This is a genomic window from Winogradskyella thalassocola (assembly GCF_900099995.1).
Taxonomy (GTDB): domain Bacteria; phylum Bacteroidota; class Bacteroidia; order Flavobacteriales; family Flavobacteriaceae; genus Winogradskyella; species Winogradskyella thalassocola.
Window position 1 is genome coordinate 1,441,785 of the sequence record NZ_FNCZ01000001.1, and the last position, 115,343, is coordinate 1,557,127.

Annotated in this window: 102 protein-coding genes (2 of these 102 cut by a window edge); 63 read left to right on the forward strand and 39 right to left on the reverse strand. The window is 32.4% G+C overall.

The window, feature by feature from the left end:
• Nucleotides 1-1,572, reverse strand: partial view of a T9SS type A sorting domain-containing protein gene (locus tag BLT80_RS05835; RefSeq protein ID WP_092466620.1) — the beginning only. Its footprint begins 1,980 nt before the window's first position; the window shows 1,572 of its 3,552 coding nt (coding positions 1-1,572); the start codon lies at nt 1,570-1,572; its stop codon lies off the left edge, out of view.
• Nucleotides 1,573-1,986: 414 nt separating this feature from the next.
• Between BLT80_RS05835 and BLT80_RS05840 the strand changes: the two genes are divergently transcribed.
• The 25 genes from BLT80_RS05840 (at nt 1,987) to BLT80_RS05960 (ending at nt 28,451) form a co-directional block, all read left to right on the forward strand.
• Nucleotides 1,987-2,415 (forward strand): DUF2061 domain-containing protein, encoded by a 429-nt coding sequence (locus tag BLT80_RS05840; RefSeq protein WP_092466621.1) that lies wholly within the window; start codon nt 1,987-1,989, stop codon nt 2,413-2,415.
• Nucleotides 2,416-2,423: 8 nt separating this feature from the next.
• Entirely contained in the window at nt 2,424-3,014 is a 591-nt protein-coding gene (gene cysC / locus BLT80_RS05845) for an adenylyl-sulfate kinase (protein ID WP_092466622.1), read from the forward strand.
• A gap of 5 nt (nt 3,015-3,019) precedes the next feature.
• Nucleotides 3,020-3,925, forward strand: a complete 906-nt coding sequence (gene cysD, locus BLT80_RS05850; protein ID WP_092466623.1) for a sulfate adenylyltransferase subunit CysD — start codon at nt 3,020-3,022, stop codon at nt 3,923-3,925.
• Between the two features lie 94 nt (nt 3,926-4,019).
• Nucleotides 4,020-5,276, forward strand: a complete 1,257-nt coding sequence (locus BLT80_RS05855) for a sulfate adenylyltransferase subunit 1 (RefSeq protein ID WP_092466624.1) — start codon at nt 4,020-4,022, stop codon at nt 5,274-5,276.
• 248 nt (nt 5,277-5,524) lie between these two features.
• Complete coding sequence (gene cysQ / locus BLT80_RS05860) at nt 5,525-6,322, forward strand: 3'(2'),5'-bisphosphate nucleotidase CysQ (protein WP_092466625.1); 798 nt, start codon at nt 5,525-5,527, stop codon at nt 6,320-6,322.
• Nucleotides 6,323-6,528: 206 nt separating this feature from the next.
• Nucleotides 6,529-7,644, forward strand: coding sequence for a GDP-mannose 4,6-dehydratase (gene gmd, locus BLT80_RS05865; RefSeq protein ID WP_092466626.1), 1,116 nt, complete (start codon nt 6,529-6,531; stop codon nt 7,642-7,644).
• 1 nt (nt 7,645) lies between these two features.
• On the forward strand, nt 7,646-8,566 hold the full coding sequence (locus tag BLT80_RS05870) for a GDP-L-fucose synthase family protein (RefSeq protein ID WP_092466897.1): 921 nt from the start codon (nt 7,646-7,648) through the stop codon (nt 8,564-8,566).
• Nucleotides 8,567-8,603: 37 nt separating this feature from the next.
• The gene (gene wecB, locus BLT80_RS05875; RefSeq protein WP_175455549.1) at nt 8,604-9,707 is read left to right on the forward strand and encodes a non-hydrolyzing UDP-N-acetylglucosamine 2-epimerase; all 1,104 of its coding nucleotides are present in this window, start codon (nt 8,604-8,606) and stop codon (nt 9,705-9,707) included.
• A gap of 84 nt (nt 9,708-9,791) precedes the next feature.
• Nucleotides 9,792-11,240 (forward strand): MOP flippase family protein, encoded by a 1,449-nt coding sequence (locus BLT80_RS05880; protein WP_092466628.1) that lies wholly within the window; start codon nt 9,792-9,794, stop codon nt 11,238-11,240.
• The gene (locus BLT80_RS05885) at nt 11,237-12,205 is read left to right on the forward strand and encodes a polysaccharide pyruvyl transferase family protein (protein WP_092466629.1); all 969 of its coding nucleotides are present in this window, start codon (nt 11,237-11,239) and stop codon (nt 12,203-12,205) included. Before BLT80_RS05880 ends, BLT80_RS05885 begins: the two co-directional genes overlap by 4 nt.
• Before the next feature lie 3 nt (nt 12,206-12,208).
• Nucleotides 12,209-13,345, forward strand: coding sequence for a glycosyltransferase family 4 protein (locus tag BLT80_RS05890; RefSeq protein ID WP_092466630.1), 1,137 nt, complete (start codon nt 12,209-12,211; stop codon nt 13,343-13,345).
• Between the two features lie 245 nt (nt 13,346-13,590).
• A complete protein-coding gene (locus tag BLT80_RS05895) occupies nt 13,591-14,139 on the forward strand; it encodes an acyltransferase (protein WP_217630750.1) in 549 nt (182 codons plus the stop codon).
• Nucleotides 14,133-15,044 (forward strand): glycosyltransferase family 2 protein, encoded by a 912-nt coding sequence (locus BLT80_RS05900; protein ID WP_092466631.1) that lies wholly within the window; start codon nt 14,133-14,135, stop codon nt 15,042-15,044. Before BLT80_RS05895 ends, BLT80_RS05900 begins: the two co-directional genes overlap by 7 nt.
• A complete protein-coding gene (locus tag BLT80_RS05905) occupies nt 15,041-16,213 on the forward strand; it encodes a glycosyltransferase family 4 protein (RefSeq protein WP_092466632.1) in 1,173 nt (390 codons plus the stop codon). Before BLT80_RS05900 ends, BLT80_RS05905 begins: the two co-directional genes overlap by 4 nt.
• Nucleotides 16,210-17,544, forward strand: coding sequence for a hypothetical protein (locus tag BLT80_RS05910; protein ID WP_092466633.1), 1,335 nt, complete (start codon nt 16,210-16,212; stop codon nt 17,542-17,544). The genes BLT80_RS05905 and BLT80_RS05910 overlap by 4 nt, the downstream gene beginning before the upstream one ends.
• Nucleotides 17,537-18,739, forward strand: a complete 1,203-nt coding sequence (locus BLT80_RS05915; protein ID WP_092466634.1) for a glycosyltransferase family 4 protein — start codon at nt 17,537-17,539, stop codon at nt 18,737-18,739. The genes BLT80_RS05910 and BLT80_RS05915 overlap by 8 nt, the downstream gene beginning before the upstream one ends.
• Complete coding sequence (locus tag BLT80_RS05920) at nt 18,732-19,847, forward strand: glycosyltransferase (RefSeq protein WP_175455550.1); 1,116 nt, start codon at nt 18,732-18,734, stop codon at nt 19,845-19,847. Before BLT80_RS05915 ends, BLT80_RS05920 begins: the two co-directional genes overlap by 8 nt.
• Nucleotides 19,832-21,025, forward strand: coding sequence for a glycosyltransferase (locus BLT80_RS05925; RefSeq protein WP_092466636.1), 1,194 nt, complete (start codon nt 19,832-19,834; stop codon nt 21,023-21,025). The genes BLT80_RS05920 and BLT80_RS05925 overlap by 16 nt, the downstream gene beginning before the upstream one ends.
• Before the next feature lie 24 nt (nt 21,026-21,049).
• Nucleotides 21,050-22,201: a glycosyltransferase gene (locus tag BLT80_RS05930; RefSeq protein ID WP_092466637.1), complete on the forward strand. Its 1,152-nt coding sequence runs from the start codon at nt 21,050-21,052 to the stop codon at nt 22,199-22,201.
• Between the two features lie 48 nt (nt 22,202-22,249).
• A complete protein-coding gene (locus BLT80_RS05935; RefSeq protein ID WP_245710128.1) occupies nt 22,250-22,801 on the forward strand; it encodes a WcaF family extracellular polysaccharide biosynthesis acetyltransferase in 552 nt (183 codons plus the stop codon).
• Complete coding sequence (locus BLT80_RS05940; protein ID WP_092466639.1) at nt 22,802-23,551, forward strand: glycosyltransferase family 2 protein; 750 nt, start codon at nt 22,802-22,804, stop codon at nt 23,549-23,551.
• A gap of 89 nt (nt 23,552-23,640) precedes the next feature.
• Complete coding sequence (locus BLT80_RS05945; RefSeq protein ID WP_092466640.1) at nt 23,641-24,762, forward strand: MraY family glycosyltransferase; 1,122 nt, start codon at nt 23,641-23,643, stop codon at nt 24,760-24,762.
• Between the two features lie 73 nt (nt 24,763-24,835).
• A complete protein-coding gene (locus tag BLT80_RS05950; RefSeq protein ID WP_092466641.1) occupies nt 24,836-25,591 on the forward strand; it encodes a polysaccharide biosynthesis/export family protein in 756 nt (251 codons plus the stop codon).
• A gap of 1 nt (nt 25,592) precedes the next feature.
• Nucleotides 25,593-27,932 carry a GumC family protein gene (locus BLT80_RS05955; protein ID WP_092466642.1) on the forward strand — a complete coding sequence of 780 codons (2,340 nt, stop codon included), beginning with the start codon at nt 25,593-25,595 and terminating at the stop codon, nt 27,930-27,932.
• Between the two features lie 99 nt (nt 27,933-28,031).
• A complete protein-coding gene (locus BLT80_RS05960) occupies nt 28,032-28,451 on the forward strand; it encodes a CBS domain-containing protein (protein ID WP_092466643.1) in 420 nt (139 codons plus the stop codon).
• A gap of 133 nt (nt 28,452-28,584) precedes the next feature.
• Here BLT80_RS05960 and rpe read toward each other — a convergent pair whose 3' ends face one another.
• The 7 genes from rpe to BLT80_RS05995 form a co-directional block, all read right to left on the reverse strand.
• Nucleotides 28,585-29,247: a ribulose-phosphate 3-epimerase gene (gene rpe, locus BLT80_RS05965; protein WP_092466644.1), complete on the reverse strand. Its 663-nt coding sequence runs from the start codon at nt 29,245-29,247 to the stop codon at nt 28,585-28,587.
• Nucleotides 29,248-29,615: 368 nt separating this feature from the next.
• A complete protein-coding gene (locus BLT80_RS05970; RefSeq protein WP_092466645.1) occupies nt 29,616-30,479 on the reverse strand; it encodes a sigma-70 family RNA polymerase sigma factor in 864 nt (287 codons plus the stop codon).
• Between the two features lie 93 nt (nt 30,480-30,572).
• Nucleotides 30,573-30,947 carry a hypothetical protein gene (locus tag BLT80_RS05975; protein ID WP_092466646.1) on the reverse strand — a complete coding sequence of 125 codons (375 nt, stop codon included), beginning with the start codon at nt 30,945-30,947 and terminating at the stop codon, nt 30,573-30,575.
• Between the two features lie 80 nt (nt 30,948-31,027).
• Nucleotides 31,028-32,227: a glutamate-5-semialdehyde dehydrogenase gene (locus BLT80_RS05980; protein WP_092466647.1), complete on the reverse strand. Its 1,200-nt coding sequence runs from the start codon at nt 32,225-32,227 to the stop codon at nt 31,028-31,030.
• Nucleotides 32,228-32,330: 103 nt separating this feature from the next.
• Nucleotides 32,331-33,110 (reverse strand): glutamate 5-kinase, encoded by a 780-nt coding sequence (gene proB / locus BLT80_RS05985; protein WP_092466648.1) that lies wholly within the window; start codon nt 33,108-33,110, stop codon nt 32,331-32,333.
• 6 nt (nt 33,111-33,116) lie between these two features.
• Nucleotides 33,117-33,923, reverse strand: coding sequence for a pyrroline-5-carboxylate reductase (gene proC, locus BLT80_RS05990; RefSeq protein WP_092466649.1), 807 nt, complete (start codon nt 33,921-33,923; stop codon nt 33,117-33,119).
• A 294-nt stretch (nt 33,924-34,217) separates the two neighbouring features.
• Nucleotides 34,218-35,633, reverse strand: a complete 1,416-nt coding sequence (locus BLT80_RS05995; protein WP_092466650.1) for a glycosyltransferase family 2 protein — start codon at nt 35,631-35,633, stop codon at nt 34,218-34,220.
• A gap of 357 nt (nt 35,634-35,990) precedes the next feature.
• Here BLT80_RS05995 and BLT80_RS06000 point away from each other — a divergent pair, with 357 nt between their 5' ends.
• On the forward strand, nt 35,991-36,992 hold the full coding sequence (locus BLT80_RS06000; RefSeq protein WP_092466651.1) for a prolyl hydroxylase family protein: 1,002 nt from the start codon (nt 35,991-35,993) through the stop codon (nt 36,990-36,992).
• Nucleotides 36,993-37,225: 233 nt separating this feature from the next.
• Here the strand turns inward: BLT80_RS06000 and BLT80_RS06005 are convergent, their stop codons facing one another.
• Both BLT80_RS06005 and rpsO read right to left on the reverse strand, forming a co-directional pair.
• Nucleotides 37,226-39,481, reverse strand: coding sequence for a polyribonucleotide nucleotidyltransferase (locus tag BLT80_RS06005; RefSeq protein ID WP_092466652.1), 2,256 nt, complete (start codon nt 39,479-39,481; stop codon nt 37,226-37,228).
• Between the two features lie 192 nt (nt 39,482-39,673).
• Complete coding sequence (rpsO, locus tag BLT80_RS06010) at nt 39,674-39,943, reverse strand: 30S ribosomal protein S15 (RefSeq protein WP_092466653.1); 270 nt, start codon at nt 39,941-39,943, stop codon at nt 39,674-39,676.
• Between the two features lie 191 nt (nt 39,944-40,134).
• On the opposite strand from rpsO, the gene BLT80_RS06015 reads away from it, so the two are divergent.
• A complete protein-coding gene (locus tag BLT80_RS06015; protein WP_092466654.1) occupies nt 40,135-41,241 on the forward strand; it encodes a sensor histidine kinase in 1,107 nt (368 codons plus the stop codon).
• A 133-nt stretch (nt 41,242-41,374) separates the two neighbouring features.
• A complete protein-coding gene (locus BLT80_RS06020; protein ID WP_092466655.1) occupies nt 41,375-42,487 on the forward strand; it encodes a sensor histidine kinase in 1,113 nt (370 codons plus the stop codon).
• Between the two features lie 85 nt (nt 42,488-42,572).
• Here the strand turns inward: BLT80_RS06020 and accD are convergent, their stop codons facing one another.
• The 3 genes from accD to tamL form a co-directional block, all read right to left on the reverse strand.
• On the reverse strand, nt 42,573-43,430 hold the full coding sequence (gene accD / locus BLT80_RS06025; protein WP_092466656.1) for an acetyl-CoA carboxylase, carboxyltransferase subunit beta: 858 nt from the start codon (nt 43,428-43,430) through the stop codon (nt 42,573-42,575).
• Between the two features lie 299 nt (nt 43,431-43,729).
• Nucleotides 43,730-44,797, reverse strand: a complete 1,068-nt coding sequence (gene fbaA / locus BLT80_RS06030; RefSeq protein ID WP_092466657.1) for a class II fructose-bisphosphate aldolase — start codon at nt 44,795-44,797, stop codon at nt 43,730-43,732.
• 159 nt (nt 44,798-44,956) lie between these two features.
• Nucleotides 44,957-47,467 (reverse strand): translocation and assembly module lipoprotein TamL, encoded by a 2,511-nt coding sequence (gene tamL, locus BLT80_RS06035; RefSeq protein ID WP_449488720.1) that lies wholly within the window; start codon nt 47,465-47,467, stop codon nt 44,957-44,959.
• A gap of 238 nt (nt 47,468-47,705) precedes the next feature.
• On the opposite strand from tamL, the gene BLT80_RS06040 reads away from it, so the two are divergent.
• On the forward strand, nt 47,706-48,440 hold the full coding sequence (locus BLT80_RS06040) for a TrmH family RNA methyltransferase (protein ID WP_092466659.1): 735 nt from the start codon (nt 47,706-47,708) through the stop codon (nt 48,438-48,440).
• Here BLT80_RS06040 and porT read toward each other — a convergent pair.
• The gene (gene porT / locus BLT80_RS06045; RefSeq protein WP_092466660.1) at nt 48,427-49,143 is read right to left on the reverse strand and encodes a type IX secretion/gliding motility protein PorT/SprT; all 717 of its coding nucleotides are present in this window, start codon (nt 49,141-49,143) and stop codon (nt 48,427-48,429) included. The genes BLT80_RS06040 and porT overlap by 14 nt on opposite strands.
• 1 nt (nt 49,144) lies before the next feature.
• Nucleotides 49,145-49,876 (reverse strand): bifunctional demethylmenaquinone methyltransferase/2-methoxy-6-polyprenyl-1,4-benzoquinol methylase UbiE, encoded by a 732-nt coding sequence (gene ubiE, locus BLT80_RS06050; RefSeq protein WP_092466661.1) that lies wholly within the window; start codon nt 49,874-49,876, stop codon nt 49,145-49,147.
• Nucleotides 49,877-50,117: 241 nt separating this feature from the next.
• Between ubiE and trkA the strand changes: the two genes are divergently transcribed.
• The 5 genes from trkA (at nt 50,118) to BLT80_RS06080 (ending at nt 54,511) form a co-directional block, all read left to right on the forward strand.
• Nucleotides 50,118-51,467: a Trk system potassium transporter TrkA gene (gene trkA / locus BLT80_RS06055; RefSeq protein ID WP_092466662.1), complete on the forward strand. Its 1,350-nt coding sequence runs from the start codon at nt 50,118-50,120 to the stop codon at nt 51,465-51,467.
• Nucleotides 51,468-51,474: 7 nt separating this feature from the next.
• Nucleotides 51,475-52,977: a TrkH family potassium uptake protein gene (locus BLT80_RS06060; RefSeq protein ID WP_175455551.1), complete on the forward strand. Its 1,503-nt coding sequence runs from the start codon at nt 51,475-51,477 to the stop codon at nt 52,975-52,977.
• Nucleotides 52,978-53,140: 163 nt separating this feature from the next.
• On the forward strand, nt 53,141-53,389 hold the full coding sequence (locus BLT80_RS06065; RefSeq protein WP_092466664.1) for a hypothetical protein: 249 nt from the start codon (nt 53,141-53,143) through the stop codon (nt 53,387-53,389).
• 122 nt (nt 53,390-53,511) lie between these two features.
• On the forward strand, nt 53,512-53,793 hold the full coding sequence (locus BLT80_RS06070; RefSeq protein ID WP_092466665.1) for a hypothetical protein: 282 nt from the start codon (nt 53,512-53,514) through the stop codon (nt 53,791-53,793).
• Nucleotides 53,794-54,256: 463 nt separating this feature from the next.
• Nucleotides 54,257-54,511 carry a hypothetical protein gene (locus BLT80_RS06080; protein ID WP_139181023.1) on the forward strand — a complete coding sequence of 85 codons (255 nt, stop codon included), beginning with the start codon at nt 54,257-54,259 and terminating at the stop codon, nt 54,509-54,511.
• A gap of 113 nt (nt 54,512-54,624) precedes the next feature.
• Here BLT80_RS06080 and BLT80_RS06085 read toward each other — a convergent pair whose 3' ends face one another.
• Together BLT80_RS06085 and BLT80_RS06090 are read right to left on the reverse strand one after the other, a co-directional pair.
• Entirely contained in the window at nt 54,625-55,809 is a 1,185-nt protein-coding gene (locus tag BLT80_RS06085) for a pyridoxal phosphate-dependent aminotransferase (RefSeq protein ID WP_092466668.1), read from the reverse strand.
• A 32-nt stretch (nt 55,810-55,841) separates the two neighbouring features.
• The gene (locus BLT80_RS06090; protein WP_092466669.1) at nt 55,842-56,939 is read right to left on the reverse strand and encodes a fatty acid desaturase family protein; all 1,098 of its coding nucleotides are present in this window, start codon (nt 56,937-56,939) and stop codon (nt 55,842-55,844) included.
• A 145-nt stretch (nt 56,940-57,084) separates the two neighbouring features.
• Here BLT80_RS06090 and rsmG point away from each other — a divergent pair, with 145 nt between their 5' ends.
• A complete protein-coding gene (gene rsmG / locus BLT80_RS06095) occupies nt 57,085-57,711 on the forward strand; it encodes a 16S rRNA (guanine(527)-N(7))-methyltransferase RsmG (protein WP_092466670.1) in 627 nt (208 codons plus the stop codon).
• Between the two features lie 38 nt (nt 57,712-57,749).
• On the opposite strand, the gene BLT80_RS06100 is transcribed toward rsmG, so the two are convergent.
• Complete coding sequence (locus BLT80_RS06100) at nt 57,750-59,429, reverse strand: DUF6029 family protein (RefSeq protein WP_092466671.1); 1,680 nt, start codon at nt 59,427-59,429, stop codon at nt 57,750-57,752.
• Nucleotides 59,430-59,469: 40 nt separating this feature from the next.
• A complete protein-coding gene (locus BLT80_RS06105) occupies nt 59,470-59,952 on the reverse strand; it encodes a TlpA family protein disulfide reductase (RefSeq protein ID WP_092466672.1) in 483 nt (160 codons plus the stop codon).
• Between the two features lie 97 nt (nt 59,953-60,049).
• On the opposite strand from BLT80_RS06105, the gene BLT80_RS06110 reads away from it, so the two are divergent.
• Complete coding sequence (locus BLT80_RS06110; RefSeq protein ID WP_092466673.1) at nt 60,050-61,123, forward strand: Omp28-related outer membrane protein; 1,074 nt, start codon at nt 60,050-60,052, stop codon at nt 61,121-61,123.
• A gap of 76 nt (nt 61,124-61,199) precedes the next feature.
• Here BLT80_RS06110 and BLT80_RS06115 read toward each other — a convergent pair whose 3' ends face one another.
• The 4 genes from BLT80_RS06115 to BLT80_RS06130 form a co-directional block, all read right to left on the reverse strand.
• Entirely contained in the window at nt 61,200-62,888 is a 1,689-nt protein-coding gene (locus tag BLT80_RS06115; protein WP_092466674.1) for a T9SS type A sorting domain-containing protein, read from the reverse strand.
• A 146-nt stretch (nt 62,889-63,034) separates the two neighbouring features.
• Nucleotides 63,035-64,660 (reverse strand): L-glutamate gamma-semialdehyde dehydrogenase, encoded by a 1,626-nt coding sequence (gene pruA, locus BLT80_RS06120; RefSeq protein ID WP_092466675.1) that lies wholly within the window; start codon nt 64,658-64,660, stop codon nt 63,035-63,037.
• A 330-nt stretch (nt 64,661-64,990) separates the two neighbouring features.
• A complete protein-coding gene (apaG, locus tag BLT80_RS06125; protein WP_092444721.1) occupies nt 64,991-65,377 on the reverse strand; it encodes a Co2+/Mg2+ efflux protein ApaG in 387 nt (128 codons plus the stop codon).
• 159 nt (nt 65,378-65,536) lie between these two features.
• Nucleotides 65,537-66,790, reverse strand: coding sequence for a type IX secretion system plug protein (locus tag BLT80_RS06130; RefSeq protein ID WP_092466676.1), 1,254 nt, complete (start codon nt 66,788-66,790; stop codon nt 65,537-65,539).
• A gap of 163 nt (nt 66,791-66,953) precedes the next feature.
• Between BLT80_RS06130 and BLT80_RS06135 the strand changes: the two genes are divergently transcribed.
• The 6 genes from BLT80_RS06135 (at nt 66,954) to nqrF (ending at nt 73,082) form a co-directional block, all read left to right on the forward strand.
• Nucleotides 66,954-68,306: a Na(+)-translocating NADH-quinone reductase subunit A gene (locus BLT80_RS06135; protein ID WP_092466677.1), complete on the forward strand. Its 1,353-nt coding sequence runs from the start codon at nt 66,954-66,956 to the stop codon at nt 68,304-68,306.
• A gap of 10 nt (nt 68,307-68,316) precedes the next feature.
• A complete protein-coding gene (locus BLT80_RS06140) occupies nt 68,317-69,543 on the forward strand; it encodes an NADH:ubiquinone reductase (Na(+)-transporting) subunit B (protein WP_092466678.1) in 1,227 nt (408 codons plus the stop codon).
• A 3-nt stretch (nt 69,544-69,546) separates the two neighbouring features.
• Entirely contained in the window at nt 69,547-70,296 is a 750-nt protein-coding gene (locus BLT80_RS06145) for a Na(+)-translocating NADH-quinone reductase subunit C (protein WP_092466679.1), read from the forward strand.
• Between the two features lie 6 nt (nt 70,297-70,302).
• The gene (locus BLT80_RS06150; RefSeq protein WP_092466680.1) at nt 70,303-70,947 is read left to right on the forward strand and encodes an NADH:ubiquinone reductase (Na(+)-transporting) subunit D; all 645 of its coding nucleotides are present in this window, start codon (nt 70,303-70,305) and stop codon (nt 70,945-70,947) included.
• Between the two features lie 75 nt (nt 70,948-71,022).
• Nucleotides 71,023-71,766, forward strand: a complete 744-nt coding sequence (nqrE, locus tag BLT80_RS06155) for an NADH:ubiquinone reductase (Na(+)-transporting) subunit E (RefSeq protein ID WP_092466681.1) — start codon at nt 71,023-71,025, stop codon at nt 71,764-71,766.
• Nucleotides 71,767-71,774: 8 nt separating this feature from the next.
• Nucleotides 71,775-73,082: an NADH:ubiquinone reductase (Na(+)-transporting) subunit F gene (gene nqrF / locus BLT80_RS06160; RefSeq protein WP_092466682.1), complete on the forward strand. Its 1,308-nt coding sequence runs from the start codon at nt 71,775-71,777 to the stop codon at nt 73,080-73,082.
• A 157-nt stretch (nt 73,083-73,239) separates the two neighbouring features.
• On the opposite strand, the gene BLT80_RS06165 is transcribed toward nqrF, so the two are convergent.
• The 12 genes from BLT80_RS06165 to BLT80_RS06215 form a co-directional block, all read right to left on the reverse strand.
• On the reverse strand, nt 73,240-73,641 hold the full coding sequence (locus BLT80_RS06165; RefSeq protein ID WP_092466683.1) for a response regulator: 402 nt from the start codon (nt 73,639-73,641) through the stop codon (nt 73,240-73,242).
• Nucleotides 73,634-75,127 (reverse strand): sensor histidine kinase, encoded by a 1,494-nt coding sequence (locus BLT80_RS06170; protein WP_092466684.1) that lies wholly within the window; start codon nt 75,125-75,127, stop codon nt 73,634-73,636. The genes BLT80_RS06165 and BLT80_RS06170 overlap by 8 nt, the downstream gene beginning before the upstream one ends.
• A 344-nt stretch (nt 75,128-75,471) precedes the next feature.
• A complete protein-coding gene (locus tag BLT80_RS06175; protein WP_092466685.1) occupies nt 75,472-75,654 on the reverse strand; it encodes a hypothetical protein in 183 nt (60 codons plus the stop codon).
• Complete coding sequence (locus BLT80_RS20255; protein ID WP_245710131.1) at nt 75,623-75,760, reverse strand: hypothetical protein; 138 nt, start codon at nt 75,758-75,760, stop codon at nt 75,623-75,625. The genes BLT80_RS06175 and BLT80_RS20255 overlap by 32 nt, the downstream gene beginning before the upstream one ends.
• 102 nt (nt 75,761-75,862) lie before the next feature.
• Nucleotides 75,863-76,609, reverse strand: a complete 747-nt coding sequence (locus tag BLT80_RS06180; protein WP_092466686.1) for a DUF6090 family protein — start codon at nt 76,607-76,609, stop codon at nt 75,863-75,865.
• Nucleotides 76,606-77,340: a hypothetical protein gene (locus BLT80_RS20015; RefSeq protein WP_175455552.1), complete on the reverse strand. Its 735-nt coding sequence runs from the start codon at nt 77,338-77,340 to the stop codon at nt 76,606-76,608. The genes BLT80_RS06180 and BLT80_RS20015 overlap by 4 nt, the downstream gene beginning before the upstream one ends.
• A 1-nt stretch (nt 77,341) precedes the next feature.
• Nucleotides 77,342-78,151, reverse strand: a complete 810-nt coding sequence (locus BLT80_RS06190; RefSeq protein ID WP_092466687.1) for a DUF6090 family protein — start codon at nt 78,149-78,151, stop codon at nt 77,342-77,344.
• The gene (locus BLT80_RS06195; protein WP_092466688.1) at nt 78,148-79,449 is read right to left on the reverse strand and encodes an APC family permease; all 1,302 of its coding nucleotides are present in this window, start codon (nt 79,447-79,449) and stop codon (nt 78,148-78,150) included. The genes BLT80_RS06190 and BLT80_RS06195 overlap by 4 nt, the downstream gene beginning before the upstream one ends.
• A 24-nt stretch (nt 79,450-79,473) precedes the next feature.
• The gene (locus BLT80_RS06200; RefSeq protein WP_092466689.1) at nt 79,474-79,995 is read right to left on the reverse strand and encodes a RidA family protein; all 522 of its coding nucleotides are present in this window, start codon (nt 79,993-79,995) and stop codon (nt 79,474-79,476) included.
• A gap of 15 nt (nt 79,996-80,010) precedes the next feature.
• Nucleotides 80,011-80,640 carry a DUF2306 domain-containing protein gene (locus tag BLT80_RS06205; protein WP_092466690.1) on the reverse strand — a complete coding sequence of 210 codons (630 nt, stop codon included), beginning with the start codon at nt 80,638-80,640 and terminating at the stop codon, nt 80,011-80,013.
• Between the two features lie 5 nt (nt 80,641-80,645).
• On the reverse strand, nt 80,646-80,981 hold the full coding sequence (locus tag BLT80_RS06210) for a hypothetical protein (RefSeq protein ID WP_092466691.1): 336 nt from the start codon (nt 80,979-80,981) through the stop codon (nt 80,646-80,648).
• 12 nt (nt 80,982-80,993) lie between these two features.
• Nucleotides 80,994-81,932, reverse strand: coding sequence for an NAD-dependent epimerase/dehydratase family protein (locus BLT80_RS06215; protein ID WP_092466692.1), 939 nt, complete (start codon nt 81,930-81,932; stop codon nt 80,994-80,996).
• A 330-nt stretch (nt 81,933-82,262) separates the two neighbouring features.
• On the opposite strand from BLT80_RS06215, the gene BLT80_RS06220 reads away from it, so the two are divergent.
• The 21 genes from BLT80_RS06220 (at nt 82,263) to BLT80_RS06320 (ending at nt 113,222) form a co-directional block, all read left to right on the forward strand.
• On the forward strand, nt 82,263-85,259 hold the full coding sequence (locus tag BLT80_RS06220; RefSeq protein WP_092466693.1) for a sensor histidine kinase: 2,997 nt from the start codon (nt 82,263-82,265) through the stop codon (nt 85,257-85,259).
• A 117-nt stretch (nt 85,260-85,376) separates the two neighbouring features.
• Nucleotides 85,377-86,009, forward strand: a complete 633-nt coding sequence (locus BLT80_RS06225; RefSeq protein WP_092466694.1) for a response regulator — start codon at nt 85,377-85,379, stop codon at nt 86,007-86,009.
• Between the two features lie 48 nt (nt 86,010-86,057).
• Entirely contained in the window at nt 86,058-86,924 is an 867-nt protein-coding gene (locus BLT80_RS06230) for a DUF4846 domain-containing protein (RefSeq protein WP_092466695.1), read from the forward strand.
• A gap of 101 nt (nt 86,925-87,025) precedes the next feature.
• Entirely contained in the window at nt 87,026-87,403 is a 378-nt protein-coding gene (locus tag BLT80_RS06235; RefSeq protein WP_092466696.1) for a Na(+)-translocating NADH-quinone reductase subunit F, read from the forward strand.
• A 52-nt stretch (nt 87,404-87,455) separates the two neighbouring features.
• Complete coding sequence (locus BLT80_RS06240) at nt 87,456-88,433, forward strand: FAD:protein FMN transferase (protein ID WP_092466697.1); 978 nt, start codon at nt 87,456-87,458, stop codon at nt 88,431-88,433.
• 91 nt (nt 88,434-88,524) lie between these two features.
• Nucleotides 88,525-91,452, forward strand: a complete 2,928-nt coding sequence (locus BLT80_RS06245; RefSeq protein ID WP_092466698.1) for a sensor histidine kinase — start codon at nt 88,525-88,527, stop codon at nt 91,450-91,452.
• A 319-nt stretch (nt 91,453-91,771) separates the two neighbouring features.
• Nucleotides 91,772-93,619 (forward strand): histidine kinase, encoded by a 1,848-nt coding sequence (locus BLT80_RS06250; protein ID WP_092466699.1) that lies wholly within the window; start codon nt 91,772-91,774, stop codon nt 93,617-93,619.
• A gap of 2 nt (nt 93,620-93,621) precedes the next feature.
• A complete protein-coding gene (locus BLT80_RS06255; RefSeq protein WP_092466700.1) occupies nt 93,622-94,374 on the forward strand; it encodes a LytR/AlgR family response regulator transcription factor in 753 nt (250 codons plus the stop codon).
• A gap of 103 nt (nt 94,375-94,477) precedes the next feature.
• Nucleotides 94,478-95,761 (forward strand): T9SS type A sorting domain-containing protein, encoded by a 1,284-nt coding sequence (locus BLT80_RS06260; protein WP_092466701.1) that lies wholly within the window; start codon nt 94,478-94,480, stop codon nt 95,759-95,761.
• A gap of 154 nt (nt 95,762-95,915) precedes the next feature.
• Nucleotides 95,916-97,565, forward strand: a complete 1,650-nt coding sequence (locus BLT80_RS06265) for a T9SS type A sorting domain-containing protein (protein ID WP_092466702.1) — start codon at nt 95,916-95,918, stop codon at nt 97,563-97,565.
• A gap of 153 nt (nt 97,566-97,718) precedes the next feature.
• Nucleotides 97,719-100,274 (forward strand): LamG-like jellyroll fold domain-containing protein, encoded by a 2,556-nt coding sequence (locus tag BLT80_RS06270; protein WP_092466703.1) that lies wholly within the window; start codon nt 97,719-97,721, stop codon nt 100,272-100,274.
• A gap of 156 nt (nt 100,275-100,430) precedes the next feature.
• A complete protein-coding gene (locus tag BLT80_RS06275; RefSeq protein WP_092466704.1) occupies nt 100,431-100,889 on the forward strand; it encodes a hypothetical protein in 459 nt (152 codons plus the stop codon).
• Between the two features lie 134 nt (nt 100,890-101,023).
• Nucleotides 101,024-102,055, forward strand: coding sequence for a hypothetical protein (locus BLT80_RS06280; RefSeq protein ID WP_092466705.1), 1,032 nt, complete (start codon nt 101,024-101,026; stop codon nt 102,053-102,055).
• Nucleotides 102,056-102,150: 95 nt separating this feature from the next.
• Nucleotides 102,151-102,819, forward strand: coding sequence for a leucine-rich repeat domain-containing protein (locus tag BLT80_RS06285; protein ID WP_092466706.1), 669 nt, complete (start codon nt 102,151-102,153; stop codon nt 102,817-102,819).
• A gap of 295 nt (nt 102,820-103,114) precedes the next feature.
• Nucleotides 103,115-106,030 (forward strand): sensor histidine kinase, encoded by a 2,916-nt coding sequence (locus tag BLT80_RS06290; RefSeq protein WP_092466707.1) that lies wholly within the window; start codon nt 103,115-103,117, stop codon nt 106,028-106,030.
• A 10-nt stretch (nt 106,031-106,040) separates the two neighbouring features.
• A complete protein-coding gene (locus BLT80_RS06295) occupies nt 106,041-106,793 on the forward strand; it encodes a LytR/AlgR family response regulator transcription factor (protein ID WP_092466708.1) in 753 nt (250 codons plus the stop codon).
• A 131-nt stretch (nt 106,794-106,924) separates the two neighbouring features.
• The gene (locus BLT80_RS06300) at nt 106,925-107,212 is read left to right on the forward strand and encodes a hypothetical protein (protein ID WP_092466709.1); all 288 of its coding nucleotides are present in this window, start codon (nt 106,925-106,927) and stop codon (nt 107,210-107,212) included.
• A gap of 159 nt (nt 107,213-107,371) precedes the next feature.
• A complete protein-coding gene (locus BLT80_RS06305) occupies nt 107,372-109,096 on the forward strand; it encodes a T9SS type A sorting domain-containing protein (RefSeq protein WP_092466710.1) in 1,725 nt (574 codons plus the stop codon).
• Nucleotides 109,097-109,252: 156 nt separating this feature from the next.
• Nucleotides 109,253-111,793, forward strand: coding sequence for a T9SS type A sorting domain-containing protein (locus tag BLT80_RS06310; RefSeq protein ID WP_092466711.1), 2,541 nt, complete (start codon nt 109,253-109,255; stop codon nt 111,791-111,793).
• Nucleotides 111,794-111,948: 155 nt separating this feature from the next.
• A complete protein-coding gene (locus BLT80_RS06315; RefSeq protein ID WP_092466712.1) occupies nt 111,949-112,824 on the forward strand; it encodes a hypothetical protein in 876 nt (291 codons plus the stop codon).
• 41 nt (nt 112,825-112,865) lie between these two features.
• Nucleotides 112,866-113,222, forward strand: a complete 357-nt coding sequence (locus tag BLT80_RS06320; RefSeq protein WP_092466713.1) for a hypothetical protein — start codon at nt 112,866-112,868, stop codon at nt 113,220-113,222.
• Nucleotides 113,223-113,372: 150 nt separating this feature from the next.
• Here BLT80_RS06320 and BLT80_RS06325 read toward each other — a convergent pair whose 3' ends face one another.
• From BLT80_RS06325 to BLT80_RS06340, 4 genes are all read right to left on the reverse strand, one after another.
• Nucleotides 113,373-113,741: a DUF423 domain-containing protein gene (locus BLT80_RS06325; RefSeq protein ID WP_092466714.1), complete on the reverse strand. Its 369-nt coding sequence runs from the start codon at nt 113,739-113,741 to the stop codon at nt 113,373-113,375.
• A 14-nt stretch (nt 113,742-113,755) separates the two neighbouring features.
• A complete protein-coding gene (locus BLT80_RS06330) occupies nt 113,756-114,538 on the reverse strand; it encodes a class I SAM-dependent methyltransferase (protein ID WP_092466715.1) in 783 nt (260 codons plus the stop codon).
• A gap of 47 nt (nt 114,539-114,585) precedes the next feature.
• On the reverse strand, nt 114,586-114,966 hold the full coding sequence (locus BLT80_RS06335) for a GxxExxY protein (protein WP_092466716.1): 381 nt from the start codon (nt 114,964-114,966) through the stop codon (nt 114,586-114,588).
• A gap of 138 nt (nt 114,967-115,104) precedes the next feature.
• Nucleotides 115,105-115,343, reverse strand: partial view of a DUF3050 domain-containing protein gene (locus tag BLT80_RS06340; protein WP_092466717.1) — the 3' end only. Its footprint extends 523 nt past the window's final position; 239 of the gene's 762 nt are visible here — the last part of the coding sequence; its start codon lies beyond the right edge, outside the window; the stop codon is at nt 115,105-115,107.

A 115,343-nucleotide genomic window follows, 5' to 3' on the forward strand; every position in this document is an offset into this window, starting at 1 on the left:
TCCAAAAATATTACCAGAGAAAGAAGGATTATCTAATGGAGACGCAATTGCACTATCAATTATTCCGTAATAACCATCAATTCCCCAACTATTATCAAAAGTGTCAACGTTAGTTGAATAAGTCCATTCTGGTGTAGTGCCATCAAAATCTTGATTGGCAACAGTGATTAATGGTCCGGTAATGTCAAAATTGTTACTTACTGCAGGTAAAGGACTATATACTATCATAGCCGCAACAAGTTGTTTCTCTGTAAATATGACATTGTCTAAAACAGCCAATCCATTTGTCATCGTATAAAAACTAGGACTAGGGTCCATAGTACCCGTTGCTGTAAGAGAAATAGAAGAGTTGTAATCAAGATCTTGGCTACCATTACTATCTACAGCTAAAACTGTTGGGAAAGGTGTCATGATTTCAAACTGGTTTGTATCTGTAGGTTGTTGGTCAAAAGCCATCGCCGTTGCAGTAACCTCTATTCTGTTATCATCACCAGATATTGATGTTAAAGCTCCGCCTGCATCAAACGCTTCGAAGGTAGATCCAATAAAAGGATCTGCTGTTGCAGATGTAACAGTTAGTTGAAATTGCTCGTTGTCATTTACATTAGTATTAAAAGTTGCATAAACATCAAAAGTTTTTGAACCACCGTCTGTTGTAGAAAGTCCTGATATACCTGTAAATGATGCAGATCCAGATGCTACTGTTGCTTCCGATATGTTAGTAGCTTCATCAAAAATAGCTAAAGTCTTAAGGTTCTCACTATTTGAAATCCCAAATTCAAGATCTGTTAAAATTGTACCAAGAATATCGCCATCAGTTAAATCATCTCCACCATCCAAAATTACAAACTCACCAACTTTTATGGCATTAGCAGTAGTTAAACCAGATGCTACAGAATAAGCGCTGTAGTTAATATTATCACTTGGATCAAAAGCTGTCGCTTTTATATTTGATTCTGTGCTATTAAAAGTAACACTTGTTATAGTTCCTATAAGTCTTAAGCCTGGAGTTGCTATACCAAAATCTGACCAAGCAGCTTTGGCAGGTATTCTTAACCAAGAATTAGCATTTGATGCATTCCATGCATAAAGTCTAAACGTTATAGTCCCGCCAGTTCCTGAATTGATACTTAAACCTGTAAAATTAAAATCAGATGCCGTTGTTGGTGATGATTGCGCTGTTGTTACAGGAAGACCTGTCGTTGCGAAATTATCTAAACTATAGTAAACTCTAAAACTTTGAGGTCCAGTTGCAGCTCTTCGTAATCTAATATCTAGCTCTGTAATTTCGATGTTATTAGATCCACTTGCAGTCGTTGACCATTGAATATAGTCATTATTAGTCACTGCTTGAGCTCGTGTAGTAGCATCCCATCCATTTGAAGTGAAATTGGCAGCAGCAGTAGATAATGCTATACCAGAACCTCTAGTAAAACCTGTTGATGATATTGAAGCATCACTACCAGAAGTCGTAGGTCCAACTATATTGGCGCGATCTACAGTTACGATTGTCTGGCTAAACCCAAATGAGAAAAGGGTTACCAAAAAATAAAAAATGTAAGTTTTTTTCATAAGTTTTATTGTTTAGTCTTAAAAAAAACCATCGTATCCATTTGATTGATACGATTTTCGGGTTGATTTTAGAACGGTCAAAGTTAATGAATTTTGTGAATAAACAAGCATTTCTCTTGAAATATCATAGATAAAAAGGATTCAAACGAAGCTTTTTTTCTTGCTAGACATTACGGTAGTGTTATTATTTTTTACTTAACGATGAAATTTTATATATCATTTTAAAGCTATATTTCAAGTTTTTTTAAATTATCATACCCTTAAGGTCTTTAAATGACGGCTATTATATCTAATTACATTAAGATAGTCTTGGATTTTGTTTTAGATTTGTAAATTATAATGAAATACTCTATTAAAATAGTAGAGTAGTAAATATAAAGAGGCTGTCTATAAATAAATTGCAATTCGGGCTTAATGAAATTTAGTAAACGACATGTTGCCAAAACCATAACGTGGCGCATTATAGGTACGTTAGATACGTTATTATTATCTTGGTTTATATCTGGTGATTTTTCCATTGGTGTTCAAATGGGGGCTTATGAGATGGTTACTAAAATGGTATTGTATTATGTGCACGAAAGAGTTTGGTTTAAGTCTGCTATAAAGTCATCTAATAAACGCCATATATTAAAAACGTTTTCATGGCGTGGAGTAGGGACATTAGATACTATCATTTTAGGTTGGATAGTTACAGGAAATCCATTAGTAGGTCTTAAAATTGGTGGTGCCGAAGTGGTGACTAAGATGTTATTGTATTTTGGACATGAGAAATTATGGTATCGAATTAATTTTGGGTTAGATAGAAGAAATGAAAAGAAGCGATTAAATAAACTTAAAAACTAAAGTGAACTATGAGTTTGAATACAGTTAGACATGATTATAAGATTACAAAAACAGATCGCGAGAAGCTACATAGTCATCGCTCTTTTTTATTGTGGTTTACAGGTTTGTCTGGTTCTGGGAAGTCCACCTTAGCGAATTTAGTAGAAGTAGAATTACATAAAAAAGGCATTTCAACGTTTAGTTTAGACGGAGATAACATTAGACAAGGCATCAATAAAGACCTTAGTTTTGCTCCGGAAGACCGTACTGAGAATATCAGAAGAATTGCTGAAATTGCGAATCTAATGGTTGATGCTGGTGTCGTGACCTTAGCAGCTTTTGTGTCTCCTTATATAGAAGATAGAGAAAACATTAAAACCATAGTTGGTAGCGAGAATTTTATTGAGATTTATGTGAATACTTCTTTGGAGGAGTGTGAACGTAGAGATGTAAAAGGTTTATATAAAAAAGCACGAGCAGGAGAAATTAAAAATATGACTGGTATTTCGGCACCTTATGAAGCTCCCGTTAATCCAGATATAGAAATTGTAACAGATCATCAAGATATAGAAATGTCTGTTCAAACTATTTTAGACTTTATTATTCAAAAATTAAAATAAAAAACATGAGTAATTACGTAATTAATCATTTAAAAGAATTAGAATCAGAAGCCATTTTTGTGATCCGAGAGATTGCATCACAATTCGAAAATCCGGTTTTGTTATTTTCTGGGGGTAAAGATTCAATTTTACTAACCCATTTGGCTAAAAAAGCTTTTTTTCCTGCAAAAATACCGTTCCCTTTAATTCATATAGATACAGGTCATAATTTTCCTGAAACAATTGCTTTTCGTGATGAATTAGTAGAGAAACTGGGGGTTAAACTTATAGTAGGTTCAGTACAAGAAGCTATTGATAATGGTCGTGCTAAAGAAGAAACAGGTGCAGATGCGTCCCGTAATTCACTTCAAATCGTGTCTTTATTAGATACTTTGGAAGCGTATAAAGTAGATGCGGCGATGGGTGGAGCACGAAGAGATGAAGAAAAAGCACGTGCTAAAGAGCGTTTCTTTTCACATAGAGATGAATTTGGACAATGGGACCCTAAGAACCAAAGACCAGAACTTTGGAATTTATTTAATGGTCGTAAAAACTATGGGGAGCATTTTAGAGTGTTTCCTATTTCTAACTGGACAGAAATGGACGTTTGGGAATACATAAAACTTGAAAATATAGATCTGCCATCACTTTATTTTTCGCACCAACGCGATTGTGTGGTGAGAGACGGAGTGATTTTAGCAAATTCGGAATTCATTAAATTAAAGGAAAACGAAGAAGTTGTAAACATGACGATTCGTTACCGAACTTGTGGAGATATGCCAATTACGGGTGCTGTAGAATCGGAAGCAGATACCTTAGATAAAATCATTGAAGAAATTGCGACTACTAGGACTACTGAACGTGGAGGGCGTGCCGATGATAAACGTGCTGAAACGGCAATGGAAGATCGTAAAAAACAAGGTTACTTTTAAAATATAAATAGAAATTAGGTTGAGACTTTAGAAATCAGGTTGATTAAAAAACGAGAACTAAAGCTTAGCAACTAAAAACTAACAACGATTAAAAATGGATTATCAAGATATAGAATTATTACGTTTTACAACAGCAGGAAGTGTAGATGATGGCAAAAGCACATTAATTGGACGTTTGTTGTATGATAGTAAATCAATTTTTCAAGATCAGTTAGATGCTGTGGAAGCCTCTAGTAAATCTAAAGGTTTTGATTATGTAGATTTATCATTACTTACAGATGGATTAAAATCAGAACGAGAGCAAGGCATTACTATAGATGTGGCCTATCGTTATTTTGCGACTCCAAAGCGTAAATTCATCATAGCAGATACGCCCGGACATATACAATATACACGTAATATGGTTACTGGTGCTTCTACAGCTAATTTAGCTATTATACTTATTGATGCTCGTAAAGGAATGTTAGAACAGACGCATCGTCATGCATTTATTGCGTCTTTATTACGTATACCGCACGCTATTGTGTGTGTTAATAAAATGGACTTAGTAGAGTACAGCGAGGATGTATATAACGGAATAGTTTCAGATTTTAAAGCCTTTTCATCAAAGTTAGGTATTAGTGATATTCAGTTTATTCCTATTTCGGCTTTAAATGGGGATAACGTTGTTAACCGTTCTGAGAACATGGATTGGTATGGCGGAAGTACTTTAATGTACCATTTGGAAACCGTACATATTTCAAGCGATCATAATTTGGTAGATTGTCGTTTCCCTATTCAGTCTGTGATTCGTCCTCACACCTTAGATAATCAGGACTACAGAGGTTTTGCAGGTCGTATTGATGGAGGCGTATTCAAGCCAGGCGACAAGGTAAGGTCGTTACCTTCAGGCTTTGTATCTACTATAAAAACTATTGAACTTAATGGCGAACAAATAGCTGAAGCATTTGCACCTATGTCTGTAACGATGACTTTGGAAGACGAAATCGATAACAGCCGTGGAGACATGATTGTTCGCGAAAATAATGTACCTGAAGTGAGTCAAGATTTAGAGGTGTTAGTGACTTGGATGAGTACTAAACCAATTCAGGCACGTACAAAGGTGGTAATTAAACATACCACAAACGAATCTATTGGCATGGTTAAAGAATTAAAGTATAAAATAGATATTAATACATTACACAGAATAGAAGGCATTGATAAGGTGGAGATGAATGATATCGCTCGCTTGTCTATTAGAACAGCTAAGCCTTTGTTTTATGATGCGTATAAGAAGAATCGTCAAACCGGAAGTATCATTATTATAGACGAGCAAACCAATGAAACTATTGGTGCTGGAATGATTATTTAATAATTCAGTTTGTAGTACAGAATTGTCCCCTTGAGGGGACTTTAGGGGTGTTTTTCAATCAAGAGAATCTTATACTTGCTTTTTAATATATGAACTAAAACCTAAATACGGGAACTACAATCAACAATCAAAACGTCATTGCGCAAAGTGAGGAAAGATCGACATGGCAATCTTATTATAATGAAATCCGAACCAACAAACAGCAAGAAGCCAAAAGCTAAAGGCTAACGGCCAAAAGCCAATAAAGTATGAATAAAAATTTAAAAATTGCAATCGAAGCAGCCCTCGAAGCCGGAAAAGTAATTCTAGACATCTATCATTCCGATGATTTTGAAGTGGAACTTAAAGGAGATAATTCACCTTTAACTAAAGCAGATTTAGCGTCGCACGATGTAATTATGTCGCATTTGAAAGCAACAAATATTCCTGTGTTATCCGAAGAAGGAAAATCTATTCCTTACAATGATCGTAAAGATTGGAGTCAATTATGGATTGTAGACCCTATAGATGGTACCAAAGAGTTTATTAAACGCAACGGTGAGTTTACGGTAAACATTGCACTCATAGAAAATCAAAAAGCAGTTATTGGTGTTATCTATGTGCCAGTTTTAGGAGATCTTTATTTTTCAACTAGCGACAGCGGTGCATATAAAGTAAAGGTGAATCTCGAAGATTATAATGTAGGCACTTTAGTAAGTCAAGCTAGTAAATTACCTCTAGAAAGAGAAGACAAAACCTTCACGGTTGTAGCAAGTCGCTCACACATGTCTCCTGAAACGGAAACTTATGTTTCTGAGATGCGAGAAAAGCATGGTGACGTCAATCTAATTTCTAAAGGAAGCTCATTAAAATTGTGTATGGTTGCAGAAGGGCAAGCAGATTGTTACCCGAGATTCGCTCCTACTATGGAGTGGGATACTGCTGCCGGACAGGCTATTTGCGAACATGCTGGTTTTGAAGTTGTAGATTGGATTTCAAAAGAGCGCATGTTATACAACAGACAAGAATTGTTGAATAATTGGTTTTTGGTAAAGGGATTGAAGTAAATTAAAGTAACTCTAAACATTGAAATAATAATTTGAAAAATAGGAGTTTTACTAAGGTTTTTTGTGCTCGTAATGTCATGTAATATTTTGAAACTGAAAAAGTCCTAATTTTATTTTTAAAGTTGAAAAGGCTAACAAGTATTATATTTTATTAGCTTTGCGGACTTAAATGAAATTTGATTTTAACTATTTAGTTTATAGTTTTTATGAGTAAAGTTGCCTTTATAACAGGAGTTACAGGACAAGATGGAGCCTATCTTAGTGAGTTTTTATTAAAGAAAGGATATGAGGTTCATGGCTTAAAACGTCGCTCGTCATTATTTAATACCGATAGAATTGACCATTTATATCAAGATCCACATGTAGATCATCGCAATTTTTATCTGCATTATGGTGATATGACAGATAGCACTAATCTTATTCGGTTGATTAAAGAAATTCAACCCGATGAGATTTATAACCTAGCCGCAATGAGTCATGTGGCTGTGTCGTTCGAAATTCCAGAATATACAGGTAACGCAGATGGTTTAGGAACGTTACGGATTTTAGATGCCGTACGATTATTAGGCTTAGAAAATAAAACGAGAATATATCAAGCGTCAACATCTGAGTTATACGGTAAAGTACAAGAAGTTCCACAATCTGAAACAACACCATTTTACCCACGTTCACCTTATGCTGTAGCAAAAATGTATGCTTATTGGATCACGGTAAACTATCGTGAAGCTTATAATATGTATGCATGTAATGGAATTTTGTTTAATCACGAATCACCAATTAGAGGGGAAACGTTTGTCACACGAAAAATCACGAGAGCAGTATCACGAATTGCCCTTGGGTTGCAAGACAAATTTTATCTAGGAAACCTCGATGCTCAAAGAGATTGGGGACATGCAAAAGATTACGTTCGTATGATGTGGATGATCCTTCAAGCTGATGAAGCAGAAGACTGGGTAATTGCAACGGGAAAAACGACAAGAATCCGTGATTTTGTACATATGAGTTTCGCCGAAGTCGGCATAGAATTAGAGTTTAAAGGTGAAGGCGAAGCAGAGAAAGCTTATGTCGTAAAATGTAACAATCCAAAATATCAAATCGAAATCGGTAAAGAAGTCTTAGCGGTAGATGCACGCTACTTTAGACCAACTGAAGTGGAGTTATTGATAGGAGATGCTTCAAAAGCCAAGACTAAATTAGGATGGGAATGTAAGTATGATCTTAACGATTTGGTTAAGGACATGATGCAAAGTGATATAAAACTCATGAAAGAACAGCAATACCTTGAAGAAGGTGGCTATAAAACCTTAAACTATTTTGAGTAAGATAGCTAAGGATACAATAATCTACGTAGCCGGACATCGTGGTATGGTAGGCTCTGCCGTTTGGAGAGCACTTGAAGCTAAAGATTATACCAATCTCATTGGCAAAACTAGTGCTGAACTCGATTTACGTAATCAGCAAGCAGTAATTGATTTTTTCAATAAAGAACAACCAGACGTTGTTATAAATGCGGCAGCAAAAGTAGGTGGGATACTCGCTAATAATGAGAATCCTTATCCATTTTTAATGGAAAACTTACAGATACAGAATAACCTGATTGATACAGCTCATAAGAAGGCTGTTTCAAAATTTGTGTTTTTAGGAAGTTCTTGTATCTATCCAAAGTTTGCTCAACAACCTTTAAAAGAGGAGTATTTACTAACGGATAGCTTAGAACCAACTAATGAATGGTATGCTATCGCCAAAATAGCAGGAGTAAAAGCTTGTGAAGCGATTAGAAAACAATACGGTAAAGATTTTGTAAGCTTAATGCCGACAAATCTTTATGGTCCTTTCGATAATTTTGATTTAAAAAGCTCTCACGTGTTACCTGCCATGTTACGGAAGTTTCATGAGGCTAAAGCAACCAATGCCCCAGTAACATTATGGGGAAGCGGTACTCCAATGCGCGAGTTTCTGCATGTGGATGACTTGGCACAAGCCGTAGTGTTTGCTGTAGAAAACGTATTACCAGAACATCTTTATAATGTGGGTACTGGTACCGATGTTACTATAAAAGAATTGGCAGAGACAATTCAGTCTATTGTTGGACATAATGGCGAGCTTGTATGGGATAGTTCTAAACCCGATGGTACACCTCGTAAATTAATGGATAGTTCTAAGTTAGAGAAATTGGGATGGAAATCTACTATTGGTTTAAATGAAGGAGTTCTTAAAACTTATAATTGGTATTTGGCGAATTAAGAGCCTGTTAAACAAAAATATAAAATACAATAATATAATGAAACGATTGCTTTTAGTTGTTGGAACAAGACCAAATTACATAAAGATTACCCAATTCAAAAAAGTTGCAGAAGAGAAGTTTAAGAATCAATTTGATATTAAAATTGTTCATACAGGCCAACATTTTGATAAAGCAATGGCGGATGATTTTTTTAAACAATTAGATATATTTCCGGATTTCGCATTAAATATTCCTCAAAGTACGGCTAATAACCAAATAGGCGAGATTATTATACGTTTAGAAGAAACTGTGAATGATTTTAGACCAGATTTAATAATCGTACCTGGAGATGTTAATTCAACTTTGGCAGCGGCCATAACTGCTAATAAGATGAATGTACCGTTAGCTCATTTAGAGAGCGGTTTGCGTAGTTTTGACAGAAGTATGCCTGAAGAGATCAATAGACTCTTGGTTGATGAAATTACTGATCATTTCTTTGTTACAGAACAAAGTGGTGTTGATAATTTGATTAAAGAAGGGAAGCCAGCAGAGCAGATTCATTTTGTGGGTAATACCATGATTGATACTCTTGTTGCTTTTGAAGATTCTATAAAGTCTCAATCTGTTTTGGCTGAGTATCAGCTAAAAAAGGATGAGTTTATATTAATGACAATTCACCGACCAGCAACAGCTGATAATAAAGAAGGCTTAATACATTTATTAGGTTTGTTAGAAAAACTAATAAAAAAACATCAAGTAGTATTTCCGATGCACCCAAGAACTTTAAATAATATTTCAAAGTTTGGATTAAAAGCAGAATTTGATGATTTAAAGAATTTAACAATTACGGGGCCTTTAGATTATTTTAGTTTTCAAAACCTTATTCATAATTGTAAAATGGTTTTAACAGATAGTGGTGGTATACAAGAAGAAACAACTTTTAAGTTAAAGCCATGCCTAACATTGAGACCAAATACAGAAAGACCAAGTACTATCACTGAAGGTTCAAATACATTGTTAGATTTTGATATTGATAAAATATTAGAACATATAGAAACCATAGAATCTGGGACCTATAAAAATAGTCGTGTTCCAAAATTTTGGGATGGGAATGCTACTGAGCGTATTTTGGAAGTGATAAATAGCGTGATTAATAAGTGATTTGGCTGTTGGTTGAATTGTTTTTAGATAAAAAACGTTATAACAGGTAGGTTTATTTTTTGTTATACTCCCATTGTAATTATTATGAATAAATCGAATAACTCAAAACTACTTAAAAGTGCTATAGCTTGGTCTTCTTTTGGACAAGCAGGGACACAAGTATTAAGTTTTGCTTTTGGAATAGTGCTCGCAAGATTACTATTGCCTTCTGAGTATGGGCTACTTGCAATGGTTGTGGTTTTTACCGGTTTTGCTGCTATATTTAAAGATTTAGGTTTTGGAGCTGCAATTGTGCAGCGTAAATCGATTGATGATAATGATTTATCAACAAGTTTTTGGCTAAATGCTGCTATAGGTTGTTTGTTATTCGTTCTTTTTTATTTTTGTGCACCATTTATTGCTATTTTTTATGATAATGAGCTGTTAACTAGTTTGGTGCGTGTTGTATCGGTCAACTTTATTATTACCTCTTTTGCGTCAACTCATCAATCTCTATTAATTAAAAGAGTTGATTTTAAAACTAGAACAAAAGTTATTATTTATGCTTTACTCATAAGTTCTGTTTATGGTATTGTTTTGGCTTATTCAGGTTATGGTGTATGGGCTTTAGTCTATTCATTATTATGTAAAAGTACTGTTGAATTAATTGGCTATTTTGTATTAGTTAAATGGAGACCAAGCTTTGTTTTTAGTAAAGAATCATTCACTAACCTTTTTAGCTTTGGTTATAAAGTTACTTTAAATTCTTTTTTGGGATATTTGAATCGTAATTCTGATAATCTAGTTATAGGTAAGTTTTTAGGCGAAAGTAGTTTAGGGATTTACTCTAGAGTTTATGGAATAATGATGCTTCCCTTAAGGAATATTTCTAATAGTTTTAAAACAGCGCTTTTTCCAATTTTTGCAAAAATTCAGGATGACATAGAAGAAATTAAGCGCTTATACTTTAAGTCGACAAAAATGGTTGCATTTATTGTTTTTCCTTTAATGTTTGGTCTTTCTGCGGTAGCAGAACACTTTACTTTATTTTTGTATGGAAAAAACTGGATAGATATGGTGCCTATTATGGAAGTACTATGCGTGTTTTCTGGATTTCAAAGTATAATGACATTTAATGGTACTATTTTTTATTCTTTAGATAAACCAGAATATGAAACTAAGATATTTGTAATAACAACTCCTATAATACTTCTCTCTTTTGGTTTGGGTATTTATTTTGGCGGTTTATTAGGTTTAGTTTGGTTTTATGGAATCACATCGCTTTTATTGATGGTTTATAAATTGTCTTATGTAAAGCGTTTGATTAATATGTCTTATATAAACTTTTTTAAAAATTTATATAAGCCTATATTCTTCTCAAGTTTAATGTATTTATTTGTTTTAGCAACACATATGCTAATCGATAACTATTTAGAGTTACAAATCTTAATGTTAATAATTGAAACTATAAGTGGCGCATTAATTTATATATTGTTAAGTTACTTCTTTGATAAAACTTTCTTTATAAATCTTCTAAAAACTAAATTTCGATGATAAACCCATATTTACATAAATTCTTAAACTTGTTACCTTATGATGAGAGAACAAAATTTAGAGACTTATCTGCTATAAAATCGGAAGACAGATCTGCCAAAAGTAAAATTTTGAATTTTTATAGTTCAGTGGATAACATTGGGAACTTTACTCCAGTTATGGGAATTCATCAGATATTAGGCGAGGATCTAGATACGTGGTGTGCTCATGATAAAAATATAGATTGGGATTTCATAAATAAAAATTATGAAAGAATTATTGTAGGGGGAGCTGGTTTATATCATGTGAGTTTTACAAATTTCTGGAAAGAACTAAATGAGAAAAGTAATATACCATTTATTATTTGGGGTGTTGGTGGTATTTTTCCTAAGGCAAAAGATATGCTGTCTAATGTTGACGGAAAATTATTGAGTGCAGTGCATGACAAAGCAGATCTAATTAATGTAAGAGATGATATTTCTGCAAATTTAATAAATACTACTAACGTAGATATTGCTCCATGTCCAACTATTTATTTATTAAATAGTTTGAGAAATAAAAAAGTAGAAAATAATAATATACTTTATAGTTCGCATGAAGAGTTATTGAATGCTGAAGATAAAAAAGTAGTTGAGAGGTTTTTGGGGGCAAAAGATAAGTATCTTTTTACTGATAACATTCAGTATAAATATTACGGTTTAGATAGAGTTCTCAATAAATATTACAAATCAAACCATGTAATAACAACAAGACTTCATGGTGCTATTATTGCCTACGGCTTAGGAATTCCTTACACAGCAATTAGTTTTGATTATAAAATAGAAGAATTTAATAGGTTATATGGTAATGGTACTATAATTAATGATATTAGAGATATGTCTGATTCGGTTATGGACTATCAGAAAGTTAATAATAATGAGGTTGTGCCTGACTTGTCTGGAATTAATAGATTTGCAGAGAAAGTAAAGCTATGGATAAAAGATTAACGTGTGAAAATCTGTGTAATTCAATATAACTTAGGTGCAACATCAGAAACCTTTTTAACAAGACATATTAACTTGTTAAAACATCAGTTTGATGTGTCTTGTATTACGGGGAAAATTCATAATAGTAAAATTCTTGATGCATCAAAAACTTATGAATACACTAAGGTTAAGTATATAGATTTACTGTACAATAGGCTTTTGTTTCGGTTAAATAAGAGTTCTTATATATATTCTAATTCTATTTTTAAAGGAATAAAAAAGATACAACCAGATCTTATTGTATTTCAATTTGCCTTTTTACCAGTATTGTGCTATACAAAAGTTGCAGAACTAGATATTCCTTTTGTTATTATTCATCATGGTACAGATTTAAATAATGCTAGATTAGATAAAGCATATCATAACAAGTTAAAACTAGTTTGGAAGCATGCAAAGTCAGTAGTGTTTGTGTCTCGTTTTTTGTATGATGAGGCTCTTAAATTAGGCTTAGATAAAAATAAGGCTGAGGTTATTTACCTTGGTGTTCCAATTAAAAAGGTTGAAGAGAGGGTTAAAAAAGACAAGCAATTTAACATACTTACAATTGGTAGATTAGTAGCTGTAAAAAATCAAGCCTTTTTAGTTAAAGCATTTAAGATATTTAATAACCTGTATCCAAATTCAAAATTAACAATTATTGGAGATGGTCCATTAAAAGATAATATAACAGTGTTAATAAAAGAGTTAGGTTTGTCAAATAATGTGTTTTTAACAGGTGCATTAGCATTTTCTCAAGTTGAATCATATATAGACAAAGCAGATGTTTTTTGTCTAACAAGTAAAAAAGTTTTGCTAACCAATAGTTGCCAAGAAGAGGGCTTGGGTTTAACACTAATAGAAGCTTCTTTAAGAAAAGTACCTTTAATTGGTACAAAAAGTGGTGGTATCCCAGAAGTTATTTCTCATACCGAAAATGGTTTGTTAGTGGATTCCGATAACACAAAAGAACTGTTTAAGGCTTTAGAGTATTTGCATTTAAACCCAAAAAAGGCTAAAGCCATGGGAGAAAAAGCCTATGAGATTGTTTTAAAAAAGTTTGATGAAAATAGTCAAATAGAGGAATTTGTAAAAGTTTATAAGGGCACTAGTAAAGATGTTTAATTCAATTGAATTTAAGTTTTTTTGCCAATGGGATTTACGTAACCTGGTTTGTATTTACAATTTGAATAGACTTGAAAGTCTAACAGGTTTTATGAGTAAATCACAAATTTATTCTCTTTTTTAAAAGAAAATTGGAGTTATGGTTTTAATATTAAACTATTTAGTGATGACAATCATTTAAATGAAATTGATGTAGAACCCTATAGTTGATTATTGAATGAAGAAATTAAATTATTAGATACTTTATGACTAAAAAGATAATCTTGATTAAAATATTTTTAACTCGGTTAAAATTTAAAGTATTTTATGGAGCAAAAGTTAGAGTTAAGACATTGTATAACTCTGGTAGTTTTATATTTGATATCACATATAAAACTATTGATATGGTAACAATAGAGTCTGTAAATTTTAGAGAATTTTGTTCCGTACGTATGAGAAATAATGCTTCCTTGCATATTGGGAAGGGGGTTTTTTTTAATAACTTTTGTTCAATTAATTGTTGTGATGATATTAAAATAGGCAATAATTGTATTTTTGGTGAAAATGTAAAGATATATGACCACGACCATGTATTTAAAAATCCAAATATTCCTTTTAGAGAACAAGGGTTCAAAAGCAAGCCAATAGCTATTGGTAATAACTGTTGGATAGGAAGTAATGTTACGATACTCAAAGGTGTAGAAATTGGAGATAATGTTGTCGTTGGTGCCAATGTTCTTTTAAGCCAAAGTATTCCTTCTAATTCTATCGTTAAAAGTGAACAGAATCTTAAAATTGAAAAGTTAAAATGGTAGAACCTCTTGTATCTATAATCATTCCTTTATATAATGCAGAACATCTTATTTGCCAGACTCTAGACTCTATAAATAATCAAACCTATTCTAATTGGGAATGTTTAATTATAGATGATGGTTCAACAGATTATAGTTTTAAGGTTGCTAGTACGTATTGTTTAACAAATAATAGGTTTAAGGTATTTAAACGTCCAAATACTTATAAGTCTGGTGGGTCAGGATCTCGAAATTATGGATTAGATATCTCTCATGGAGATTTTATACAGTGGTTTGATTCAGATGATTTAATGCATCCATCTATGTTAGAGGAGAAACTAAAAATGATTTCCGAAGATAAGCATGCCGTAATATGCCAGACAATTCAATTTAGAGATGATATAAAGAATATAGTTGGGGAACCTACAGCAATCAGATCTGAAAATAAGTTTATAGATTTCTTTTCGGGTAAAATAACCTACTATACGCCAGGGCCATTGTGGAGAAAATCATTTCTTAATGATATTAATCTTAGGTTTAATGAAAATTTATTAAATATTCAGGAATGGGAATTTTATTGTAAAATATTACTTCTAGATAATATTAATATAGATTACATTAATAAACCACTTATATATTATAGAAAACATACGGAAAGTATTTGGGGCAAAGAACGTAGTGCTAGTAAAATATTATCAGAGTTTTATGGAGTTCGTTCCGTTTATGAAATGGCAATACAACAAAGAAAAGAGATTGTTCAGGTTTATTTTCAAAGACAATGTAGGTTGTTAGTTGAGCTAAGAAAAGCAGATCCCTCTAACGCTAATATATCTGAAGTAAAACACGAGGTTTTTCAATCTTTTTTTTCAATGTCATTTAATATAAAGAACTTCCTGAAATTTGTTAAATACTATTACTTAAATTTATGAAGATAGCGTATTGTATTGGAGCTTTAAACTTAGGTGGTGTTGGTACTGTTGCTCATAATTTAAGTCAATATTTTCTAAAAAGAGGAGACGAATTTCATATTGTAACTACGCATCACAAAGGAAATTTTTATGACACAGCAAAGCAATTAGATTGGCCAGTTATAGATGTTTCTGATGCAGAAATATCGCTTAAGAAAAGAATGAAAAGTACATATAGCTTTCTTCTTACTTATGATGTGGTAATTAATAATCATTCGGATGAATTACTTTTCATTCTTCCTGCTTTGCCAAATAGCATTATTAAAATTTCGGTTCAGCATAATACGACTATAAAATCAAGTAAAAGACTAAGTTTTAATTCTCAATATTTAAATTTTTCAGCAGGTGTTTCGTCTGCAGTTACTAGTGTTATGGAAACATATCACCAGGATAAAGAAAAAATAGTTGTTTTACCTAACGGCGTATCTAAAACAGGTAATAAAACTTATGATTTAAAGACTTCTAATCTTTTGAGATTATTATATGTTGGTCGGTTAGATAATCATCAAAAGAATATTTTTATTTTGCCAAAAGTATTAAAAAGCCTCATTAACGAAGGCATTAATGCTACAATTACAGTTGCAGGGTCCGGTGAACATGAAGAAGAACTAAAAAATAAGTTTCTAGATTTAGGTCTCAATGATAATTTTAAGTTTGTAGGGCGGATTTCAGCAATTGAGTTAGGAGAGTTTTTTGAATCTCATGATTTTGTGCTAAATATGTCTAATTGGGAAGGATTACCTATGGTAATACTAGAAGCAATGAGTGCAGGGATAATACCAATTTTAAGTAATATTGAACCTCATAAATACGCATTAGGAACTAATATTTCGAGAGAAATATTAACTGCTAATAATAGCATTGATAGTTATGTAAACATCATGAAAAAATTACATAAAAACGCTCAGATGAGGATAGAAATAAGCAAAGAATTAAAAGAGCGATGGGAATTTAATTTTTCAATAGAAGCTTTTGGGGAAAATTATCTCAACTTAATAGAAGACGCAACAAAACAAGAAGCAAAAGCGCAACCTGTTCCTTTAAGTAAAGTTAAGTTACCAGTAAAAGATAAGTACAAAATTACTTTGGCGTATTATTGTGCTCAAAAAATATTTAGAAGGACTAAATGATAACAACAGATTTTAGAAAAATTAATTTTTATACCATAGGTAATCTATGGTTTCTAATCTTGTTGTTATCTTTTTCATATGATAAGCCAATTCTGATATTGACAAGCTTAGACCGCTTTAATCCACGTTTGAGTGATGTGGCTACTATTCTCGGTGTTATTTGGTATTTTAATTTTAATGCTAAGTTTAATATTGATAATGTTGTTTTGAGTGCTTATAAAAAATTAGTCATTTGGTTTACCATCTGTACAGTATTTAGTATTCTGATTTATGGTTTCCCTTTAAATATAGACGCGTTTAGTATTTATTACCTTTTTAAATACTATCAAGAATTGCTAGTCTGTTATCTTGTGTTATGCTATATGTCTGTTTATGAGATTCCTTATGAAAGAATATTTAAAATCTTAATTATAGGGGGAGTATTTGTAGCTTTATATAGTATCCTCGAGTATTTAACACCTGGGGACATTGAAGTAGAAATTAGCCCTGGAAAGTTTGTTACCAAGCCAAATGGGTTTGTTTGGGGGCCTTATACAGCTACTTATTTTCAGATTGCAAATTACTCGCCAATCGTTGGCTTTATAACACTAGCCTATGCTATTTATAAAAAAGGATTATATAAATGGGCTCTTATAGCAGTGTCCTTTCTTGTCTTTTGGCCTTCATTAGTTTCAGGATCAAGAACAGCCATTGGATTTATTTTAGTGTTATTTGCTATAGCTTTTTTTAAAGATGTAAAGTTCAGAGTTTTAATAATTGTAATGCTAAGCACTGTTGTCGTTTATTTTGGTTTTAATATAGATGCACTTTATGAAACAATATTAAGCTCTGACAGTGAAACGATTGCTAGAATGCAGCGCTTTGAGGAAAGCGGTTCTCATAACTCAATAGAAGGTCGGTTTGAGTATGTTTTTGTGTGGTTTGAAAGATTTCCAATGTATGTGTATAATGGTATTTTAGTACCAGTTTTTGGGGGTGGTTTTTACGTGGCACCAATGAATGGAGCATTCAGAATTGGTTATGGGTGGCATAATATCTTTATTTTTGCCATTGAGCAAGCAGGAGTAATCGGGTTAATTCTATTCATAAAATTTATAAAAAGAGGTTATGCGGTAATTGGAAATCATATAAAAAAGCTTGAAATTAACTCTGCGAAAAGGCAATTTGTTTTTGCTGTATTTGTTATTTTTATTGCTATGTTTGTTCTCGGTATTGGTGGTTCTCATACGTTTTGGGAAGGATTTTCTACAGGTAATTTTAATCTCTTTCGTATGGTTTTAATAACGCTAGCAACTTATGGCTATGTAAATACTCAAAATAAAGATGATTAAGATTTTATTAATTGACGAGTTTATTCATTTACCAACTAAAGGAGCTCCGTTATTTGTGATGGAAATGAAATATTTAGCTGAAAATGATTTTGATCTCAATACGTTAGGATTCGACGATGATAAGCAAGAATCACACCAAAATTTTAATGTGATTCAAAATAGAAAAAATAGAATCTTACTTAAAAAAGGTAAGTTTTTAGGTGATCGTATCAAGCAAAATGAAATAAAAGAAATCATCGAGCGTATAAAGCCAGATTTAATTCATTGTCACCTATTAACCAATAATGCATTAAATGTCTATGAGGCAATTCCAGAGGGCATGCCTGTAGTGCAAACACTGCATGGTCCAAATTTCTTTTGTCCTACCTCTTGGGGCTGTATTAAGAAAGATTCAAGTTACTGTGAATTAGGAGTAGGTTCTAAGTGTTACAAAAACGAGTGTGTTAGCAGGTCAGTATATGTGTCATATAAAATGTTAGACATTAAGTTAAAACCTTTATTAAGTAAAAAAGTAACAAGGTTTCATTGTCCATCTAAACAAATAGAACTTGTGGCAAATAGACTTGGTTACGCAAATACGACGCATATAATGTTAGGCTTGCGTGAGTCATTTTTAGAAAATGAAATTACCCATGGGTCATATGGTACCAAGCAAATTATATTTGTCGGAAAAATGACACCAGTTAAGGGCGTTGATTATTTGTTAAAAGCATTTCAACTTTTATTGAAAGAAGATAATAGTGTAAAACTGATATTAGCAGGGACAGGCGATCATTCAGATGCTTATATTAAATTATCCGAGGAATTAGGTATAGCTAAGAATGTTGAATTTAAGGGGTTTGTTGTTGAGAAAGAATTAAAAAAATTATTTAGTGAGTCAGATATTTGTGTCGTACCTTCCATTTGGGCAGAGCAATTTGGTATGGTTGGGCCAGAAGCCATGGCTTCTGGAGTGCCAGTAATAGGCTCAGACATTGGTGGCATCCCTGAATGGTTGTCTACAGATTATGGTTGGCTAGTAAAGCCTAGAGATATCGAAGGACTTAAAGTTGCCATGCAACTAGCCATTAGCAATCCAAAGGATCTAAAAATTAAAGGAAAAATGGCTCGTGAAATAGCTAGAGAGCTCTATACTTCTAAACGTTATAATGAGAGTTTGGAGGAATTATTCAAAAGTATTATTGATAATGAATAAAGGAACAAGAGTGTTGCATGTTGTTTATTCGATGAACTTAGGAGGGATTGAAAGTTGGTTAATGAGTCTTTATAAGATGGTTATACCAAGTAATATAGCTTTTGATTTTCTGGTTCATACAAAAGAATCAGGCTATTTTGATGAAGAAATAAAGCGGTTAAGAGGTGAAATTTATTATGCAGGTCATTTTAAAAACCCCATTGAAAATTATAATACTATTTTAAAAAACGTAAAAAGAGATTACTATTCAGCGATTCATATTCATAATATTGAAGGTGTAATGGCTGCTAACCTCGCTTTTAAAAAATTAGGTTATCGCAATATAATTATCCATGCGCATAATGATTTTCAACAAAAATATGTAAAAGCTAGCTATTTGGAAAAGATGTTTCTTTTAGTTAATAAAACATACCTCAATAAGGCTAAAATTAAAAGAATAGCGGTCTCCGTAAAATCGGGGAAAAGTTTATTTAATAATCAGGCTTTTGAATGTGTAAATGTTGGCAAAGACTTTACTGAATATGTAAATGTCAAAAGCTCCATTAAAAGATCTGATTTTAATATAGATGAAAAGGATGTTGTGATAACTCATGTAGGACGGTTTTTTGACATGAAAAATCATTTATTTTTGTTAAGCATTTTTGCGCAGTTATGTGAATCTTCATTAGATTCGTTTAAATTATTATTAATTGGAGTTGGCCCCTTACAATCGGAGTGCAAAAAATTTGTTTTTGATAATGATTTAACTAATCACGTCCGGTTTTTAGATCTACGCCAAGACGTGCATGAGATTCTAATAAAATTAACAGATCTTTTTATTTTTCCATCAAAACACGAGGGCTTAGGCCTTGCTATGGTGGAAGCACAAGCGGCTGGTTTACCCGTTATTTGCTCTAAAGGAATACCTGATGAAGCTATTGTTATTCCTGAACTTGTTATGGCATTAGACCTAGAGCAAGGTACAGATTACTGGGTTGGTAAAGTGATGTCACATTATAGAAAAGCGAATAAACCAAGTAAAATTATTTCTTTGAAAATGGTTTTAGAGAGCAAATTTAATATTAAAAATTCAGTTAATACTCTTATGAAGTTATGGACAAGACTATAGTTTACATTATAAGCCCAAGAAGTGCGTCATCAAAAACACCTGGAAGAAAAATAGGTGAGATTATAAAAACATGGTCGAAAAAAAACAAGGTTTATCCAGTCTTTGGAGGCGATTTAAAATTAGGGGTGAATAGCAATAATGATTTACCCTCTTCTTATGGTAATTCTAATGTCCATAATCAGACTTATAGAAAATCGTTGATTTGGATTTCGCTTTCAGAATTAAAGGATATTATTCACACTTTTGTAACTTTGTTTTTTCTTAAAAAAGAATTTAATAAAGTCAATGTTGATTTAATTTGGGAGCGTTCATCTAGACTGCATTGGGCTGGATTAATGTATGCGAAACAGAGGAAATTACCTTATATACTTGAATGGAAGGATCATTTGATTCCCTATAAAATGTCTCTTTTTAAATGGTTAGCACTTTTTATTGAATCTAAAAAAATTAAAAATGCAACTTGTATTGTTGTAGAATCTAATGTTTTAAGAGTACATCTATCAGAGAAATATCAAATATCTAAAGATAAAATTCTAGTAGCATTAAATGCTGTTGAGTATGAGACATTTGCAAGGAAAGATAGAAGTCAGGTACAATTTTCTTTTAATAATAGCGAAATATCAAATAAAAAATTTGTGATTAGCTATTTAGGAAGTTTTGCTTTTTATCATGATAGTAAGCTTTTAGTTGAGGCAGCGAAAATATTAATGTCTAAAACAAATGATATAGCGATAGTAATGGTAGGTGATGGTAAAGATAGGCAAGAATGCTTTGATTTAGCTAAAGAGCATAAAGTTTTAAATAAAAACTTATTTTTCTATGCACCGGTTTCCAAAGAGTTAGTTCCTGATATTTTAAGTTTAACTGATATTGCAGTTCTTCCCGGAAGTACAGATATTATTTCTCCAATAAAAGTGATGGAATACATGTCTTCGGGTAGTGTTTCTTTAGTGCCTGACTACGAGTGCAATAGGGAGGTTGTGAAACATAAAACAACTGGTTATTTATTTAAGCCTCATAATGCCGTTGCTTTATCCGAAGCCATATTAGATATTATTAATAACCCCGATCTAAGAGCAGAAATACAAAAAGGTGGAGCTTCTTATGCAGAAACGTTTTTAACGTGGGACTTGACTTGGGGTCTAACGTTAGACAAAATACTAAAAATTAGTGTGTAAAAATAATTTAATATTTAGGCCGTAATGAGAATAGGAATAGACGCCTCTAATATAGGCGGAGGTGGAGGTACAACGCATCTAAAAGAGATATTAGTAAACTATAAGCATGAGTATTTTAAACATGATAGTGTGGTTATTTTTGCATCAAGCAAAGTTTTAGAAGTAATACCCAATGATCCATTATTTATAAAAGTTACATTTCCACAATTAAATGGTTCGCTTATTAATAGAATTATATTTCAAAAAACAAAATACGATAAAGAAATAAAGAAACGCTGTGACATTTTATATTCCGTAGCCGGTGACTATACGGGATCCTTTAAGCCTGTAGTTAGTATGTCTAGAAATATGCTCCTATATGATAGGGGAATATGGAAAGAAATGAAAGCTCCAAAAGAGATATTACGTTTTTACCTCAATTATTTAAAACAAAAAAAGTGTTTTGAAAATTCTTCAGGAATTATTTTTATTTCAAATTATGCAAAAAAAATAGTCAGTAAAACATTAAATTTAAAGAATAAGGATATTGTAACTATTAATCATGGAGTTTCACCTCGTTTTATAAATGAAGTTAAGAGAAACAAAGATGTAGCATCTTATACATCTTTAAATCCATTTCGATTTTTATATATTTCAGGAGTGCATGTTTATAAGCACCAGTGGCAGGTTGTTAAAGCAATTGCGATTTTAAAAGAGCAAGGTTATAATGTTCGGTTAGACCTTATAGGTGGTGTGTATTTTAAATCGTCTTTGGATAAACTAATCGCAGCTATTAATATTGCAGATCCTAAGGGTGTATTTATTAAGTATCATGGTCAGGTAAGTTATGATTCCATTCATACATATTATGAAGATACTAATGCCATAGTTTTCGCATCTACTTGCGAGAATATGCCTAATATTTTAATAGAATCCATGGCTTCTGGCTTACCAATTGCTTGCAGCGATCATCAACCGATGCCAGAGTTTTTAAAAGATGGTGGTTTTTATTTTAACTCGTATAATGTGAATTCTATCGTGGGTGCAATGAAAGAATTAATGGAAAATAATAAGCAACAAATTAAATTTTCAGAAAAAAACATATCTGAAATCGAGCAATTTTCTTGGGATAAGACTAGTTTTGAAACATTTAAATTTATAGATAAGATATATGCGTCTTATTTCAGTAAGAATTAGTTTGTTTTTGGACTCTGTAAAAAATCATAAATATAATAATCTAAAATATTGAAAACAGATCTTTCTACATATAATAATAGTTGGTATCAGCCAGGCTCTAAATTAAAGCGTTTGCTTTGGTATTATGTGAGTTTGATTTTTTTTGAACGTGGCTGGAATATGTCTTCAGGATTAAAAATATTTTGGTTAAAACGTTTTGGGGCTACAATAGGAGAGGGTGTGGTGATTAAACCTAAAGTCACTATTAAATACCCATGGAAACTCAATATTGGCAATCATTGTTGGATAGGAGAAAGTGTCTGGATAGATAATTTAGATCAAGTAACCTTTGAAGACCATGTGTGTGTGTCGCAAGGCGCCTTATTACTTTGTGGAAATCATAATTATAAAACACCGAGTTTCGACTTAATGATCGCTCCAATTTATTTAAAAGAAGGCAGTTGGATTGGTGCGAAATCTAGTGTGGCACCAGGTGTAACCCTAGAAAGTCATGCTGTATTAAGCATGGGGTCTGTTGCAACGACTAACCTCGAAGCTTATAGTATCTATAGTGGAAATCCTGCTGTAAAAGTAAAAACACGTCAATTTAACACGCCCTAAATGAAAGTCTCTATAATAACCGCAGTTTATAATAGTGAAAAAACTATTGATACTTGTATGGATTCTGTATTGAACCAAACCCACCCAAATATTGAATACATCCTTGTGGATGGAGGCTCTAATTCAGAAACTCTTAATAAATTGAATGCGGCTGCGGAAAAGTATCCAAATATTAAACTAAGTTCTGAACCTGATAAAGGTATCTATGACGCTTTAAACAAGGGCGTTGTGAAGGCTACAGGAGATATTGTTGGCTTTGTTCATTCTGATGATTTTTTAGCTGATGCAACTATTATAGCCTCAATTGTTGAAGCATTCAAAACAAAAAGAGTAGATGGTGTTTACGGGGATTTACATTATGTAGCTTTAGAAAATACAGATAAAATTATACGAAACTGGATTAGTAGACCATTTAGTTACAAGTTGCTTAAAGAAGGATGGATGCCTGCACATCCAACATTGTATTTAAAAAAGAGTTTGTACGATAAATATGGTATGTTTGATCTTAACTTTAAAATCGCAGCAGATTATGACTTTATTTTGCGTATCTTTAAACAGACTAGTTTAAACTTTTTCTATTTACCTAAAACCATAATTAAAATGCGTGTTGGTGGTGCTAGTAATAAAAGTTTAAAGAATATTTTACAAAAATCGAAAGAGGATTACCGAGCGATAAAAATTAATCAAACTGGTAATTGGTTGACGATTCTCCTAAAAAATGTAAGTAAAATCAAACAGTTTATAGCTTAAATCGATTTGTTTGCATATCCTAACAATTATATCACATCGGTTTAAAATATTTAACAGATATTTGCCGCAATAAAGTAGAAATAACAAAAATGGTAAAAGAATTACTCGAAAACTTTATTCCACAAGATCACATAGGCTGGCTTTTTTTGCTAGCTGTTTTTATTTCGTTTTTTGTGTCTAGTACAAGTTATCCAGCTATAATTAATGTAGCGAAATCTAAAAATTTAATGGCTTTTTCAGGAGGACGAAGTAGCCACTCTGGGAGTGTTCCAAATCTGGGAGGTATAGGTGTTTTTCTCAGTATTGCCGTTACGATTACAACAATTGGTGCGCTATTAGATACTAAAATTCTATTATTAATTTTAGGGGGTATGACCTTATTGTTTTTTTTAGGATTAAAAGATGATATTCTCATTCTGTCACCTCGTAAAAAATTTACAGGCCAATTATTGTCCGCATTATTACTTATTCTTTTTACGGATACAAGAATTGTTAGCTTGTCAGGTATTTTTGATATCAATATTATGCCTTATTGGGTGTCTGTGCTGTTTACACTCTTTGTATATATCTTAATTATAAACGCTTTTAACTTAATTGATGGTATAGATGGACTTGCAGGTACTTTGGCTTTAATGGCGATTGTGTCATTTTCCTATGTGTTTTATAGATATAAAGACATTAGTATGGTGGTTTTGGCCGCATCCGTAATTGGAGCGCTGATTCCTTTTTTATACCTAAATTTCTCAAAACGAAACAAAATGTTTTTGGGAGATACCGGTTCTATGATTTTAGGTTTTGTAATTGCATTGTTCGCCGTTCGGTTTATTAATAGGTCAGAATTGTCTCATGATGCTATTTATCATAATTCGTCGCCAATATTAGTATTAGCTTTTTTGTTTTTTCCTCTGTTAGATACCTTGCGTATTTTCTTTATTCGTTTAGTGATTCATAAAAAAAGTCCGTTTGCAGCAGATAGAAATCATTTACATCATCGTTTCTTGATTTTAGGGTTCTCTCATCGCCAAACGACGGCGATCATCGTAATTACAAACAGTATTCTCATCGTTATAACGTTTTTAATTAGAAATTGGGATATTAATTGGCAATTAGTAACACTACTTGTTAGCGGGACTATTTTATATTCTTTATACTTTGTCTTTAATTGGATAAGAGGTGGAAAGGAAGATAAATCGGTAGAAGTTTCTAATTAATTAGGTAGTAGCGTTATTACTTTGTGAATAGCTTTATTGCACTTATATTTGTCGCTTTATTAAATACTTACAAATGTCCAAATACTTTTATAGTTTATTCTGCTGTGTACTAATATCTTCATGCGTCAGTAAGAAAGAAATTTTATATCTTCAAGATGCAGATCAGTATGCTAATAAAGAAATTAGTTATTCTAATGCAAGGATTGCACCTAACGATGTCTTACGAATCAATGTTAGTGCTCTAATTCCTGCATCTGCAGTGCCTTATAATAAATCTACGAGTCTTGGCGGTGCTAATGTAGAATTATTGCAACTCGATGGCTATTTGGTAACTGAAAATTTAACTGTCAATTTTCCCATTTTAGGGGTGTTATCTGTTGCAAATATGACGACTCAGAGTTTTGCTGAGTTTCTTAAAAAGAAACTTGAAGATGATGGGCATCTTAGAAATCCTACTGTTGACGTTAGATTAATTAATGCAAAAGTTACTGTTTTAGGGCAAGTCAATCAACCAGGAACTTTTAATTTTACAGAGCAAAATATAACATTACTACAAGCTTTGGGGTACGCGGGGGATTTGACGATTAATGGGAAACGTGAAGATGTGATTGTAATGCGAGATGAGCAAGGCGTTAGGCAAATTACACATATAGATTTGACTTCCGCGGATTGGTTAGATGGTCCTTATAACTTTATTAAGCCTAATGATATAATAATTGTTAATCCAAATAATCCAAAAGTTAAAAGTGCTGGTTTCATAGGTAATGTCGGAACAGTTATATCAGTAGTTTCTATTTTATTAACCACAGTGGTTTTAATTACGAAATAAAATGAGTCAGATTGAAGTGAGTAATTATCAAAAAAGTGGTGATCAAGGAGAGTTTATTAAAAGAGAAATTCGCAAATATTTACAATATTGGTATTGGTTTGCTTTAGGTGTTGTATTGGCACTTATAGGCGCTTTTATATATCTAAGATATACACCAAAAGTTTACAGTGCAAGCGCAAAAATTAAGATTTTAAATAAGACTAAAGGATTAGAATTGCCATCCTCGGCATTTATATTTAACCGCTCTAATATTAACTTAGAAAATGAGATAGAAATTCTAAAATCTTACCGTATTATTGAGAATGTTGTCGATCGCTTAGATTTAACGATGCGTTTTTTTGAAGAAGGAAGTGTACTCACAACCGAGATACATCATTTACCATTTAATATTCTCAAAACGATTAGTAATGATAGTATTTTTATTGGAACCTCTTATAAAATTGAGGTGAAGTCTCAGGGGTTTGAGGTGATTCCGGCGAGTACAGGAAAAGCAATAGTGTTTCCAAATTTTGATAGCACAAAAACCGTTCATAATTTACCTTTTGAATTAAGTTGGAGTTCATCATCTGTAAATAAGGCTTTTATTGGAAAAACCTACATTGTTAAGTTTGCCCCCATAGCCAGTGTTACTGGGGGGTTAAAAGGAGGTGTTAGTATTAGTATGCTAGGTAAAGGCAGCGACTTACTTCAGTTAAGTTATACCAGTCAAAGTAAAGCCAAAAACGAACGCATTCTTAATACGCTGATAGAGGTATTTAATGAAGATGGTATTAATGACCGGCAAGATATCTCAAGACGTACAATCGACTTTATAGATGAGCGTTTTAAACTTATAGAGAAAGAATTGGATTCTATAGAGTTCGGTATAAAAGATTATAAGGAAAAAAACAATTTAATTACTTTAGAATCCGATGCTGAGTTAGGAATTACACAACGCACCTTGTCAGAAGAAGAGTTGTTTGAAACTGAAAATCAATTAATTCTTTCAACATTACTGAAGGAAACATTAGAGAAGCCTAATCCTAATTCTGAACTACTCCCGGCTAATATTGGGGTTAATAACGCAAGTATAAATGGTTTAGTCAATAATTATAATACGCTTGTTTTAGAACGCGATAATTTAATTGTGAGTGCCGGTGAAAGGAATCCAAATGTCGTCCTATTAAAAAATAGGCTGCAAGATTTAAAATCAAATATTTTTGCATCTATAGATTCTTATGCCAAGCAATTGGAAGCTTCCAAAGCACAATTAATGCGAAAGAATAAGAAGTTTGCGTCACAAGTTTATAGTTTGCCGGGTAAAGAAAAGAAAATAACAGATATCACTAGGCAACGTGAGATAAAACAAACATTATATTTATTTTTACTGCAAAAACGCGAAGAAGCAGCTATTAATTTAGCTATTACAGAGCCATCAATCAAAGTCGTTGAATATGCTATTTCAGGTGGTGCACCGATATCACCGAATTCTAGAAGTACTTATCTAATTGCATTTGTATTAGGTTTACTACTGCCTTTTGGGGGTATCTATGCGTCGTTGCTCTTAGATACTAAAATAAAAGGACGTGAAGATCTTTTACAATTGAACACTAAAGTGCCAATTGTAGGGGAATTACCAAAGGTGAAGTCTGAACAACTTATTTTTAGTAATCCGGAGGATAATTCTGCCCAATCTGAAGCGTTTAGGATTTTAAGTTCTAACGTCAATTATATTCTACCTTTAAGTAACGATAATAAAGGTAAAGTGATTTACTGTACATCAACTATTAAAGGAGAAGGTAAGACTTATGTAAGTATTAATTTATCTTTAGCTTTATCTAGTATCAATAAAAAAGTGCTGTTAATTGGTGCGGATTTAAGAAACCCGCAAATTCATACGCATATTGCTCAAGACAAACACAAACCAGGGTTGTCTAATTACCTTCATGATATTAATTATGATTGGAGAGATGCCTTAATTAGTGGCTTTGAAAAACATCCGAACCACCAAATTATATTGTCGGGAAGTATTCCTCCAAATCCGGCGCATTTATTAACTAATGGACGTTTCACAAAACTGTTAGAAGAAGCAAAAGACGAGTACGATTATATCATTGTAGATACTGCTCCAACAATTTTGGTAACTGATACCATGTTGATTTCTCAATTAGCTGATGCGACTATTTATTTAACCCGAGCTAATTACACGGAGAAGAATCTTTTAAAATTTTCTAAAGATCTTTCTGAATCTGGTAAGTTGAAAAATATGGCCTATGTCATCAATAGTGTTGGTGCTAGTAGATCTTATGGGTATGGTTATAACTATGGTTATAATTATGGTTATGGTAATAAGGAGTCGTAATGTCTAATTCTTTTCTATGTCCTTATAATGTGATAATTGTCATGTTCTTTTACAGCTTTATAAAGTACTTTTAATAGTGAATTATAAAACTTATTAGTCATGAGAACTATAGAGCCAGTATCTACAATAATGTCTACAAATATCATTACGCTCAATAGAGCAGATGAACTTGAGACCGCAGAACTTTTATTTAAAAGGCATAAAATAAGACATATTCCGGTAGTTAAGGAAAAGGTTATTATTGGTATGTTAAGTTATACGGATTTACTAAGAATAAGCTTTGCAGATGCTGTAGACGAATCTGAAACCGAAATTGAAACCTTAGTCTATAATATGTTTACAATCGATCAGGTAATGGCTAAAAATGTAGTCACTGTAAATTCTGATGCAACGATAAAAGAGGTAGCCGTAATTTTAGCGCAAAAGGAATTTCACGCGTTGCCTGTTGTGGATAAGGGGCGTTTGGTCGGAATTGTTACTACAACAGATTTAATCAATTACTTATTAAAACAATTATAAAAAAAGCAGAGTCTTATTAAGGCTTAAATTTGTCGATTTGAGCGTAATCTAAATATAATTTACTAATATTCTTTTTAGATTACGCTCAATAGGACAATTGAATTGTAATTTTGCGATTCTGATTACTTCGCTCTTAAGAATTAGCTAAATCCTTTAAGGTTTTAATAGTTGCGGTTGGGTTATCACTTTTAAAAATATGACTACCAGCAACAAAGGCATCAGCCCCAGCTTTAACTAGTTTTTGGATATTTTTATCAGTAACACCGCCGTCTATTTCGATGCGTGTATCTAAACCTTGCTCGTTTATCATTTTGCGAAGGTTTTTTACACGTTTATAAGTGATATCTTCAAATTTTTGTCCACCAAATCCAGGGTTTATAGACATTAATAGTATCATATAGCACTCTGGTAATATGTCTTCTAAAACAACTAGTGGCGTCGTAATATTAAGAACAATACCCGCTTTACAACCTGCATCTTTAATTTGCCTTAAAGTTCTGTGTAAATGAACAGTAGATTCATAATGTACCGTAATAATATCTGCACCAACTTTCGCGAATTCTTCAATATAGCGTTCTGGTTTTTCTATCATTAAGTGAACATCTAATGGCTTTGTGGCGTGTTTTTTTATTGCGGCAATTACGGGCATACCATAAGATATGTTCGGTACAAAGTGTCCGTCCATAACATCAATATGAAACCAATCTGCATCACTATTGTTAACCATTTCGGTATCGCGTTGAAGATTGCCAAAATCGGCAGCTAGCATTGATGGAGCAATTAATTTTGAAGCCATTTCGTGTTGTCTTTTTAGTTTGTGCAAAGGTACTTAAAATGTAAAGATTTTTTTGCGCTTTTGCATAAGGAATGGAGATTATGAGGCAATAGGCAGGAGACGGGTGATAAGAGCTCAGAGATATCAACTATGTGGTATGAAATAGATGGACCGCTCTAAAAATTCATGAAAAACATAAGGGTCGCAATATATATCTATAAGTTGAGTGTATTCGTTTGGGGAAGGCTTGGATGTGATGGAAGCTATGATATTATAAAAAAGTGAACCCACGGTAATCAGCCGTGGGTTCTTTCATCAATCAAAAAACGAACAGTTATGTTTGTAACTGTTGTTACCTTTATTAGGTTGGTCGTTAAATATACAAATTACTAACCTAAATATGTCTTTAATATTTTACTTCTAGACGTATGCTTTAAACGTCTAATAGCTTTTTCTTTTATCTGTCTTACGCGTTCACGTGTTAAATCAAAAGTTTCTCCAATTTCTTCAAGTGTCATTGGATGTTGACTAGCTAAACCAAAATACAAACGAATTACATCTGCTTCACGTGGTGTTAACGTTTCTAAAGCACGTTCAATCTCGGTTCTTAAAGATTCATGTAATAAATCTCTATCCGGATTTGGTGACTCTCCACTACGTAATACATCATATAAATTTGAATCTTCACCCTCAACTAAAGGGGCATCCATACTTACGTGACGACCAGAATTTTTCATTGACTCTTTAACATCGTTAATAGTCATGTCTAATTCTTTTGCGATTTCTTCCGCAGAAGGTGGTCGCTCATGGCTTTGCTCTAAAAAGGCAAACGTCTTATTGATTTTATTAATAGAACCAATTTTATTTAATGGTAAACGTACAATACGAGATTGTTCAGCTAAAGCTTGAAGTATCGATTGACGAATCCACCAAACAGCATAAGAAATAAATTTAAAACCACGTGTTTCATCAAAACGTTGTGCGGCTTTTATTAACCCTAAATTACCTTCGTTAATTAAATCGGGTAATGTTAAACCTTGGTTTTGGTACTGCTTAGCAACAGAAACCACAAAACGTAGGTTAGCTTTCGTTAACTTCTCTAAAGCAAGTTGATCTCCAGCTTTTATGCGTTGAGCTAATTCTACCTCTTCGTCAGCTGTAATAAGATCTACCTTACCAATTTCCTGTAAATATTTATCTAATGATGCAGTTTCCCTGTTGGTAACCTGCTTGGTAATTTTAAGCTGTCTCATTTATATTTAAGATTTGTGCAATTTAACAACAACATGTTGCTTTTATTATACGTACTAATGCAATAAAATGTTACACAATACTAATGATTTTTTTTAAATCTTTAGCAGTTTTACCGTTTCAAGATTTATGGCACCTACAGTTTCATTGGTAAATTTATAATGACCTCTCATGGTTATGAGCCTAAAACGGTAAGACTTTATCTGACTTAAGGTGTTTAAAAATAACCATTTTGATTTTAATAATCTTGGTTTTTCAGACTTTAAACTTAAGTCAAATATATGTTTCCGTCCTTCTTTTTCTGCAACAATATCTGGAGTTACGTCTACATCACTCCCTTTTTTATGATATGATTTAGGACTCTCATAGCCTTCTAAGTCGGCTTTAATGTTAGAGTAACCTAAATTTTCAAGATAAGATATTGAATTGCTTAATTCTTCCGCGTATTTAATTTTGTCTTGTGTAATCATAACCTATAGTATACGAAATTTTTATGTAAAATCCTAATTATCAGGTGTGAATCTTGATATTGGTAGGTGTTATATTAATTTTAAACACGAACCTGGCCATCTCCGTAAACATAATATTTGTTAGTAACTAACTGGTTTAAACCTAAAGGGCCACGATGATGTAATTTATCTGTACTAATAGCTAGTTCAGCACCCACACCCATTTGACCTCCGTCTGTGAATCTGGTAGACGCATTATGATAAACAGCAGCACTATCTACATTATGCATAAAGTTCATAGCCTCAGCTTTATCTTCTGTTATAATTGAGGCAGAGTGTTTTCCAGAGTATTTATTAATCGTATCAATCGCTTCATCCAAGGATTCTACTTCCCCAATGAGTAGTTTTAAAGCTAAAAATTCTTCATACCAAATATCACGATTGGATATCATTTCTTTTTGAGGTAAAATATGAGATACTTTATTATCAACTAGAATTTCAACTTTATGTTGTTCCAATTTTTCTTGAAGCATTTTCAGCTTGATTTCATATTGTGGTAAATTCTTATTGATAAGTACTTTGTCAAGAGCATTGCATCCAGATATCTTATCTGTTTTTGCATTAATAATCACATTTACAGCTTTACTCCAATCGGCATGTTCTGATACATATAAAAAGTTATTGCCACGGCCACTAACTAAGACAGCACATGTGGCATGAGTTTTTACAAAATTGATTAGGCGCTCACCACCACGAGGGACAATTAAATCTAAAGGTTCAGTTGGATTTTTAAGAAATTCTTGAGTTTCTTCACGTTTCAAATGTAGAAGTTTAATCCAGTCTTTTGATAATCCGTTGTCCTCTAAAGCTTCGTGCCAACATTTTTCTAAAATAAGATTACTGTTTAAGGCTTCTTTTCCTCCTTTTAATAAAATCTTATTATTGGCTTTAAATGCTAAAACAGCAGCTTCGATGGTAACATCTGGTCGTGATTCATAAATAATTAGAATGGTCCCGAAAGGTGCAGTGGTATTAACAATGTTTAAATTGTTTTTTAAAGTTCTGTTGGTTATTTCTTTTCCAACCGGATCGTCTTGAAGCATCACAGCTTCTACAGCAGCAATCATTTCATCTACCTTTTTATTATTCACAATTAAACGATCGTATAACGCTTGATCTTCTTTTTCAAAGGCATTCAAATCTTTTTTATTCGCTTCGATAATAGCGTTTCGTTCGCGCTCTAAAATTTGAAGCATTGATTTTAAGACCTTATTTTTAATTTCTGTATTTAAAAGTTTCATGTATTTTAATTTTATAAACTATCGCATGCTGTCTGCTATTAGTCAACTATTAAGATGATTAAGCTTTTAGCATGCTTGTTTTATTTAGTACTATTTAAGCCCGCTAGGCACAAATAAATTTAGTTCCTACTTCTTTATTATTAATGATATCCACAATTACATTTGCTTTTTTACCATTAGCGATATACGTAGGAATATTTTTATTGGCTGTGCCTTTCGCAATTTTTAATTTTGAAGCCATACCACCTCGTCCTTCTCCTTCTTTTTTATTAGAATCTTGAACGTATTTTTCAACATTCTGATTGGTGATTACCGTATTCAGAAGCCTTGAATCATCATCGTCCGGGTTACCATCATAAAGTCCGTCTGTATCCGATAGAATAATCAAACGATCTGCATCAATAAGTTCTGCTACCAAACTAGCTAACTCATCATTGTCTGAAAACATTGACATTGTAAGCGACACAGCATCGTCTTCATTAGCGATTGGAATGACACCTTCAGCAAGTAAACCTTCGTAACAATTAATCATGTTTTCGCGGTGTTTACCGATATCAAAATCTCGTTTTGTTGCTAATACTTGTGCGCATCGCATTCCGTAATCGTGAAAAAGACTATAATAGTGTCTCATCATTCGTGGCTGACCTACAGCAGAATAGACTTGCCTTCTTATAGACTTATCTTTAATACTAGTTTCTCCTAAAATTTCCATGCCTGCCATTGCAGAACCAGATGAAACCAAGATAACCATAATGTTTTCTTCATAGAGGACAGCGATTTGTCTTACCAATTCTCGAAGCACTGGACCTAAAATTCTATTATCTTTATTTGTTAATACGTTGGTGCCTACTTTTACGACCACACGTTTTATCTCTTTATCCATAAATTTTTATTTCTCTTTACCTAATTCAACAGCACGATCAAAAGCCGCATATGCAGCATCTTGAATGAGTTGTTTTACATTATTATCATCCATAGAGTCTATGGCAGCTTGGGTTGTCCCTCCTTTTGATGCCACTTTCTCTATCCAAGATTTTGGAGATATACTATTTTGATTGAAGAGTTCTATAGCTCCTTCAAACGTACTACTTACTAAAATTTTAGAGTCGTAATCTGAAAACCCCATTTTTTGTGCAGCCTCTAACATTGATTGCATAAAATAAAACACGTAAGCAGGCCCACTTCCAGAAATCCCTGTGGAAGCATCAATGAATTTTTCCGTATTTACGTGTATTGATGTTCCTGTAGTGTCTAATAGATTTCTGACCATTAACATTTCGACTTTAGAAACTTCTTCAGATTCAGTATAGGATGTAACACCCTTACCAACTTGCGCTGGTAGATTAGGCATTGTACGGATGACTTTTTCAGCTTCCAACTTTTGCTTAATGGTTGCGATAGTCACACCAGCCATTAAGGATACAAAGATTTGATCACCGTTAATCATCGGTTTCATCGTTTCAAATAAGCCATCACTGTGATATGGTTTTACAGCAATAAATACAATATCTGCTTTCGGTAAACAGTCATCCAAGTTGTCAAAAACGTTAAACCTTGAATCTTTACTTAAACTTTCTATTTTTTTTGGATCAGTATCATAAATTCTTAGGTTATGCTTACTAAGAAGTGGCGACTCTGCCATACCTTCAGCATATGTTAACCCCATGTTTCCTGCTCCAATTACTAATACTCTCATAATTTATTTAATAAGTTTACTGACATCAATGTCAGTTACTCTAATAGCCGCAATTACTATGCGATAGTGCCAAAATGAAATTATGATTTAGAGAATTTTGATATCCTAAAACTTTTGTGTCATTCCTTAAGGGATTGAAAAGTTTAGAAGGTGATTACTTGTGATATCATAATTATAAAAAAATGGATATTGGTAATTGTGACAGACTGTCGGTGACAAAATGGAGAATCAAATAGAAAAAGCCTACAAAATTTTAAATTTTGTAGGCTTATAATTTTTTGCGTAAAGTTTTTTTTATTTTACCTCAACTAGTTCACGTGTCAACCAACCTCTTCTACTTGCTGTTGCAATCGCGTATGGGGTAATCCAAAATAAAGCGAATGTAAATAAGATACTATAAGAGTATGCCCAAAAACCTTGAGTAGTCTTGTACTGACTGGTGAAAAATATAACAGAAAAAGTAGAAGCGACTAAAATACTAACTAAAGTAGAACCTAAAAACAATAAAGGATGTACTAAAACAAAGAATAACATGGATATTAATAAAGGATAGCTCATTAGTATTTTTATAAATTGACTTATAAATAAGATTCTAGTTCCAGACTTACCTTTGGTTCTGAAATTTGTAAATACGTATTTCGCCATTTCCAAATTCTCTCTCACGTTACTTCTTCCCCAACGGATAAACATTTTATATAAGCCCATGTATTGCTCTGGTACGTTGGTATATGCTACTGCATTCTTTTGAAATAATACGTGCTTACCTTGTTTTAAAATCATATTCGTCATGGCTCTGTCTTCACCGATATCAGAAGGTTTTCCCATGAACGTTTGATTAATCCATTGAGGTAAACACTGATGAACAGCAGTACTTCTATAAGCCGCTAATGCTCCTGGTGTACACAAAACAGAATTTAAATTACTTTCTGCAGAACGCACAAACTCAAAACTCATAACAAAGCTTACATCTAACATTTTAGGAAGCATTTCCTTTTTATTGTTTAGAACTCTAATATTTCCTGCAACTGCTCCACAGTTTTCGTCTTTAATAAAAGGACTAACTAAGTTTCTAAGTGTATCTTCAGTAACGATCGAGTCACTATCTACTGTGACATAAATATCACCTGTACCTAAATTAAATCCACGATAAAGTGCGTGACGTTTCCCTTGGTTTTCCGGTTGCTGATAGATCTCTAAACGATCTCCTAATTTCGTTTTGGCATCAAGCATCCAATCCCAAGTATCGTCCTTGCTGCCATCATCAATAGAAATAATCTGAATTTTATGTTTTGGATAGTTGCTATTGTCTAAACTCATTAAGGTGTCCCAAACTTGTTTTCCTTCGTTATAAGCAGGCACAATAACCGTAACCGTTGGCAATTCGTTGTCCGAAACAGAAGCGATAGGCTTGTATTTAAAATAATTATACGCTTTATAAATAAAGAATAAAACCTTAAAGGCTAAAAGAGTTGTTGCTAACACTATAAAGCTATACCCAAGTGTGGTACTCATTTTGTTAGCATTAAATTGTTCAAAATCACCGTAAAAAACAGAAAGGAAATATACCCCTAAGACGAGAAGTAAAAACGAACTGAATAAAACAATTTTATTATTTGGGTTGTCTGTTTTTGATTTACTATTGAGAAATAAATTTAACTGGTTTGATAGTTTTTTAGTTCTATTTTTTGAGGGTGTTGTTTTTGTGGCCATATATGTTGTTTGTGGTTTGACTGATTAAAATAGATGTACGTTGGCTTTTTGTGTTTAGATTGTTTTTAGTTTTTATTTAACATTGTAAGAATTAACTTTAATAGTACTTTGAAATAGCTTCTGATTTAAAAATGAATTGATTGAGAATGTTTTAGCGTAAAATTGAAAACAAAGAAACCCTAAATGGACGTTTTCATTTAGGGTTTCTATTACGAGTTAAATTAAAAATTGAATACTGTGATTGAAATTAACATCACTATAAGTTTCGGTCAGATTGATTACTTTTACGTTTATCTCTGAAAAATTAAATTAAAAGTGATGTGAAATAGTTGCTTTTTTTTACCAAAATTTTAATCTATGTCTTCTAAACATTCTCTATTCGATTTAATGATTCATTCCTACTATTTAACCTTGAAAAGATTCATTGAGGCTAGTGGTTTTAAAATTGCTAGGTCGAGTATAAGAGACGCGCTAAAAAAAACAGATGGTATTTTTGATTATTCGAAACTTCCGGATCTTTTAAATAGTTTTTTTTCAGACTTATTAATTTTTCAAATTGATTCTGAAATAGATAATCACGAAGATATTATTACTCCTTGTTTACTCGTAAGAACTACAGAAAATCAAACTTTTATTTATGCTGTGCTAAAAATTGACAAAGAAAAAATTTTAATTTTTGAACACGACAAAAAGGATTATACCATTTCTGCAGACGAATTTCAGAACCTTTTAAAAGGGGCAATTATTATTCTTAAAGAAGAAGCAACATATAATCCTTCTAAAAAACTCTTAGAAGAATATAAGAAGGAACAAGAGAAAGATAAAAAGTATCTAAAAAGCATAAAAATAATAGATGATTTTATTTCTGAAAAAGATTGTAAACAGATTATCGATTTTTATGAAGAAAATAAATCATTTCAACGAAGTAGAGTAGCTGGAGGTTCTGGAACAAAAGTATCAGACCATAGAACAAGTAGCTCGGCAATGATAGAAACCCAGCAGACTATACCAATTGTTTCTGCTTTAAAGGAGAAAATTGCTGTTCTTTTAGGGTGTAATATTGATAAGATTGAAAGCTTACAATGTGTAAGGTATTATAAATTTGAAGAGTTTAAACCTCATTTTGATGCCCTTGTTATAAAAAGAAAATTAACGTGCCTTTTGTACTTAAACGAAGGCTTTTTAGGAGGTGAAACGTATTTTTCTGAAGTAAACTTTAGTGTAACTCCAAAAGTGGGAAGGCTACTTATATTTCAAAACTTAAATGAAGACAACAGTGTTATACCTCAATCTTATCATCAAGGGTCTCCAATACTAAATGGGGAGAAGTATGCCTGTAATATTTGGATAAAAAATTAATTTCTTACTTAACATATACAATTATTAAAAATGTGTTATTTCAAATAAAAGAATAAAACAGAAGGTAAAATAGATCGATGGATTAATCCAATGTTTCAGTATTTTTTACCCTAAACTCCTTTTATACAATCGAGGCTATGATTTGGCGTCATACATTTTTTAATATAATGTTATAAAAAAAAACCGTCATAGAATACACTATGACGGTTTTATCAATTAAAAAGATGGAATAATTAATCCTCTTTTTTATCTTCTCTAGGCTTACGATCATCACGTCTGTTATCACGTCCACGATTATCTCTTCCTCTATTATTATCACGTCCACTAGGGCGTTTATCATCTCTTGGTGGTCTTGCTACATAACCTTCTGGTTTTGGTAACAATGCTTTACGAGATACTTTCTCTTTACGTGTTCTTGGATCTAGACCAAAATACTTTACATCAAAAACGTCACCCATGTTTACAACATCAGATACATTTTCTGTACGTTCCCAAGCTAACTCAGATACGTGCAATAATACTTCGTTTCCTGGTGCATCCAAATACTCCACAACCGCACCAAAATCTAACATTTTGATAACTTTTACTTCGTATACGCTACCAACAGTAGGCTTAAATAAAATAGCATCAATTTTTGCCATTACAGCATCAATGCCTTTTTTACCTACACCTAAGATTTCAACAATACCTTCTTCAGTAACTGGATCTTCGTTTATAACGATAGTCGTCTCAGTTTCTTTTTGCATTTCCTGAATAACTTTTCCACCAGGTCCAATTAAGGCTCCAATAAATTCGTTAGGAACACGTCTTGTCACCATTGTAGGTGCGTGTTCTTTAACATCAGCATTAGGTTTAGCAATTGTATCTGTCAATTTCTCTAAGATATGTAAACGGCCAGCACGTGCTTGTTGTAAAGCATTTACTAAAATCTCGTAAGACAAACCTTTTACTTTGATATCCATTTGACAAGCTGTGATACCATCTGCAGTACCTGTAACTTTGAAATCCATATCTCCTAAGTGATCTTCATCCCCTAAAATATCAGATAATACAGCGTACTTTCCAGAGTTTGCATCAGAAATTAATCCCATTGCAATACCAGAAACTGGTTTTGTCATTTGAACTCCAGCATCCATTAACGCCATTGTACCAGAACAGACTGTTGCCATAGAAGAAGAACCGTTAGATTCTAAAACTTCAGATACAACACGTACTGTGTAAGGACAATCTGCAGGAATCATTCCTTTTAATGCACGTTGTGCTAAGTTACCATGTCCTACTTCTCTACGAGATGTTCCACGGATTGGTCTAGCTTCTCCTGTACAGAAAGGAGGAAAGTTATAATGTAAATAGAAACGCTCTTCACCTTCTTGAGATGGCATATCTATTTGGTTTGCATCTCTAGAAGTCCCTAAGGTTACTGTTGCAAGCGCTTGAGTTTCTCCACGTGTAAAAACTGCAGAACCATGAGTTGATGGTAAGTAATCTACTTCACACCAGATTGGTCTAATTTCGTCAGTCTTACGACCATCTAAACGTAACCCTTCATTTAAGGTTAAATCTCTAATCGCAGCTTTTTCAGCTTTTCTGTAATAATCTGAAACTAAACCACCATAATCTGCTAATTCTTCTTCAGAAAATGTTGCTTTAATGTCTTCTTTTATTTGCTGAAATGCAGCACTTCTTTCATGTTTAGCAGATCCAGCTTTTGCAATAGCATATACTTTATCGTATGCCATGTCATGTACTTTCTTCTCTAAATCTAAATCTTCTCTTTCTGGTTCGTACTCACGTACAGCTTTCTTTCCAAATGCTTCTGCTAATCTTAATTGAGCCGCACATTGTACTTTAATCGCTTCGTGTGCAAACTTAATAGCGTCAGCCATTTCTTCTTCAGAAATCTCATCCATTTCACCTTCTACCATCATTACAGAATCTGCAGAAGCACCAATCATCATGTCCAAGTCAGACTCTTCCATTTGTGCTGGTGTAGGGTTGATTACAAATTCTCCGTTTACACGGCCAACTCTAGCTTCAGAGATAGCACATTCAAAAGGGAAATCTGATAATTGAATTGCAGCAGAAGCCGCTAATCCTGCCATAGCATCTGGCATAACTTCTGGATCATGAGACATTAACTGAATCATCACCTGAGTTTCAGAATGATAATCTTTTGGGAATAACGGACGTAAAACTCTGTCCACTAAACGCATTGTTAATACTTCTCCATCACTAGGTCTTGCTTCTCTTTTGAAGAAACCACCTGGGTAACGACCAGCAGCAGCAAATTTTTCTCTATAATCTACCGTTAATGGTAAAAAGTTAAGGTCTTTTTGCTCGTAATTGGAAACAACTGTACATAACAACATACATTTTCCTGATTGCACAACAACGCTACCATGCGCTTGTTTTGCTAATTTTCCGGTTTCGATAGAAATTTCTCTACCATCACCAAGGTCTATGACCTCTCTAAAAACTTTTGGAATCATAAATTTTTTAATTCTAAATTAAACAATGGTCGTTGTGTTGTTGTGTAGTTGTTGTTGGTGACCAATGAAAAACCGCGAATCCTAAAATCATTTTAGGATTTTTCTGCTATTTTTTCTACGATTGTTTTACTCTTACGTTTGAGTTGTATAAAAACAAAAAGCCACGCTAAATGCGTGGCCTTTATATTGAGATTATTTTCTTAATCCTAATTCTTTAACTATCGCACGATATCTTAAGATATCTTTCTTAGTTAAGTAATCTAATAAGCTTCTTCTTTTACCTACTAACTTTACTAATGAACGCTCAGTGTTAAAATCTTTACGATTTTTCTTTAAGTGCTCTGTTAAGTGATTAATTCTTGCCGTAAATAATGCAATCTGTCCTTCTGCAGAACCAGTATTCTTTGCATTACCACCATGTTTTGTAAAGATTTCCTCTTTACCTTTTTGATCTAAATACATGCTAATATTGTTGTAAATGATTTTTATGTACACGAAAGCCTCTCTTTCGAGCGGCAAATATACTACTTTTTTGTGATTTGGGATTTTTTTCGTAACTTTTTGATATCCTAAAGAGTATAATTATGTCCTAACTAAGATTTCCCTAATAACAAAATAGCTTTCAATTGATTAATCCTTATTAAACGATATGTATGAAAGTTTCAAATCATTTGCGGAATTTCTCTAATGCTTACGATGTTTTAGAGCGCACGTTTAACAATACTTATAATGGTATTGCTATTGTGAATTTAAATGGGAATTGGTTAAAAGTTAATGAGAGTGTCTGCGATATTTTTGGATATACACGATGGGAACTCTTTAATATGGACATTCATAATATTGTCTATGCCCAAGATCTTGGTGTTCACGAAGAAAAATTTGAAAATCTTATTGATGGTAACATTGATAAATACCGTGTAAAGCAACGTTATTTTCATAAGGATGGCTCTATCCTTTGGATGTTAATCTCAGTGTCTTTAGTCTATTTCAAGGAAGGAAGGCCACATATGATATGGCAGTTTACAGATATTACCAATCGTAAAAAAAGTGAGGATAAGTTAAAAACCATGCTTAGTGTGGCGAAAGAACAAAACGAAAGATTAACATCGTTTGCTAATATTGTTACTCATAATTTAAGATCACATTCGGGTAACTTAACGTCTTTAACCGAGTTTTTAGAGGAAGATTATTCTAACTTGAAAGATAATGAGAATTATCAATTACTAAAAAGAGCCATCGACAACCTACAAGAAACGGTATCGCATTTGACAGAAGTTGCCAAGATTAGAGAAATTGAGGATTCTAAGATGGAAGTGCTCAATTTATATGATTATACCGAAAAAGCCACTTACAATATTATTGCATTAGCGCAAAATGCTGAAGCTATCATATATAATCTCATAGATGAAACTATATGTGTAAAAGCCATACCAGCGTATTTAGATAGTATAATTCTTAATTTTATTACTAATGCAATAAAATATAAATCTGAAAAAAGAAAACCTATCATAGAGTTAAGTTCTGTATTTCAGAATGATTATGTAGTCCTCAAAATTAAGGATAACGGGTTGGGAATTGACTTAGAAAAATTTGGAGACAAACTATTTCAGATGTATAACACCTTTCATTGTAATGAAGATGCGATTGGTATTGGACTGTTTATAACTAAGAATCATATTGAATCTTTAGGAGGAAAAGTAGAGGTGAAGAGTGAAGTAGATATAGGAACAGAATTTACCATTTATTTTAAGAAACCTTAGATTCATTTTATTTAATGCTGTTTGAATTAATACGTTGTGAAATTTTAGCTTTTATGATAACATAATAATCTATTGAGTTAAAACTAATTTATAGTATAATCTAAATTTGTTATTCAATACTCAACGCTATTTCATGCCGAAAAATCTCGATCGCTTAAAAAACAAAGTATTTCAAAATATTTTTGATAATGCAAATGGAGGGATTTCTATTGTGAGTCCTGAAGGAGTATGGATTAAGGTTAATAAAAGTATTATAGACTTATTAGGGTATGAGGAAGCGGAATTGTATCAGCTCAATTTCAGAGATATTACGCATCGTGATGACCTAGAATTGGACTTAGCATATATGAAGCAATTAATTGATGGGGAGATTGAGAACTATCAAATAGAGAAAAGGTATTTTCATAAGAATGGTTATGTCGTTTGGGCGCTATTATCCGTTTCGTTAGTTAGAGATGAAGCTAATGAACCTATCTATTTTATTGCTCAAATAACAGATATATCGACTCAAAAATCCGCAACATGGCATTTGGAGTTTTTAATGAATGTTATTAAAGGTCAAAATGAAAAATTAAAAGATTTCGCGCATATTGCTACTCACGATATTAGAACGCATGTTGGTAATTTATTTTCGATTACTGAATTTCTTGAAGAAGAATTTGAAGGCACTTTAAAATCTAGTGAAAATTATAAAATGTTAAAGGGGTCTTTGACTAATCTCGATGAAACAATAAATCATCTTAATTTAATGAGATTAGACAAGCCTAAAAAATTTAATATTTTAAACAAGCTGTCGTTGCATAAGTATATCGAAAACTCAATTTATAACGTCAGTGCTATTGCGAAAAGGGAAAAGTGTAAAATTATAAATAAGGTCGATAGAGGATTTTCAATTATGGGAATTGAAGCTTATATTGATAGTATTATTCTCAACTTTCTTACAAATTCAATAAAATATAAATCAGCGGAGAGATTGGCAACTATTGAACTTTCAAGTAGCTTAATAGATGAGTTCGTCGTGCTTAAGATTAAAGATAATGGTTTAGGTATTGATTTAAAATCTAATTATAATAAGCTTTTTACATTAAATGGGACTTTTCATAAACATCCAGACTCGAGAGGAGTTGGTTTGTATATTACTAAGAATCATATTGAAAGTATAGGTGGTAAAATTGAAGTAGAAAGTAAAGTTAATGAAGGCACTTGTTTTTCTGTTTACTTTTTAAGTGGCTTAAATACTGCTTAGCTTTGATAATGTATTGTTTCAAGATTAAAAATTAAAGCAAAAAAAAAGAGGTTATTACACCTCTTTCTTCGTCTTCTATTTCTATTTAAGCCCGTACAGGTTGATTTTTTATTAAATCAATATATAAATTAACACGTTTCTTAAGGTCTTTACGATGTGTAATAAAATCTAAGAACCCATGTTCTAATAAAAATTCAGAAGTTTGAAATCCTTCTGGTAACTCTTTTCCTGTAGTATCTCTTACAATTCTAGGACCAGCAAAACCAATTAATGCACCAGGTTCTGCAATATTAATATCTCCTAGCATAGCGAAAGATGCTGTTGTACCACCTGTTGTTGGGTCTGTACATAAAGAAATATAAGGAATGCCAGCATCTGCCATCTGAGCTAACTTCACTGACGTTTTAGCCAATTGCATTAAAGATAAAGCGGCTTCCATCATACGTGCACCACCAGATTTGCTAATAATCATTAAAGGTGTTTTCTTCTTTATAGCATAGTCTGCAGCTCTTGCTATTTTTTCACCTACAACAGATCCCATAGAACCTCCAATAAAGGCAAAATCCATACAGGCAATAACTAAATCTTGTCCATTAGATTTACCAACAGCTGTGCGTACCGCATCTTTAAGATTCGTTTTGGCTTGTGCAGCTTTTAAACGTTCTGGATATTTCTTAGTGTCTTCAAATTTAAGTGGATCCTTAGATGTTAAATTCGCATCTAATTCCGTATACTTATTATCATCAAACAAAATTTGAAAATATTCATTACTTCCAATTCTTACATGGTATCCATCCTCAGGACTCACATAAAAATTTTGTTCAAGTTCTTTAGTATCTATTATTTTACCTGTTGGTGATTTATACCAAAGTCCTTTAGGGGTATCTTTTTTTTCTTCTGTTGAGGTATGAATACCTTTATCTTTTCTTTTAAACCAAGCCATATTAGGTTACGATTTTAATCCTTCGATAATACTACTTAGATGCTTTGGCTATGTTCAGCAAAAGCTCTAACTAATTAGAGTCTTAGGACAGGTTTACGATTATTGATTTTAATCTCTAATCGGTATTTTTAGTTAGTTATATTTTGCTATTAAAAAGCGTACAAAATTACTATTTTATTAAACATAACTCAAAAATAGAGAAAAGTATCTCAATATTCGAGTTTTATCAATCAAATAAAAACCCATTAAAACTCTGATTACAAGTTCTAATGGGTCAATAAATATTTACAAAAATAAACTTATAATGTGTTTACATTGTTTAAATCTTCGAATGCTTTTTTAAGTCTTTCTACAAAAGCATCTTCACCTTTACGCAACCAAACGCGAGGATCATAGTACTTTTTGTTTGGTACATCATCTCCATCAGGATTTCCAATTTGAGTTTGTAAGTAGTCTTTATTGTCTTGGACGTAATCTCTAACACCACTTAAAAATGCATATTGCATATCGGTATCAATATTCATTTTAATAACACCATAACCAATTGCTTCTCTAATTTCTTCTACTGTAGAACCCGATCCACCATGGAAAACAAAATCAATGTGATTATGAGGTAAATTATGTTTTTTAGATAAGAATTCTTGAGAGTTCTTTAAGATTTTTGGCGTTAATTTTACGTTACCAGGCTTATAAACTCCATGAACATTACCAAATGCAGCAGCGATTGTAAATTGATCACTTACTTTGCTTAATTCTTCGTAAGCATATGCTACTTCTTCTGGTTGTGTGTATAGTTTAGAATCATCGACATCTGTATTATCTACACCATCTTCTTCTCCACCAGTAATACCTAATTCAATCTCTAATGTCATACCCATTTTGCTCATGCGCTCAAGATATTTTTTACAGATTTCTATATTTTCTTCAATTGGTTCTTCAGATAAATCAATCATGTGAGAACTGTATAAAGATTTTCCTGTTTCTTTAAAATGTTGTTCACTTGCATCCAATAAACCATCAATCCAAGGCAATAATTTTTTAGCACAATGGTCTGTATGTAAAATTACAGGTACACCATAAGCTTCCGCCATAAGATGAATATGTTTAGCGCCTGCAATAGAACCTGCGATAGCCGCTTTTTGATCTTCGTTACTTAAACTTTTACCTGCATTAAATTGTGCTCCTCCATTAGAAAATTGAATTATAACAGGTGCATTTAATGCTTTTGCAGTTTCTAAAACAGCATTAATTGTGTTCGAGCCAATGACATTTACAGCTGGTAAAGCATAGCCTTTTTCTTTAGCATGTTTAAAAATATTCTGAACTTCTTTTCCTGTGGCAACTCCAGGTTTAATATTATGACTCATAATTTTTGGATTGAAATTTTATGTTATCAAAAATACGTAAAATTTCAATATTTATGACGCCTAAACAGTTATTAAATGTCGAAAACGTTGTAGTGTAAGGCAAATAATATACTCAACGTTTTATTGAATATAATGCCTTAACAATTATTAATGGCTTGCTTAAAACGGATAGTTGATTCCAATGTTATAAACCGCATTTCTAAAGTTGTATTCTCTAAACCAGCGGTTATTATCGCTTTGCGATGGGTCATACGTTTTTAAACCAATATCAAAACGAAGCACAAAGAAGTCAAAATCATAACGGATACCAAAACCTGAACCTACCGCAATGTCTTTTAAAGAGTTGAAATTGGTGAATGTTGCTGCGTCTTCAGTAACGTTATCTAAAACATTCCAAATGTTACCAGCATCTACGAAAATAGCTCCTTGAAACGCCCCAAATAAGCTAAAACGTTGTTCTGCGCTCAGGTGAATTTTAAAATTAGCTTCATTAAATTCGTTAGTGGTTTTAGAACTACCTGGGCCTAAGTTGTAGGCGGTCCAGGCTCTGTTGTCATTCGGCCCTCCTGCAAAGAAACTTTCAGCAAAAGGAATACTGTTAGAGTTTCCGTACGGAATTGCAATTCCGGCGTAACTTCGGAAAGCCAATACGTTTTTTCTGCCTAAATCAACGTACTTCACATAATCGATTTCTGTTTTAAAATATTGTGAGAACGCAACGCCAAAAACTTCATAATTACCAGCATCATTTTTGGAAGTGCCTGCAATACTTGAGATACTAGAAAGTAAATTTCCGGCTAACTCAAATCTTATTTTAAAAACAGAGAAGTCGTTATCAAATATGTTTTTTCTTTTGTCTTTTTTATAATCGAAACTTGTTGAAAATATAAGGTTGTTTTCCGTTAGTCGTTCTTTTCGTTCTTCAATATTATTAACAGTTAAAAAATCGTCATCATTAGATGTTAAACTCGTATTACCAGCCAAAACGTCATTGATAAAAACATCTGCAGGAGCATATGAATCTGATAGGCTAGAATCATATAAGCTTTCATCACTTCCGATATAATTGATGTCTTGAGCTATTGAATTTAGACTAGAAAAAGAGTTGGTGTAGACCCCAAAATAATTACTAGTGTTTAAGTTTTTTACAAAATTAACGTTAAACAATTCTAGGTTATTAGTAACTGTACTAGAAGGGTACCAATTGTAACTAAACACACCAGATATGGCTTGTTTATCTAGTCCAATATTTTGTTGGCTCGTTGCAGATAAGTTTATAATGGTACTTGGAGACATATATTTTGGAATAATCTTATCCGTGTTAAATGGACTGAATAACCTTGGAATGGTTAAACGTATATTTCCACCAAATTCGTTAATATCAAAAAAGGAAGACTCTAATTCATTACGTGTTTTGGATGCTCCAATTGCTGCAATTCCTGAAATCTCTAAAGTTTCGGCACCTCTAAAGACATTTCTGATTTTTAAACCTGTACTGAATGAAAATCCTATAGTTTGAATATTACTCGTGTTAATTTCAGGATCAAAACTTAAGCTGTATTTCTTTTTAGGCTCTAAAAATATATTCGCAATTAGTGTCGTGTCAGTTTCGTTTTCAACAAAATCAATATTTGGATAGCGAAACATTTGTAAATCATTCAGGTAACGTGATGTTCTACTTCGTGCTAAGTCACTATAGTTGTCCCCTTTATTAATAAAAACGGCATCGGTAAGTGCTTTAGGTCTAAACCTCAACTTTTCTTTACTGTACAGATTAATACCCTTGTAGGTCGCCGTGTCTGATATAGCTTTAAACCGATTGTTAAAATTATCATCAGTATAAATATTGACTTCCTTAATTTTATAGATTTTAAAAGGAGTCGTTGTTGTAGAGTCGTCACCTCTAATAGTTCTATTTGCTATAATTAAATCCGTGTGTACTTTATGGTTGGTGCTAATGGTATCCATTTCAAAACGGATATAATCTTGTCCAAAATGATAAAAACCAGTATTCCTTAAGTAGGTGTTAATGCGCTCGCGTTCATTTTCATAATTCTGCTCATCAAACTGTTCTCCTTTTTTTAGTAATGTAGAACTAATGAATTTCGGATACACAGAATCTATGGCACTGCTACTAATAATAGGTCTTAAAGAGTCTAAAATATAGGGTTTCTTTTTTGTAACCTTATAAGTCACTTTAGCTAACTTATTACTATCTTTTTCTACATCATAAGTGACCTCATTATTAAACCATCCTTTGCTATAATAGTACTTCCGAAGGTTTTTTGCTGTTTTTATAGTTTTGTCTTCATCGTAAATGACAGGAGCTTCACCAGTACGTTTTAGCCATGCATTAAAATTGCGTCGCAATTCTATTTGCTTATTAAATTGCTTTTTAGAAAGTAACGCAATTCTTCGTTTAACCTTGGTAGAGTCGCTTAGAATATTGGCATTTAGAATAGAATCTATATTTGGTCTGGCAAGGTTATAAATGTGAAGTTTTAAAGGAGTGCTAAAAAAACGTCGCATACCAGAGTTAACCTTTTGCGAGATTATATTATTAATACGTTCGTCAGACACATGAACACTGTCTGCAACAATTGAATTATTAATAATAAGATGTTCTCCATCTTTAACGCGCTTTACAACATTACAAGAACTTAGCATCACTATGCTTAACAAAAGCAATGTGTAGCGATACAGGGAGTTGTAGTTAGTAAATGATGTTAAAGTGGTATGTTGCAAAGTTAAATTTGATGAATTATTTTAATGCTATTAATAAAACAAAAATAATACCATTTCTTCTTTAGAAATAGTATAGTCACTTTAATTTCGAAACGTTATTAAATCAAAATAGGTTTACTTTGTATAATTAAGCGTTTCATTCAACAAATGTAAAGACATTTTAATGTTATCAAAGAATCAAATAAAGTTAATTAAAAGTTTAAGTCAAAAAAAAGGCAGACAACAAAACGGTTTGTTTATTGTCGAAGGGATTAAGGGAATTTCAGAATTTCTAAAGTCGGACTATATCTTGAAACATCTCTATACTACGGAGTCAATTTTTGATGCTTCAGTGGATTTTACTTCAGAAATTTCAGAAGTCGAATTAAAAAAAATATCAGCACTTAAAAATCCGAATACAGCTTTAGCCATTTTTGAAATTCCAATAGAAATACCCACTCAAGACAATGGTTTAATTGTAGCTTTAGATGACGTAAGAGATCCGGGTAATTTAGGAACCATTATTAGACTTTGCGACTGGTATGGTATTAAGGATTTAGTATGTAGTCAAAATACTGTGGATTGCTATAACTCTAAAGTCGTACAAGCAACGATGGGGTCTTTAACCCGTGTAAATGTTCGATATGTAGATTTACAAGACTATTTAGAGGCTAGTAAAACAGCTATATTTGGAACATTTTTAGAAGGTGAAAATATCTACACAGCAACTTTACCTGAGCAAGGAATTATAATTCTCGGCAATGAAGCCAATGGGATTTCTGAAGCTATTGAAACGGTAGTGAATAGAAAAGTAACAATTCCTCAATTTGGTACGATTAAAGCAACGGAAAGCTTAAATGTAGCAAATGCAACGGCAATTCTTTTAAGTGAGTTTAGACGACGGACTATTGAAATGTAAAATTTATAAAAACACCTCTGGTTTGCATTTTTGAAACATTGCCTGTCCATGGGCTATTAGGATCAACATCCTTAATAATTTCGTCATTCATTGAGAAAACGCCACGAATAGAAGGTGTAAATTTGAAGTATTGTAAATAAAGGTCAATCCCAAAACCAAGTTCGTAGAAATAGGTGTTTTTTGTCATTCTAAACTCACCAGAACTATTGTCGTTTGGGTTATCTTGATTACTAGATAGGTTTAAAGCTGTAGAAATACCACCAACAATAAACGGTTTAAAATTATTAATACGTTTTGTTGATATTTTTAATAAAAGTGGAATATGTACGTATGTCGATTTTACTTCTCTAAGCAAATCAGAATCATTAAATTCTGTGCCTTGAAAATAGCTTTCGTCATAAACTAAATTTCTGGTGGTAAAGAATACTCCAGGCTCTAGTCTCAAATTCATGTAATCATTAATACGCATGTCTCCAATAAGACCTAAATGAAAGCCAAAAGTTTTATCAACAAGAATATCTTTTAAATCTTCGTTGTAGTCAAAATTAAAGTCATATTGATTGAAGCCTATAAAATAACCCCAAGTCAAAAACTTTTGATCAATGTTATCTACAGAGTTTGCGACTTTTTCTTTCGTAAAAAGTTGTGCAGAAGAACTTTGAAACGCTAATAAAAATACGAAAATTATACAAAAATGCTTCATATTATGCTTTAGATGCTGAGTAAATAGTTGCCACTCCCATGGTTTGTGGTAGGTCTATGACATTAATAAACCCAATTTTTCTTAAAATATTGTTTAAAGCCTCACCATAAGGAAAAAGGGACGCTGATTCGCTTAGATAGCTATAAGCAACTTTATCTTTAGAAAAGAGTTTTCCTATAGTCGGCATAATTAGTTTGCAATGAACGTTGTAACCCGCTTTGTAAATAGGGTTTGTAGGAACAGACGTTTCAAGAATAACAAAAAGACCATTAGGTTTTAATACTCTTAAAATTTCTGCAAGTCCTTTTTCAAGATGTTCAAAATTACGAACGCCAAAAGCTACTGTTATGGCATCAAAGGTATTGTCTTCAAAAGGTAAATCTTCAGAATCACCAATAATCATAGAAATAATACCGTCTAAATTTTTAGAGCTAATTTTTTTACGACCAACTTCTAGCATGCCATCGCTAATATCTAAACCAATAATTTCTTTAGCGTTTGTAGAGGTTAAACTAATCGCTAAATCGCCTGTTCCTGTTGCGATGTCTAAAATGTTTTCAGGTTTGGTTTTGGCCACCATTTCTACAACCTTATTTCTCCATTTTACATCTATTCCGAAAGAAATTACGCGATTTAAACCATCATATTCTTTAGAAATAGTATCGAACATTTTAGTGACCTGATCCTTTTTAGATTGGTCACTGTCCTTATATGGGTTTACTTTTTCAGCCATAAAAATTTTTCGCAAATATATGGATAAGTTATAAGTACTTAAAGTTGGAAGTATTTAAAGTTGAAATAAAGTTTCATGATTTTGTAATGATTTAAAAAAGATTACTCTTGGTTCTTAAGATTAATTTACTGTGGAAGCATGAACTTATGCGTTTTACCCGTGTAATTAACTTTATACACCATAGGCTCTTTATAACTTGTAACTTATAAGTATATTTGTACGCTTATTTCAAAGAAATATAATGAAAATAATAATCGCAGGTGCAGGTGAAGTAGGATTTCATTTGGCGAAACTTTTATCCTACGAATCACAAGAAATCACTTTAATTGATACAAAAAAAGATAGTTTAGGATATGCTGCTGAACACTTGGATATTAGAACTATAAAGGGAGATGCTACTTCTATTTCAATTTTAAGAGATGCGCGTATAGATACAGCAGCTTTATTTATTGCTGTAACTTCTTCGGAAACTACAAATATTACTGCTTGTGTTTTAGCAAAACAATTGGGTGCAAAGCGTACCATTGCTAGAATTTCTAATACTGAGTTCATTGATAATAAGGAAACTGTTGGGTTTTCGAAATTTGGAATTGATGAATTAATTTCACCAGAATCTTTAGCGGCTTCTGAAATTGAATTGCTTTTAAATCAATATGGTTTTAATGATACGTATGAGTTTGAAGACGGAGCATTAACCATGTTAGGTTTACGTTTGTCGAGAACAGCAACTTTTGTAGACAAAACGGTGAAAGAAGCGGCGGAGATTTATCCTGAATTAAATTTTATTCCTATTGCAATTCAACGTTTAGGGACACAATACACTATTATTCCTCGTGGTGATACCATTTTTAAAGAAGGAGATAAAGTTGTTTTTGTGACGTCTAAAGGAGGTGATGATGAGTTATTTAAACTATCAGGAAAGGTTAAAGTTGCTATTAGGAATGTTATGATTCTTGGTGGGAGCCAAATAGGTTTCCAAACGGCTAAGGACTTATGCTCAAGTAAATTTAATGTTAAATTAGTAGAGAACAGGCGAGGAAAAGCTGAAGAGTTAGCTGAAGATATTCCTAATGCTTTAGTTATATGTGGTGATGGAAGAAATGTGGATATTTTAGATGAAGAAAATATCTCGGATATGGATGCCTTTATTGCGGTAACAGGTAATTCAGAAACGAATATTATGTCTTGTCTGTTAGCGAAATCGAAAGGCGTAAAGAAAACCATTGCCTTGGTTGAAAATATGGATTATTATCAATTATCACAATCTATTGGAATTGATACTTTAATCAATAAAAAATTACTAGCAGCAAACAATATCTTTAGGTACATAAGAAAAGGAGAGGTGGTTGCCATGACTAAGTTAACCAACATGAATGCTGAGCTTTTAGAGTTTGTAGTAAAACCTAAATCTAAAATAACAAATAAGGTTATTAAGGATGTAAAATTTCCAAAATCCGCTATTATTGGTGGTGTGATTAGAGATGGAAAAGGATCAATACCATTAGGAAGTTTCAAAATTCAACCTGGAGATCGCGTTGTGGTTTGTTGTTTACCACGGTCTATTTCTGAAGTAGAACGTTTTTTCTCTTAATAGCGATATGTCTAGTATAAAACTTAATTATAAAATTATTTTTCACTTCTTTGGATTGCTATTAATGTTTAATGGTGGCTTTATGCTTACTGCAACATTAATAAGTCTTATCTACAAAGACGGTGTAACTTTAGAATTATTTTTAGCAGGTCTCGTAACCCTTTTAATAGGGGGGTTGGCAATGTACAGAACTAAAGACCATCGCAAGGAAATGAATAAACGCGAAGGTTATATTGTTGTGGCTTTTGGCTGGATTGTAATGTCGCTTACAGGAACACTACCTTATGTGGCTACTGGTGCTATTCCATCTTTTACCGATGCTTTTTTTGAAACCATGTCTGGTTATACGACGACTGGTGCTAGTATTTTAAATGATATTGAGATAATTCCTGAAGGCGTTCTGTTTTGGAGAAGTATGACCCATTGGATTGGAGGTATGGGTATTATCGTTTTAGCGATTGCCATATTACCATTATTAGGAGTAGGAGGTATGCAATTGTTTACTGCAGAAGCTCCAGGGCCGAGTGCAGATAAGTTACACCCAAGAATAACAGACACCGCTAAGCGGTTATGGCTTATTTATGTGGGGTATACTGTTGCGGAAACACTGCTTTTACAACTTGCAGGTATGTCTTTCTTTGATGCTATAAACCATGCGTTGAGCACGTTGTCTACTGGAGGTTTTTCTACTAAAAATGCGAGTGTTGCCTATTGGAATGATAATCCGTTAATACAATACATTATTATTTTCTTTATGTTTTTGGCTGGTACTAATTTTGTACTTAGTTATTATTTATTTAAAGGAAAAGTTTCAAAAATTTTAAATGATGAAGAATTTAAACTGTACTTTAAATTTATTGTCATTTTTACACTCATAGCGGCCGTTTTAATCTATTTTAAGGCTGATGTTTCGCAGTCCACTATAATTCATCCAATGGTTTTAGGTGAAGCGGAAAGTGCCCTTAGACATGCTTTATTTCAGGTGTTGACTGTAATTACAACAACAGGGTTTATAAGTGCCGATTATACTATGTGGACTCCATTCTTAACGGTCTTTTTCTTTGGAATGATGTTTTTGGGTGGTTCTGCAGGAAGTACCTCTGGTGGTGTAAAAGTAATGCGTCAATTAATTTTAATTAAAAACAGTTTTTTAGAATTTAAGCGCGCTTTACATCCTAATGCTATAATTCCTGTACGCTATAATGGTAAATCGGTATCTAAGGATATTGTATTTAACGTACTTGGTTTCTTTATTCTTTATATGTTGTCCTTTATTGTTGGAGCCTTGGTGTTTTCTATGTTTAATATGGATTTTACATCTGCGATTGGATTGTCAGCATCTAGTTTAGGAAACGTCGGACCTGCTTTGGGAGATTTCGGACCAGTAAATAATTATGCAGCCTTACCACCTTTAGGAAAATGGTGGGCGTCATTTTTAATGCTTATTGGACGATTAGAATTGTTTACAGTTCTGATATTATTAACTCCTTTTTTCTGGAGGAATAGATAAATTTTCAACTTTTTTTAAGATTTTTTCAAAACATAGCTAGCCTATATTTTTACTAATACTTTGTGAGTTTTTAATACTCAAATTCCCGATATAGTTGAAACACAAGCTGTAACATTTATATGGGTTGTGCGTCTTATTTGTATAACCAATTAAATTATCAATCATGGAATTAGCTTTAAACACCACATTAGAATTTGTACCAGAACCCATAGAGGTATCTCATTTTACAACGCAAGGATTATTAAATTCAAATTACAAATCCATAGTGAAACAAAACTTCAGAACGTTAGCTTCAAAATCTGTATTTGGAATTAGACAACGCTCAAAATCTATTCAATTCAATACGGTAAATCATACAGCTGTTATCTTAAAACTATCTGTATTTGCCATCTTTCTCATCGCTTTATTTTAAGCGTATACACTGATCCTTTTAACTGACACAGTTTCGTGTCTTTTATAACCTATATCACATGTTGCATGATGTATTGATGTGAATCCTTATACCTCAGTTTTAAATTTAAAACCTAAAGAATTATGCCTTCTAACTCAATGAATGTCATTAACTATAATCGAAGTCAACTTCCACAGCGCGATAGGTTTAAGACTGTGCTTGGTGGTTATAATTCGCGTAGTAAAACGGAATATAATTTGCCAAAAGCAACGACGAAGCAGTTAAAGGAAATAGGGAAACGGTTACGAGAAGAACGAAAAGTGAGAATGCTAAAAGTAATAGTGCTCACTTGTATTTTAATAATTGTTTTTTGTTGTGTCTTGGCGTATTCAACTGATGGTATTGTTGAATTATTGACTTATTAATTTATACTAAAAAAATAAACTTATGCCTTTAGGTGGATCCATGATTAGTACTTTAAAAAGTAACAAGAATATTATGCTTGATAAATCGAGGCGATTTAGAAAGACGCTTGGTGGTTATGATAAAAAAAGGAAGGTCGAATACAATTTTCCAAAAGTAACACCACAACAATTAAAAATGATTAGGCATAAATTAAAAAAGGAAAATCAAATACTTTGGTTAAAAGTAATCGGAGTATCACTTTTAATACTGGGAGGTTTGCTTTGGCTGATGGTATACTAATCTTAAGAAGATATCTGATATTTATTTTGAATATTTAGTGTTACGAATAAATGAAAATAGTATCATTTTTACTCTTTTTGACGTTAAAATGATGGTTTATGGTCCGTTTTTGAGGGATTTTATTAGAATTTTTGTATTTTCTCAAAAACCGAGAAATACTTCTTTATTTAAATAATGCTAATTATGAAAACGAGAATAACAAATGACATAGAACCTAAAACAGTTGGCGCTAAACGTTCTCATTTTACAACTAGAGGGTTATTGAATTCTAATTATAAACGCACTGTTAAATACAATTTTAAAAAGGCATGTCAAAAATCCTTGTTTGGTATTAAACAACGTGTTAAATCACCTCGAATGTGTAAAACCAGCCATGCAACTTCTATGGTGTTGAAAGTCTCTGTCTTTGCAAGCGTTGCTCTAGTGGCTTGCGTTTAAAATCGCCTGACATTTTTATTTTATAAATTGGTCAATTCAAAATAAGTCATAAAAAAAAGTTACAACATATAATGTTACAACTTCTTTTCTTAATAAAATAGCTTATTATATGTTTAGCTCAACGCAGTCTTAATACGTTTAATGGCTTCTTTAATATCGTTTTGAGAAGCTGCATAAGAAATTCGGATACAATCCTTATTTCCAAAAGCTTCACCCGTAACAGTAGCAACTAAAGCTTCCTCAAGTAAAAATAGAGAAAAATCAGAGGCGTTATTTATCGTTTTTCCTTTAATGGTTTTTCCAAAGTATGAAGAGATATTAGGGAACACATAAAATGCTCCTTCTGGCTCATTGGTTTTAAAACCTTCAATCTCGCTCAATAAATTTAATATCAGTGAACGTCTTTCTTTAAACTCATCAACCATATATTTAATGCTTGATGGATCTGCTTCTAAAGCCGTAATTACGGCACGTTGCGCAATACAATTGGCACCACTCGTAATTTGACCTTGCATCTTGTTACATGCTCTAGCAATCCAATCTGGTGCTCCGATGTAACCAATTCTCCAGCCTGTCATGGCAAATGCCTTAGACACTCCATTTACGGTTATAGTTCTGTCAAACATATCTTCAAATTCAGCCATACTAAAATGACCTCCTTTAAAATTAATATGTTCATATATTTCGTCTGAAACGATATAAATATTTGGATACTTTTTAAGCACATCAGCCAAAGCTCTTAATTCAGCTTTACTGTAAACTGATCCACTTGGGTTACAAGGAGAACTGTACCAAATCATTTTGGTTTTTGGTGTAATGGCAGCTTCTAATTGCTCGGCTGTCATTTTAAAATCATTATCAATTGAAGTTTGAACTTCTACAGGAACTCCATCGCTTAATTTTACAATATCACTATAGCTTACCCAATACGGACAAGGTAAAATAACTTCATCACCAGGGTTAAGCATCACAGCAGCTATGTTAGCTAATGACTGTTTTGCACCTGTAGAAACTACAATCTGTGGTAAAGTATAGTTGAGGTTATTATCGCGTTTAAATTTTTTAATAATCGCCTCTTTTAATTCTACGTAACCATCCACAGGAGTATAGCTATTGTAGTTTTGGTTGATGGCTTCAATTGCTGCGTTTTTAATGAAATCAGGTGTATTAAAATCTGGTTCTCCCAAACTTAATCCAATAATGTCTTTTCCTTCTGCTCTAAGTTCTCTAGCTTTTGCTGCCATAGCAAGCGTAGCTGAGGTGGCTAGACTATTAATTCTATCCGATAGTTGATTCATTGTAGTTGGTTGTTTTAAAACTGGAACTTATATTATGCCATGCTTGGCTTTCTACCTAATTCTTTTAGTTGTTGATAATGCTCAGAAATAGCTTTCCAAATAGAATTATATTCGTTGTAAGGTAAACTAAATTCATGCGCTGTTTCTCTTACGATATCTGCTATGTTTTTATAATGAACATGACTAATGTTTGAAAACAAATGATGTTCAACTTGTCTATTTAAACCTCCAGTGTAAAACTCAACAATCCAACTTTTAGGTGAAAAATTAGACGTTGTAAATAATTGGTGAATTGCCCAAGTATTTTTCATGTTTCCATTCTCATCTGGTAAAGGCATTTCTGTATTTGGCATAACGTGTGCTAATTGAAAAACAACACTTAGAATCATACCAGCTGTATAGTGCATAATTAAAAACCCAATTAAAACTTGCCACCAAGCATAACCTAAAACCAATGGTAAAACAACCCAAATAGAATAGTATAATATCTTACCAATAATTAACTTAGTCCATTGTGTCGCAGGATTAGGAAATTCACCATAAGATAATTTTCTTTTAAGATATTGGTACGTTTGTTTAAAATCGGTTGTAATCGCCCAATTTACAGTTAGCAATCCGTATAATAAGAAGGCGTAATACTTTTGGTATTTATGAATCTTTAACCATTTAGCATGTTTAGAAAAACGAATTATTCGTCCGGCATCAATGTCTTCATCATGGCCTTGAATATTGGTATAGGTGTGGTGTAATACATTGTGTTGTACTTTCCAGTTGTAATCGTTACCAGCTAATATATGAATGCTGCTTCCCATCAATTTGTTTACCCATTCTTTACTAGAAAAGGAACCATGGTTGGCATCGTGCATAACATTCATGCCTACACCTGCCATTCCAACACCAATAATCATCATCGCTATAATTTGAAGCCATACTGGTATGTTGTCAACCGTTAATAATACTACTAATGGTCCAAGTAATAATGTAAACATTACTATAGCCTTTGTGTATAGTTTCCAGTTTCCTGTTTTTTTTATATTGTTGTCTTTAAAGTAACTATTAACGCGTTTGTTAAGTGTTCTGAAGAACTTTGCAGAATCCGTTCGAGAGAATTTTACGGTTTGTTGTGCCATTTAATCAGTTTTTTTATATTATAACGTTAGGGATTAGAAATCATTATAGCAATGCAAAGATAGTTAATAAATAAAAAGCAACCTTATTCGACGAACGTTAAATTATGCAGATTAAAATTAAGTATTTTTGCTAAAATTTTTAAAAATGGAATTGATCTTAAAATACTTCCCAAATTTAACTGAAACTCAAATTCAACAATTTGAAGCTTTAGAAGCGTTATATAAAGATTGGAATAGTAAAATCAACGTGATTTCTCGTAAAGATATTGATGAGTTATATTTAAGACATGTCTTACATTCTTTAGGTATTGCAAAAGTGATCAATTTTGCACCAGGTTCATCTATCTTAGATGTTGGTACAGGAGGAGGATTTCCGGGGGTGCCTTTGGCGATTATGTTTCCAGAATGTCAATTTCATTTGGTGGATAGCATCAATAAAAAGCTAAAAGTTATTAATGCTGTTGCTGAAGAATTAGAACTCACTAATATAAAAACAACGCATAGTAGGGTAGAAGCAATAGATGAAACCTACGATTTTATTGTAAGTAGAGCTGTAACGACGATGCCAGAATTTACGACTTGGGTAAAAGGAAAAGTAGCTCGTACTCAGAAAAATGAATTGAAAAATGGTATTCTTTATTTAAAAGGAGGTGATTTAACAGAAGAATTGAAGCAGTACAAAACGGTAAAAGCATTCTTGCTTTCTGATTATTTTGATGAAGCGTTTTTTGAAACTAAAAAAGTAATTCACCTGCCTTTAAAATTTAAGTAGAATCAAAGACAGGATATACTTATTTATTAATATCGGTTCTAAAAAGACATCGTTAAATTAGCATTAACACCAGTAGCTTCAGCAGCATAGCGGCATACACCACCAACACATATAAGTCCAGCGCGCTGTCTTCCATAATTTAATCCTAATCTAGTAGCACCTTTGGTATAACTACCACCTACATTAAAATAATGCGTTTCTGCAGTATCCCCATCATCTCCACTGTTGTAGATATCATTAACATAGAATGAATATCTTGAGTTTAAATTAAATTCAAAAGTTCCTCCTGTCCAGTCATGAGATTCAGAATCTGACCATAACTTTTGAGCTTCAAACCTAATAGATTTTCCTCCACCTAGTTTGTGCGTGGCTTCCGCAACAAGAATATTAGTTTTAATAGGGTCAGCACCAAAGTTTCCTTCAATTTCTTTTTTATTGTAATATTGATTCACGTAGTAAAATATAGTACTCCATTTTGGACTCCATTTTTTTCGAACTTCAAAATTAATATCCGAGAAGTATTTATTGCCAAAACCGAAGAGATCTGTGCTATAGTCTTGGTTTCCATAATCAAAATCTCCTTTTAAGCCCGCCCAATACGAAACATTAAAGGCTAGTTTTGTGCCATACTTTCCACCAAGAGGTGTGTCTTTATTTATTTTATAAAATAGGTCTATTTGACCACCTATTTCTCCTGCTTTTAAAATGCCTGGATCTAAAAATGAAACCTGAGATTGTGCCTGATAAACAAAAATATTAGTTAATAAATAATCATGCTGTTTCGTTAAACCAGGTGTGTAGTTAACAATGTTTTCTAGAAACAAGTTACCGTCTTTTTTACGTTCAGAGTAAAACGACATGTTTTCAAGCCTTCTAAATGTAGCGTCTAATCCAAATCCTTTTTGAGAAAAACCAGTATTAAATAGAATAGCATTTCCTGGTTTTACAAAAGCATTAGATAATTGACTCAATTGTACAACAGTATCATCACTCTTATTAACATATTCTAAACTAGAGTAAAAGTTACCTTCTGAATAATCTAGTCTTCCAGAAAATGCATTAGTCAATTCATTAAATTCTGGGTCTTCAAAATCAATTGCTTCTTTCCTGCCGACATAACTTAGGCCGAGACTTAAAGAAGATTTTTCTAAACTCATAATAGAAGAGAGGTTAATTTCTGCGTTTGCCCCAAATATTTCACCGTCAGACGTTTTAAACCCATATCGTTGTTTGCCATATAAAGCTGTTAACGAAACGGATTCTATTGGTTCATATTCAACTTTACCTCCTAATAAGGCATTGTTAAGGCCTAGTTGTCTGTCTTCCCAAGTTCTTAATATTAATCCGCTACCAAACTGTGTATAATAATGACCAGCGGTAACGTTAAATTTAGAATTCCGATAATTTAAAGCATAAGTACCTATATTGGTACCTTCAAAATTTGGAGAGTAGTTAATTAAGGCATATGGTTCATAGGATTCTACTTGTACTGTAGCCGTAAAGTTTTCTAAAAACGTGTAATCTAATTTTAGATAGTTATTAAATCTGAGGTGTTTGTCGCCGTCTTGATTTTCATTGTCATAAAACGAACCCGTTTTTTTGTCATCATTATACCAAGCAGAATTAGATTCAAACCCTATTCTTAAGTTATCTAGTAATTGTGCAAAAATAAATTGTCCTGATAGACAAAAAACTAACAGCAGCATCAGTTTTTTCATAGTATTGGTATTTAGCTAGTAGTTGGTAATTTTTATGCTATTATTTAGAGTGCTTTTTAATCACTTCATATAAGGCGTCCTCACTTCCTGGAGTATATCCGGTATGTTGATATACGATTTCTCCATTTTTAACGACAATAAGATAGGGCAATACAGCAATGTTTAATGCGCGTTTAAGATCTTGGTTATCATCGAGTAGAATTTGATATTCCCAACCTTTACCATTTACAAGTGGAATAACACGTTTTTTTGTTCTAGAATCATCAGTAGAAATAGCAATAATTTCTACATTTGTTTCTTCTTGCCAATCGTCATAGACCTCACTAATGGCATCAAGCTCATTAATACAAGGTACACACCATGTGGCCCAAAAACTAAAAACTTTAACGGTGTCAGAATTCGCAAGTTCTTGAATTGATACCGTTTTATCATCAATGCTTTTTAATGTTATGTTCGGTAATTCTTGAGCATTATTGAATTTAGATATTGTTAGAAATATTAATAAAAAATAGACGTTTTTCATTTTTAATTTTGGTTTTTTATTAGCAATCCTACAATAATACTACCAAAAATTTAAAAAAAGTTTATATTAGCGAACGAATTAATAAAAAAAATCTTTCATGAAAACTAACTACATTTTAAAATCTTTATTTTTTGCTTTAACATTAATTTTCACGGGTTGCAGTGGTGATAGTAGTGATGATTCAGGAGGTGGAAGTTCTGCTACAAGTATAACAGTAACTAGACAATCTAGCAGTGATGTGTATGTTGGTGATGCTATATTTTTTAATGTAATTACGGACACTGGTACCGTAGTGTCTAATTCTGCAAGTTTATCGGTTAATGGTACTAGTATTAGTGGTATTAATTATACATCGCAAACATCTGGTGTATTAAATGTTGTGGCCACTTATAACGGATTAACAAGTGAAACTTTACAAGTTACCGTATTAGAGCTACCAACAAAATTCGTTAGAAATGTTTTGATTGAGGATTATACAGGAACATGGTGTGGCTGGTGTCCTAGAGTTTCTTATGGTATTGAACAAGTAGATTTGGCAACTGACCAATCAGTTACTGTGGCAATTCACCGAGCAAGCACAAATCCTTCTAGTGGATATTTTGATCCTTATACTTATAATGCTTCTGCGCTAGAGAATCTTGTGGGGTTAACGGGCTATCCAACAGCAATGTTAAACAGAACGATTACATGGACATATCCAGAGCCTAGTAATGTAAATCAAATTGTTAATTTAGCGTCTGCGGGTGCTGATGTTGGTTTGGCGTTAACACCTACGCTAAGTGATAATACTATTTCAGTTGATGTAAAAATTAAATTCGGAACACTATCAGTAAATACGCCTAAGCTTGTTGTTTATATTTTAGAAGATGGTTTATTTTATAATCAAACAAATTACACCAGTTATTATGGTGGTGGTGGTGTGTTATCAAATTTTAAACATGATAATGTATTAAGAGCCTCCTTAACAGATTTATTAGGTAGCAGTGTACCTTCATCTGAAGTATTTGCAGAAAATGAATACACTCAAACTATCACGGTAGATGTGCCAAGCAATGTGACTAATACATCTAATATGAGAGTTGTTGCTTTTGTTGTTAACGGTGGGAATAATGCCGTATATAATGCAAGATCAGCAAGTTTTGGGGATACACAAACATTAGAAGAGTTGTAAGAAAACTTAATAATTTATACATAGAAAATCCTGTAAAATTAATTTACAGGATTTTTTTTGTTTGGACTTATAGTAATTATTGGGCTATAAGTTTAGTTACAAACCTAGTATTGTTTTCGGTTACCACATTTAAAATATAAAAGCCAGAAGCTAAATCAACAGGGATTGAAGTCCCATCATTTAACGTCGTTGTGGTATTAAAAACTGTTTTTCCAGCGACATCGACAATACTAATGTTGGCATTGCTATTCATACTAGAACGTAAAACTATTTCACCATTTATTGGGTTTTTTTCTAATTGAATTGCAATCAATTCAGAATTAGAAATAAGTAAAGGAGGATTTAATATTTCGTCTAATGCAAAAGCGACATTTGCTTCGGTAAGTTGAACATGTGGTTCATTATCGTTTGGGGTAAATGTATTGGCGAAAGGAGTACTAGTTGTTGGGTTAGAACCCCCTAAATCTATTGTATGGTTCCAATTTATTTCATCATTGGTAAACTCTACTGCTAATGCACTAACAGAAGGGATAAAATTAAATTTATCTATAGCGATTGCATTTACAAAATCGCTAGCAATTCCACCGTCTGTACCTAATTCTCCAGTAATTCCAGTTAAATCAAATAAGCCACCAGGAGCTGCATCTACACCATTAGAATAGCTAAAGGATTCACTTTCTGCTATAGAACTATCAATTTCACCTCCTAATATTTGTATTGAAATACTACTTACAGTATTCGTTGCACCTGCTTCCGGTGTAAAATTAACATCGATTAGAATATCGGCCGTAAAGATAGATAGCGGGATACTTAGCGTAGTACTAATTACAGGATAACTATTTGTAACCGTAGGACCAGAATTTCCCATGGCGAAGTACGGATTATTTATGCCACTACCATTAATTATCGCTACATTTCTAGTCATCTCAGGAAAGCCTGAAGGTGTTAAAGCATTAATGTTAGTGTTGAATATAGTTCTAAACGGATGGGGTTGTGGTTGCTTTAGTTCAGGATCAAATGTGAATAAATCTTCACCTGATAAGTGTGCCACTAAATGATCCGTTAATAGTTGCCGTGCTGCTGCAGATTTTAAAAGGCTGTTAATCAAAGGTACTACTTCTGCAACATCATAGGTTTCATTATAAGCTAAAAAGTTTAACTGGTGCTGAAGACCAATTGGAACATTAGCACCATGATGAGGAGAATCAAATGAGATATAGAGTCTAGTATCAGCATCAAATGAATTCGCTTCCATATAATTTAAAGCATATCTTGCAATCACTCCTCCCATACTAGGACCAAGAATTACATTTTGTTCGGGACTATTACCAGCTTTATCTTCATTTATCATTTCTATAAGTTCAACTAAAACCATAGCGTTACGTTCCATAAAATCGGCACCTCCATCTACAATCACATCATCAGCTGTTCTTGTATATGTAGGAAAGTTTAAGATGATTACGTCAAAACCTTCATCACGTACCAAGTCCGCTAAATTTTGATTTCCTGCTGTTCCTACAAAGTCTAATGAGTTATAGAGGCCAGTAATATCTCTTGCATCACCAGGATCAAAACCATCAACTACAAAAATAGGTTTGTCTAAAATGTTATCTGGACTTAGAAATATTTGATATTCACCTTCACCAGGATAATTTGTGGCTTCTCCATAAGCAGATAAATCAGGAGTAATTCCAGAAGTTATCGAAATTTGAGCAAAACTTAGAAAAGGTAACAATAATAAAATAGTAAAGTAATATTTTTTCATAAGTGCAGAATTTGAATTGTTATCTTGAAAAGATACAAACTTTGATTTGTAAATCGTTGATTATAAATGTGATTTCTATTAAAAGCAAAAAAAATCCTTAAAAGTATGTAACTTCTAAGGATTTAGATTTTAATATAGTGTTGGTATTATCCTAAGAAAGGATATCTGTAATCTGTTGGAGTTACAAATGTTTCCTTAATTAATCTTGGAGATACCCAACGTAATAAATTTTGAGGACTACCAGCCTTGTCATTTGTTCCAGAAGCTCTAGCTCCACCAAATGGTTGTTGGCCAACAACAGCACCAGTTGGTTTGTCGTTTATATAGAAGTTTCCAGCGGCATTCTGAAGCGCTTTTGTTGCTTCTTCAACGGCATATCTATCTCTAGAAATAATAGCACCAGTTAATGCGTATTCACTTGTTTCATCAACCAATTTTAAAGTCTCAGAGAAAGCTTCATCTTCATATACATATATAGTAATTACAGGGCCAAATAATTCTGTAGACATTGTTGTGTATTTTGGGTCGGTAGTTACGATGACTGTTGGCTCAATAAAGTAACCTTTAGATTTATCGTAGTTACCTCCAGCAATGATTTCTGCATCACTATCTGCTTTAGCTGCATCAATATATTTAGCTAATTTATCAAAAGAACCTTCATGAATGACCGCAGTGATAAAGTTGCTCATGTCTTCTGGAGATCCCATTTTGAAAGATGCCATGTCTTCAATTAAATACTTTTTTACATCTGCCCAAATTCCTTTAGGAACATAAGCTCTAGACGCTGCGCTACATTTTTGACCTTGAAACTCAAAAGCACCACGTACAATAGCGGTTGCTACTTGTTTCGCATCTGCTGTTTTGTGTGCTACTATAAAATCTTTTCCACCTGTTTCTCCAACAATTCTAGGGTATGTTTTGTAGTTGTGGATATTGTTTCCAATTTGCTTCCATAGTTCTTTAAACACATGCGTAGAACCTGTGAAATGTAAACCAGAAAAATCAGGACTTGCTAATACTGTATTTGTAATCATCACAGGATCTCCAAAGACAACATTGATAACACCATCTGGTACACCAGCTTCTTTAAAAATATCCATAATTACTTTTGCAGAATAGACTTGACTATCACTTGGTTTCCAAACAACCACATTCCCCATTAAAGCCATACATGCTGGTAAATTACCTGCAATAGCCGTAAAGTTAAAAGGGGTTACAGCGTACGTAAAACCTTCAAGAGGTCTGTATTCTACTCTGTTCCATGCTGCACTTGTGCTTTCTGGTTGCTCCATGTATATGTCTGACATAAACTGAACATTAAAGCGTAAGAAATCTATAAGTTCACAAGCCGCATCAATTTCCGCTTGATAAATGTTTTTAGATTGTGCAATCATCGTTGCAGCATTAATCTTAGCTCTATATGGACCAGCGATTAATTCTGCAGCTTTTAAGAAGATACCTGCACGTTGTTCCCATGGCATTTGTGACCAAGATTTACGTGCTTCTAATGCTGTAGAAATTGCGTCTTCAACATGTGTTTTTTCTGCTAAATGATAGTCACCTACAATGTGTTGGTGATCGTGTGGAGGAGACATAGTTCTGGTATTTCCAGTTTTTACGTCTTTTCCGTTTATGTATAAAGGAACTTCAACCTTAGAATTAAACATTGATTTATAAGCCTCTAAGACTGCTTTACGTTCTGCCGAACCAGGTGCGTAAGACATAACAGGTTCGTTAACTGCTACTGGTACATTAAAGAATCCTTTTCCCATAATATATTTGTTTTTTAGTTTGAATTTTGAAAGTGCAAAGGTACAATTTTTTATAAGAGAATATTTCTGTGAAAACGTTATAGTTGTGTGAAGATTGGAAATACTATTTCCACAGAAAGAGGCTCGAAATGTTGAGGTTATTTCTATTGAAACTAGAAACTACTGTTGTTCTAATTGAAAATGCATGTTGAAAGTAGTGAGTAATCGTAATATCGGTATCGTATGTTTTTTTAGAACCAATTTTCTGTACTCATGATACAAATTCAATTTTATAATGATTAAATCTGAAAATAGATATTACGTTGTGCAAAAAAAGCAAGAGTCTAGTAGTTAATTAAGTGCAAAAGGAGCACTCAATTTAAAAGAAGGAATATAAACTTTAAATTTATTGGTTTTAGAAAGGTTAACCATATTGTAATGACCACTCATAGCTCCAAAAGGGGAAGTTAATAAGCAACCAGAATTATAGGTGTGAGATTCTCCAGGTTTTAAGACTGGTTTTTTACCAATAACACCTTCGCCTTCAATTATTTCTTCGTTATTTAAAGCGTCAAGAATTCGCCAATGTCTAGAATTTAACTGAACAGAATCCTTACTTTGGTTTTCAATAGTTACTTTATAACCAAAGGCGAAGTGCACTTTATAATTTTTATAAAATGTACCTTCAAAATTGGTTTCCACAGTGATTTTTATGCCGCTTGTAACTTGTTGTACCATAAGTGAGAGATTAATCTATGCTAAAATAACATAATTTTTGAATGAAGCATTATAATTCGGGTAAGTGGTTGTAATTTTTAACAGTTCACTAATTCGAATCTGTTATAATTTCAGAAAAAAGAAATATTGAGTGCTATATTGTTTTTATAGTAATTGGATCTAATTAGTAATATTTACTGAAGTTGCTTCTCCAAACCCAATAAGTCTATCGTAACGAGAGCCCAAATCCTTATAGTAAACCAAGACTTTATAATTGTTTTCAGTTTCCCAAAAATTGCCGCTGATTGCTCCTTCATCTATTTTTCCAGTTTTTTTATCGACGGTTACAAACTTGTAATTATAAAATCCTTGTTTCAGTAACATTGTTGTTTCGTAGCGCTTGCTTTCAGGATTATAAAGCATCTGAGTTAATGGTTCTATAGTAAAATAATTAAAATTACCATAAACATGAATATTCTTAGTCTTTAGTTCGTCTTGTAATAATGAGAAATGCACCTTAACATAATCTGCTTCAATATCTGGGCTGTCCCTATCTATTACGGTGACTAAAAAATTACCGTTAATATCAGGGTTATAGGTGTATGGTCTGTCTTTTCTACTTATGTTGGTGTAGAGGAAGTTGTGATAAAGGTCTTTTAATTCAATATATTGAACTCCAACATTGGCAGCTCTAACATCTTTGTTTTCGAAAAATAAATATTCGTTACCACCCCAAAATGCAGATTCAGTATCATAACGATATATAAGTTCGTTGCCTAAAGTGTATTGTGGTTTTAGGTCGGAAATGGCTGTATTTAAATTGTTATTCTGAATAATAACGGTTTTAATCGTTTCTAAAGGATTGTTAAGATTCATGCCATTCGTTGTGATAACGAGGTCTACAGATTGTTTTTCTGCAATAAATTTAACGTTTCTAGAACGTTTTACATTGACCCCAACATTAGCTAAGTCTTCATATACCATAAATTTTCTACTGAACATAAGCTCGTCGTAATCATCATAAATAGAAATCATATAATTTCCACTTTTTAATAAGCCACGTGTTTGTGTGTTTGGTATCGCTAAATTATAATGAGAATATATTTGATAAGTATTAAATGAATTTTCGTAGTCTAAAATTCGTTGGTTATCTAAACCACTTAGATATTCTGATTTCACTAAATTAGACGGAGTCCAATCAAAATTAAAATGCTCAATAACATAGTAGAAGTCTTCCTCGTCACCAGTTAGGGCATCAAATTCTAACATTAAAGATTCACCAAGTTTTAAAACCGGTAATTGCCCTTGAGTAGTATTACTTTTAAATGTAATGGTTTTTATAAAATCTGGCGGATTAAGCTCCTTAGCGACTTGAGAAAAAAGAATTGTAGGAAATAGTAAAAGTAATAAACTGTTAAAAAATGTTTTTTTCATTTTATTAGAAATCTTAGCGTATAAATATAATCAAAATCTATGCCTTAAAACAGGCTTCTTATTTATAATGATTACAAATAAAAAAGTTGCTGTAATTTGAGCCTTAATTAACCATTAATTCGTAAATTTGCACCGATTTTTAGATAACTAATCTTTAAAAGATATGTCAAAAGACATCAAAATTAAAAAGGGTTTAGATATAAAGTTGATTGGTGAAGCCGAGCAAACTATTGAAAATGCTATTATTAGCAATTTTTACTCTATTAAACCTGAGGATTTCCATAGTATTATTCCAAAACTTGTAGCTAAAGAAGGTACACATGTTAAAGCAGGTGAGACTTTGTTTTATAATAAGGATAATGAAGCCATGAAGTTTGTTTCGCCAGTTTCTGGTGAGATAACCGAAGTGCAGCGTGGACCAAGACGTCGTATAGACGCGATTAAAATTACAGCAGACAAAGAACAAACTTATGCGGATTTTGGCAAGTTTGATTTAAATGCGGATGCTGAAAAAACTAAAGCACATTTGTTAGCTACAGGATGTTGGGCTTTTATAAAACAACGTCCTTACGATGTTATTGCAAAAGCAGATCGTACACCAAAAGCTATTTTTGTTTCTGGATATGCAAGTGCTCCATTAGCGGCAGATTTAGACTTTACCTTAGCGGGAAAAGAAGCTGAATTGCAAGCAGCAATTACAGCATTGTCTAAGTTTACAGATGGTGGTGTTCATATTTCTGTAGGTGCAAATTCTAATTCGCCTCTAGCAAATTTACAAAACGCCATTACTCATAAGGTTTCTGGGCCACATCCTTCAGGGAATGTTGGTACTTTAATTAATAAGGTTAATCCTGTTAATAAAGGTGAAACGGTTTGGACTGTGAATGCACAAGATCTAGTTATAATTGGTGAATTGCTTTTAACAGGTAAGTTTAACGCAGAACGTATTATTGCTTTAGCAGGATCTTCAGTTAAAAAACCAAGATATTTTAGAACAAAATTAGGTTCTGAAATCGCAACTATGGTTTATGATAACGGAGTTGAAAGAGATGGTAACGATCGTTTTATTTCAGGGAATGTATTGTCTGGAAAACGTGTTCAGCCAGATGGTTACTTAGATTATTACAGTAATGTAATTTCGGTAATCCCTGAAGGTAACGACTACGAGTTATTTGGATGGAATAAACCAGTATTTGATAAAGTCTCTAACACAAGAGCTTTAACTTTTTCTTGGTTAACACCAAATAAGAAATATGACTTAAATACTAATATGAATGGTGAGCATAGAAATTTTGTGCTTACAGGAAATTACGAGCAAGTTTTTCCATTAGATATTTATCCAATGCAAATTTTGAAATCATGTTTGTATAAAGATTTAGATGAAATGGAGGCTTTAGGCATGTATGAAGTAGCTCCTGAAGATTTTGCTTTAACAGAATTTGTATGTGTGTCTAAACAACCACATCAGCAAATCATTAGAGCAGGCTTGGATTTAATGTTAGAAGAAATCGGTTAAAAAATAGATAATGGGTTTAAAACAAAACTTACATAATTTAAGAGAAAAATATAAAGGAACTAAGATGGCACCAGCCTTCAATGCCTTACATACTTTTCTTTATACGCCTAATGATACTGCACATGGTGGTACACATATTAAGGCAGCAGATGATTTAAAACGTACAATGAACACGGTAATTATGGCATTAATTCCGTGCTTAATTTTCGGTATGTTTAATGCAGGTTATCAGCATTATTTGGCTGCAGGAGAAATAGAAGCTGTAACAAGCGGTTTCTTTAGTAGTGAATTCTGGACTTTACAGAATTTTACTTTAGGTTTTTGGAAAATACTACCGATACTAATTATTTCTTATGGTGTTGGTTTAGGTGTTGAGTTCCTTTTCGCAGTTATAAAAGGTCACGAAGTAGAAGAAGGGTACTTAGTAACAGGGATGTTAGTACCATTAATTGTACCAATCGATATTCCATTATGGATGTTAGTTGTAGCCGTTATTTTCGGTGTTGTAATTGGTAAAGAAGTATTTGGTGGTACAGGGATGAATATTTTAAACCCTGCTTTAACCATTAGAGCTTTCTTATTCTTCGCTTATCCGACTTGGATGAGTGGTGATAAAGTTTGGGTAGAAGGTGCTGTAGAAAGAACTAAAGAAATTGCAAATGGCTCAACCGCTGATGCTATTTCTGGAGAAACCATATTGGGGAGTCTGGCGCAATCGCATGGAGTTGATTATTCAGTTATGGATATGTTCTATGGATTTATTCCGGGTTCCATAGGTGAAACATCTACATTGTTAATCTTGTTAGGTGGTTTATTTCTGGTTTTTACTAAAATTGGAAGTTGGAGAATAATGCTAAGTTCTGTTATTGGTGCTTTAGTAATGGGGTACATCTTTAACCTAGTCGTAGCAGCAGGATGGATTACAGATACAAGTAAGTTTTATGGTTTAATGAGTACTGAGTTCTGGCACCATTTATTAATTGGTGGTATGGCATTTGGTATTGTGTATATGGCAACAGACCCTGTTACCGCATCTCAAACTAATAAAGGGAAATGGATTTACGGTTTTCTAATAGGTTTTGTGTCTATTATGATTCGTGTCTTTAACCCTGCGTATCCAGAAGGAGTAATGTTAGCAATATTGTTAATGAATGTGTTTGCACCAACAATCGATCATTATGTGGTACAAGGCAATGTGAAAAGAAGATTAAAAAGAGCAAAAATAAAAACAGCTTAAATTATGGCAATCGATACAGATAAAAATAGTTATACCATTATTTTTGCCATTGTTATGGTATTAGTGGTGGGATCTATACTTGCAGGACTTGCTTCAGGCTTAAAACCTTTAGTGGATGCTAATAAACGTTTTGAAAAACAACAGAATATATTGTATGCCATGGGTATTAATGCCAATGAAGGTACAAGCGATGTTGAATTTATTTCTACAGATAAGGTAGAAGACGAATTTACGAGCACTATTACTAAGCAATATGTTATTGAAGGGACTAAAGTTTCTGAAGATTCTGAGGCTTATTTAATAGATATTAAAAAAGAGGAGTCTAAAGCTAAAGACGCTAGCTATACAAGAAGATTACCATTGTTTGAAGGTGAAAAAGATGGCCAGCCAATCTATGTTATTCCAATTAGAGGTAAAGGATTATGGGATGCTATCTGGGGATTTGTAGCCGTTGATAAATCAATGACAATACAAGGTGTGTTTTTTGACCATGCAGGTGAAACACCAGGTTTAGGGGCAGAGATTAAACAACGTTACTTTATGGATGATTTTGCTGGTGAGCATTTATTGAATGATGCAGGTGTTTATAAAGGAATAAATGTTGCTAAAGGAAATGCTGATCCTAAAAATGAAAGGAAGAGCGACAATGCCGTTGACGCAATTGCAGGAGCTACAATTACAGGAGATGGTGTAACTGCAATGATTATGAAAGATTTAAAAATGTACGTGCCTTATTTCAAGACATTAAAATAAAAATGTATGGGACTTTTATCAAAAAAAGATAGTAAACTAATATTAGATCCTTTAGCGGATAACAACCCAATTACCATTCAGGTATTAGGTATTTGTTCAGCTTTAGCGATTACAGCACAGTTAAAGCCATCGATTGTAATGGCAATTTCTGTTGTCTTTGTTCTTAGTGTAGGTAACGTAGTAATCTCTTTAATGAGAAATATCATTCCTTCTAAAATTAGAATTATTGTACAATTAATCGTTGTAGCAACGTTGGTTATTATAGTAGATCAGGTATTAAAAGCATTTGCTTATACTTTAAGTAAGGAGCTTTCAGTATTTATTGGTTTAATTATTACCAACTGTATCATTATGGGACGTTTTGAAGCTTTTGCTTTAGCAAATAAACCATGGCAATCATTTTTAGATGGTCTTGGTAATGCAGCGGGTTATGGTCTAATACTTATAATCGTTGGTTTCTTTAGAGAGCTTTTAGGTTCGGGAACTTTATTCGGATTTAAAGTACTTGGAGATTCTGTGGAAAAAACAGGATTATACGCTATTGGTTATGAGAATAACGGATTTATGGTATTACCTCCTATGGCTTTAATTGTAGTTGGTTTGATCATTTGGGTACAACGTAGTAGAAATAAAGAATTAATAGAAGACTAAATTAGTTTATGGTTACTAGTTGTTTGTTGATACAACTCTTCAACAACTAAGAACTAACAACTAAAAACAAAATATATGGAACATATAGAATTATTTTTCAAATCGATATTTGTAGACAACATGGTTTTTGCATACTTCTTAGGTATGTGTTCTTACTTAGCTGTGTCTAAGAAAGTATCTACAGCAGTAGGTTTAGGAGCTGCGGTAATTTTTGTATTAGCAATTACAGTGCCTTTAAACTGGTTATTAGATCAGTATCTTTTACAAGAAGGAGCTTTAACATGGTTAGGACCTGAATATGCAGATTACGACTTAGGTTTCTTATCATTCATTATGTTTATTGCAACTATTGCAACGATGGTTCAATTAGTTGAAATCATAGTAGAAAAATTTTCACCATCATTATATAATTCACTTGGTATCTTTTTACCTTTAATTGCAGTTAACTGTGCAATATTAGGTGGTTCGTTATTTATGCAATCTCGTGAAATTGAAACTTTAGGATTAGCACTTAATTATGGTATTGGATCAGGAATTGGCTGGTTTTTAGCGATTGTAGCTATTGCCGCAATTAGAGAAAAAATTAGATATAGTAATGTGCCTGCACCTTTAAGAGGGTTAGGAATTACATTTATTATTACGGGTTTAATGGCGATTGGTTTTATGAGTTTTGGCGGTATGCTTACAGGAGGTGAAGAAGAAGCAACTGAAGCGACTAAGGAAGATACTGTTGGAATGGTTATTACTAATACAGCAGATGTAAAAGATGAGACGTCTAGTCTTGTTATTGAAACAACAAACGATACGGATAAAAATTAATAAGGAATATGGTATTAGCAGCAAGCACAATAGGAACGGTCATCACTACAGTTGTCGCGTTTTTAGTAGTTACTTTATTATTGGTATCGCTTTTACTTGTAGTGAAACAAAAACTGTCTCCATCAGGACCAGTTAAAATCACTATTAATGGTGAACGTGAAATTGAAGTAGGATCTGGAGATACACTATTAAGTACTTTAGGAGCACAAAAAATATTCTTACCATCTGCATGTGGTGGAGGTGGAACTTGTATTCAGTGTGAATGTCATGTTTTATCTGGTGGAGGTGAAGCGCTTCCAACAGAGACCCCTCACTTTTCAAGAAAAGAATTAGCACAAGGTGCACGTCTATCTTGTCAGGTAAAAGTAAAGCAGGATATGGAGATTACCATTCCTGAAGAAGTTTTCGGAATTAAAAAATGGGAAGCAACCGTTGTACGTAATTATAACGTTGCCTCATTTATCAAGGAATTTGTAGTAGAAATTCCTGAGGATATGGGTTATAAAGCTGGAGGTTATATTCAGATTGAAATTCCTAATTGCGAAGTTAAATTTGCAGACATGGATATTACAGCGCATCCAGAAGAGCACGAAACACCAGATAAGTTTCAAGCAGAATGGGACAAGTTTAATCTTTGGCCTTTAGTAATGAAAAACACAGAAACAGTAGAGAGAGCTTATTCTATGGCTTCTTACCCTGCTGAAGGACGTGAGATTATGTTAAACGTTCGTATTGCGACTCCACCATGGGATCGTGCTAAAAACGGTTGGATGGATGTAAATCCAGGTGTAGCATCATCATACATATTTAACCAAAAGCCAGGTGACAAAGTTGTTATTTCTGGACCTTACGGTGAATTCTTCATCAATGAGTCAGATAGCGAAATGCTTTACGTTGGTGGTGGTGCAGGTATGGCACCAATGCGTTCTCACTTATATCATTTATTCAAAACCTTAAAAACAGGTCGTAAAGTAACTTATTGGTATGGCGGACGTTCTAAACGTGAATTGTTTTACTTAGAGCACTTCCGTGAGTTAGAAAGAGATTTCCCTAACTTTAAATTTTACCTAGCATTATCTGAACCAATGGAAGAAGATAACTGGAAAGTAAAAGAAAATATTGATGCACCAGGGGATGGTTTTGTAGGCTTTATTCACAATTGTGTTATCGATAACTACTTAAGTCTTCATGATGCACCAGAAGATATCGAATTATATTTCTGTGGACCACCATTGATGAACCAAGCTGTTCAGAAAATGGGTGAAGATTTCGGAATCCCAGATGAGCATATTAGATTTGATGACTTTGGAGGCTAGTCGTAAGACAATATATTCAAAATAATCGTTCTACTTTTAAAAGTGGAATCTAGATATAATATAAAACCAACTCAAATGAGTTGGTTTTTTTTGTTTAAACTTTAAATAATTTAATACCGAATTCTGTTGCTATTGTAAGATAATACGATAGTTCTATTTATTTCGCCAACTCTAGTTGTAAGATTTCTTTTAAGGTATCTGTAGATATGGGTTTTATGATGTAATTGGATATCGTTTTATAGCGTTTTGCGCGATTTACGTCTATAGGGTCTATAGATGAACTTACGATATATATTGTAATCAATTTATGAGATTCAATCTTAACAAACTCATCTAAAAAGTCCCAACCATCCATTATAGGCATGTTAATGTCTAATAGTATTATATCTGGAACATCTTCACCCGAAATCATTATTGGTTTTAAGTTATTTATGGCTTCTTGTCCATTTTTAAAAACCATAAAAGACTTACAAAAATCTGATAATTCCATCATTCTTTTGGCTCCGAAAATAAATATGGGATCATCATCGATGATACATGCTACGTCAATTTTATTCATGTTTTTTTAAATATATATAAAAGGTTGTTCCTTCATTAACTTCACTCTCTACTTCAATTTTTCCACCAATGGCTTCAACTTGATTTTTAGTTATAAATAAGCCTAAACCACGTGAGTCTTCGTGTTTATGGAATGTTTTATACATACCAAATAATTTTTCACCATATTTAACTAAATCAATACCTTGACCGTAATCTCTAATCTCTAGGACCACAAAATTATTGTTAGTACTTGTGTTTATTTCAATTTTTGCGGGCTCACTAGGCTTTTTATATTTTACAGCATTCGTTAAAAAGTTTAATAAGATACTATCTAAATATGCTGGTACCGCTTTAACAACAATATCAGGTTCTATATTTATAGAAATTGTAGTTTTAGAATCTATAATAAGGGCAGAAATACTAGAATATGCTCTATTGAAATTTTCTAATAAGTTTAATGGTTCTGTTTTTAAATCTTTTTGAATGTTGATTGCAGCAACCTCGTTTAAGTTTTCAACGGTTTCACCGAGATGACTTACAGCTAGACATATTAATGGGAAGATTTCATTATCTGTGGTTTCAGGCAAATCCATTTTTACAATATCCAATAACATATCTAAATTGCCGTAATGTGATCTTAGATTATGTGATACAATTTGGGCGAAATTTAATAAACGTTTATTCTGATCTTCCGTTGTTGCTAATAATTGAGATACTTTTTTACTAGTTTTTTTGATTTCAGTAAGATCATTGATTTGAGCTACAAAATGTAGAGGATTACCATTATCGTCCCTCACAATTGATGTTGATAATTGTGTCCATATAGTTTCTCCTTTCTTACTTATGTAGCGTTTTTCTGTTTCATAATGATCAATTTTACCGCTCATCATGCTCATCATTGACTTGTAGTCTTTTCTCAAATCTTCAGGGTGTGTAACATCCAGAAAGCTTAGCTGTTCTATTTCTTCTTTGGTATATCCAAAGGTGTTGCACAGACTTCTGTTGACATCAATCCAATTGCCTTCTAGATCTACTATAGCCATGCCAACTAAAGCAGTTTCAAATGTTCTTCTAAGCTGCTGTTCTTTATAAGCTAATGATTTGGATATTTTTGTCTTTTCATCAATATCTTGAAATAAGCCTTGTACTTTAATACACTTATTATCTTTAATTATTGGCATACCTATGGCTCTCACCCATTTATCTTCTCCGGAGGGAGTGATAATCTGAATTTCAACATCATACTCCTCATGTTTTTCTATACAATCATTAAATAATTTTGTAATTGTATCAAGGCTGTAACCTTGTTTGTAGAATGAGAGTGCTCGCTCAATATTAGGTTCATAATCTGAAGGAACTTCATGAATTTTTTTGGTCTCAGAACTCCATGTAATTGCTAATAGTTTTGTGTCAAATTCCCATGTGCCCATGGCAGAATGTTTCTGAATGAATTCTAGTAAGGACACCTTTTTATTATCTGGTGTTTTAGCTTTGGTAATGTACAAAGTATGTAGGGTATTTTAGATTTGGGGAAACAAATATAAATTTTAATTTTTACATATTTAGGATTATCTGTATTTTAACAGGTTTAACTTTGTTATTGTGTAGGATTTTACTTATGGACATTTATCTTCCATTATCGGATAAGCAGATGTTGTCCTTAAGGAGATTAATGATACAGATTTGAAGTACACTCAATCTAACCTCAAGAATTTTATCGTCATATTCTGTTAGTCAATTGATATTCCTTTTCTAAATTAGCAATCAGATTTTTAACTGCTTTTTGCGTTTAAAACAAATAAAAACAAATAAAAACAATACATTTTTGATCCCTTTCAAACATAGAAAGCTAATTGTAATAGTCAATTAATTCAATACCAATTGGACTTAATAATTTGATATTTTTCTGGTTACGTAATCCTTTGTAATCATATGTGACGTCGAATGTCTCAGTATTTACGTCGTCAAATGATTCTATGTAGCCCTCTACATTCTGAAATTTATAAATTTCTTTTGCACCTAATGATGTCATACTTTAAATTCTCTACTATTTCCTTCATAGAGGATTGTTCTTGTATGCTCGCTTTTCTGTTTTTGTTCCTATTATTAATTTGAAGTGCAATCAATATACCAATCACTACAAGGATAATTTCACCTATAACTTAGAGCAAATACTTTGAAGCTCTATGTTCTTTAATCATGTTTTGGCGGGTTTTTCGGAAAAAATTTATCATATGAAATTATAATTCTCTATTGGTTTCGGTAATGATTCTATCCATAGTCTTCTCAAGCTCTTCAAGTGACAGTATATAATTTTTTAAATCCCAAGCTTGGTTATCCATCACATTTTCAAATTCAATATCCTGAAACATATCGTAATTGGAATGATTGAGTTTTGATTTTTTATTCCACTCCAAAATTCCATAGCTATCTATGTTTTTTAACGAGGCATGCTTTGTGAGATATGTTAAAACAATGGATTGATTAATTTCATCCAATGTATTATAATTTTCTTCGTTTTTTTCTAAATTGCTAGACCATTCAAAAAATTGCAATCGCAATGAATCTGAAGAAATTAAATTAAGCTTACCAGAAGAAATGACATCTAGAACTACCGATTGACTTGGCTTATAACTCCAATAATTGATGGATTGTGCTAAGAGACTATCGAGATTGAATCTGTTTAGGACGTCTTCGGGCTTTCCTACTAAATCCATAAGGACTCTTGTATCAGCTAAAATGGTTTCGTGGTGCTTAATATACTTTTGAATACTTATTATGTTTTTTTTAAATTCTAAATTTAGGTTTTTTATGATTGTTTGTTCCTCCTTTTTATTGGCTAATTCTTGGTTCCAATTATTAATTTTTAAAGCAATTAAAATCCCAATCACCACGAGGATGATTTCGCCAATGGCGTAAAGTAGATACTTTTTTGTTTTTCCTTCGGAAATGAAACGTTGCCGAAAGTGTCTGAAGAATTTTATCATTGGTTTTTAGTTTCCTTTAAAATAGTTTCAATTATAGTACTCATTTTTTTTAATTGATTTTCCATGAATTGAGCATATAGCACTTTTTCATCTAATAGATTTTCAAAGATTATGTTATCAAATAAATCACTGTTATTCACACCTAAATTTGAAGGCTTAGTATTAATTGTATTAAAATTTAGGTTTCGTAATGATCCGTTGTGTTTTATATAATCTATAATATCTTGTGAGCTTTTTTCTAGCCTTCGATTCCATTCTTCTATCACTTCAATTTGGGTTTCCCAACTAAAAAGTAATTGCTTTAAGTTGTCGTTTTTTAACAAGGACAACTTACCTGTATTGTTTAATTCGTTCATTGTAAAGTTGCTCGGAATCCAAGTCGGAAAGAACAATGACTTTTCAATCATTATGTTCAATTGTTCTTTTGAAATCAAATTGTTTTTAGACTCTATTAGTGATAGATTATCTAAACTTCCATTTTTGGTAAATGTCACTGCGCTCAATGCGTTTTGTAGGGCTTCACGATTGGCTTCAAATTCTTGAACCAGATTTTGTGTTATCAGCTGTAATTCTATATCGGATTTTCTGTTTTCATTCCAGTTATTAATTTGAAGTGCAATGAGAATACCAATAACCACAAGGATAATTTCGCCTATGGCATAAAGCATGTATTTTGAAAACTTGTTTTCAGACAATAAGCGTTGGCGAATATTTCGGAAGAGTTTTATCATTTTATGATCTTAAATCAATTTCATTTTCAATCATTTTTAAGATTTGTTCAGTTCTCGTTTTAATAGCTTCGTTTCCTGATTTCTGCAAATTGGATAACATATTTCTATAAGCAACTTTATTAATGGTCTCCAGCTTATTTAAAGGCTTGTTTATGGTTTTAATTAGTGTCTTTTTTAGCTCATTATCATGAACTATTTTACCTTTAACGGGATAAAAATCATTGAATTTTTGAATCATTCGACTAGAATAGCCATAAGAAGCAATGCCTCCGGTGCTTATAAAAGCTCCAGTTGTTATATTATCAATAAGATTGGTGTTACTGATGTTTGTGTTTTTGGCGAATAAGTCAATTTGTTGATTAAAGGCTATGAGATGCTCCTTTAACCCTACATTTTGAATGCTGTTAATTTGATTTGAATTTAACAGCTGTAAAAGCGTTGTATTGGCATTAGAAAACGTCCATCGCGTTGTTAAATCGTTCAGTTTAGGGAAAACACTATCCATACTATTGAAACCCTTATTCAATTCGTAGTGTTTTATAATATCATTTGATTGGTCGATTATAATAGTTTCATAATCAATATTGACAACTAACATATTGATTTGAGTTTCTAAATCTGCCTTTAAATTGTTCAGATATGTCAGTTCTTGATGACGTAATTTTTGATTTTCTTTCCAATTATTTATTTGTAAGGCAATTAAAATTCCAATAACCACAAGTATAATTTCTCCTATGGCGTATTTTAAATACTTGGTGTTTTTTCCCAGATTAAGACGGTTTTTGCGCATACTTTTGAAGAGTTTCATCATGCCGCTTTCTTTTTTATAAATTTCATAACGAAAAAAATAAGCGTTAAGGCAACTATAAACAGTCCAGTACCAATTATCTCATTAACAGAAAGACTTGATAAAAAGTAGATTATTATAGCAATGGCTATTATGGGAACCGTCCAGCCTCCTGGAATTTTGAAACCGCCCTTATAATCTATGTCAGATTTACTTAGCTTCATTACCGATAATGCGACTCCTAAATATAGAATTAACATAGAACTACTAGCAATAACTGCCAATTGCTCAAAACTACCTGAAATGGCGAGAACAAAACCGATAGTGGCATACACAATAATGGCTATATGTGGTGTCGCAAATGATTTGTGAATTCTAGAAAGTGCTGCTATTGGGATGACGTTATCTCTGGCAAGCGCGTATACAATTCTTGGACTATTAAGAATGGTGCCGCTCATATAACCAAACATGGACACAACGGCTCCGATAATTAGCAGTAGATATCCAAAATTACCAAATACAACTTTAGCCGTTTCGGCAAGTGGTGCCGCTGTAAAATTGGGTAAAGTATCCCCTAAAACTCCTTGAGCAACGGTTTGAATTAAGATATAAACAGCCATAACCGTTGTAATACTTATTAAGATAGCTTTAGGAATAGTGCGTTTTGGATTTACAACTTCTCCACCAACAATAATTCCGGTTTCACAACCTTGAAAGGCAAAAAATAGAATAAGGGATGTTTCTCCTAATGTTTTAAAACTAGGCAGCTCTTGAAAATATAAATTGCTTAACGAGACATCCTTAAAGCCAATAGCAATTAATAAAAGCAAGGGTATTAACTTAATAATAGTATTGAACTTTACCAAACCGATACCTTGCTTTAAGCCAATGACATTGATGTAAACCAAGCCATAAAAAAGAATAAATAAAAATATAAAACGAGGTAAGCCGTTTTCAAATATGGGGTAGGCTGAGGCAATAACATTGACCGAAGCATTAGAAACTGCAGCATCTGCAAACAGATTACTTCCCACAGCAAAAAAGCCTCCAACAAACCCAGCATAATCTCCAAAGGCAGTTTCAATGTAAGTGTAAGGACCACCAGTATTGGTGACTTTACTTCCGGCTTCGGCAAAACAAAGCATAATCATAGCCGTTAATAAGCCACAAAATAAATACGCAATGATGCTAGAGGCTCCTAAATAACTGGCTACAATTGCAGGTAGTACAAAAATACCCGACCCAATAATAATGTTGATGATATTAGCCGATAAACCAAAAACCCCAACTTTTCTTTTTAATCCTTTATCTTTTATCATCATATTATTTCGACGTCTCTAATAGTGTTATTTCGTTTTATGTACTTCTAATTCAATTTCAATCATAAATTCAGGAACAGCTAATTCTGTTACACCAAGCCAAGAACCGGTAGGGAATTGGGTTTTGTAAATTTCAGTTCTGTAGGCTGCAGCTTCTAAAAATTTTGACATGTCAGTTGTAAACACATCCTCTTTGACGACGTCATCAAATGTGCAACCGTAATGTTTTAAGATTTTTTCTAAATCGGCATAGCAATTTTTCATTTGTTGTGCCAAATCGCCAACCGCTGTTGGATTGCCTTCATCATCCATACTTACAGCACCGGAAATCTTAATTGAATTTCCGATTTTTACAGCATGAGAGTAACCATAAGCTTTTTCGACTTCAGGTCTTAGTAAGAAGTATTCTGGTGTGTCATCTGCTTGTTTGTGTGCAATATTTTCAGGTGTTTCTTTTATGATTTCTGTATTTACTTTTTCTTCATAATTAAAGAATGATACTGAAATAAAGCATAACAGTAGCGTCGTAAATAATTTTGATGTGTTCATTTTGATTAGTGTTTATTAGTTATTTATTTTTCTTCCTTGTATAAAAACTTCGGCAATAAATAAAGGTATAGCCCAACATGCCCAACTCATTAAAACTTGAACTTCTTCCCATGTTCCAATGTCAAAAGACCTTATAATGTCGTATATAAATCTGAATGTGACGAAAGCTAATGTTAAGACGTAACTTCTAATCATCCAATCTTTATGCAAGTCTATTTTTCGGTTCTTTATAGAAATAAATGCCATTATGGAAGACATTGACCACGCAACGCCAAGCATAAATAAGCCAACGGCATATGGTAAATTAATATCAGAAGTAGCTGCCATGTACATACCGGATATCCCTGCTAAAACCGTAGAAATAATATAAACGCGACCTAATTGTCGATGTGTTTTTAGATACTTATTTCGAATCTTTGGTATAAATTGAAAAGGTCCAATGATGGTAGCAACTATCCCTAAAACAATATGAGGAAATACCCAATACACCCTTGGAAAGTAATATGAGCCGTAAACCGCTTCGGTTGGAATTAGCATTGGAAATGCTCTAGAAATAACATAATAGCATACTAATAGGCTTGTGAGCAAAACTAAAACTATGATACTATATTTTCCTATGGTGCTATTTTGCTTTGGTTGGTTCATTTTTTTTAGTATAAAATATTATCAAATACTTTTTTTAAGTAGATCTCTCGTTGTGATATCTTATTGTCGGAATTAAAGACCTCGAGAATTTCTTGTTTCAGATCACTTAATTCTTTTATAGAATACTCGTGTTGGTTGATAGCGTCTTCTATTTTTTCAAAGCAACTGTCTTCTTCATCACATGCGAATTCGTTGTATATTTTGTTAAAAGTAGCTTCGTCTGTTTTAGATTTTATAAGTGTGATTTCTTCTTCGGTTTCATGATGATCAAATTTTGCACAAAGCAATAACATGTAAATTTTGAATTCTGCTTTTGACCATTTTGCTAATTCGTTTGTCATGATTTTTAAATTTTAGGAATTATATTGATTAAGTGTTTTAGAAACGGATTGAAACGGTAGTCCTAAGTCGCGTTCAGCCAATTGGTTTTGATAGATGATTTTGGCAGAATGTTTTGGTGTTTTGTTATTGAGCATCAACGTCACATCCGAAACAGGATAGGTTTCACTACTCAGTAAATAATTTTTGCCATGCAAGCCAGGGATCGTTGCAGCTTTGTAGACAGCCCGACTAACATCCTTTACATTAACGATAGCCATTTCTATGTCTTCATCATAAAACATTTGAATGAAAGGATTAGGTGCAATCTTATTTTTGAATAAATATTGAATACCTGTTGAGGTAGAATCTTCTCGATTTGAAAGCGATTTTCCCATAACCATTACAGGAGAAACACTTACAATTTCAGTATTTGGGTCTAGATGTGTTTCAATAAATTTATTAACCGTTTGATTAGCTATGAATTTAGCTTGTGCATAGGGATGACTTTCTTCACTTGTAAAGGGAGTGTCATTTTCACTAAAACTATCTAAAACTGATTTTCCACCTGCTGGTAATGGAAAATTGGTGTTGTAAGCCGCAACCGAAGCAAGAATAACGACTTTTTTTACACGTGTTGTTTTATCAATAACATCGAGAAAATTCTCTGTTCCTTTTATTGTTGGATCAAGCAATTCGGTTTTAGCATCTTTAAAATCTAACTGAAAGGGTGTGCCAGAATGAATGACAATATCACAATCTTTTACAAAGTTTTCTAGTCGGTTTTTATCTGTAACATCTAACTCCTCAAAACTTAAGTGTTCTGCATTTTTAAGCATGCTTAAGTGTTGGTATTTTTTTAGATTAGATAAATCTCTCGTAGATACTTTAACCTCAAAGCCATTGTCTAAAAACCGCTTTGTAATATGGCTTCCTATAAATCCTGAACCACCAATAACACCTACTTTTTCCATTAAGATTTGATTTTAATAATTGATATAATTGTTTTGTATAGCAAGTGCTATGTATTCAATCCCATCGATGTAATGGGAATTATTTTGTTACATGTTGCTATTAATCATAACAAGCAAAAATCAAAATTCTTAGGGTAGTGGGATTTGCTTTGTTAAAACAAGGTAATAGGGTGTGTTTTAACTGTAGCTAATTTAGGTTTTAATAGATGTATTGTCAATCACATATTGATGTGATATTGGGAGGCAACTTTTTGTATATTTGGAACTTAGCTATTAATTACAACCATTATTTTGAATTTATTTAAATCACTGTGCACTTTTGTTCTGCAAATGAGTTTGTTTTTTGCGTACTATAGTGTGTATTCTCAAAACCCTTCGCAAGTCGATGTATTAACCACAGAAGAAGGGTTGATGTTCAGAGATGTTCAGGCTATTGCTCAAGATAGTTCTGGGCACATGTGGTTTGGTACATCTCAAGGACTTAATCGGTATGATGGCTATCATTTTAAGACTTATAATAGCGATAAGAAAAACCCCAACTTTATTGAAGAGGAAAGTTTTACAGCTGAAATGATAATGAATGAAGCTAAGGATGCACTCTGGTTTATGGCTAATGATCGCCTATTTAATTTAAACTTATCCACAGACAAAGTAAAGGAATACAATGAAACGCATAATATAAAAGGCAAGGTATTGCGATTGCTAAAAATATCCGATAATAGTATTTGGGTTATTACGGATGATTATTGGAAAAATCAAGGTCAAGATTCTAAGCAATATCTTCAAAAGTTTGAGGATGGAAACTTTAGAATCATGGCATCTATCCCAAGAACAAATAGAGGTTTTAGTGGCTTACTCCAAGATGCAGAAGGTTTTTTATGGTGGAGTACTCCAAATGGTACCTTAAAGTATAATACAGATGGTGAACTTATGGCTTCTCATGACTTGGGAAATTACGAATGGTTTGGTTCTGAAATGCACTATGTAACCTCGTTTTTTGACCATAATAATACACATTATTATTTTCCTCATACAGGTGGTGTTAAAGTTTTTAATGAAAAAACACAACGTTCAAAACTGATTTTTGATGTAGAGGATGAATTTGGCTACGCTATTGAAGATAATCAACATCACATCTGGTTTGGTGGTCTGCAAAAGTTATATAGAATGAGTCCAAAAGGTGAATTTATAGATTATTCTGAAATTCTTAAGTCAAGATTTGATTTCACTAAAATTAATAGGCTCTTTATCGATGCCAGTAATTTACTTTGGGTTGCTACAGATAATGGCCTATTTAAAATTAGAACGGATAAGCAACTGTTTAAGAATGTATTTAAATCCAATAAAAATGGTTGGGGTAATGCAATGCGTGCTGTTTTTGAAGCTAATGATGGAACTATCTTTGCGCACTGTGAAAACGAAGGTGTCTTGCTTTTTCAAGATTTAGATGGTAAAATGGATACACTTAAGTTACACAATGAAAGTGAAAACAAGATTGAGCTTCAATATGCCGCAAGTTTCTTTGTGACTAATAAGGCTAAAACTACCGCATTTACTGTTGGAAAAACGGTGTATAAAATCGATTTGAAAACTGGAGAAACTAAAAGCTATGATCAATTTATTCCGAACCTAAAAGTGTATGGTCCCAACCCATTAATTAAGCTTAGAGATGGACGCTTGCTGTTCGGTTATACCTTATCGCGATTGGTTCTTTTTAATCCCGAGACCGAAGAGAGCGAATTCGTTTTTAAAGACACATCTGATTTTACTGAAGTTTCAGATTTGTCTTATTTTTATCAGAATCGTGAAGATGATGTGGTTTGGGTAGGTACTCAAAATGATGGCTTATTAAAAATTGATCTCAATGGTACGGTTGTAGAACGATTTAGTATCAACACAACACCTAATGTTTCAAAAAATCGCATTTTAGTTCTTGAAGGAGATATAGATGGTAGCCTATGGATTGGTACCTATGGTGGAGGACTAAATTATCTTTCTGCAGACGGAAAAACGATTAAAAAATATACCAAAGCAGATGGTTTGGCGGACAATAATGTCGTTGGTATTATGCATGATGAACAACGTAATTTGTGGATTAGTACCTATAATGGTATTTCGTATTTTGATAAGGAAAATGCTCAGTTTCAAAATTTTTATGTAGAAGATGGCCTTTCTCACAACGAGTTTAATTACTCATCGGCCTTTAAAGACAGTAAGAATAATTACTATTTCGGTGGTATGAATGGTCTAAATAGTTTTAAACCTGAAGAGATTTTTAAGAGTGCAGAGCGGTTTCATATTCATTTTACAGGAATCTCTGGATATAATAGTAAGCTTAAAAGTAGATTTAATAATGATTGTAGTTACTTGAAAAATAAGGCGGTAGAGATTTCTCCTTATGATCAGTATTTTCAGATAGACTGGACGATGCCCAATTATTTCAATAATCAAAAGAACACATACAGCACTAAATTAGAAGGTTTTGAGGATCAGTGGTTTTATCAAGGCAATACATCATCTATCCGATATAATCAGTTACCAGCAGGAGATTATGTGTTAAAAATAAAAGGTACAGATTCTAGAGGAAATAAAGCAGCATCCATTCTATCGATACCTATTACGGTTAAACAAATTTTTTATAAAAAATGGTGGTTTATTGCATTGGCGATATTAGCGGTTATAGCTATCATGTATTCCATTTTTAGGTATAGGCTTCAACAAGCTTTGGCAATGGAACGTTTACGTACTAAAATATCAAGTGATTTACACGATGATGTAGGCTCATTATTATCTGGTTTGGCTATGCAAACTGAACTGATGGAAATAAATGCGAGTGAAGCCGATAAGTTTAAACTTCAAAAAATTGCAGGCATCAGTCGGAATGCCATTTCGCAGATGCGCGATTTGGTGTGGAGTATTGATAGCAGACGTGAAACGGTTCATGACTTAATTGAACGTATGCATGAGTTGGCAGAAGAGTTATTGCTTCCAAAAGACATTGCATTTCAGATCGATAGTTCCAGTATTAAAAATCCTAATAAACGACTGACAGCACAAACGAAGCAAGATCTGTTTTTAATATATAAAGAGGCCATAACCAATATTTTAAGGCATTCTGACGCTACTAATATTAAAGTAGCTTTTACCAATACGTCTAAAGGTTGTGTCTTTACAATCCAAGATAATGGGAGTAAAAAAGAGTGTTATAAATCTACAGGTTTAGGCTTATCCAATATGGTAATGCGTGCAGAAAAATTAAAAGGAGAATTAAAATTCCTCAAAGAAAATGGGTTTTGTGTTCAGCTTCATTTGCCTTTTAATATGTAATATCACATCATGATGTGATTGTGCGTGTTGATTATTGTTATAATTTTACTAATGAAGAATTATAACCTTTTCAGCATTTAAATTTTTTATAAAATTGAAGCCTATTTAAGTCACAAAATGAGTACAATTACCTTGGGAATCATAGAAGATGATCAACTAGTTCAGGAAAGTCTGAACGAGTTCTTCAATGCTCAAGCTGAAATAGATTGTGTACTAATGTCGTCTTCTGTTGAAGATTTTTTAACGTCCATTAAATCACTTGAAACCTTACCAGAAATAATTCTTCTCGATATTAATTTATTAGGCATGTCTGGTATTGATGGTATTCCATTGCTATTAAACGAACTTCCAAAAGCAGACATTATTATGCTGACGACTTTTGAAGATAATGATAGTATTTACAAAGCCTTGTGTGCGGGAGCCTGTTCGTATTTGTCGAAGAAAACATCACTAAAAAAAATAAAAGAAGCTATAGAAGTGGTGCATAAAGGGGGTTCTTATATGTCGCCTTCCATTGCTCGAAAAATAGTGAATAGCTTCGCACCAAAAAAGAATCAGAGTAACTTACTTACACCAAGACAAAAAGAAATTGTTGCCGAAATAGTAGATGGTAAAAGTTACAAAATGATTGCCAATGATTTGTTTGTTTCCATTGATACGGTTCGTACACATATTAAAAACATCTACAAGGCTTTAGAGATTAATAGTAAAGCTGAATTAATCAAAAAATCTTACGATAACGAGTTGTAATTCAAAGGTCAACATACGAAAAATCATAACTTTTGCGTTAGGTTATGTATGAAGAAAGTTCTACTCATCCTTTTGGTATTGGCATCGCTTGCTGTTTTAGCCTTTCAGTTTCAACCTGTAAAAAAAGCGGTTACTATAGTCACATCTAGTATCGAAACTCCAAGTCTTGTTAATAAAGATAGTTTAACCATTGCTTCGCGAGTGAATTTACCCGAAGGCTATAAACGTGTAACGTATAAAAAAGGAAGTTTTCAAGACTATCTTAGAAACTACAAATTAAAACCGTTTGGAAGTAAAATTATCAATTACGATGATACCCATTATTTTTGGCAAAGAGGTCATATCGGGATTTTAGAAGTTCCCGTGCCAAAAAACGGATTGCAACAATGTGCAGATGCATTAATTAGAATTAGAAGCGAATACCTTTGGGACAACAACAGAAAGGATGAAATTGGTTTCAAATTTACCTCAGGGCATTATTGTTCTTGGACTAAATATGCAGAAGGGTATAGGCCTAAAATTAACGGTAATAAAGTAACGTTTCATAAAACGGCAAGTGCCAATACGTCAAAAGAAAACTTCTATAAATACTTGAATTTAATTTATATGTATTCTGGGACCTTATCACTTTATAATGAGTTGGAAGCTGTTTCAGCCAAAGATTTAAAAGTAGGAGATATGCTTATTAAAGGAGGTTCGCCTGGTCATATTGTTATGATTGCAGATAAGGTGATTAATGATAAAGGTGAGAAATTGTTCTTATTGTTTCAAGGTAATACTCCAGCGCAAAGTGTACATTTGGTTAAAAATTTGGAAGATTCAACGCTATCTCCATGGTATCAATTAGAAGATGATGCTGTGATTTCGGTTTCAAATTATACGTTTAGGAATTCTAAATTTGTACGGTTTAAATAATATAGAAAAATTATTGGTCAGGCTTCAAAAATTCTTTATTCTACAGTTATATTCGGAAATTTCTCATCAAGACTTTATCTTTGTAAAAGTTAAAATTTAATATGAGTAAACCATTAACACCTCAAGAAGTTCATAATCTCGCCATGAACCACGTAGGCAAAGACCTAGAAGCACGTGGTTTTGAGTTTATTGCTATTAATAGTAAGCTAAAACGACATCCGCAATTTGTCTGTATTGATAAAAATAGCCAGTATTATTTTGTGGTGGTACGCGCTGTTATTTTACCGGAAAATCCTAATAATTATGATGTGGTTTGGATGGAAACCTTCAAAAAACATGCTTACGAAAAAGACGCTAAGGTTTTATATGCAGGCGTTGGGTTAGGAAATCCAGAGGGTGAAGATTTACCTATTTATTTAGATGAAGAATATCTTATTGAGTATAATGGGATTCAGGTTATTGAAATGAATTTGAATTAATACAGCATCCGCTTTATTAGACTAATCACAGTCTAAATCAATCTACATATTTATGAAAAATATAGTTTACCTATTTCTAATTAGCATTGTTTTTTCTTGTAATCAAGAACCTGAAAACACTAAAATTAGTGGACCTGTATTCGGTACAGCCTATAATATTCAATATTACACAACGGATGATTCAGATTATAAAACACAGTTTGATAGTCTTTTTGCTGTAATTAATGAATCGATGTCTACCTATATTCCGGATTCAAAAATATCTCGAATTAATAAAGGTGAAAGCGTAGAATTAGACGCACATTTTACGCGTGTTTTTAATAAATCCAAAGAAATTTACAGAGCAACTGAAGGAGCTTTTGATCCTACTATCGGATCGGTAGTGAATGCATGGGATTTTGGGCCAGAAGGAAAAATCACCAATATAGATAGCACGACTATAGATAGTTTAATGAGGTCTGTGGGATATAACCGTATGGGATTGAGGGATAATAAAATTATTAAAAGTTCTAAATCGTTTTTAGATTTTAATGCTATTGCAAAAGGCTATGGTGTGGATGTGATTGGTGAGTTTTTAGAAAGCAAGAATGTAACCGATTATTTAGTTGAAATCGGAGGAGAAATACGCGTAAGAGGTATTAATCTTGATAAAAAATCACCTTGGAAAGTGGGTATCGATGATCCAAATTTTGAAGGAGAGCAGTCATATTCGAAAATCATTGCTTTACAAGAAGAAGCCATGGCAACTTCAGGGACATATCGTAAGTTTAAAATTGATGACAACGGTAATCGCTATGCACATATTATAGATACAAAAACAGGGTACCCTTCTAAAACGAATATTCTAAGTGTTTCTGTTTTAGCTGAAGATTGTATGACGGCTGATGCTTATGCCACGGCATTTCAGGCTATGGGAATAGATAAAGTAAAGGCATTTGCAGAGCGACATGCTGAATTAAAAGTGTTTATTATTTTTGAGAATGAAGCAAAAGAACTTGAAACACTTTCATTAAATAACTTTCCACAATAGAAACAACAACTTTCAGCAGTTAAAAACACACTTTTAAAAGCTTATAGGCTTACACTTTTTATTTTATTGTAGTTTTAACTACAATTTTTAAATGTTGAAGAAAACACTACTTTTTATTGTATTGCTACTAGGCTTACATTTTTTGTGCGCCCAAGAACCTGTGTCTATTCACCTTACTGAAAAAGATGGCTTACCAGATATTGAATTTTATAATGTTTTAGAAGATAGAAAAGGGTTTATTTGGTTAGCTTCAGATAGTGGTTTGTATCGTTATGATGGTAAAACCTATGAGCAATATACTAATACAGAAAAACGAGGCTTATCGGTGTTTGGACTTTTTGAAGATACACAAGGGCGTATATGGTGCACTAATATTTCGGGTCAATTCTTTTATGTTGAAAACAACCAACTCATCACCTTTATAGATTTAAAAGAGGAATTAAGAGGGCAGTTGGGAAATTACAGTATACGAGACAACAAACTTTTAATTACAACAAGTCGTTCGTTATATGTTATTGATTTAATTACCAAGAAGATTCTTTTAAGAGAACTTTATGGAAATGGTGGGGCAAGATTGCTGCCTCTAGATACGGGCTACATGTTGATTAGTTTTAATGCTGTAAAAATATTCAATAATGATTTTAAGGAGACCAATCAGTTTGTGCTTAACATCCACTATCGCGACATTAAAGGTATGGCTACAGCACAAGGTCATACCAAAGTTTTTAAACTAAATGAGATTTTATTTTTTTCTCAACAATTTAGGTATAAAAACATGTTTAGAAGTATCAACCTAAATACTGGCACTACGGATGCTACAATAGGATTAGAACTTCTGAAAAATAAAAGAATCATTGTTTTAAAAGTCATAAAGAACAATTTGTGGGTGTTAACCAATACCGGAATTTATATTTATGAAAACGATAAAAATGAATTCACACTTAAAAATCAAATATTAAAAGATGAAATCGTTACTGACGTTATCGTTGATAAAGATCAAAATTTTTGGGTGTCCACACTTACTAATGGTGTTCATTTAATTCCGAATATAGAGGTCGTAAAACATAAATTACCTAAAAGCAGCGATGATATTATGGCCATCGATAAGGTGAATGATTCGGTTGTGTTTTTTGGTTCTAAAAGTGGAGTCGTAGGATTTTTAAACGTTGATGCTTCTACTTATAAAACATCTGCTAACCTGGGTAATAAAGTATCTGCAATACAATATAATTCTAATATTGGATATAGTTATGTAAGTATCGACGATGGTGCTTATTTTGTAAATAACAAGACATTAAAAACCATAAAAAAACAAGAATTTCTTGGTGTGAAAAGTTTTTCTCGTGTTAATGAAACGATGACACTTTTTGGAACGTATATCAGATTGGCTTTTTTGGATAATAAAGCAGAATCAGTAAAAACATTTTCTAAAAATAAGCGCATCTATACAACGTATTATAGTGAAAATAGTAATACTATTTTTGTTGGCTATGTAGATGATTTACTAGTTTTAGATAACGATTTTAAAGCAACCACAATACGCTATAATGACAAAGAGATTTTAGCTATTTCTATTACGGAAACTGCAGATGGCATCGTTTGGGTGGGAACGTTTAAAAATGGAATTTTTGCAATAAGGGATAATCAAGTTATTGCGCATTACACTACAGAAGAAGGCTTGTTGTCTGATCAGATTAAATATTTAAACGCTGACGAAAATTCGATTTGGATAGCGACACCAAAAGGTTTGCAAGTATTTAATACGGATAAAAAAGATTTTAAAAATTTAACCAAGACAGACGGTCTTTTGTCTTACAAAATTTCAGGAATCGAAATCTTAAAGAATCGCGTGGTGTTGTCTTCAAATAAGGGTATTTTTTCTTTTGATAAAGAGAAGGTATTTAAAACGACATCAGAACCTGAAATTTATTTTAACGACATAAAAATTAATGAAGAATCGACTGATTTAGGTACGGATTATGATTTAGATTATAATCAGAATTCAGTACAATTTAGTTTTAATGTTAATGGGATTTTATACAATATAAATAAAACGTATCAATACCGTTTAGTTGGTTATAATAACAATTGGATTACTACAGACTTAGGTTTGAATACGGTGAAATATAGTAGCCTGCCAGTGGGGAAATATACATTTCAGGTGAGGCCAACATCGATTATTGAGGGGGCTGAGAGTAACGTTAAGAGTATTAAATTGAATATCAAATTGCCATATTGGAAAAAGTGGTGGTTTATTTTAGCCTACAGTTTATCTATTGTAGGTCTCATTATTTTGTATTACAAAAGGAAATTAAAAAAGAAGGAAATAGCAAAAGAATTGGAGATTAGACAACTCTCTTTAGATAATGAGTTAATCGCTTTAAAACTAGAAAATTTACGCTCGCAGATGAATCCGCATTTTATATTCAATGCGCTTAATTCTATTCAAGAGTATATTATGCTCAATCAAAAAAAACTAGCTAGTGAATATTTAGGAAAGTTTGCCGATTTAATTAGAACCTATCTCAGCCATAGTACCAAAGGAAAAATCACCTTACAAGAAGAAATAGATTGTTTAGAAATGTATTTAGAATTAGAGAAATTACGTTTCGAAGATAAACTACATTATGCCATTTCAACTTCTGGTAATTTAAAACCAGACGAGGTTAATATACCAACCATGCTTATTCAACCTTATGTAGAGAATGCTTTAAAACACGGATTGTTACATCGTAAAACGAATCGTGATTTAAGAATCAATTTCTTTGTAAATGAAGAATCAAAGACAGTACAATGTATTATTGTAGATAATGGTGTTGGTAGAGCGCAAGCCGAAAAATTTAAAGCTAGAAGTCGTAAAAACCATCCGTCTTTTGCTACTAAGGCCACACAAGATCGATTAGCATTATTAAACTACGGAAAGGAAAAACAAATTGGTGTCGTTATTACCGATCTGTTTGAAAAAGATATCCCTATAGGTACGCAAGTTGATATTACAATTCCGTATACCACAGATTAATTACTAAATGAGCCCTAGTAAAATATGAAAGTAGAAATTACAGACGATGAATCTAAATCATTTTGAGGAATTGTAGGATATCTTTTTCATATTTTAAAGACCAAATTGTTCGTGTTAATAAATTTAAAGTGTATCGAAGAATACTCGAAAGGAGATAGTGGCTACCTATGACTCATCACCATATTCGCTTTAGAAACTCAAAACCGTTTTTCAGAAGAAAAGCAAATGCCACTTTGTTATTAATTTTATTTTTGTTGCTTCTTGAAGAAGTCCTTCTTTTCAATATAAAATTTAATAATACCTTTCTCAGTATTAAATAATGAAAAAAGCAATCCTATTTTCCGTAATTATTTTTATTGGTCAACTTTGTTTTGCTCAAAAAGAAGAAGCAAATGACAGTATTGTAATTAAGAAAGTAGATAGTATATTAGTTATTGTTAGAGGCCTAATGAATACTGATTTGGAGGCTGCCGAAACGATGGTTAATTATACATTGAATTATTCTAAAAAGCATGATTATTTAAGAGGTGTAGGTAAATCTTACGGTACCCTTGCAGGAGTGTATAATTACCAAGGGAAAACGGAAAAATCAATTACCCATCTCATAAAATCTGCGCAAATTTATGAGTCTATTGATGACCAAAAACTTGCTGCTGTAGCAAACGTTAATATTAGTTATTCGTTGTACGAACAATCTCAATATAAGGAAGCTAAACAATATGCATTAAAGGCACATAATTATGCACAAAAATCTAACGATGTAGAATATTTAATATTAACACATACCTTATTTGGAATAATTGGTGTTAAAACTAAAAATAGTTATGAATATGTAACAAAGAACCTAAAGCAAGCTAAAGAATTTTCACTCATACAAAAAGACACAATTTGGCTATCAAGTGTTTTAAATTTGCAAGGAGAAGCAGATATAGAATATGATAAAAGCTATGTTGATGCGATAATTCTTTTAAACAAAGCGGCAAAAATAATTAGAAAAAAAGAGCCTAACAATCATTTTCATTTGGGCTTCAGTTATTTGAATTTAGGAAAGGCTTACTATAAAATGAAAAATTATAGAGAAGCACTGCAGTATAACGATACGTCATTAACACATTATAATGCACTAAATTATACAAAAGGACTGCGATTAACCTACGAGAATAGAAAGGACATACTCGCAAGCTTAGGCAAATACAAAGAAAGTAACGAAGCTTTTGAGTTATTTATTCAAAATAAAGACTCTGTATTTAAAAAAGAACAAGCCTTTCAACTTAATAGAATAAGAACAGAATACGAAACGGAACAAATTACGACTCAAAAAGAAAGAGCCGAAGCTAAACTAAAACTAACTGAAACCATTAATCAAAAAAATAAAAACTATTTTATCAGTGCAGCTGTTATTGCTTGCTTAATATTGCTATCGTCCGTCTTTTATTTTAGTCGATTAAAAGCGAAAAAGAAAGCAGAATTAGTAACTTTAGAACTTAAAGAAACACAGAAGCGATTAGCCATTGAAAAGCAATACAGAGATTCTGAATTAAAGGCTTTGAAAGCACAAATGAATCCGCATTTTATATTTAATGCGCTTAATTCTATTCAGGACTACATTGTATTAAATCAAAAAAATCTAGCGAGCGATTATTTAGGAAAGTTCGCCGATTTAATTCGGAATTATCTTCATTTTAGTGATACAGGATTCATTTCAATTCAAGATGAAGTTCATAATTTAAAGCTCTACTTAGAACTTGAAAAATTACGTTTTGAAGAACAGTTAGAATATACCATTCAAGTTGATGAGACTGCTAATTTCGATGAGATTAATATCCCAACAATGTTAGTTCAGCCTTATGTTGAAAATGCATTAAAGCATGGTCTATTGCATAAAAAAGATAATAGAAAACTTCATATATCTATTTCTAAAACTTCAGATAAAATTATAGAATGTACCATTGAAGATAATGGCATTGGTAGAGAAAAATCGAAAAAAATAAACACAAAAAGAGAAGGGCAACACAAATCCTTTGCCTTAAAAGCGACTACGGAACGATTAGATTTATTAAATTATGGCCGTGATAAAAAAATCGGTGTGGAGTTTATCGATTTAAAAGACAATGAAAAAGCTGTTGGGACAAAAGTGATTTTAGTAATCCCTATTATTAAAAAGTAAAAATGAAAGCATTAATTATAGACGACGAAAAAAAAGCAAGACATGTTTTACATATTTTAGTAGAAGAAAATTGTCCGAAGATTACTCAAATTTTTGAAGCTGATGACTTAATTTCAGGAGTAGAACTTATAAAAAAAGAACAACCAAGTATTGTGTTTTTAGATATTGAAATGCCTGAGCATTCTGGTTTAGAAATTTTAAATTTTATTGAAAAAGAAGTTTATAATTTCGAAATCATTTTCACTACGGCGTATAGCGAATATGCCATACAGGCTTTTCAATTGTCTGCTATAGATTATTTGTTAAAGCCTGTAAGACCTAGTCAGGTTAAGGAGGCCGTAGATAAAGCAATTGCGTTTTTAGGCAATACCCAAATTAACAAACGACTAGCGGAATTAAAAACAAGTTTGCAAGCTTCTAACTTTAAAAAAATAGGATTGCCAAATGCAGATGGTATTAAGTTTGTGAATTTTACTGATATCATTATGTTAGAAGCAGACGGTATGTATACTAATGTTTCAACAACTACAGATGGAAGTATCTTAGTTAGTAAACCTTTAAAATTCTTTGTAGATATCCTTAATGACATAAAAACCTTTTATCGTCCGCATCGTTCACATCTTATTAATCTATCTTATATCAAAGAATATATCAAAAAAGATGGAGGTTATATCGTGATGGAAAATGATAAAACCGTATCCATTTCTAAAGATAAAAAGGAAGAGTTTTTAACTATAGTTCAAAATATAGGGTAGTTTGCTTTAGAAGTTCAAAATGGTGTTTTAGAAGTTCAGTGTCATTAATAATAGGTTGGTTTAAGATATTTGGTCTTATAAACTTTAAAATTCTTAACCTATTATGAAAAAAATTACATTTTTTCACGAACACTTAATCAATACATGTTTCGTGAGTAAAACAAAATTACTTTTTTTATTTACGCTAATTTCTGCATTGAGTTATGGACAGACTTTTGATTGGGAGACAGGAACATTACTAAGTTTTGGTTCGTCTAATCAAGACATTATTGCACAACAAATTGTTGGTGGTTATGAAGTTGATTTTTCAGACCCTGTTAACGGTACACCTATTCTGTTAGGTGCTTTTACTCAAGGCACTACAGGCAAGGCTGTAATGAACCAGCAACCTCAACAAGTTGTTCGATTAAGTTTTTTTCCTGCAATAGATATTCAAAGCCTCAAAGCTTTTTCTGCCGATGCAAGTAGTACTAACTGGACTTTTACGCCAAATAATAGTTCAGGTAATGCCGTTGTAACAGCAAATGTTGCTCAAAATGCTGTCCCAGTGAACTTAAATTGGACTAATGTTAGCAGCATAGATATATCATTAACTAATGGTAGTTCACAAAATTTTGGAGTTGATGATATTGTGTTTTCACCTTATACACCTTGTACAGTAACCATCCCAGACGCAAACTTTAAAGCTTACTTAGTTGGTAATACTGCCATAAACACCAATGGTGATACAGAAATACAATGTAGTGAGGCTAGTGCTTTTACGGGGCAGATTAATGTTAATGGTTTAAGTATTTCAGATTTAACAGGTATAGAAACTTTTACAAACTTAACAGAGTTGTTATGTAGTAATAATGCTTTGTCGAGTATAGATTTAACTAGTAATACGCAGTTAACAGCATTAGGATTAGCTGTTAATAATCTAAGTAGTTTAGATGTGTCTAATAACTCGTTACTCACAATATTAACCTGTTTTGATAATCAATTGACCAGTTTAAATGTGGCTAATGGTAATAATGCAATTTTAGCTCAAATGGACGCAATTAATAACCTAGATTTAACTTGCATTCAAATAGACACAGGCTTCACACCGCCAACAGCTTGGCTAAAAGATGCAACAGCAAGTTATAGTGACGATTGCGCAGCATTAAGCGTAGATGATTTTAATGTAAATTCAATCTCATTACAGCCAAACCCAACAAGTTCAATGTTAAATATAGAAATGACTCAAAACATAAAACAAGCAAGTGTCTATTCTATGTTAGGTAAAGAAGTACTAAAAACTCGAAATAAACAAATCGATGTTTCTCGTTTATCAAACGGCGTATTTTTAATTAAAATTGAAGATGAAAACGGAAATGTTTCAACCAAACGTTTTATCAAACAATAATACATAGTTTTGTTTTTTTTAGAAATCTCGTAAGTGTTATGCTTACGAGATTTTTTTGCTTTAGAAGTTGAGATTGTTGTTTCAGAAGTTAAGTCGCATTTTTAGTAGGCTGGTTTAAGATATTTGATTTTATAAACTTTAAAATTCTTAGCCTATGAAAACAAAATTACTTTTATTATTGATGTTAATTTCAACATTAAGTTATGCGCAAACAAGAATTGCATCAGGTAGCGGAGACGCAAGAGGTGTCACAGTTGTAGATGATTATGTCTATACCACGAGTAATGCTAATCTTTTAAGAGCTAATAAAAATCAAGTTGGGACAAATAATTTCGAAACCGTGGCTACAGGGTTCACTAGTAATGGTATAAGTTATAATGGCTATAATCTTTGGAGTCTAAACCAGAATATTTATGTGCCAGGTTATGGTATTAGATCGGCTTATGTTGGAGGTACAATACCAACAAGCTCTTATGAAGCATTAAATACCTCGGGAACTGTGTCTACAGTTTACATTTATAATAATGAATTATATTTTACATCTACAAATCCTAATAATAATTCGCTACACGAATTACGTAAAGCTACAGGTGTTAACTCGAGTGTATTTGTTGCTTCATTGCCAGTAAGTCATCAATATATAGCAGATGTTACTAATGAAGGGGCAATTATGTATTTTACATATACTGGTACAGGCAGCAGTAATGGAGCTATCTATAAAATAGACTTAGCAGCAGCAGCAGCAGCACCAATGGCTCAATTGGTGAAAAGTGGTTTGCCAAAACCATGGGGAATTCATTTTGTAAATGATTATCTGTATTTTATTAGCAGTGCAAGTACAGGATATATTCGTAAAATTCATAAATCGGGTACAGGAGTAGTTTCGTACATAGGTCAATCGATCAATAATCCAAGAGGTATAGATATTGATGGTGAAGATATTTATATCGCTGTGGTTGGAACACTACCAGGTATTTATAAATATACAGACACTAATTTGGCACCTTGTACTGTAAACATCCCAGATGCCAATTTTAAATCTTATTTAGTTGGAAACACTGCTATAAACACCAATGGTGATGCAGAAATACAATGTAGTGAAGCAATTGCCTTTACAGGATTAATTTCTTGTTCAGGTCAGTCTATTTCAGATTTAACAGGGATTGAGGCTTTTGTAAATCTTACGGCCTTACATGCAAATGATAATCAACTTACATCTATAGATCTTTCTAATAATACCGTATTAGAAACATTGTTTGCTAGTTTAAATAATTTAACAACTTTAGATGTTTCTTCAAATACAATTTTAGAGCAATTAAGCCTTTTTTCTAATAGTTTAACAAGTTTAGATGTGAGCACTAATTCAGCTTTAACCTTGTTAGTTGTTGGTCAAAATGATTTAACAAGTTTAAATGTTGCAAATGGAAATAATAGTAATTTTTCTAATTTTGAAGCAAATGGAAATCCAAATCTTACTTGTATTCAAGTAGATAATGTCGCTTACAGTGATTCTAATTGGACAGACATTGACACGCAAACAAGTTTTAGCACTAATTGCTCACTAAGCGTAAATGATTTTAATCTAAATTCAATCTCATTACATCCAAACCCAACAGCTACAATTTTAAATATAGAAATGACTCAAAACATAAAACAAGTAAGTGTCTATTCTATGTTAGGTAAAGAAGTACTAAAAACTCGAAATAAACAGATCGATGTTTCTCGTTTATCAAACGGCGTATTTTTAATTAAAATTGAAGATGAAAACGGAAATGTTTCAACTAAACGTTTTATCAAACAATAATACATAGTTTTGTTTTTTTTTAGAAATCTCGTAAGTGTTATGCTTACGAGATTTTTTTGTTTAGAAGTTGAAAGTGGTGTTTCAGAAACTCACCCCATTTTAATGAAGCTTCATAGTAGATATTTGTTTTCTAAATCTTAATAAAAACCAATTATGAAAAAAATTACATTTTTTAACGAACACATAATCAATAAATGTCTCGTGAGTAAAACAAAATTATTTTATTTATTACTACTTATATGTAGTTTTTCTTTCGCCCAATTTCCTACTACTAATTTAATAGCTCAGTATGGATTTGATAATGGGTCTCTAGTAGATGGTGCTAATGGCGCTAATTTTTCTCAACATGGATCAGCTTCTCTATTTGTTAATGATAGATTTGGTACAGCTAATGGAGCTTTACAGTTAAATGGAGATGATTTTCAACGAGTAAACTTAGATCACGACTCTTCTTATGATGATATTTCTTTGTCATTTTGGATTAAGACGGCAACCAATGATAGTAATGAAAGAACAATAATTTATGACCTTGGAGGAACTTTTAACAAAGGTTACCATATTTATTTAAAAGATGGAGAGATAAACCACTATTCAAGAGTTAATGTGGGTGCTAACTATGTTGTTTATAATATAACATCTATGGATATTAGTGATGATCAATGGCATCATATTGCTATTACAACACATATGTTAATTTCAAAAATTTATGTTGACGGACAATTAGTGGATTCGACTGGGAATCCAAGTGCATCAAGTTATAGTAATAGAGGATTTGATAGTAACGGTATTGTTGGTTTAGCAAGAAATAGATCTTCGTACCCGACGGCTACAAGTAGTTATAGAGATGTTATTGATGATATATTAATTTATGATAGAGAAATATCAGCTGCAGAAATAACATCTATTGGTGATTATAATTTTTGTGTTGGAATTACTAATCAGTTATTTACTTCTAATATTACAGCTACAAATATTGATGTAAATGTACCAGGTACACAAACTGTGGATATTGCGTATCATGAAGTTTCTCAACCTTTTTCTTCTGCTACAGTTGTTTCAAGTGTTTCAGGAGGAGCAAGTACAACTATTACTGGAACATCGTCAGAAACTTATAAAGTTTATGTTAGAAAAGATTGTGGAAATGGTAGTTATTCATCATGGTCTGCACCCCTTATTTTTAAGAATACAGGAATACCAACTTATGTTAACTATAATGCAACAGGAAATAATGATGGTAGTAGCTGGTCTGATGCATATATTAATTTAAATACAGCGTTAGATTTGGCAACCTCTGGTGATCATATTTGGGTTGCGTCAGGTAATTATAAACCACATGCTTTTGATAGAAGCGTTTATTTTACAATAAACAAAGAAAATTTAAAAATTATCGGAGGGTTTAATGGAACAGAAACTCAGGAATCGGAAGCAGATCATGTTTTAAATACGACTATTTTATCAGGAGATTTACAAGATAATGATGTAAATACAACCGATTTTATTTCTAGCTATTCAAACACAACTCGAAATGCAGATAATAGTTACCATGTTATAAATATTACGGAATACGGAAATAATTTATTATTAGAAGGTATAACAGTAAGTGATGCACATAATAATTTAGATGCTTTTGAGAGTGGTGGTGCAATTGTAAAATATTCTGGGGTTACTAAGCTAACCCTTAAAAATTGTATTATAAAAGATAATGTTTCAAGAAACGGCAATGCAGGTTTATTAGCTGAATATGATCTTAATGGAACAGGGATATTAGGTGAGTTGAATATTGAAAACTGTATATTCTCTAATAATATGGCTCGATGGGCAACAGCTATATATAGCTTTGTTCGTGACGATACTGATGCAAATATAAATATTACCAATAGTTTATTTGATGGTAATATTGCAGGAAATTTGAATAGTACAACTGCACAAGGTTATGCTGGTAGTTCGGCATGGCTTAGAAATTTAAGTATTAGTAGCAGTTCTACTTTAAATATAGACATCATTAATTCTACATTTGTTAGTAATAACGATACAGGTACAGAGCAAAATTTAAATAACTTTAGTAGATCAACGTTAGCTATAAGTAGAAGTAACGGAAATGCAGGGGCGATAAATACAACAGTAGCTAATTCTATTTTTTGGGGTAATACAGCTACTGGTGGTTTAACGGCACGTTCTATAACAGATTTATATGAACAGCTACCTACATCTGTAAATGTTTTAAATTCTATAGATGAAGCCAATTTTAACGATGCTGTAATTACAAATACAAGTAATACAACTAACTCTAATCCTCTATTTACGGATGCTGCAAATGGGGACTTTACATTAACTTCTGGTTCGCCTGCGGTTGATACAGGAGACAACAGTTTTGTTTTTGAATCCACAGATTTATTAGGAAACCAACGTGTTTTTAATACAACTGTAGATATGGGAGTTTATGAGTTTGGAGCACCATTTTTAAGTACAAATGATTTTCAACTAAATGAAAACGAAATCAAACTATATCCAAATCCAACAAATTCAATATTAAACATAGAAATGACTCAAAACATCAAACAAGCAAGTGTTTATTCTATCTTAGGAAAAGAAGTCATAAAAGCTCAAAATAAACAGATTGATGTTTCTCGTTTATCAAATGGAGTCTATTTAATTAAAATAGAAGATGAAAACGGCAACGTTTCAACCAAACGTTTCATCAAGGAATAATACATTGTTTTTTTTTTTTTTTTAGAAATCTCGTAAGTGTTATGCTTACGAGATTTTTTTGTTTAGAAGTTGAAATTGTTGTTTCAGAAACTGATACGCTAAACCAACGACAGCATCATAGATATTTGTGTCATAAATCTAAAACATAACCTAATTATGAAAACAATTTTAACCTACCTTATTATAGTATTTACATCATCTGTACTTTTTTCTCAAAGTGAAATTGCTACAGAAGCCATTAACGGCACTTACCATTTATTAGAAGCCGAAAAGGGAATAGGCAATAAGCCAACCAAATCTAAACTTTTTCAATATGGAGAGTTTGCAGGCGATAAGGTATTAGCAATTGCGGCTTGTGCTCAATGTATGCCTGCAATTTATAAGTATCAAAAAGAAGAAAGTAAAGAGTTGGGAATTCCTGTTTTTTACAACGATTACGGACTTTTTGTTATTACCTACGATAACGAAAGTTTTGTTATGGTAAAAGCAGCAGATGCAGATAGCGAAGATTGGACGGACTTTAGTTATAGTAATTTTTACAGCAAAAATGAAGCGAAGGTTATTGCTATGACACAAGAAAAAATTAAAGCGTTTGTTGTAGCGGTTTCTGAATAAATTTCGGGGTAATTCAAATTTTTAGAAGTTCTTATTTTTTAGAAGTCAAAAACGGCATTTCAGAAACTTACTTCATTTTTTAGCTCTGTCATATTCGATATTTGACACGATATAAACTTAAAATTTAACCTATTATGAAAAAAATAATGATAACGGTTGCTCTAATTTTTACGGCAACCATAGCGCAAGCTCAAAAAACCTTTTACGAAGCTCTTGAGGCTAATGGTGAGACAGCAACCTACGAAGGTTTTTCTGGCATATCTATAAATGACGATGGTACCATAGCTATTGTAAGTGGAAAACCAGCAGTAACTATTACCGTAAAAAAATTAGCAACCGGACAACCTGTGGGTTTTGAAGCTAATCCCGTTTCAGAAAGTTATGGAGGATTTGGTATGTCGGAAATAAGCGATTATGGAAGAGTAGATAGTTACCCCAATGTAATGACTATAAAGAATATTCACAAAAGAGGGTTAGATGGTTATATGGTCATTGACGATTTGTTATTTAAGATTAGTTACATACCAAGTGAAGGTGTCCCAGAAGTGAAGAATGTCACTGCTGTATATGCTATGGTAAAAGACCGTAGCGAAGCAAAAGAAGACTCAGGAAAGAAGAAAAAGAAGAAAGGTGGTTTTTTAGGACGCATGAAAGCTAAGTTAGAAGCTACAGGACAATCACCAACCTATAAGTATATTCAAACGGTAAATATTGAAAAAATATTCAACGATTATGTCACGGCAATGAAAGCCAAGCAAGCGAGTCCAATAACGGCCCAAGATAAAGCAGATATTGCAAAAATTAAACGCGCAAGAGAAGCTGGAGACGAAGAAATAAAACGCTATAACGATTCTATAAAAGCAACACCAGAGTATAAAGACTTGCAAAGAAGAATAAAACAAAATGAGGCAAACTATCAGGCATCAGAGTTAAAAAATACGGTAACACTTCGTAATAACTCAAATCATGAAATTTATGTAGGTAGAGCTGGAAGTAGTAATCCAGGAACAAGAATTAGTGCTGGTGGAACAGCAAGATGGAGCTGTGATCAAGATGCTTATTTACAAAAAATAACGAAGTCTGGTGGAAGTCATGCTTATGATTCTACTAATGTACAAGTGTACCGCAAAAATTCGGGTTGTGGTAATACGGTGTCCATAAACTAATATTCTAGAACAAAGACCAAATAAATTTAAAACTCAAATCGTTATACCATTTCTTGTTTAAAATGAGGAATGGTATAACCTAAACCTTAAAACAAATGAAAATATTTAAACCCGTAACACTGCTCTTCGCTATTTTATTAATAACGGCTTGTAGCAGTGATGATGATGCTACACCAAATTACGTCTTAGAAAGTGATCGTGATGCACTAATTGAAATTTATAATGCCAACACAAACAATACCTTATCTTGGGATATTACATCAACGGATGTTTCAACTTGGAATGGTGTTACAGTTGAAGATAGTAGAGTTGCAGTTTTAAGCATAGGAAACTCTAATATTGACGATTTACCTGCAACTGCCTTGCAAAAACTAACGGCATTACGATCTTTAGTAGCAAATAATAATAGTTTTTTAACCATTAATGTTAGTCATAATGTTAATCTTAAAAACTTGCAATTATTCGATAATAATCTAACCGCTATTGATGTTTCTAATAATACACTATTAGAACAATTATTGTTAGAAGGTAATAATTTAGAAAATTTAGATGTAAGCATGTTGGTAAATTTAACCGACTTAAAAGGTGGTAGCAATAGTTTTTCAAATTCGGTAAACATAGCAAACGGAAACAATGCTAATATGTGGAGAATGGAATTGGGATCAAGCACTTTAAGTTGTGTACAGGTGGATGCTGGAGCTACAGATGGTTTTGCTGGTTGGTCTATTTCTGGTAATGCAAATTATAGCACACATTGCTTGTAAATATGTGTAACATTAGCACCGTTGCTATTTAATAATTTAAAATAAGTGATTAAGAAAAGTTGGACTAATTCATTTGAGTTCAACTTTTCTTTTTATTAAAGCATGAAGTACTTCAAACAATACAAATTAGAATTGTTTCTAATCGTGTTCTATGCGATTACAGCTCTTGGTCTCGTCTATTTATTTTAATTCATTTAGGGGGTTATTTACCATTCATTAGTCAAAAAGTGCATTCTACTAAATAAAAATAAAGTCCAATAGATTAATTTGTAAATTCAACCCTAAATTTTTCTAGTTGAAATTAAGCGGGCTTCAATATCTATTTTTATTTTTAGTAACATGGTTTGTAACAGCACAACAGCCTGTCTCAATTCATCTGACTGAAAAAGATGGCTTACCTGATATTGAATTTTATGATATTCTTGAAGATCAAGAGGGTTTTATTTGGTTAGCAGCAGATAAAGGTTTGTATCGTTATGATGGTAAGCATTATAAACTATTCACTAATCCTGTAAAACGTGGAAGATCACTATTTGGACTAACTTTAGATGCAAAAGGACGTCTATGGTGTAATAATCTTTCAGGTCAATTTTTTTATGTGGAAGATGATGAACTAAAACTCTTCAAGGACTTTAAAGATATCAATACATTAGTAGATTTCTATATTTATAATAATCATCTTTTAATTTCTGCAAATAATAATTTAGTTAGTGTAAATTTAGATACCAAAACCGTTATCAATACGATTAATGAACTCTATGAAGATCACTTTAATCATTTAAACGCTCTTAAAGAAGGTTTCTATTTTAATAAAAATAATCTCATTTATTTTACAGAAGATACGGCTTTAAAAAACGTTCAACCTATTCATAAATATCCATTTGAAACCGCTCAACAAAGTGGATCAAAAAAGTTTTTTGAATATAATAATCATGTGTTTTTCTTTAATGAATTAATATCCTCAAAAAGAAATACCTTGTTTTATATTACTAATAACAAGGATTTACAAGAGGTGCAATTACCAGAAATATTATCTTCTTTAATAGTGGTAAATGCCTACCAAGTAAAAGATAAATTATGGGTGTTAACGAATAGAGGTATTTTTATTACTGAAATTAAGAATAACAATCTAATTATAAGTGAGCGCTATTTTAAAAATAGCTACACTACAGATCTTATTATAGATTCCAATACTAATTTTTGGGTGACAACGCTAAAAGATGGTGTTTTTGTAATGCCTAATCTTGCCTTAAAAAAAATAGTTTTACCAAATAATGTAGGGGTTACTGCCATTGAAAAAACGGATCACGAAGACTTGTATTTGGCGACTTTGGACTTTAATATTTTTAACTATTCTAAAACAGATAATGGCATAAAACAACTTGATGTCTCATTTAGGAACAATATTTATGGAATTTGTTACAACTCACTATCTAATGATCTTTTAATGGTAGCGACAACTGAGTCCGTTTTCCATAACTCAAAAGAAGAATTGACTAAGAAAAGTAAGTTAATTGTAACAAAATCTATCTCTGTTTACGATGAAGACCAATATTTAGTGAGCCTTCCTCATGCCTTATCTATGTATAGTAAAAAAGGAGATTCACTGTCTTTATTGCGTTTGGTGAGAAGTTATGGTTCCGTTTTAAATACCAATAAAACGAAAGCCTATTGTAACTTTATTGATGGTTTTGGAGTGGTAGATTTAAAAACTAAGGCCTATAAAAAAATCACTTATAACGATTCAACAGTATATGGTGCTAAAATAGCAATAACTAAAGACGATATTGTTTGGGTAGCTACCTATAATAAAGGGTTATTTGGATTTGTAAATGACACTTTAAAATATCAATTAGACGCTAATAATGGCTTAGCTTCTAATGTAATTAATGTGATTACTCCAGATGAAAAATCAATTTGGATTGCCACAGATAAAGGCTTGCAAAATTATAATTATGATAACCAAAAAGTCATAACCGTAAATAAGGAAGATGGGATAGACTCTTACAATATCAATTCTATTGTTGTTCAAGATGATGATATTTTCTTTGGTTCTAATATGGGATTATATAAGTTTAATAGTAAGAGTATTAATAAAACCAGAAAAACACTTCAGCCATATTTTACATCTGTTTCAATTCTAGAAAAGGATACTATTATAAAAACTAATTATGAGTTAGAGCAGACTGAGAGTGAAATTCGGTTTGGTTTTAATGTTAATGGATTTCAATCTAACGAATTTGTAAATTACGAATACAAATTAGAAGGTTATAGTGACAATTGGATAGCGGTAGAAGAGGGTTTAGATTTTGTGAAATTCAATACTTTACCTGCTGGGAAATTTACATTCCATTTAAGAGCAAAAAATACATTTCAAAAAGAATATACGCAACCGATTAGTGTAGTTTTAAAAGTACGATTACCATTTTACAAAACATGGTGGTTTTATACGTCGCTTTTAATAATTTCAATAACTGTAGTATGGTGGTATTTTTCTAGAAAAACAGCGCGTTTAAATGCTGCTCAGCAACAAGCCTTAGAAAAAGCAAAGATTAATCAGCAATTGGTGTTTTCTCAATTAGAGAATTTACGCTCTCAAATGAATCCTCATTTTATATTTAATGCCTTAAATTCTATTCAAGATTACATTATTTTGAACGAAAAGAAATTGGCGCGAGAGTATTTAGTGAAATTCTCTCGTTTAATAAGAACCTATTTAGAGCATAGCCAATCGAATGAAGTTTCCTTAAAAGAAGAAATAAAAGCACTTAGTTTATATCTAGATCTTGAAAAAGAACGATTCGATGATGATTTTAATTTTAAAATAACAGTAGATAAAAGTCTTAATTTGGAGACTATATTTTTGCCCTCCTTATTTATACAGCCTTATGTGGAAAATGCATTGAAACATGGATTACTTCATAAAAAAGATAATAAGAGAGTACAATTAAATTTTATAAAAGATGACGTCCAAAATCTATTAATCTGTGAGATTATTGATAATGGTATAGGTCGTGAAGCATCAGAGAATATTAAGAGTCAGCGTTCAAAACTGCATAAATCTTTTGCGACGTCTGCAAACCAGAAACGCATCGATTTATTGAATAGAAGTCAAGATAAAAAAGTAGTACTAAAGGTTGAAGATATTGTCAATGAAAAAGGGGAAGTACAAGGCACAAAAGTAATTATTAAAATGACATTAACGTATTAAATGCAAAACTATGAAAGCGATAATTATAGACGATGAGAAACGCGCAAGACGAATTTTAAATGTGTTAATTGAAGAAGAATGCCCTGAAATTGATACTGTTTTTGAAGCCGAAAATCTAGTAGATGGAGTAGAAATAATAAAAGCCAAAAAACCTGATATTGTATTTTTAGATATTGAAATGCCTAACCATTCTGGACTTCAAATTTTAGATTTTTTTAAAAAAGATCCCATTAACTTTCAAATTATATTTACAACAGCTTACGGACATTATGCAATAGAAGCCTTTAAATTATCTGCTGTAGATTATCTTTTAAAACCTATGGATGCTAAGGAGCTGAAACAAGCCATTTTAAAAGCATCAAATAACCTTGAAGAAAATTTTATAAAACAAAAATTACTAAATCTAGAACGTAATTTTGAACAATTGGCATTAAACAAAATAGCTTTAGAAGTCCCAAAAGGCATTAGGTTTGTTTCACATGAAGATATCTTAATATTTGAAGCCGATGGTGCCTATACAAAAGTGTATTTGCAAAATGGTAAAACCGAATTAATTTGTAAAACACTAAAACATTTTTCAGAACAATTAAGTAATAAACCATTGTTTTATAAGCCACACCGCTCATTTGTAATCAATTTAAAGTATATGACGGAGATTACTAAAAAAGATGGCTTGCAAGTTATAATGAGTAATAATAAAAGTATTCCTATTGCTCGAGAACGTAAAGATGAGTTTATGGACATTATAAATCGCGTGTTTTAAACACCGAGACTAAGCTAAATAATAATTATAAGTTCCGCTCATTCGTAAAACCTTACCATTCACCAAAAAGTTAAAAATAGTTTCCCTTTACCTTATCATTTTTGTTTCATAATTATAAAACCAAATTTATTATGAAAACAAGATTACTTTTTTTACTGCTTTTTGTTAGTAGTTATGCATTTGCACAAATCCCAACTGATGATATTAAGAGATATACCTTTAGAAACGATAGTATTGCAAACCAAGTTAGTCCAGGAATAGGAGATTTAAACCCAACAACAAACAATGGTTATACAATTACAACAGGCTGGGATGCGGAAACAAATAGTGCATTAAATAATACAGATGGTCGTTTTGTAGCAGGTAATTGGCCAGCGGGATCAAATACACAATCTGCAAATATGTCTTACAGCTTTTGAGTAAACTGGACAGGTTTAAATAGTAACAGATATAATGAAGTTTTTAGACGTCTTAATAACAATCAGATAGGTGCGTCTGGTGGTATATATATAGTTCAGCAAGGTGCAAGAATTACGGCACATATAGATAATGTTTCTTGTACAAATAATCCTTCAAATATGTGTGCTAGTGCAAATAAAGATATAACAATACAAAGTCCACCACTTAATGATGGTAATTGGCACAATATAATTGTAACCTATGAAAAAATACTTATCAATGGAAATGATCAATACATAGGTAATATGTATATCGACGGTACATTGTCTGGATCGGATGCAACTGATGAGTTAAGTACTTCGTGGCAAACTTTTTTATATTCTGGAAATAGAACTTTAGAAATTTCAGGAAATCAGCAATTCGGTTTTCAAGGTTTTTTGGATGACATTCGAATTTTTGATCGTACTTTAACTCCAGCAGAAGTGACTGCTTTATCCAATTACAGCGAACCAGCACCATTAAGTCGCGTTTATGTAGATGTAAATGCAATAGGATTAAATAATGGCTCTTCTTGGGCAAATGCTTATACAAATTTAAAAACGGCTTTAGCTAATAATACAAATACACCAGATTTTTGGGTAACTGGAGGAATTTATATTCCAGGATCATTGAGAACAGATTCATTTTCATTATTTGAAAATCAAAAAATTTATGGTGGTTTTAATGGAACTGAAACAGATATATCTCAAAGAAATATAACTGCAAACCCAACTATTTTATCTGGAGATGTTAATGGAAATGATGCAAATACATTTAATGCAACTGATCCTAATAGATCCGAAAATAGTTATAGAATAATCGATATTAATGGAGACAATGTAGTTATAGATGGTTTTGAAATAACAAGTGCTAATGCTAATAGTTCGGTAGAGTCAGAAAAGGAAGGTTCTGGTATTAGTGTAAATGGAGCTTACACGGTTAACATAGAGAACTGTCAGTTTACTAAACACACCTTAAGTAGAGCTGGTATTGTTAGATGTATAGATAATTCAGGGAATGTAAACCTAAACATACAAAACACTATTTTTAAAGATAATCAATCCGTTTTCGCAACCTGTTACTACGGACGTTCTAATAACGGTACCATTAATTTAAATCTTGAAGGTACTTTGTTTACAAACAACACTGCGACGACCAATAGTGGAGCTTCTCTATTATGGTTAAGACAAGATCTTAGCGGAACTCAAAATTTACAAGTTATAAATTCTACGTTTACTAATAATACGCTGACTAGTGGTACGCCAGTTATAACGTATTTGACTAATGTGCCATCAGTTGAAATTTATAACTCTATTTTTTGGAATAATACTAATAGTAGCGGAGCAATTGTAGATGCATTACAGACAGGTACAACAGGCTCATTAAGTAATAATATATCTAATAATGGTTTTTCAGGCTATAGTAGTGCTTTAAATATAATAACCACCGATCCTTTATTTGCAGATTCTGCTTCTGGTGATTACACTTTACAAAGTGGATCTCCAGCAATTGATTATGGTGATAATTCTTTTATAACTAGTACTATAGATCTTAATGGGAATGCTAGGATTTTTAATACTACAATAGATTTAGGAGCTTATGAGTATGATGCTTCTTTAGGATTAGATGATGTTTTAATATTAGAGAACCAAATCAAATTATATCCAAATCCAACAACATCAGCTTTAAATATTGAATCTGATAGCGCAATTAAATCCGCTAGAGTGTATTCAGTTTTAGGGAAAGAAGTTTTAAATGTAAAGACTAAAACTATAGATGTTTCTAGTCTTTCAGAAGGTATCTATCTAATAAAGATTATAGATGTAAAAGGTGTACAACATGTAAAACGATTTATAAAAGAGTAAACCATATTATAATTTGTCTTAGAAAAGGAAAGTCATAATGGCTTTCCTTTTTTTGGTTACTATTCATTCGTGAAACCTTACCATTCACCAAAAAGTTAAAAATAGTTTCCCATTACCTTATCATTTTTGTTTCATAATTATAAAACCAAATTTATTATGAAAACAAGATTACTTTTTTTATTACTTTTTGTCAGTAGTTATGCCTTTGCGCAAAACTGGTCACAGGTAGGAGCTACTCAATTCACAAATTTTGCTTCAGACGGAGCAATAACTTTTGATTCTACAAATGGAGATATTTATGTAGCATATACAAATGTCTTAGATGGGAATAAGGCGTACGTTACTAAATTTGATGGTACAAGTTGGGTCTCAATTGGTGCAGTATCTGCCGATACAGCAGATAATCTTGCTATTAAAATTAATCCGTTTAATAATGAAATTGTTGTTGCCTACAGAAGTGTTACTAATAATATGTCTGCTTATAAATATAATGGAACTACTTGGACTTCAATTTTCACAAATGTTGGAAGTTCAGCCTTGTCTGACCATCGCTTACAAATTCAATTTAATGCAGCAGGTACTATTAGAGTAGCAGGAAGAGAATGGACTCAAAAATTATTTATTGTAGAGCGTGATGCAGCTGGTACAGGGCCAAACCATTTAGAAGTTTTAATTAATTCAAACAATCAATATAATGGAGATCATAGATATGATTTTACGGCCTACGACGAATATTTTGTGTCTCAAGAGAGTAATTATAATGGAAGTGTTACTGGAAGAAAAAATGTAGGATCAGCAAATAATAATTTTGACTTTAATAATTTTTTAAATGGTACTACTACAAAAAATATATCAGGAATTTACGATTCTAATTATCATGCCTTTTATAATGATGTAGTTCCGCAAGGTGCAGCAGTTAATGATATTAGAGTTTATAATGGAAGCTCTTTTGTTAAGTCAGAAACAGCAACTAATGATATTGTAGAGTTAAGAAAAAGTCTAAATGATAACAAATTGTATTTAATGTATGCTAATAGTTCAGAAGATATTGTTTTTCAAAATTATGATACCAATCTAAATACTTGGTCAACATTACCATCTATAGGATTAAATAGTAATGATAGTACTTTTTTTATAAAAATGGCTATTAACGAATTTGATGGAAACTTATATGCATTATACCAAGATGGTCCAAAAATTTCATTAAAAAAATACATAATTGTAGCACCTTTAAATTTAACTAAAATGTATGTAGATGTAGATGCTACAGGAACAGGCGATGGTTCCTCTTGGGCTAATGCGTACACTAGTTTAACCAATGCTTTAGATAATATAGGGACTAATACTACAGAAATGTGGCTTGCAGATGGTACGTATACGCCAACAGGGAACGGTACTGCTAGTACATTTAATATTGTTAATGAAGGTTTTACTTTATATGGAGGTTTTAATGGTACAGAAACACAATTGTCAGAAAGAGATGTTTTAAATAATGCACCAACTATTTTAGAAGGTGATGTTAATGGTAATGATACTTCAATAGATCCTTACACTAGTTCTAGGTCTGATAATATAAAGAGAGTAATTACGCAAAGTAGTAGGTATTTTGAATTAAACGGAGTGACTGTGCAAGGTGGAAATTCAGATACTGCTGGAGCTGCAATATTTTCTAATTTTCAAGTAGGGTTATCTATAAAAAATTGTAAATTCATAAATAACGCATCAAGATCAGCAGGAATTGTATATTTTGCTGTTGCAGGATTAATACAAAATGGTACTGGAGCTGTTACCAATTTTAATGTAGAAAATTCCGAGTTTAGTAATAACAGTGCTAGATATTGGGGACAAGCTATTTATTGCGAAACAGGATCTACCTACACAAAATTAAATGTAACTTTAGTTAATAATTTATTTTTTAATAATATTTATAGCTCTGCCATTACAAGCCCTAATGAGGGTACAGCAACTATTCAATTTAATGCAAACAATAATAATTCTACTATTACTGGAGATATAGTTAATTGCACGTTTGCTAATAATACCAATATATTAGGAGCTACAGGAGTAGAGTCTGCAGTAATAGGGATGACTGTAGATGATGGCTCAAATAATGTTAATATATCTAATTGTATTGTGTATGATAATACACTTACAGATAATACAGTAGCGCCATCTGTTGGTGAATTAGCAAAAACCATTGCAAATCAAACCATTGTGAGTAACTCTATTGGGGAAGATAGTTTTTCAAATTTAATTTACTTAGCTAATACTAGTAATACAAATCCGATGTTTACAAATGCTGCAAGTGGCGATTATACATTACAAAGTTTGTCACCAGCAGTAGATGCTGGAGATAATAGTTTTGTTACATCAACTACAGATTTAGCAGGAAACTCACGCATATTCAATACTACTGTAGATATGGGAGTCTACGAGTATAGTTCAACTTTAAGTACTTCAGATTTTGAATTGAATACAAGTGAAATCTCACTATATCCTAACCCAACAACAGCAACCTTAAACATAAAAACAGAAACAGAGATTAACAAGATTTCTATTTATTCAATATTAGGAAAGGAAGTTTTAAAATCTAACAGTAAAGCAATGGATGTTTCCGGATTGTCAAATGGTGTTTATCTCGTTAAGATTATAGATTCAGAAGGAAATCAACATATAAAACGATTTATAAAGGAATAAACCATAATTCAATTTCACTATTAAAGGAAAGTCATAAAGGCTTTCCTTTTTTTTGTTGCTATTCATTCACAAAATCTTACCATTCACCAAAAAGTTAAAAATCCTTTTCCTAGATCTTATCATTTTTGATACATAATTATAAAACCAAATTTATTATGAAAACTATTTTATTATTTTTTATTGCATCAGTAACCACAAGTACATTTGCACAACAAACATTTTTTGAAAATATTAAAGCAAAAGGCGAAAACCCAGTTTATATTGAGTATCCAGGTGTGGGCATTGATAACGAAGGAAAACAGTCAATAAATCTTAGTCAAGAAAGAGTTGGCCAATATAACGAGCCACAAGAAGTTATCGTAAAATTATTAAATCATGAAGGTATTGACTCTGGAATCGCTATAATAGACAAAAATGATAATGACGAAAAAGGAAGCCAATATATTGCAGATTTTACAAAAAATAGACAAACTTTTACTGGGTTTCCCAACACATATATCGTTTATGAAAAAGTGTTTAACGAAGGCTATGTGGCTATTGGCAATTATATTTTTTTTATAGATCATTTTAACAGCCGTACAGAATTTGGTGACATAAGAAGAGTTTATGTGCTAAAGGGCACAACGCCAGATGGTGAGGCAACTTCGAAGACTAATAAAAAGAAAAAAGGTTTCGGTAAATTTTTAAATAAAGCAAAAAATATTGCTCTAAATAATAGTGCAGGACCAGACCCTAGAAAAGCACCAGAATATAAGGCACTGTCTCAAGAGAATGTGCGTAAAATGGTATCCGATTATTTAACCGCTATGCGTGAAAAACAAATCGCCTATACGCTAACGTCTAAAGATGAAGCAGATTTGGCTACTATGCAAAAAGAGGCAGACGCTTACAGTAAATATATTAAAGATAAGAACAATGCCTATTGGCAAAGTCCAGAAGGTCAAAAAACACTTAGAGGTTGGAAGTTAGCCGATGAGCACAAAGCTAGTTGTCTTGAAACAGCAGAATCTTGTGGTAGTCCTTTTCATTAACCAATACATCCAAATTTAAACACCCAAAAACAGCACTACTTATGAAAATTTTTACATCTATACTTTTAATTGGGGTAACGCTATTGCTTTTTAATTGTAATGCAGATGATGATCAATCTAAAGAAAACAGAAACCCAAGTGCATTTATAGTCACAGAAGGAGCAGCAACAAACACAGGTATACCTTTTAATTGGACCGCAGCTGTAGATCCAGATAATGACACTATTGTTTATGCTGTTTACTCAAATGGGGATTTATTAATTGAAGATTTAAACGCTTTGACTTACGTAATTGAGTATAATCTGTTTTTATCTGGACATAATACAATTTTAGTCAGTGCCTCAGACGGTTTTGGAGGAGTAGCAGAGCAAGAGCTTGTTGTTAATTTATTATCCTAAAGTTATAACGAGATATTGATAATAAAACTAGAACTAATAGTAATCATGTGTTTTTTATTAATTAGAAATCTAGCTAAGGCTGAGTCATTAAATGGCTCAGCTTTTTTTTTGTTTAGATAAATGAAGTAGTAATTATACCCTAATTAAGCATTAAAAAGCATGAATCAATACCAACAACCAACCAACAACTAAAAGTAAACCACCAATTGGAGTCACAGGTCCTAAAAACCGAAGTTTTTTGCCTTTGGCATCCGATAAAATCAAACCGTAAATACTAAACGAGAATAATATAATACCAATTGTGAAACACCAATACGTTGCCGAGGTAACATCGGTATTGCTAAGGCCTAGAGCTAGCAAAACAATGGCATGATACATTTGGTACTTTACACCAACTTCAAAACTATGCAATTGATCTGTAGATAAGATTTTCTTTAATGCATGGGCGCCAAAAGCACCAAAGATTACGGCGAGCATACCGAATAAAGCTCCAGTTGCAATTATAATGTGTTGCGTCATTTTAGTATGTTGTTTTATTTATAAACTACAGGAATAATTTCGCCTTTCGCTAGGCAATATTTTTCAATGTCTTCGTTAGAAAGTGAAACCGTGTAATCCACTTCTTCAACTTTAAAACCTATAGAGCGCAGCTTATCAAAATAATCACGACCATAAACACGAACATGATCATATTGTCCAAAAATTTTAGCACGTTCATCTCTATCTGTAATAGAATCGTCTTCAAAAGTCACTTCTCTATCTAATTCTTGTGGAATCTGAAAAATACCATACCCACCAGGTTTCATGACTCTGTATAATTCTTGCATGGCTTTAGTATCATCTGGGATATGTTCTAAAACATGATTACAAAGAATAACATCATAACTGTTATCTTCAAAAGGCAAATCGCAAATATCAGCCTTAACATCCGCAATAGGAGACAGTAAATCGGTCGTCGTATATTTTAAGTTTTTAAGCTTTCTAAAACGTTTTAAAAAGCATTGCTCTGGAGCAAAATGAAGTACACTTAATGCTGAACTTGATTTAGTATCTCTTGAAAAAAAATTAGTCTCTTTGTTAAGATATAACCACAATAATCTATGACGTTCTAAACTTAATGTAGATGGTGATAATACATTGTTTCTTTGGTTACCGTAACCATAAGGTAAAAACGTTTTAAAACTTTTATTATCGATTGGATCCGTGAATGTATCTCCTTTTAAAAAGAAAACTAATATTGGGCGTGCCACGTAGCTTAATCTTATGAGTAAAGGTCTTGGTATGGTGTTTAATATAAGTTTGAAGAGTTTTTTCATAGTGTTACTCAGAGATACACAAAGACACACAGAGTTTCGCGGAGTGCTTACTCGATTGTGTTTATGAATCTTTTTATTCCGTTTTTTAGAAGCTTAGTATTAAAGTTGAGTAATAGTCCTATTGGGTAATCCCCTAATTTCATGTAAGTCAATATTTGAGCAGTATGAACATCTGTGAATTTCTCAACAGTTTTTAGTTCAATAACTATTTTGTTTTCTACTAATATATCAATTCTGTAACCGTGATCTAAAGTGATATCTTTATAAATAATAGGTCTTGAAACTTCTTTTTGAACTGAATAGCCTAGTGCTTTTAATTCATAAAATAAACAGTCCTGATAAGCGGATTCTAAAAGGCCTGGGCCAAGTTCTTTATGTACTTCTATAGCTGCTCCTATAATATTTTCCGTAATTTTATCGTATACCATAATATCAAAATTATACTCAAAACGCTCCGTGAATCTCCGTGAAAACTCTAAGTATCTCTGAGAAATAGCTATTTGGTGATAGTAAGAAACAATACCGTTACTTAATTCAGAAAATAAAAATAATATTTACGCTTCTATCTAACTAGAAATTAAATCATAAATACCATCCCAAAGTGCAATTCTATGTTGTAAAGCGGCTTTGGCAACGTCTAGAGTTTCATTCCATTTTTGCTCATCATTACCACATAATTCCGCTATCATTTTTAATGAAAGTGGGCCGTGCTCATCACCATCTAATTCAATATGACGCTTTAAATAATAGGTTAGCTTACTATAAGTATTGTCGCTGGTTTTAGACTGATTGATAATTTGAAAAA

Coding starts and splice junctions, on each gene's coding strand:
- BLT80_RS05920 (WP_175455550.1), top strand. CDS start 18,732: ATGAATAAAGGAACAAGAGTGTTGCATGTTGTTTATTCGATGAACTTA.
- ubiE (WP_092466661.1), bottom strand. CDS start 49,876: ATGGCTGAAAAAGTAAACCCATATAAGGACAGTGACCAATCTAAAAAG.
- BLT80_RS06100 (WP_092466671.1), bottom strand. CDS start 59,429: ATGAAAAAACTGATGCTGCTGTTAGTTTTTTGTCTATCAGGACAATTT.
- BLT80_RS06250 (WP_092466699.1), top strand. CDS start 91,772: ATGAAAAAAGCAATCCTATTTTCCGTAATTATTTTTATTGGTCAACTT.
- BLT80_RS06110 (WP_092466673.1), top strand. CDS start 60,050: ATGAAAACTAACTACATTTTAAAATCTTTATTTTTTGCTTTAACATTA.
- BLT80_RS06210 (WP_092466691.1), bottom strand. CDS start 80,981: ATGACAAACGAATTAGCAAAATGGTCAAAAGCAGAATTCAAAATTTAC.
- BLT80_RS06265 (WP_092466702.1), top strand. CDS start 95,916: ATGAAAACAAAATTACTTTTATTATTGATGTTAATTTCAACATTAAGT.
- BLT80_RS05905 (WP_092466632.1), top strand. CDS start 15,041: ATGAAGATAGCGTATTGTATTGGAGCTTTAAACTTAGGTGGTGTTGGT.
- gmd (WP_092466626.1), top strand. CDS start 6,529: ATGAGTAAAGTTGCCTTTATAACAGGAGTTACAGGACAAGATGGAGCC.
- cysD (WP_092466623.1), top strand. CDS start 3,020: ATGAGTAATTACGTAATTAATCATTTAAAAGAATTAGAATCAGAAGCC.
- BLT80_RS05925 (WP_092466636.1), top strand. CDS start 19,832: ATGGACAAGACTATAGTTTACATTATAAGCCCAAGAAGTGCGTCATCA.
- BLT80_RS05955 (WP_092466642.1), top strand. CDS start 25,593: ATGAGTCAGATTGAAGTGAGTAATTATCAAAAAAGTGGTGATCAAGGA.
- BLT80_RS06065 (WP_092466664.1), top strand. CDS start 53,141: ATGGAATTAGCTTTAAACACCACATTAGAATTTGTACCAGAACCCATA.
- BLT80_RS05855 (WP_092466624.1), top strand. CDS start 4,020: ATGGATTATCAAGATATAGAATTATTACGTTTTACAACAGCAGGAAGT.
- BLT80_RS06320 (WP_092466713.1), top strand. CDS start 112,866: ATGAAAATTTTTACATCTATACTTTTAATTGGGGTAACGCTATTGCTT.
- BLT80_RS06165 (WP_092466683.1), bottom strand. CDS start 73,641: ATGAATAAAATTGACGTAGCATGTATCATCGATGATGATCCCATATTT.
- BLT80_RS06070 (WP_092466665.1), top strand. CDS start 53,512: ATGCCTTCTAACTCAATGAATGTCATTAACTATAATCGAAGTCAACTT.
- BLT80_RS05880 (WP_092466628.1), top strand. CDS start 9,792: ATGAATAAATCGAATAACTCAAAACTACTTAAAAGTGCTATAGCTTGG.
- pruA (WP_092466675.1), bottom strand. CDS start 64,660: ATGGGAAAAGGATTCTTTAATGTACCAGTAGCAGTTAACGAACCTGTT.
- BLT80_RS06180 (WP_092466686.1), bottom strand. CDS start 76,609: ATGATAAAATTCTTCAGACACTTTCGGCAACGTTTCATTTCCGAAGGA.
- cysC (WP_092466622.1), top strand. CDS start 2,424: ATGAGTTTGAATACAGTTAGACATGATTATAAGATTACAAAAACAGAT.
- wecB (WP_175455549.1), top strand. CDS start 8,604: ATGAAACGATTGCTTTTAGTTGTTGGAACAAGACCAAATTACATAAAG.
- proC (WP_092466649.1), bottom strand. CDS start 33,923: ATGAGAGTATTAGTAATTGGAGCAGGAAACATGGGGTTAACATATGCT.
- BLT80_RS06150 (WP_092466680.1), top strand. CDS start 70,303: ATGGGACTTTTATCAAAAAAAGATAGTAAACTAATATTAGATCCTTTA.
- BLT80_RS05910 (WP_092466633.1), top strand. CDS start 16,210: ATGATAACAACAGATTTTAGAAAAATTAATTTTTATACCATAGGTAAT.
- BLT80_RS06255 (WP_092466700.1), top strand. CDS start 93,622: ATGAAAGCATTAATTATAGACGACGAAAAAAAAGCAAGACATGTTTTA.
- BLT80_RS20015 (WP_175455552.1), bottom strand. CDS start 77,340: ATGATAAAACTCTTCCGAAATATTCGCCAACGCTTATTGTCTGAAAAC.
- BLT80_RS05930 (WP_092466637.1), top strand. CDS start 21,050: ATGAGAATAGGAATAGACGCCTCTAATATAGGCGGAGGTGGAGGTACA.
- BLT80_RS06225 (WP_092466694.1), top strand. CDS start 85,377: ATGAGTACAATTACCTTGGGAATCATAGAAGATGATCAACTAGTTCAG.
- BLT80_RS06230 (WP_092466695.1), top strand. CDS start 86,058: ATGAAGAAAGTTCTACTCATCCTTTTGGTATTGGCATCGCTTGCTGTT.
- BLT80_RS06175 (WP_092466685.1), bottom strand. CDS start 75,654: ATGACATCATTAGGTGCAAAAGAAATTTATAAATTTCAGAATGTAGAG.
- BLT80_RS05940 (WP_092466639.1), top strand. CDS start 22,802: ATGAAAGTCTCTATAATAACCGCAGTTTATAATAGTGAAAAAACTATT.
- BLT80_RS05885 (WP_092466629.1), top strand. CDS start 11,237: ATGATAAACCCATATTTACATAAATTCTTAAACTTGTTACCTTATGAT.
- BLT80_RS06135 (WP_092466677.1), top strand. CDS start 66,954: ATGTCAAAAGACATCAAAATTAAAAAGGGTTTAGATATAAAGTTGATT.
- BLT80_RS06000 (WP_092466651.1), top strand. CDS start 35,991: ATGTCTTCTAAACATTCTCTATTCGATTTAATGATTCATTCCTACTAT.
- apaG (WP_092444721.1), bottom strand. CDS start 65,377: ATGGTACAACAAGTTACAAGCGGCATAAAAATCACTGTGGAAACCAAT.
- porT (WP_092466660.1), bottom strand. CDS start 49,143: ATGAAGCATTTTTGTATAATTTTCGTATTTTTATTAGCGTTTCAAAGT.
- BLT80_RS06235 (WP_092466696.1), top strand. CDS start 87,026: ATGAGTAAACCATTAACACCTCAAGAAGTTCATAATCTCGCCATGAAC.
- proB (WP_092466648.1), bottom strand. CDS start 33,110: ATGGATAAAGAGATAAAACGTGTGGTCGTAAAAGTAGGCACCAACGTA.
- rsmG (WP_092466670.1), top strand. CDS start 57,085: ATGGAATTGATCTTAAAATACTTCCCAAATTTAACTGAAACTCAAATT.
- BLT80_RS06080 (WP_139181023.1), top strand. CDS start 54,257: ATGAAAACGAGAATAACAAATGACATAGAACCTAAAACAGTTGGCGCT.
- BLT80_RS06275 (WP_092466704.1), top strand. CDS start 100,431: ATGAAAACAATTTTAACCTACCTTATTATAGTATTTACATCATCTGTA.
- BLT80_RS06090 (WP_092466669.1), bottom strand. CDS start 56,939: ATGGCACAACAAACCGTAAAATTCTCTCGAACGGATTCTGCAAAGTTC.
- BLT80_RS06260 (WP_092466701.1), top strand. CDS start 94,478: ATGAAAAAAATTACATTTTTTCACGAACACTTAATCAATACATGTTTC.
- BLT80_RS06205 (WP_092466690.1), bottom strand. CDS start 80,640: ATGAACCAACCAAAGCAAAATAGCACCATAGGAAAATATAGTATCATA.
- BLT80_RS06330 (WP_092466715.1), bottom strand. CDS start 114,538: ATGAAAAAACTCTTCAAACTTATATTAAACACCATACCAAGACCTTTA.
- BLT80_RS06085 (WP_092466668.1), bottom strand. CDS start 55,809: ATGAATCAACTATCGGATAGAATTAATAGTCTAGCCACCTCAGCTACG.
- BLT80_RS05840 (WP_092466621.1), top strand. CDS start 1,987: ATGAAATTTAGTAAACGACATGTTGCCAAAACCATAACGTGGCGCATT.
- BLT80_RS06200 (WP_092466689.1), bottom strand. CDS start 79,995: ATGAACACATCAAAATTATTTACGACGCTACTGTTATGCTTTATTTCA.
- BLT80_RS05945 (WP_092466640.1), top strand. CDS start 23,641: ATGGTAAAAGAATTACTCGAAAACTTTATTCCACAAGATCACATAGGC.
- BLT80_RS05960 (WP_092466643.1), top strand. CDS start 28,032: ATGAGAACTATAGAGCCAGTATCTACAATAATGTCTACAAATATCATT.
- BLT80_RS05915 (WP_092466634.1), top strand. CDS start 17,537: ATGATTAAGATTTTATTAATTGACGAGTTTATTCATTTACCAACTAAA.
- BLT80_RS06145 (WP_092466679.1), top strand. CDS start 69,547: ATGGCAATCGATACAGATAAAAATAGTTATACCATTATTTTTGCCATT.
- BLT80_RS05970 (WP_092466645.1), bottom strand. CDS start 30,479: ATGAGACAGCTTAAAATTACCAAGCAGGTTACCAACAGGGAAACTGCA.
- BLT80_RS06305 (WP_092466710.1), top strand. CDS start 107,372: ATGTGTGCTAGTGCAAATAAAGATATAACAATACAAAGTCCACCACTT.
- BLT80_RS06060 (WP_175455551.1), top strand. CDS start 51,475: ATGTCTAGTATAAAACTTAATTATAAAATTATTTTTCACTTCTTTGGA.
- BLT80_RS06040 (WP_092466659.1), top strand. CDS start 47,706: ATGTTATCAAAGAATCAAATAAAGTTAATTAAAAGTTTAAGTCAAAAA.
- BLT80_RS06300 (WP_092466709.1), top strand. CDS start 106,925: ATGAAAACAAGATTACTTTTTTTACTGCTTTTTGTTAGTAGTTATGCA.
- BLT80_RS05900 (WP_092466631.1), top strand. CDS start 14,133: ATGGTAGAACCTCTTGTATCTATAATCATTCCTTTATATAATGCAGAA.
- BLT80_RS06310 (WP_092466711.1), top strand. CDS start 109,253: ATGAAAACAAGATTACTTTTTTTATTACTTTTTGTCAGTAGTTATGCC.
- BLT80_RS06215 (WP_092466692.1), bottom strand. CDS start 81,932: ATGGAAAAAGTAGGTGTTATTGGTGGTTCAGGATTTATAGGAAGCCAT.
- BLT80_RS06240 (WP_092466697.1), top strand. CDS start 87,456: ATGAAAAATATAGTTTACCTATTTCTAATTAGCATTGTTTTTTCTTGT.
- fbaA (WP_092466657.1), bottom strand. CDS start 44,797: ATGAGTCATAATATTAAACCTGGAGTTGCCACAGGAAAAGAAGTTCAG.
- trkA (WP_092466662.1), top strand. CDS start 50,118: ATGAAAATAATAATCGCAGGTGCAGGTGAAGTAGGATTTCATTTGGCG.
- BLT80_RS06280 (WP_092466705.1), top strand. CDS start 101,024: ATGAAAAAAATAATGATAACGGTTGCTCTAATTTTTACGGCAACCATA.
- BLT80_RS06005 (WP_092466652.1), bottom strand. CDS start 39,481: ATGATTCCAAAAGTTTTTAGAGAGGTCATAGACCTTGGTGATGGTAGA.
- nqrF (WP_092466682.1), top strand. CDS start 71,775: ATGGTATTAGCAGCAAGCACAATAGGAACGGTCATCACTACAGTTGTC.
- BLT80_RS06220 (WP_092466693.1), top strand. CDS start 82,263: ATGAGTTTGTTTTTTGCGTACTATAGTGTGTATTCTCAAAACCCTTCG.
- BLT80_RS06285 (WP_092466706.1), top strand. CDS start 102,151: ATGAAAATATTTAAACCCGTAACACTGCTCTTCGCTATTTTATTAATA.
- BLT80_RS06115 (WP_092466674.1), bottom strand. CDS start 62,888: ATGAAAAAATATTACTTTACTATTTTATTATTGTTACCTTTTCTAAGT.
- accD (WP_092466656.1), bottom strand. CDS start 43,430: ATGGCTTGGTTTAAAAGAAAAGATAAAGGTATTCATACCTCAACAGAA.
- BLT80_RS05950 (WP_092466641.1), top strand. CDS start 24,836: ATGTCCAAATACTTTTATAGTTTATTCTGCTGTGTACTAATATCTTCA.
- BLT80_RS06295 (WP_092466708.1), top strand. CDS start 106,041: ATGAAAGCGATAATTATAGACGATGAGAAACGCGCAAGACGAATTTTA.
- BLT80_RS05895 (WP_217630750.1), top strand. CDS start 13,591: ATGACTAAAAAGATAATCTTGATTAAAATATTTTTAACTCGGTTAAAA.
- BLT80_RS05980 (WP_092466647.1), bottom strand. CDS start 32,227: ATGAAACTTTTAAATACAGAAATTAAAAATAAGGTCTTAAAATCAATG.
- BLT80_RS06335 (WP_092466716.1), bottom strand. CDS start 114,966: ATGGTATACGATAAAATTACGGAAAATATTATAGGAGCAGCTATAGAA.
- BLT80_RS06130 (WP_092466676.1), bottom strand. CDS start 66,790: ATGAAAAAAACATTTTTTAACAGTTTATTACTTTTACTATTTCCTACA.
- BLT80_RS06105 (WP_092466672.1), bottom strand. CDS start 59,952: ATGAAAAACGTCTATTTTTTATTAATATTTCTAACAATATCTAAATTC.
- BLT80_RS05975 (WP_092466646.1), bottom strand. CDS start 30,947: ATGATTACACAAGACAAAATTAAATACGCGGAAGAATTAAGCAATTCA.
- BLT80_RS06245 (WP_092466698.1), top strand. CDS start 88,525: ATGTTGAAGAAAACACTACTTTTTATTGTATTGCTACTAGGCTTACAT.
- cysQ (WP_092466625.1), top strand. CDS start 5,525: ATGAATAAAAATTTAAAAATTGCAATCGAAGCAGCCCTCGAAGCCGGA.
- nqrE (WP_092466681.1), top strand. CDS start 71,023: ATGGAACATATAGAATTATTTTTCAAATCGATATTTGTAGACAACATG.
- BLT80_RS05995 (WP_092466650.1), bottom strand. CDS start 35,633: ATGGCCACAAAAACAACACCCTCAAAAAATAGAACTAAAAAACTATCA.
- rpsO (WP_092466653.1), bottom strand. CDS start 39,943: ATGTATTTAGATCAAAAAGGTAAAGAGGAAATCTTTACAAAACATGGT.
- BLT80_RS06190 (WP_092466687.1), bottom strand. CDS start 78,151: ATGATGAAACTCTTCAAAAGTATGCGCAAAAACCGTCTTAATCTGGGA.
- BLT80_RS06325 (WP_092466714.1), bottom strand. CDS start 113,741: ATGACGCAACACATTATAATTGCAACTGGAGCTTTATTCGGTATGCTC.
- BLT80_RS06195 (WP_092466688.1), bottom strand. CDS start 79,449: ATGATGATAAAAGATAAAGGATTAAAAAGAAAAGTTGGGGTTTTTGGT.
- BLT80_RS06015 (WP_092466654.1), top strand. CDS start 40,135: ATGAAAGTTTCAAATCATTTGCGGAATTTCTCTAATGCTTACGATGTT.
- BLT80_RS06140 (WP_092466678.1), top strand. CDS start 68,317: ATGGGTTTAAAACAAAACTTACATAATTTAAGAGAAAAATATAAAGGA.
- BLT80_RS06315 (WP_092466712.1), top strand. CDS start 111,949: ATGAAAACTATTTTATTATTTTTTATTGCATCAGTAACCACAAGTACA.
- BLT80_RS06270 (WP_092466703.1), top strand. CDS start 97,719: ATGAAAAAAATTACATTTTTTAACGAACACATAATCAATAAATGTCTC.
- rpe (WP_092466644.1), bottom strand. CDS start 29,247: ATGGCTTCAAAATTAATTGCTCCATCAATGCTAGCTGCCGATTTTGGC.
- BLT80_RS06020 (WP_092466655.1), top strand. CDS start 41,375: ATGCCGAAAAATCTCGATCGCTTAAAAAACAAAGTATTTCAAAATATT.